The sequence below is a fragment of the Streptomyces sp. DSM 118878 genome, assembly GCF_052936595.1.
Genome location: NZ_CP193622.1, coordinates 5160731 through 5276073, shown reverse-complemented (window position 1 = coordinate 5276073; position 115343 = coordinate 5160731). Strand labels below are relative to the sequence as shown.

Here is a 115343-nt window from a genome sequence, read left to right as displayed (position 1 = left end):
GACCGAGACCTGGCCCGCGTGGAGGGAGCGGCCCATGCCGACGCCGCCGCCGTGGTGGATGGAGACCCAGGAGGCGCCGGAGGCGACGTTGACCATGGCGTTCAGGAGCGGCCAGTCGGCGATCGCGTCGGAGCCGTCGAGCATGGCCTCCGTCTCGCGGTACGGGGAGGCCACCGAGCCGCAGTCCAGGTGGTCGCGGCCGATCGCGAGCGGGGCGGCGAGGGTGCCGTCGCCGACCATGTCGTTGAACATGTCGCCCGCCTTGTCGCGCTCCCCCTGGCCGAGCCAGCAGATGCGCGCGGGGAGGCCCTGGAAGTGGACCCGCTCCCCCGCCATCTTGATCCAGCGGTGCAGCGACTCGTTCTCGGGGAAGAGGTCGAGCAGCGCCTTGTCCGTCTTGTGGATGTCCGAGGCCTCGCCCGAGAGCGCCGCCCAGCGGAACGGGCCCTTGCCCTCGCAGAAGAGCGGGCGGATGTAGGCGGGGACGAAGCCGGGGAAGTCGAACGCGCGGCCGTAGCCCGCGAGTTGGGCTTCGCCGCGGATCGAGTTCCCGTAGTCGAAGACTTCGGCGCCCGCGTCCATGAAGCCGACCATGGCCTCCACGTGCCGGGCCATGGACTCGCGGGCGCGGGTCGTGAAGCCCGCCGGGTCCTTCGCCGCGTACGACGCCATCTCGTCGAAGCCGACGCCCGTCGGCAGGTACGCGAGCGGGTCGTGGGCGGAGGTCTGGTCCGTCACGATGTCGATGGGCGCGCCCTCGGCGAGCATCCGCGGGAGCAGGTCCGCCGCGTTGCCGAGGAGGCCGATGGACAGCGGCTTCCTCGCGTCCCGGGCTTCCACCGCCAACTGGAGCGCGTGCTCCACGGAGTCGGCCTTCACGTCGAGGTACTTGTGCTCGATGCGGCGCTCGATGGCGCGCGGGTCGACGTCGATACAGATCGCGACGCCGTCGTTCATCGTCACCGCGAGGGGCTGGGCGCCGCCCATGCCGCCGAGCCCCGCGGTCAGGGTGATCGTGCCCGCGAGGGTGCCGTTGAACCTCTTGGCGGCGACCGCGGCGAACGTCTCGTACGTGCCCTGGAGGATGCCCTGCGTGCCGATGTAGATCCAGGAGCCCGCGGTCATCTGGCCGTACATCGTGAGGCCGAGCTGCTCCAGGCGGCGGAACTCCTCCCAGTTCGCCCAGTCGCCGACCAGGTTGGAGTTGGCGATCAGGACGCGCGGGGCCCACTCGTGGGTCTGCATCACGCCGACGGGGCGGCCCGACTGGACGAGCATCGTCTCGTCCTGCTTCAGGGTCCGCAGCGTGCGCACCATGGCGTCGAAGGAGCGCCAGTCGCGGGCCGCCTTGCCGGTGCCGCCGTAGACGACGAGCTTGTCGGGGTGTTCGGCGACCTCGGGGTCGAGGTTGTTCTGGAGCATCCGGAGGGCGGCTTCCTGCTGCCATCCCAGGGCGCTCAGTTCCGTGCCGCGCGGTGCCCTTACGGGGCGGGGTCCTGACATGGGGCGGTGCCTCCTCGCGTGATGCCGCTGCAACCTTGTTATTCACATCCTGGAGCGCTGAATAGAGCTAGTCAATAGCGAACGAATGAGCGAGTACGGCAGCGGGGCCGTGGTCTTGATGATTGGCTGGATCGCATGGATCACGTGGAACAGCGGGAACGGGAGCAGGGGGCCGGCCAAGGCGGGGGCCGTGCCGAGGACGAGACGCAGGACCTCCGTTCGGGAGCCGCCGCCGCGGCCCGGCGTGACCTCGCCGTCCGCGCCGCCGTCGAGCGCGGCCTCGTCTCGCCCGCCGCCCCCGTCGTGGGACTCCTCGACATCGCCGGCATCCGCGCGAGCGCCGCCGCCCTGCGCTCCGCCTTCGAGGCGGTCACCCCGCCGGGGACGCCCGTCCTGCACGCCTTCGCCGTCAAGGCGACGCCGCTGGTGCCGGTCCTGCGGCTGCTGCGCTCGGCGGGGATCGGCGCCGAGGTGGCGAGCCCCGGTGAACTGGCGCTCGCGCGGGCCGCGGGGATCGCGCCCTCCGAGACCGTGCTCGACTCGCCCGCCAAGACCCCGGCCGAGCTGCGCCAGGCGCTCGCGCTCGGCATCGCCGTCAACGCCGACAACCCGCAGGAGCTGGCCCGCGTCGACGCCCTGATCCAGTCGGCGCCGACCTCGTCCCCCATCGGCCTGCGCGTCAACTCCCAGATCGGCGGCGGCTCGATCGGGGCCCTCTCGACGGCGACAGCCACCTCCAAGTTCGGTGTGCCGCTGCTGGACGAGGGCGCCAGGGACTGGGTGATCCAGGCGTATCTGGACCGGCCGTGGCTGACGCGGCTGCACGCGCACTCCGGTTCCCAGGGCATGCCCCTGGAGATGATGGTGCGCGGCGTCGGCACCACGTACGAACTGGCCGAGGAGATCAACGAACGCGTCGGGCGGCGGCAGATCGACACCCTCGACATCGGCGGCGGCCTCGCCGTCAACTTCGGCTCGGACGAGGAGACCCCGACCCACGCGCAGTACGCGCGCCGCCTCAAGGCCCGGGTCCCCGGGCTGCTCGACGGGCGGTACGGCCTGGTCACCGAGTTCGGCCGGTCGCTGCTCGCCAAGCACGGCACGCTCCTCGCCCGCGTCGAGTACACGAAGGAGGCGGGCGGCAGGCCCATCGCGGTGACGCACGCGGGCGTGCAGGTGGCGACCAGGACGGTGTACGCGCCCGTGTCGTGGCCGCTGCGGATCGCCGCGTACGACGGCGAGGGGCGCCCCAAGAGCGGGCCCGCCGTCGGCCAGGACATCGCGGGCCCGGCCTGCTTCGCGGGGGACCTGCTCGCCGAGAACCGGCCGCTGCCGCTGCTCGGGCAGGGCGACCACATCGCCGCCCTGGACACCGGCGCCTACTACTTCGCGCAGCACTATTCGTACAACAGCCTCATCCGGCCCGGCATCCACGGCTTCACCACGTACGACGGCGAGGTCCGGTTCGCCGCGGCGCGCGAGCCGCAGACGCTCGACGAGATCGTGGCGGAGGCCGGCGGCGGGTCGGAACGGGACGCCCTGCGCCACCTCTGAGCCGGAGCCGCCCGCGAAGGCTCTGTACTTGCTCAATTCGCGCATAGTGACGTGCGTCACGGGCAAACCCCTCCCCAGACATGTTCTCGGGCTCGGGGGAGGCTCCTGTGACGGCATCCGGCACACCCACCACCGCACCAACACCCGCCGAGGACGGTGCGCTGCACCGCGCCATCGGCCCCAAGCTGCTGATCCTCTTCGTGATCGGCGACATCCTCGGCACCGGCATCTACGCCACCACGGGCAAGGTCGCGGGGAAGGTCGGCGGCGCGCTCTGGGTACCGTTCGCGATCGGCTTCGTCGTGGCGATCCTGACGGCCGCCTCGTACGTCGAACTGGTCGGCAAGTACCCGAAGGCGGCCGGTGCCGCGCTCTACACCCAGAAGGCGTTCAAGACGCCGTTCCTCACCTTCATCATCGCGTTCATGGTGATGTGCTCGGGCCTGTCGTCGGCGAGCGCCGCGGCCCGCGCCTTCAGCGGTGACTACCTCGGCGAGCTGACGGGGGACGCGCTGCCGCCGACGCTCATCGCGATCGTCTTCGTCGTGCTGCTCGCGGCGCTCAACATGCGGGGCGTCTCGGAGTCGGTGAAGACCAACGTGGTCCTCACGCTCGTCGAGGTCACCGGGCTCGCGATCATCCTCGCGATCGGGGCGTACGCGGTGCTCAGCGGGGACGGCGAGCCCTCGCGGCTCACCGAGTTCGAGTCCGGGGGCAGTGGGTACGCGCTGATGACCGGCGTGCTCGGCGCCACCGCGCTCGGCTTCTTCGCCTTCGTCGGCTTCGAGGACTCGGTGAACATGGCCGAGGAGACCAAGGACCCCGTCCGCACCTTCCCGCGCGCGATCTTCATCGGCGTGGCCGTGACGGGCACGATCTATGTGCTCGTGGCCCTCGTCTCGTCCCTGCTCGTCGACTCCAAGACGCTGGAGGGGTCGAGCGGGCCGCTCCTGGAGGTCGTCAAGGCGGGCGGCGTCGACTTCCCGCACAAACTCTTCGCCCTGATCGCGCTGTTCGCGGTCACCAACTCGGCGCTGATCAACATCATGATGGCCTCGCGGCTCTGCTACGGCATGGCCAACGAGCGCATCCTGCCGCGCGCCATGGGGCGGGTCCTGTCCAAGCGCCGCACGCCCGTCGTCGGCATCGTCTTCGTCTCCCTGCTCGCCATCGGCCTGGTGTCGACGGGCGAGATCGAGGGGCTCGGGGACACCACGGCGTTCCTGCTGCTCTGCGTCTTCGCGGTGGTCAACGTGGCCGTGCTCGTGCTGCGCAAGGACCCCGTCGGGCACGAGCACTTCCGTACGCCGACCGTCCTGCCGGTACTGGGTGCCATCACCGCCCTGATCCTCGCGAGCCCGCTGGCCGACCGGCCCGCGGAGGTCTACATCCGGGCCGGGGTGCTGATCGCCATCGGCATCGCCCTGTGGGGCGTGAACAAGGCGGTGCTCAAGGCGCGCCCCGAGGAGTGACCTCCGGCCTACGAGCGGCGGCCTCGCTACTCGACGAACAGGCCCCGCTCCGCCGCCCGTACGTCGAACTCCTCCAGGCGGGCCTGGGCGTCCGGCAGGCCGTCGCACATGGCCTCAAGGAGGACGCGGCCGAGCAGCATCGGGGCGCAGACCGTGTCGAAGGCGAGGCCGGTGCCGACCGCCGCCGGAAGGAGCAGGTCGGAGTGGGCGGCCACGGGGGCGAACGCCGAGTCGGCGACGGTGACCACGGTCAGGCCCGCCGACCGCGCGTAGGCGAGGGCGTCGACGACCTCGCGGGGGTGGCGCGGCAGGGCGAAGCAGAGGAGGGCCGTGGCGCCGGCGCGGACCGCGGCGTCGACGCGGTCGGCGAGCATCGTGCCGCCCTCGTCGAGCAGCCGGACGTCCGGGTGGACCTTCGCGGCGAAGTACGAGAAGCCGTACGCCTGGGAGGCCGCGGCCCGCAGTCCGAGCACCGGCAGCGGGCGTGAGGCGGCGAGGAGCTGTCCCGCGCGCTCGACGGGGGCGGGGTCGGCCAGCAGTTCGGCGAGGTGCCGGAGGTTCTCGATCTCCGCCTCGACCGCCTGCTGGTACTCGTTCGCCAGGGCCTTGGCCGCGGACTCCGGGGGCGCCACGTCCCGCAGGTGCCTGCGCAGCGCCGGATAGCCGTCGAAGCCGAGCGCCACGGCGAAACGGGTGACGGAGGGCTGGCTCACCCCGGCGAGCTCGGCCAGTTCGACGCTGGAGAGGAAGGGCGCGTCGGCGGCCCTGCGCACCATGCAGTGGGCGATGCGCCGCTGGGTCGGTGTGAGCCGGTGGCCCTCGAAGAGCACTTGCAGTCGCGCGGCAGGGCTGTCGCTCATGCCGTCCCCCTCAGGATGTCTGTTCCCACGGTCGTTCCGGCGCCGGACTCCGCCCACAGCCGGGTGAAACGGCTCAGCAGTCCGGCCGCCGCCGTCACATCATCCGTCAGCGGCCGGTCGGCGAGCTCCGGCTCCAGTACGGAGTCGGCGAGCGCGAAGGCCCCGGCGAGCGGCGTGTCGGGGTCCAGGCGCATGTCGCGCTGCCTCAACGCCCGTACGGCGGCGACCAGTTCACACCCGACGACCATGCGGTACGCCTCGCAGGCGCGCAGCGTCTGGCGGGCGGCGAGCGAGGCGAAGCTCGCCTGCTCCTCGACGCCGCGGGAGAGCACCGCGTGGCCGAGTGAGGCCGGCGCGGAGAAGGCGCGCAGGTCGCCGAGGGCGGCCCCGGCGGCGTATTCGAGGATCATCACGCCCGAGGAGGCGGCCTCGCCGTCGGCGAGGAAGGGCCGCAGGCGGGTGAAGGCCGGTTCGTTGAGGGTGGAGAGGCGGGAGGTGGAGAGCCGGGCCGCCTGGGTCACGGCGAGCCTGAAGTGGTCCAGGGCGAGCGCGAGTTGGGCGAGGTAGAAGCCGCCGTGGTGGTAGGCGGCCATGTCGTCGGGGGAGATCAGCGGGTTCTCGGCCGCCGCGTTGATCTCGACGGTGAGGACGTCCTCCAGGGCGTTCGCCGCGTCGTGGGCGGGGCCGTGGATCTGCGGGACGCAGCGGAAGCCGTAGGGGTCCTGGATGCGGCCAAGGGGCGGCGTCGGCCGGTCGGGGGCGCCCAGGAGGTGGCGCATGCGCTCGGCGACCGCGTAGGAGCCGGGATGGCGGCGCGCCTCGTGCACGGGCAGCGCGTACGCCTCGTAGGAACCGTCGACCGCCATCAGGGAGAGCGCGGCGACCACCTGGGTGGCGCCGATCAGGCCCCGCAGTTCGTGCAGGGCGAGCGCGGCCTGGCCGAGGGTGAGGGCGTTGCTGCTGATCAGGGCGAGGGCGTCGTTGTTGTCCAGGGGCTGCGGCTCGGGGGCGGCGCCCGGACCCTGCCAGGGGTGCTCGCCGGCGAGGGCGAGGCCCATCTGGGCGAGGGCGGCGATGTCGCCGGTGCCGACCGAGCCGAACTCGTTGACCCTCGGGTACGCGCCCGTCTCCAGGGCCCGGCAGAGCGCGACGACGACGCTGGGGCGCAGCCCGGCGCCGCCCGCGAGGAGCTGGTTGGCGCGGACGGCGAGCATGGCGCGGACCTGCCGGGCGGGCAGTTCGGCGCCGATCGCCCCGGCGTGCGAGCGCAGCAGCCGCAGGCCGTGGTCGGCGGCGGCATCGGTGGGCACGTCTTCGTTCCGGTTGGCGCCGACGCCGGTGGAGCGGCCGTAGACGCGGCCCCAGGCGGCGATCTCGCGGGCGGCGTTCCACGACCGCTCCGCGCGCTTCATGCCGTCGGTGGCGGGCACGGGCCGGGCGTCGGATTCGGCCAGGCGTACGACGTCTGCGACCATCATTCCCCGGCCGTCGAGGACGACGACCGCTCCCCCGTCGCCGGTCGCGGTGTCCGCGATACGAGACGACTTCACGCGCATTCCCTCCTCAATCGGGCGTCCTGTCCTGCTCGGCGACCACTTGTTGACGGCGATGCGCACCGAACCATTGACAAATTATTCAGACAGCGAGAACTCTGCATGACGATATACAGCCGGGCAAGGGACTCCTCATGATCCAGTTCGACACGGTCCACAAACGCTTCCCGAACGGCACGACGGCGGTCCACGACCTCACGCTCGACATGCCGGAAGGCGGCGTGACCGTTCTCGTCGGATCTTCCGGTTGCGGCAAGACGACGACCCTCCGCATGATCAACCGCATGGTCGACCCGACCTCGGGCACGATCCGGGTCGGCGGCCGCGACGTCCTGGAGCAGGACGCGGCCGACCTGCGCCGCTCCATCGGCTACGTCATCCAGCAGTCCGGGCTCTTCCCCCACCGCACGGTCCTCGACAACATCGCCACGGTGCCGCTGCTGCTCGGCTGGGGCCGCAGGAAGGCCAGGGCGCGGGCCGCGGAGCTCCTGGAGACCGTCGGCCTCACCGCCGACGCCGGCAAGCGCTACCCGCACCAGCTCTCCGGCGGCCAGCAGCAGCGCGTCGGCGTGGCGCGGGCGCTCGCCGCGGACCCGCCGGTGCTGCTCATGGACGAGCCGTTCGGCGCGGTGGACCCGGTGGTCCGCGCCCAGCTCCAGGACGAGCTCCTGCGCCTCCAGCGGGAGCTCTCGAAGACCATCGTCTTCGTCACGCACGACATCGACGAGGCCGTGCGGCTCGGCGACCGCATAGCCGTCTTCCGCACCGGCGGCCACCTCGTGCAGTGCGCCGCGCCCGCCGAGCTGCTCGCCCGCCCCGCGGACGACTTCGTCGCGGACTTCCTCGGCGCCGAGCGCGGCCTGAAGCTGCTCTCCCTGATCCCCCTGGCCGACGTCCCCCAGGGCCCGGCCCCGCAGGGCGACGACTGGACGCTGCGCTTGAACCCGGCGGGGTCCCCGCTGGCCTGGCGGCACAAGGACGCCTCGGAGCCCGACCTCCCCGTACGGCCGCTGCGGGACACCGACTCGCTTCTCGCCGCCCTCGACGAGTCCCTGTCGTCCCCGACGGGGCTCGTGGCCCGCGTGGACGCGGAGGGCCGCCTGACGGGGGTGTCGTCGCGGGAGGACATCCACGGAGGCGCGGCGCGCGAGCGGGCTCGTTCCGTCCGCGGGCCGGTGGGGGCTGACCGCGCAGTTCCCCGCGCCCCTGACGGGGCCGGCTCGCACCCGCAGACGGACGCCGAAGGCGCGGGCGCCAAGGACCGCACCTCATGACCGTCGACTGGTCGTGGATAGCCGACCACACCGACGACCTCACCACCCTCACCCTCTCGCACCTCCAGGCCGCCCTCTCCGCCGTACTGCTCGGCCTGGTGATCTCGCTGCCGCTGGCCGTCCTCGCGCACCGCGTGCGGCCCCTGCGCGGACTCCTGCTCGGCCTCTCGAACGTCCTGTTCACCATCCCGTCCATCGCCGTCTTCGTGCTGCTCCTGCCGGTCAGCGGGCTGACCCGCACCACCACCGTCATCGGCCTGACGATCTACACCCTCGTCGTGCTCCTGCGGAACACCGTCGAGGGCCTGGACTCCGTCCCTGCCAAGACGAAGGAAGCCGCCAAGGCCATGGGCACCCGCCCCTTGCGGACGCTGCTCACCGTCGAGCTCCCGCTCGCCCTGCCGGTGATCATGGCCGGCGTACGGATCGCGACGGTCATGTCGATCTCCCTCGTCTCCGTGGCGACGTACATCGGCGACGGCGGCCTCGGCCAGCTCTTCACCGACGGCTTCCAGCGCAACTTCCCCACCCCTGTGATCGTCGGCGTCGTCCTCACCCTGCTCCTGGCGCTCGTCGCGGACGCGCTGCTCGTCACCGTCCAGTACGTCCTGACGCCCTGGACCCGCCGCCAGAGGAGCGCGTGACATGTACGAACTCTTCAAGGACCTCGGCGCCTGGCTCGTCAGCGGCGAGCAGTGGACCGGCCCGGACGGCATCGGCCACCGCCTCGCCGAGCACCTCCAGTACTCGCTGCTCGCCACGCTCGTCGCCGCGGCCATCGCGCTGCCGCTCGGCCTGCTCATCGGCCACACAGGACGCGGCGCCTTCGTCGCCATCAACCTCTCCTCCTTCGGCCGGGCGCTGCCCACCGTCGGACTCGTCGTCCTGGTCTTCCTGGCCAGCGGCCTGTCCATGTGGCCCGTCTACATCGCGCTCGTCGCGCTCGCCGTCCCGTCCATCGTCACCAACACGTACGCGGGCATGACCGCCGTCGAGCCCGAGGTGAAGGACGCCGCGCGCGGCCAGGGCATGCGCGCCCACCAGGTCCTCTTCCAGGTGGAGCTGCCGCTCGCGCTGCCGCTGATCATGACCGGGCTCCGGCTCGCCCTGATCCAGGTCGTCGCGACGGCGACCATCGCCGCGTACGTGTCCTTCGGCGGGCTCGGGCGGTACGTGTTCGACGGCCTCGCCCAGCGCGACCTGGTCCAGGTGCTCGGCGGTGCCGTGCTCGTGGCGGCCGTCGCCGTCGTACTCGACCTCGCGCTCTCCGGCCTTCAGCGCGCCCTCTTCCGCCACCGTCCGGCCAAGCAGGCCTAGGAGCGATCCCCATGAACCGCAGAACCCTCCTCGGCGGACTCCTCGCCACCGCGTCCGTCCCCGCACTCGCCGCCTGCGGCGGCGGCATCACCTCCCTGGACGGCGGGGGCGGTGGCGGCGGCGGAGGCGGCTCCAGCAAGAACGGCGTCACCATCGGCACCGCCAACTTCACCGAGAACCAGGTCCTCGGCTACCTCTACGCCGCCGCGCTCGAAGCCGCGGGCGTGAAGACGAAGGTCCGCCCCAACCTCGGCACCCGGGAGATCCTCATCCCCGCGCTCAGGGGCGGCGACATCGACCTGCTGCCCGAGTACCAGGGCGCCCTCCTGCACTACCTCGACCCCAAGGCGAAGGTCACCGAGGAGGGCGAGATGCAGAACGCCCTCGCCGTGGCGCTCCCCCGCGGCCTTCAGATCCTTCCCTACGGGCGGGCCGAGGACTCCGACGCGTTCGTCGTCACGCGCGACACCGCGAAGCAGTACGGCCTCAAGACCCTCGCCGACCTGGCCGAGCACAACGGCAAGCTCGTCATCGGCGCGGCCCCCGAGGTCAAGAAGCGCACGGTGGGCGTGGTCGGCCTCAAGGACGTGTACGGCGTGGAGTTCAAGGAGTTCAAGTCGCTCGACTCCTCCGGGCCGCTGGTGAAGGGCGCCCTGCGCAAGGGCGACGTCGACGTGGCGAACCTCTTCACCACCGACACCGACATCGCCGCCGAGAAGTGGGTCGTCCTCACCGACCCCAAGAACCTGATCCCCGGCCAGCACATCGTCCCGCTCATCGCCGACCGCAAGGCCGACTCGACGGTGCGCAAGGCGCTCGCGAGGCTCGGCGCCCTCCTGACCACCGAGCAGCTCACCGAACTGAACCGGCTGGTGGACAAGGACAAGAAGGACCCGCAGGACGTCGCGGACGACTGGGCGGCCGAACACGGCCTGACGAAGAAGTAGCCGGCACGACGCATAGTCAGCAGCACGACGGGAGTTGATCGGAATGGCAGCCGAAGAACTGGTGGAGCGGCGCTCCATCGACGTCGTCCCCGACGACGAACGGCACGGAAGGGCGTTCAACCAGTTCACGCTCTGGCTCGGCGCCAACCTCCAGATCACCGCGGTCGTCACGGGCGCCCTCGCCGTCGTCTTCGGCGGCGACGTGGTCTGGTCGCTGGTCGGCCTCGTCCTCGGCAATCTGCTGGGCGGCGCGGTGATGGCGCTGCACTCGGCGCAGGGCCCGAAGCTCGGCCTGCCGCAGATGATCCAGTCACGGGCCCAGTTCGGCGTGAAGGGCGCGGTCGTCCCGCTGCTCCTCGTCATCCTGATGTACGTCGGGTTCTTCGCGAGCGGCAGCGTCCTCGCCGGACAGGCCACGGCCGAACTGACGCACACGAGCGACACCATCGGCATCGTGCTCTTCGCCGTCGTCACCGCGGTCATGGCGGTGGTCGGCTACCGCGTCATCCACGCACTCGGCCGGGTGGCGAGCGTGATCTGCGCGGTCGCGTTCGTCTATCTGGGGGTGCGGCTGCTCGACCGCGTGGACCTCTCCGCGCTGCTCGCCGACGCCCACTTCGACCTGCCGATGTTCCTGCTCGCCATCTCGCTCTCGGCGTCCTGGCAGCTCGCCTTCGGCCCCTACGTGGCGGACTACTCGCGCTACCTGCCGCGCACGACCTCGGCGAAGGCCACCTTCTGGTGGACCCTGTCGGGCTCCGCGATCGGCTCGCAGTGGTCGATGACGTTCGGGGTGCTCGTGGCGGCGAGCGCGGGGGACGCCTTCCTCGCCAACCAGGTCGGATACGTGGTCGGCCTCGGCGGCACCGGCCTGATCGCCTCCTTCCTGTACTTCGTGATCGCGCTGGGCAAGCTGACGATCAACGTGCTCAACACCTACGGCGGCTTCATGTCGATGGTCACGAGCATCAGCGGCTTCCGGGGCCAGAAGATCCTGACCCAGCGCGGCAGGGCCGCCTACATCGCGCTGATCATGGTCGCGGGCACGGCGGTGGCGCTGCTCGGCAAGGACAGCTTCCTGACGTCGTTCAAGGACTTCCTGCTGTTCCTGCTGACCTTCTTCACGCCGTGGTCGGCCATCAACCTGGTCGACTACTACCTGATCTCCCGCGAGCGGTACGACATCCCCGCCCTCTTCGACCCGCACGGCCGCTACGGTGCCTGGCGCTGGGACGCCCTCGTCGTCTACGGCGTCGGGGTCCTCGCCCAGCTCCCGTTCCTCGCCACGCACTTCTACACGGGCCCGCTCGTCGAGCCGCTGGGCGGCGCGGACGTCTCGTGGATCGTGGGCCTCGCCGTGCCCGCGGTGCTGTACTGGACGCTGGCCCGGCGGAACCCGCCCGTCCCTGGGGATGAACCCCGGGTGGAGAGGGGGGTTAGCCCCACCGCGGGCAGCGCTCCGGCGCCGTAACGTACAGCGGTATGGAAGCCCGTGACGCCGAACTCAAGAAGGAACTCGACGCCACTCTGCACGCCCGCAGAGAGCTCGGCGAAGAGTACGACTCCGCACTGGTCGACTCCTTCCTCGGGAAGGTCGAGCAGCGCCTCGACGGCACGATCGACCGCCGGCTGCGCCGTCACATGGCCGAGCAGCAGATGGTCGTCGCCCGCGGCGCCCGCTCACCGAGCCCGGTGACGGACTCCTGGGGGGAGCGCTTCGGCTTCGGCGTGATCTCCCTGATCCTGGCCGTCCCGCTCTCCGCGATCGGCGTGGTCAACGCCGGCATGCCGGGCCTGCTGACCACCTGGGCGGGCATCGTCGGCGTGAACATCGCGCAGGCGGCCCGCGGGACGTTCTTCGGCGAACGCCGCAAGGAGCGCGACTCGGAGTGGGACGACTAGGGCGCCCCGGCGTCACAGCGAAACGCAGCCGCGGGGGCCGCCGCACCCCCGGGGTGAAACCCCGGGGATCGGGACGACGGCGGCCCCCGCGAGGGGCGCGTGCCGGGTCAGGCCAGGCCACGCCCCGGCGCCGATGGAGTCCGGGAGCCGCTCCGGAGTTCCTGACGCCGACCTCCACCAATGTGCCGGAGCAGTGTTAAGCGGGTGCTGCGCGCACATGACGTGCGCGTACCGCTTCCGCGAAGTCCTTAGAGCCTGTGTCATCGCCCCGGTCGGATCAGCGTGCGGCGTCTGGTGCGTGCGATCGCAAGGCGCCGGAGAGTCCTCGTGGCGGAGCCACGTGGGCTTTTCGGCAACGCCGCGAGCGGGCGTGCCAGGCGTCGCACGCCCGGCCGGGGTTATGACACAGGCTCTTACTGGCCCTGCTGCTCGGCGAGGAACGCGAGGAGGTCCTGGCGGCTGACGACGCCGGTCGGCTTGCCCTCTACCAGGACGATCGCCGCGTCCGCGCCGCCGAGCACCGACATGAGGTCGGCCACCGGCTCACCGGAGCCGACCTGCGGCAGCGGGTCCGACATGTGCTTCTCCAGCGGGTCGGAGAGCGAGGCGCGCCGCGCGAACAGGGCGTCGAGGAGCTCCCGCTCCACGACCGAGCCGATGACCTCCGCGGCCATCACGTCGGGGTGACCCGCGCCCGGCTTCACGATCGGCATCTGCGAGACCCCGTACTCCCGCAGTACGTCGATGGCCTCGCCGACCGTCTCCTCGGGGTGCATGTGCACCAGCGAGGGCAGCGCCCCGCCCTCCTTGCGGCTCAGCACGTCGCCGACGCGGGGCGCGTCGCCGGGCTGCTCCAGGAACCCGTAGTCGTTCATCCACTCGTCGCTGAAGATCTTGCTCATGTAGCCGCGCCCGGAGTCGGGCAGGAGCACGACCACGACGTCGTCCGGGCCCAGCCGCTCGGCGACCCGCAGCGCCGCCACGACGGCCATGCCGCAGGAGCCGCCGACGAGGAGCCCCTCCTCCTTGGCCAGGCGCCGCGTCATCTGGAAGGAGTCCTTGTCGGACACCGCGATGATCTCGTCGGTGACGGTACGGTCGTACGCCGTCGGCCAGAAGTCCTCGCCGACGCCCTCGACGAGGTAGGGCCGCCCGGAGCCGCCGGAGTACACGGACCCCTCGGGGTCGGCGCCCACGACGGTGACCGCGCCCTTGGAGACCTCCTTCAGATAGCCGCCCGTGCCGGAGATGGTGCCGCCGGTGCCGATGCCCGTCACGAAGTGGGTGATCCTGCCCTCCGTCTGCTCCCAGAGCTCGGGGCCCGTGGAGTGGTAGTGGGAGAGCGGGTTGTTCGGGTTGCTGTACTGGTCGGGCTTCCAGGCGCCGGGCGTCTCGCGCACGAGGCGGTCGGAGACGTTGTAGTACGAGTCCGGGTGCTCGGGATCAACGGCGGTGGGGCAGACGACGACGTCGGCCCCGTACGCCCGCAGCACGTTGATCTTGTCGAGCGACACCTTGTCGGGGCAGACGAAGATGCACTTGTAGCCCTTCTGCTGGGCCACGATGGCGAGGCCCACCCCGGTGTTGCCGGACGTCGGCTCGACGATGGTGCCGCCGGGCTTCAGCTCTCCGCTCTGCTCGGCCGCCTCGATCATGCGCAGCGCGATGCGGTCCTTCACGGAACCGCCGGGGTTGAAGTACTCGACCTTGGCCAGGACGGTCGCCTGGATGCCCGCGGTCACGTTGTTGAGCCTCACCAGCGGGGTGTTGCCGACGAGGCTGATCATCGAATCGTGGAATTGCACCGTTGTCTCCGGGCTGCGATGTAGTGCGACGAGTTGGTGCGGTCAGCCTAAGGCTCCGCCTCATCCGTTCACCTCCGCACGCGATTGGCCGACCGTGCTTACGGGGCAATGAGTGGATGTACGGCGAATCGGCGACGAGGAGGTGGCTGCGAGGCATGTCGAGGGCGAGGGTGGCACGACGGATCGCAGCGGGCGCGGCGTACGGCGGCGGAGGCATCGGGCTCATCGGTGCCGCCGCGGTGGGTGTGGTGCTCGCCGAGCTACAGCTCGCGAAGCGGTACGTGGGCGGCGGGGCCCACGCGGACCCACCGCGGGCGGACGGCCGCTACGGTCGGGCGTTCCCGGACGATCCGGAGCGTCCGCCCAGCTGGGAGCCGTTGCGGTTCGCCATGCTCGGTGACTCCACGGCCGCCGGGCAGGGCGTGCACCGGGCCAGGCAGACCCCGGCGGCGCTGCTCGCCTCCGGGCTCGCGGCGGTCGCGGAGCGGCCCGTCGACCTGCGGAACGTGGCGCTGCCGGGCGCCCAGTCGGACGACCTGGACCGGCAGGTGACGCTGATCCTCTCGGACCCGTCCTGGGTTCCGGACGTCTGCGTGATCATGATCGGCGCCAATGACGTGACGCACCGGATGCCGGCGACCCGCTCGGTGCGGTGCCTGTCCGCGGCCGTACGGCGGCTGCGGACCGCGGGGGCGGAGGTCGTCGTGGGTACGTGCCCCGACCTCAGCTCCGTCGAGAACGTCTACCAGCCGCTACGGTGGCTGGCCCGGCGGGTCTCGCGGCAGTTGGCCGCGGCGCAGACGATCGGCGTGGTCGAGCAGGGCGGCCGGACGGTCTCCCTCGGCGACCTGCTCGGCCCCGAGTTCGCGGCGAACCCCCGGGAACTGTTCGGTCCCGACAATTACCACCCCTCGGCCGAGGGGTATGCCACCGCCGCCATGGCGGTGCTTCCCACGCTGTGCGCCGCGCTCGGGGTGTGGCCGGAGGAGGAGCACCCCGATGTCTCGCGGGACGAGGGCTTCCTGCCGGTGGCCCGTGCGGCGGCCCAGGCGGCGGCCGAGGGGGGCACGGAGGTCACGGCCGCCATGCCCACCGGCCCCCGGGGGCCGTGGGCCCTCCTCAAGCGCCGTCGCCGCCGGCGCATCCAGACCCCGGAGCCCTCGCCTGCGGCGCACTAGATCTCTTCCGGGTCCTGTCCCCGCGGGCCGATGGTGGCTGATCGCGCAGTTCCCCGCGCCCCTGAAGACCCCCGCGGCACCGGCGGGGGCACGCCGGGGCGCAGCCCCGAGTGCAGGGGCGCGGGGAACTGCGCGACCGGCCCACGGCGGCCCGCGGGGACACACGAAACCGGGAAGCCGCCGCGCAGCGGCAACCAGCCCCGCCACGGGAAACCGGTCAAGGCCCAGCGGCCTGAGCGCTCGCTTAGAAATGCGTCCCGCATCACAGCCCCGCCCCCGTGACGGTCACCACTACGTGCAGGTAACTTCCCAGGGAGTCCCGCCGAAGCCCAAGCCGCAGCCGCAGCCCCACCGCAAGGGGCGCCCCCGCCAGAGGAGAGCCCGAGATGCCCGAAGCCGTGATCGTCTCTGCCACCCGTACCCCGATCGGCCGCGCCTTCAAGGGCTCGCTGAAGGACCTGCGCCCGGACGACCTGACCGCCACGATCATCGAGGCCGCCCTCGCCAAGGTCCCGGAGCTCGACCCGAAGGACATCGACGACCTGATGCTCGGCTGCGGCCTGCCGGGCGGCGAGCAGGGGCACAACCTCGGCCGCATCGTCGCCGTGCAGATGGGCATGGACCACCTGCCGGGCTGCACCGTCACCCGGTACTGCTCCTCCTCGCTCCAGACCTCCCGTATGGCCCTGCACGCCATCAAGGCGGGCGAGGGCGACGTCTTCATCTCCGCCGGCGTCGAGATGGTGTCCCGGAGCGTGAAGGGCACCAGCGACGGCCTCCCCGACACCCACAACCCCCTCTTCGCCGACGCCGAGGCCCGCACCGCGGCCGTCGCCCAGACCGAGGGCTCCGGCTGGCACGACCCGCGCGAGGACGGCCTGGTACCGGACGCCTACATCGCGATGGGCCAGACCGCGGAGAACCTCGCCCGCAGCAAGGGCGTCACCCGCCAGGACATGGACGAGTTCGGCGTCCGCTCGCAGAACCTCGCCGAGGAAGCCATCAAGAACGGCTTCTGGGAGCGCGAGATCACCCCGGTGACCACCCCCGACGGCACGGTCGTCAGCAAGGACGACGGCCCCCGCGCGGGCGTCACCATGGAGGGCGTACAGGGCCTGAAGCCCGTCTTCCGCCCCGACGGCCTGGTCACCGCGGGCAACTGCTGTCCGCTGAACGACGGCGCCGCCGCCCTCGTGATCATGAGCGACACCAAGGCCCGCGAGCTCGGCCTGACCCCGCTCGCCCGCATCGTCTCCACCGGCGTCACCGGCCTCTCCCCCGAGATCATGGGCCTCGGCCCGGTCGAGGCCAGCAAGCAGGCCCTCCGGCGCGCCGGTCTCACCATCGACGACATCGACCTGGTCGAGATCAACGAGGCCTTCGCCGCCCAGGTGATCCCCAGCTACCGCGACCTGGACATCCCCCTCGACAAGCTGAACGTCAACGGCGGCGCCATCGCCGTCGGCCACCCCTTCGGCATGACGGGCGCCCGCATCACCGGCACGCTCATCAACTCCCTCCAGTTCCACGACAAGCAGTTCGGCCTGGAGACGATGTGCGTCGGTGGCGGCCAGGGCATGGCGATGGTCATCGAACGCCTCAGCTGAAAACGCACGTTTTCGTTGACGCAGAGTGCGCTCGACTGACGCTCAGTCTCTGCGTGGTTTTCTGCATCTGTTCGTGACCCAATCTCCCCCAGGATGTGACCTATCTCCTGGGGGAGACACATATACCCAGCTCAGCGCCCATCTGCGGGTAAACACCGGGGCCAAAGTCCTGTCCACTTCGTGACGTAATGCACTGACAGGTGGATCGTGCAGGCTTCAAGCTGATGTAGGAAGTCGGGGGTCGACTTGAAACCGGGAGTACGTCAGTGAGCGCCATGCCTCTTGCCCTGCTGCTCTCCGCGGCCGCTGCCACGGCCGTGGGCGCCGCCGCCCTGCACGCCGTGTACGGGCTCCGGAAGCAGCTCGCTGAAATCAGAACCCTCCAGACCGAGCTGGCCGAGAGCCGTGCCGCGAGCGTCCCGCACCCCGCGGTGCCGGCCGCCCGTACCGCCGTGGACACCGACGAGATACGCGCGGCCGTGGCCGAGGCGCTCGCCGAGGAGCGGGAGCGCGAGCTCGCCGAGGCCCGCGCCTTCTGGGCCGCCCAGGAGACCCGCGACGGCACGGACACGCCGTCCCTGCTGCACGGTCTGCCCGGTCTGCCCGACGGCATCGCCGACGAGCTGTTCCTGCCCCGCCAGACGGACTTCGCGGGCCTGGAGGCGGACAGCCTGGAGCCGGTGACCGAGCCCTTCGCCGAATCGGCGGGCGACGAGTTCGCCGGGGAGTCGCCCGAGCTGGCCGCGGCCCGGCGCCGCCACCCCTCGCACCCCGACTTCGTGCCGGTGCAGACGCCCCACACCGAGGGCTACGGCGACCACGAGCGCACGGTGGCCTGCCTGGAGGAGCTGGCCGACTCCCGTACCGCCCTGGCCGACGTCCGTCCCGGTCCGCTGGGCACCCTGGACGTGTACGTCTTCGCGGACGGCACGACGCTCTGCATGACCCCGGGCCACCGCGAGACCGCGGAACTGCTCGCCCACGCCCTGCGCGAGGGCCAGACCCCGGTGCTGCTCGGCGGTTCGGGCATCTCGGGCGCGTACGCCCTGACCTTCGAGTGCGGCACCGAGAACGTCTACATCCTCGCGGACCGCGTCATCGCCTCGGTCTGACGAACACCGGGAGGGCCGGGGCGCGGGGACGGTCTCCCTACACCCCGGCCTTCTTCTGTGCCAGCGCCACGAGTTCGAGCGCCCGCGCCAGCTCCTCGGGGTCGTCGAGTACGAGGGCCAGGTCGTGCCCCGCGACGGTGATCTGGTCGGCGGCGGCGAACATCCCCGCGTCCGGCATCTCCCGCAGTGGCTCCCCCGGTTCCTCGATGGCCTGCGTGCGCACCGCCAACTCCCTGGCCAGGGCGAGCGCTTCGGTCGCCGCCCCGCGCTGGAGGCGGCTCTGCGGCGCGGCCCGCAGCCGGTCGGCGAAATGGTCCACTGCGGCCGTCAAAGGCGTCGTATCGAGCACCCCGCGACCTTATGCGCCGCTGCGGGACTGTTGCCAACGCACCGGCGCTCAGGCACGGTGTCGTGAAGGACGGAACACATCGCGACGCGTCCGGAGGCGCCGATGTCACAAGTCTTCTCCGAGGAGACCCACCGCAACCTGATCGCCCGAATCCCCCACTGCACCGGTCGAGAAGTGTCCGACTGGCTCCGCGCCGTGGACGAAGGCCCTTCTCTCTGCCGCTTCGAGGAGAAGGTGAGCTGGCTCCGCGCCGAGCACAACCTCGCATACGGCCATGCGAAGGCGATCATCCACGAGTACGACCTGCGGCGGGCCGCCCGCAACCTGCTCTGAACCGACCCTCCCTCACCCAGACGACGAAGGGCCCGCGGACCAAAGCGGTCCGCGGGCCCTTCGGCTGCCGGTCATCCGGCGATCACCGTCAGTCGTTGCCCGAGAAGATCGCGATGAGGCGCAGGAACTCCATGTAGATCCAGACCAGCGTCATCGTCAGGCCGAACGCCGCCAGCCAGGCCTCTTCCTTCGGCGCGCCGTAGGCGATGCCGTCCTCGACCTGCTTGAAGTCGAGGGCCAGGAAGCAGGCGCCGAGCAGGATGCCGACGATACCGAAGACGATGCCGAGGCCACCGCTGCGGAAGCCGAGGCCGTCACCGCCGCCGAAGACCATGAACAGCAGGTTCACCGCGGTCAGCAGCAGGAAGCCCATCGCCGCGGCCATCACGAAGCCGTAGAAGCGACGGTTGACGCGGATCCAGCCCGCCTTGTACGCCACGAGGACGCCGATGAAGACGGCCATCGTGCCGAGGACGGCCTGCATGGCCGCGCCGCTCGCGATGCGGTTGTCGACGACGCTGGAGAGGACGCCGAGGAAGACGCCTTCCAGCGCGGCGTAGGTAAGGATCAGCGCGGGCGAGGCCTTGCGCTTGAAGGCCTGCACGAGGCCGAGGACCATCGCGATCAGACCGGCGCCGATGGCGATGCCGTACGACTTGCTGATGTTGGCGTCGTCCACCGGCAGCAGCGCCCAGGCGATCGCGGCCGTGACGACGAGCGTGCCGAGCGTGGTCGCCGTGCGCATGACGACGTCGTCCATCGTCATGCGGCCGGCGGACGTCATCGGCGCGGGGGCACCGTGCTGGACGTCCTGCTGGGCGTACGGGTTCGTGGCGTAGGGGTTGCCCGCGGGGGCCTGCTGGCCGGCGTACGGATTGCCCTGCGCGTACGGGTTGCCCTGCTGGGCGGTCTGGGTCGCTGCTGCGGGTCCCCCGGCCTGCGGCTGCGCGCCGAAGCCGGCGTGGCCGTTGTCGCGGCTGAACCCCCGTCGCGAGAAGACCGGGTTACTGCTCCTCATTTCACTCCTCCATGGCCACCGTGTGTGGCTTTGCCCTCAAGAGTAATGCGTAGGCAAAGGGATGACCCTAGTGCTTGGGGAGGATCTTTCCCTCTCTGTGACCGAGAACGCGCGGGAGTGCCCGTACTGTTCCCGGATCGGAACCGTTACCCCGTACGAGTGGCACCAGCGAGATGGCCACGGCCCCGAGCACGGCGGCCACGGCGAAGGTCGTGAAGCCCAGCGAGGCGTTGCCGCCCGCCACGACCGCGCCGCCCAGCCAGGGGCCCACGACCGCGCCGGTGCGCCCGATGCCGGTGACCCAGCCGAGGCCCGTGGCGCGCTCCGCGGGCCCGTACACCGTGGGCGTGGCCGCGTACACCATGACCTGGGCGGAGAAGAGCCAGATGCCGGTGACGAAGACGACGGCGTAGGCGACGCCGAGCGGCAGCTCGGCCCTGAGCAGGAAGGCCCCGCCCGCCGTGAGCACGAACCAGACGGCGGAGACCCTGACGGCCCCGAAGCGGTCCGCGGTCCGCCCGGCGACGAGCATGCCGACGATGCCGCCCGCGTTGATCACCATGAGGAAGGTCACGGAGGAGGAGAGCGAGTAGCCCGAGGCCCGCATCAGCTCGGGCAGCCAGGTGGAGACGCCGTAGACCAGGAGGAGCCCGGCGAAGGAGGCGACCCAGAGCAGCGGGGTGGCGAGCCGCCGCCCCGGCGCGAAGAGCGAGGCGACCGCCGAGAACCGCCCCTTGGCCCCGGCCCCGGGGGCTTCGGCGAGGGTCGGGACCGGCAGGAGGTAGCGGGCGGCGACCGCCTCCGCCTCCCGCGCGCGGCCCTTGGCGAGCAGCACGCCGGGCGACTCGGGCAGCCACCTGACGACCAGCGGCACGGCGACGACGGCGGGGATCACACCGGCCCAGAAGACGACACGCCAGCCGTGGTCGGGCCCGAGCGCGAGACCGAGGCCCGTGGCCGCCATGCCGCCCGCGTGGTACGAGGTCATCATCAGGCCGGTGGCGAGCGCGGCCCTGCGCGGCGGCGCGAACTCGGCGACGAGCGCGAGACCGATCGGCATGAGCCCGCCGAGGCCGAGCCCGGAGACGAAGCGGCCCGCGCCGAAGAAGGCGGCGTTCGGCGCGAGCGCGCAGAGGGCGGAGCCCAGCGAGAAGAGGACGACGCTGCCGATGACCATCGGTTTGCGCCCGGCCCAGTCGGTGAGGGTGCCGCAGCCGAGCGCCCCGATCAGCATGCCGAAGGTGGTCCAGGAGCCGATGGTCCCCGCGGTCGCCGCGGTGAAGCCGAAGCCCTCGTCGTCGAGGAGGTGGGGCATGACGGCGCCGTAGATGTTGACGTCCATGCCGTCGAAGAAGACGACGAGCCAGCACAGCGCTATGACGGGGGCGACGGATCTGAAGGTGCGCGGGGGCGCGACGCCTTGGGGAGCGGTCACGGGGTTCTCACTTCTTTGTGGGACCTGGTGGGGACGGCGGGCTCAGTCGAGGGGGAAGCCCGTGTAGCTCTCGGCGAGGTCGGTCTCGGCCGAGCGCGCGGTGGTGATGCGGTCAAGACCGGCGAGCTGGACGCGGTCGTCGAAGGGCGTGGCGCCGGGCGCGCGGTGGAGCAGCGTCGTCATCGCGTACGAGAAGCGCTCGGCCTGCCAGACGCGGCGCAGGCAGGTCTTCGAGTACGCGTCGAGGAGGCTCGCGTCGCCCTTCTCGCGCAGCAGTGCCAGCGCGCGGGCGAAGGTGACGACGTCGCCGACGGCGAGGTTGAGGCCCTTGGCGCCGGTCGGCGGAACGATGTGCGCGGCGTCCCCGGCGAGGAAGAGACGCCCGTGGCGCATCGGCTCGTGGACGTAGCTGCGCATGGGCGTGACGGACGTGGAGGTGATGGGCCCGCGCTCCAGCGTCCAGGCCGGGTCGTCGGTCTCCAGGCGGCGGTCCAGCTCGTCCCAGATCTCCGCCGCGGTCCAGTCGGCGGCGTCGGTGCCGTCCGGGACCTGGAGGTACGCGCGCGTGACGGTCGGCGTCCTCATGGAGAGCAGGGCGAAGCCGCGGTCGTGGCGGGCGTAGACCAGCTCGTCGTGGGAGGGCGGCACATCGGCGAGGATGCCGAGCCAGGCGAAGGGGTACGTCCGCTCGAAGACCCGGGAGAGCGCTTCGGGCACCGCCTTGCGGGCCACGCCCCAGAAGCCGTCGCAGCCCACCACGTAGTCGCACTCCAGGACGGACTCCCGCCCCTGGTGGCGGAAGCGGACCCGCGGGGCCGCGGTGTCCGCGCCCTCGACCGCGAGCGCCTCGGCCTCGAAGAGCAGGGGTCCGCCGCCGGCGAGGCGCAGGGCGATGAGGTCCTTGCAGACCTCGGTCTGGGCGTAGACGGTGACGTTCCTGCCGCCGGTGAGGGCGGGGAAGTCGACGCGGTGCCTGCGGCGGTCGAAGCGCAGCTCGATGCCGTCGTGCGGGAGGCCCTCGCGGTCCATGCGCTCGCCCGCGCCCGCCGCGCGCAGGACCTCGGCGGTGCCGTGCTCCAGGATTCCGGCGCGCTGGCGCCGTTCCACGTAGGCGCGGTCGCGGCTCTCCAGGACGACGTTCTCGACGCCGGCGTTGTCGAGGAGCCGGGCGAGCAGCAGCCCGGCCGGTCCCGCGCCGATGATTCCGACGGTCGTGCGCATCGACGGATTCCCCCTCGCACTTGTTCGCCTGGTGAACTTTCGTTCATAATGTGCTGACGGGAGTCTCCGACCGCGCCTGCGCGCTGTCAACGGTTGTGCGGCACCCGTTTCTCCGACGTACGAGGAAGGCGCCCCGCATGCCCGAAGAGCCCGCGGGCGAGTCCGTACGCCCCCTGGAGCGCGGCCTGGCCGTCCTGCGCGCCCTGGCCGCGGCGGACCCCGGCCACGTGCGCGCGGGCGACCTCGTACGGGCCACGGGCCTGGCCCGCTCCACGGTCGACCGGGTGGTGGCGACCCTGGTCAGGCTCGGTTACGTCCGCGTGGACGGGCAGGAGCTGCACCTCACCCCGCGCCTGATGGAGCTCGGCAACGCCTACCTCGCGGCCAGCGGCCTGACCGGCGAGGTGGCCGAGCGGACGGTCCGGCTCGCCGACGAGCTGGACGAGTCCGTGTCGCTCGCGGTGCCCGACGGCGACGGCGTCCGCTTCGTCACGCAGGCGGCGCGGCGCCGCGCGATGTCGGTGGCCTTCCGCATCGGGGACCTGCTGCCGCCGGAGCGCTGCGCGCCCGGCGCGCTCTTCGCGGACGCCTGGGACGAGGAGCGGTGGGCCGCGTGGCGGGCCCGGGTGGCGGCGGGCCCCGCCGAGTCCGCGTTCCCCGCGCTGCCGCCGGGCCCCGGGCCCGCGGACATCCCGGACCTGGCCGCCCGGGTGGCCCGCTCACGGGAGACCGGCTGGGCCCTGGACGACCAGTTGATCGAGCCGGGCCTGATCGCGGTGGCGGTCCCCGTGCGCGACCGGGCGGGCAGGGCGCGCTACGCCCTCTCCGCGGTGAGCCACACCAGCAGGCACACCGCGCGGGGCCTCGCGGCGGCGGTGCTGCCGCGGCTGCGCGCGGAGGCCGGGCGCCTTGAGGTCCTCGCAGCGGCGGACCCGGAGCCGCCCGCCGCCGCGTCGGCGCCCGTACACGCCACCGACCCGGCGGCGGCCAAGGCGGAGCTCGGCCCGGAGTTCCTCCAGTCACTGGCGCGGGGCCTGGCCGTCCTGCGGGCGCTCGGCGGGGCGCGCGGCGACGGGCTGCCGCTGACCGCGCTCGCCGCGGCCACCGGCCTCACGCGGGCCACCGCGCGGCGCTGCCTGCGCACACTGGAGCTTGCGGGGTACGCGGCCCACGACGGGCGCCTGTACCGCCCGCTCCCCCGCATCCTGGAGCTCGGGCACGCCGCGCTCTCCCGGCTCACCTTCGCCGACATCGCCGAGCCGCACGTGCGGGAGCTGACCGAGCGGGTCCACCAGTCGGCGTCGGTCACCGTCCTCGACGGCACGGACATCCTCTACGTGGCGCGCGCCGCCACGGTCCGCGTCATGAGCGTCCGCATCACCCTCGGCACGCGTTTTCCCGCGTACGCCACGGCCATGGGCCGCGTCCTGCTCGCCGGGCTGCCCGCGCCGGAGCGCGAACGGCTGCTGCGCGAGGCGCCGCCGCGCGCCCTGACCCCGCTGACCGTGACGGACACGGGCGAGCTCGCACGCGTCCTGGAGCGCGTCGCCGCCGACGGCTGGGCCACGGCCGACCAGGAGCTGGAGGAGGGGCTGCGCTCGGTGGCCGTACCCGTCAGGGACGCGGCGGGCCGGGTCGTCGCCGCCCTGAACGTCGCCCGGCACGCGGGCACGGCGCCCCTGGCCGACACCCGGGACGCCCTGCTGCCCGCGCTGCGCGGGACGGCGGCGGCGATCGAGGCCGACCTGCACACCGCCGCCCGCTTCCAGGCGGTGCGGCTGCCCTGAATCCCGCCAGTCCGAACAGACGAAGGCGAACAGAGGAAGGCGAACAGGCGAGGGCGAACAGGTGACTGCCCGGTGACGTGGCGGCCAACACCGTTGAGAGAGGCCCGTATTGACGTGCCATCAGGCACACGGGGCACAGGCGGAGGTGCCCGGAGCCGGACTCGAACCGGCACGCCCCCGAGGGGCAGCGAGGTTTAAGCTCGCCGTGTCTGCATTCCACCATCCGGGCAGGCCGTGGGCCCCGCATCAAGGATTCGACCTTATCGGGAGGCGTCCCCCGAACAGCGGAAGGAGATCCCGATGTTGTCTTATTTTATTGACGTCTGAGGGTGCATCAGCCACTGGTACGACCCATCGGTACATGCCGGAGGCCTTTCCCCGCTCTCCGCCGGTCTCATGGGCCTCTGCACGGAATGACGGAATTTCACCCTCCTTCCGTTCCCCCCACTGCCCACAAACTCGGGGACATCCCTCATCCCCAGGTATGACACGCCGCTCTCAAGTCCGACTGAAGAGGGCCTCCAGAACCGGAACAGCGGCTGACTACAGGACACTGATCGGACAGGACGATGGAGTACGTCCCCACTCGTCGTCCCGACAGGAGCACCGTCCCGTGACCACCACCCCCTTCGCCGCCCGCGCCACCGCCGTGGCCGCGCGCGCCACGGATCTCTCCAAGGTGTACGGACAGGGTGAGACCCAGGTGGTCGCCCTGGACCACGTCTCCGTCGACTTCGGCCAGGGCGAGTTCACCGCGATCATGGGCCCCTCGGGCTCCGGCAAGTCCACCCTGATGCACTGCGTCGCAGGCCTCGACAGCTTCAGCTCCGGCTCCGTGCGGCTCGGCGAGACCGAGCTCTCCACGCTCAAGGACAAGCAGCTCACGAAGCTCCGCCGAGACAAGATCGGCTTCATCTTCCAGGCCTTCAACCTGCTGCCCACCCTGACGGCCCTGGAGAACATCACGCTCCCCATGGACATCGCCGGGCGCAAGCCCGACAAGCGGTGGCTGGAGCAGGTCATCGAGATGGTCGGGCTCTCCGGGCGGCTCAGCCACCGGCCCACGGAGCTCTCCGGCGGCCAGCAGCAGCGGGTCGCCGTGGCGCGGGCGCTCGCCTCCCAGCCGGAGATCATCTTCGGTGACGAGCCGACCGGAAACCTCGACTCCCGCTCGGGCGCCGAAGTCCTCGGCTTCCTCCGCAACTCCGTGCGGGACCTCGGGCAGACCGTCGTCATGGTCACGCACGACCCGGTCGCCGCGTCGTACGCGGACCGCGTGATCTTCCTCGCGGACGGGCGGATCGTCGACGAGATGCTCCGGCCGACCGCCGATGGCGTGCTCGACCGGATGAAGCACTTCGACGCCAAGGGGCGGACGAGCTAGCAGCGCAGTTCCCCGCGCCCCTCGGAGCGCCCTCCGCCTCGCCCCGCCCCCCCTCACCAGGACTGACTCCCATGTTCCGTACCGCCCTGCGCAATGTGCTCGCGCACAAGGCCCGGTTGTTGATGACAGTGCTCGCCGTCATGCTCGGCGTCGCCTTCGTCTCCGGCACCCTGGTCTTCACCGATACCTTCGGCAACGCCTACAAGAACAAGTCGGCGAAGAGCTTCGACCATGTCTCCGTCGCCATCCAGGACTACGGCTCCTCCCCGTACGACGACGGTGAAGACGGCGGGACCAAGAAGCCACCGGCGCTGACCGACGCCTTCCTCAAGAAGACGCAGCGCCTGCCCGGCGCCGACTCCGTCATCGGGTCCGTCTCCGGCTTCACCGCCGTCGCCGACAAGGACGGCAAGCTGGTCGGCGGCGAATGGGGCACCACCGGCTCCAACTACTACCCCGGCCAGTCCGGCAAGGACCCGAGGTACGACTTCACCGACGGCGCGGCCCCGAAGTCCGCCTCCGACGTCGCGCTGGACTCCCGTACCGCCGAGCGCACCGGCTACGGGGTCGGCGACACCGTCCGGTACTCCACCGACGGACCCGTGAGGACCGCCAAGGTCAGCGGCGTCTTCGACACCGAGGACGGCAACGTCGTCGCGGGCGGCAGCATGGTGGTGTTCGACAACGACACCGCGTGGAAGGTCCTCGGCAAGAGCGAGTACGACGAGATCGACGTGAAGGCCGCCGCGGGCACCTCCGAGACGGCGCTGAAGAGCTCCGTCGAGAAGATCCTGCCCAAGGACACCGAAGCCGTCACCGGCACGCAGCTCTCCGACGAACAGGCCGACATGATCGAGCGGGAGACCAGCTCGATGAGCCAGGTCCTGCTGATCTTCGCCGGCATCGCGCTGTTCGTCGGCATCTTCATCATCGCCAACACCTTCACCATGCTGGTCGCCCAGCGCACCAAGGAGCTGGCCCTGATGCGGGCCATCGGCGCCTCACGCCGCCAGGTGACCCGCTCGGTGCTCATCGAGGCGTTCCTGGTGGGCCTGGTCGCCGCCGTGACGGGCTTCGCACTCGGCATCGGCGTCGCCGTGGGCCTGGAGTCCCTGATGAACTCCGCGGGCGCCTCCCTGCCCGACGGGCCGCTCGTCGTCGCCCCGACCACGATCGGCGTCGCCCTGCTGATCGGCGTGGTCGTGACCATGCTGGCCGCCTGGCTGCCGGGCCGCCGCGCGGCGAGGATCCCGCCGATCGCCGCGATGAACAGCGTCCACGCGGCGCCGACCACGCGTGGCCTTGTCGTGCGCAACACCATCGGTTCGATCATCGTCGCCCTCGGCGTGGTCCTGCTCCTCAACAAGGACAACTACGTGATGGCCGGCGGCGCCGCGGTCATCCTCGTCGGCGTCATCGTCCTCACGCCGCTGCTCTCGCGGCCCTTCATCGCCGCCTCGGCCCCGCTCCTGCGGCCGTTCGGCGTCACGGGCAGGCTGGCCCGCCTCAACTCGGTGCGCAACCCGCGCCGTACGGCCTCCACCGCGGCGGCCCTGATGATCGGCCTGACCCTCATCACCGCGATGACCGTGATCGCCACCTCCATGAGCAGCGCCATCAGCAAGATGGCCGCGGACTCCCTGAAGGCCGACTACACCATCTCCATGGCCAACTACGAGCCGCTGGCCCCCGAGGTCGGCCAGAAGCTGGCCAAGCTCCCCGACGTCGTGGCGAGCAGCCCGGTGCGCCTCGCCTACGCCGAGATCGACGGCTCGTCCAACCAGATCTCCGGCGTCGACGAGAAGGCCTTCGGAAAGCTGGCGACCCTGGACTTCAGCAGCGGCTCGATGGCCGGTCTGAAGGGTGACTCCACCCTCGTGGACCAGCAGACCGCCGACGAACAGAACCTGAAGACGGGCGACACCGTCCCGGTGAAGTTCGAAGACGACGGCAAGACGGCGAAGCTGCGGATCGCCGGCGTCTACGAGCACAACGAGATGATCAACGGACTGTTCACACCGCTCTCCGTCGTGAACCCGCACCTGGAGAAGATCACCGACGAGCAGCTCCTGGTGAAGATGGCGGGCGGCCCCTCCGACAAGGCCGAGGACGCCATCGTCAAGGCTCTCGGCGACAACCCCGCCATCAAGATCCAGGACAAGGACGCCATCAGCAACGAGATCGGGGGCATGATCAACATGATGCTGAACATGCTCTACGGCCTCCTGGCGATGGCCATCCTGATCGCGGTGCTCGGCGTGGTCAACACGCTGGCCATGTCGGTCTTCGAGCGGAAGCACGAGATCGGCATGTTGCGGGCCATCGGCCTCGACCGCGCGAAGGTCAAGCAGATGGTGCGCCTGGAGTCGATCGTGATCTCCCTGTTCGGCGCGGTGCTCGGCATCGGCCTCGGCGTCTTCATGGGCTGGGCCGTCGGCAACAGCGTCGCCGACGCGGTGGCCACGTACACGATGGAGGTCCCGGTCGGCCGGATCGTCGTCTTCCTGGCCATCGCGGCCCTGGTCGGCGTCCTCGCCGCCGTGTGGCCGGCCCGCAGCGCGGCCAAGCTCAACCCGCTGATGGCCATCAAGAGCGAGTAGCGCTACGGGGAACCACAGCGGCAGGGGAAAGGGGCCCCGGGCGGAGGATCGCGAGATCACCGCCCGGGGCCCCTTCCGCGTACGCCTGGCTACGCGCGCCAGTCGCGGGCCCGCAGCGGCATCCCCGAGGCGCCGCTCGTGGGGGTCTTCACCGCGAGGACCTGGTTGACGCCGATGCGGTTGCGTTCGAAGGCGAGCGCGGAGGCGGCCATGTAGAGCCGCCAGACGCGGGCGCGCCCCGGCGAGGTGAGCCGCTCGCCCTCCTGCCACCTCGCCTCCAGATCGGCGACCCAGCCGCGCAGGGTCAGGGCGTAGTGCTCGCGGATGGCCTCCACGTCGCGGACCTCGAACCCGGCGCGCTCCAGGAGCCCGACGGTGGTCCCCAGCGGCGCGAGCTCCCCGTCGGGGAAGACGTAGGCGTCGATGAACTCGTCCACCGAGTACGTGGACTCGTCGGCCTGCGGGCGGCGCGCGATCTGGTGGTTGAGCAGCCGCCCGCCCGGCACGAGAAGGGCGTACAGGTTCTGGGCGTACTCCAAGTAGCGCTCGGAGCCGACGTGTTCGGCCATGCCGATGGACGAGATGGCTTCGTACGGACCGTCGCGCACGTCGCGGTAGTCCTGGACGCGGATCTCGATCCGGTCGGTCAGGCCCTCCTCCGCGATGCGCTTCCTGGCGTACGCGGCCTGCTCCTGGGAGAGCGTGACGCCGACGACGGTGACGCCGTGCTCGCGGGCCGCGTGGATCGCCATGGAGCCCCAGCCGCAGCCGACGTCGAGCAGGCGCATGCCGGGCTTCAGGCCGAGCTTTCGGGAGATGAGCTCCAGCTTGTCGCGCTGGGCGTCCTCCAGGGTGCTCCGCGGCGACTCCCAGTAGGCGCACGAGTAGACCATCGAGGGGCCGAGGACCAGCTCGTAGAAGTCGTTGCCCACGTCGTAGTGGTGGCTGATGGCCTTCCGGTCGCTGCCCTTGGTGTGCCGGTGGAGACGGCCGTGTCTGCGCATCTCCTCCGGGGGCGGCGCGGGCGGCAGGAACGGCGCGGAGAGGGCGATCAGCGAGCGGACCGCGGCCCTGACCGCGGGGTCGCGCAGCGACTGGCTCAGGCTCCGGGCGTCCTCGTCGCGCTCCCAGATGAACTCGGCCATCCGGTCCAGGACCGTGTAGAGGTCGCCGTCGACGTCCAGGTCCCCGGCCACCCAGGCGCGGGCCAGGCCCAGTTCGCCCGGCTTCCACAGCAGGTGGCGCAGGGCGCGGCGGTTGCGCACGACGAGGACGGGGGCGTCCGGCGGGCCCGTCTCCGACCCGTCCCAGGCGCGGATACGCACCGGCAGTGGGGCTCCCATGAGCTGCTCGGCGAGGTTCTTCAGCCGCAGCGCGGCGTCCTGCATGGCGCACACCTCCGTGGAAGAGGGGTCCCTCGCACACGCGCACGGGGGACGTGTCCCGGAACGGTCCAACACCACGTAAACACCGAAAGGCACGGTGCGCAGTCCCGTAATCACGTCACGGAACGGCAAAATAGATGCCCAGGGCACCTACCTGCCGGGGCGGCGCGGGCACGCCGAAGGGGGCCGCCCGCACCACGGATGGCGGGCGGCCCCCTTCGGGGTGGATCAGTGACGCCGGGTCAGGAGGCCTTGGCCTTCTCCTCGGCCTTGACCGCCGGGGCGGGCTCGGCCGCGGCCTGCGGCTTCGGGGCCGGCTTGGCGGCCTCGTAGAACTCCTCGCGCGGGGCTTCCAGAGCACCGAGGGAGACGACCTCGCGCTTGAGGAACATACCGAGCGTCCAGTCCGCGAAGACGCGGATCTTGCGGTTGAACGTCGGCATCGCCATGCCGTGGTATCCGCGGTGCATGTACCAGGCGAGACGGCCCTTGAGCTTGATCTTCATCTTGCCCATGACGATCATCGCGACGCCCTTGTGCAGGCCGAGACCGGCGACCGCACCCTTGTTGGCGTGGCTGTACTCCTTCTGCGGGAAGCCCCGCATGCCGGAGATGACGTTGTCGCCGAGGACCTTCGCCTGACGCAGCGCGTGCTGGGCGTTCGGCGGGCACCAGGCGTTCTCGTTGCCGGCCTTGCGGCCGACCAGGTCCGGCACCTGGGCGTTGTCGCCCGCGGCCCAGATGTAGTCGGTGCCCTGCACCTGGAGCGTGGTCTGCGTGTCCACGTGGCCGCGGGGGCCGAGCGGCAGACCGAAGCGGGAGAGCGCCGGGTTCGGCTTGACGCCCGCGGTCCACACGATCGTGTTGGAGTCGACCTCGAGGCCGTTCTTCAGGACCACGTGGCCGTCGACGCAGGAGTCCATGGACGTCGAGAGGTAGACCTCGACACCGCGGCCCTCCAGGTGCTCCTTGCCGTACTGGCCGAGCTTCGGGCCGACCTCCGGCAGGATCTTGTCGGCGGCGTCCACCAGCACGAAGCGCATGTCCTCGCGCTTCACGTTGTTGTAGTACTTGGCCGCGTCGCGGGCCATGTCCTCGACCTCGCCGATGGTCTCCGCACCCGCGAAGCCACCGCCGACGAAGACGAAGGTCAGCGCCTTGCGGCGGACCTCCTCGTCGGTCGTGGAGTCAGCCTTGTCGAGCTGTTCGAGGACGTGGTTGCGCAGGCCGATGGCCTCCTCGATGCCCTTCATGCCGATGCCCTGCTCGGCGAGACCGGGGATCGGGAAGGTGCGGGAGACCGCGCCCATCGCGATGACGAGGTAGTCGAAGGGCAGCTCGTACGCCTCGCCCACGAGCGGGGCGATGGTGGCTACCTTCCGGTCCTGGTCGATGGTGGTGACCCGGCCGGTGAGAACCTCAGCCTTGGGCAGCACGCGTCGCAGCGGGACGACGACGTGCCGCGGCGAGATGCTGCCGGCGGCGGCTTCGGGGAGGAAGGGCTGGTAGGTCATGTACGACCGGGGGTCGACGACCGTGACGGTCGCCTCTCCGTAGCGCATCTTCTTGAGGATGCGCCGAGCTGCGTACAGGCCTACGTACCCACCGCCTACTACGAGGATCCTGGGACGCTCCGTGGTGCTCATGCCATCGAGTATCCACCCGTCTCAGGGGGGTCGCTCGTGCGCCCCTTCACAAGCATGGGTGGGGGCTCTGCTACACTTCGCCGCCCACGTGACCGAGGTCATGTTGCCCGAGGGGAACCACGGCACCACGCGAGTCGTTGCTCACCCCTCGTGAGCTGCTCGTCCATCGCCCGGCGCGGACCGAACCACCGCGCGGCGCCCCCTCCCGGCCGACTGCCGGACCCCCTGGACCGAAGGCCGCGAGAGCCTTTGAACGCCCCTTTCGGGGGCCTGGAGCCAGAAAACCTGGCCCATCGGGACCCAATCTCTTGTGAAGAACTTCACGAAGTTTCCCGACGGACTGTCGCCGAAGCCCCTCAGGGCCCCTCTTCTGCCCGCTCAGACGCCATGCGACGCGCTCAGGCGATCGACCAGCCGATGCCGTCGAGGATGTCGTGTTCGCTCACCACGACCTCCCGCGCGCCGATCCTGTCCATGATCGCGAGGAGCACCAGCGCGCCCGAGGCGATCACGTCGACGCGGCCCGGGTGCATCGCGGGGATCGCGGCGCGTTCGGCGTGGGTGGCGGCCGTCAGGCGGTGCGTGATGGCGCGCACGCGCTCGTAGGGGAGCCGCGTGTGGTGGATCGCCTCGCTGTCGTACTCCTCCAGGCCGAGCGCGATCGCGGCGACCGTCGTCACCGAGCCCGCGAGGCCGACCAGCGTGCGGGCCTCCTTGAGCGGCACCGTGCGCTCGGCGAGGTCGAGGGCCGCCTCGATGTCCGCGCGGACCGCGTCGAACTGCCCGGGTGCCGGCGGGTCGGCGACCACACCGTCGTGGACGAGGTGCCGCTCGGTCATGCGGACGCAGCCGACGTCGACCGAGCGGGCCGCAAGGACGGAGTCGGTGCCGACGACGAACTCCGTCGAGCCGCCGCCGATGTCCACCACCAGGTAGGGCGTGGCGAGGTCGTCGCGGCCCGTCAGCTCCTTGGTGGCGCCGGTGAAGGAGAACTCGGCCTCCTGGTCGCCGCTGATCACCTCGGGATCGACGCCGAGGATGTCCCGCACGCCCCGTACGAAGTCGTCGCGGTTCTCGGCGTCGCGGGAGGCGGAGGTCGCCACGAAGCGGACGCGTTCGGCGCCGTGCTCCTTGATGACCTCGGCGTACTCGCGGCAGGCCGCGAAGGTGCGCTCCAGGGCCTCCGGCGCGAGGCGGCCGGTCCTGTCCACGCCCTGGCCGAGGCGGACGATGGTCATCCGGCGGTCGAGGTCGACCAGCTCGCCGGTGGCCGGGTCGGCGTCGGCGACGAGCAGCCGGATGGAGTTGGTGCCGCAGTCGATCGCGGCGACGCGGGTCATTCGGCGCCCCCGTCGGCAGCGTCCTCGTTGGCGTCCTCGGTGGCGTCCTCGGTGGCGCACGGCGTGACGCAGGGGCCCTTGGCCCACCACTCGGGCAGCATCGCGAGCGCCTCGTCGCCCAGCGGGTTCACGCCGGGGCCAGCGGCCAGGGAGTGGCCGACCAGGACGTGCAGGCACTTCACGCGGTCCGGCATGCCGCCGGCGCTGGGGAAGCCCTCCAGGACCTCGATGGCGTCGCGGCGCGCGATGTAGTCCTCGTGCGCGGCGCGGTACGCGGCGGCGAGTCCGGGGTCCGTCTTGAGCCGCTCCGACATCTCCTTCATGACGCCGTTGGCCTCCAGCGTGCCGATCGCGGACGCGGCGCGGGGGCACGTCAGGTAGTACGTCGTCGGGAACGGCGTCCCGTCCGGGAGGCGCGGCGCCGTCTCGACGACGTCCGGCTGCCCGCAGGGACAGCGGTGCGCGATGGCCCGCAGCCCGCGGGGCGGACGGCCGAGCTGCTCCTTGAAGGCCTCGACGTCGGCGTCGGTGGGCTCGGTGCGCGGGGTGGTCGGCGGGGGCGTGTGCATGCCTGTCTTTCCATCAGGTGGGCGATCGGCGGCGCGATCGAAAAGGTGGGTCGTCGGGGGGGCGGGGTCAGTCGGTGGGGCGGTCGGCCTTGTCCACGCTGTCCCAGACGTTGGAGTACCAGGGGCGCGACGCCGCGCCCTGGTCCGCGCGCCGGGTCTTGCCCGCCGCCGGGTCGATCACCGTGAAGCCGGTCTCGCCCGGCATTACGTAGTGCAGGCGGTGCCGGATGCGCTGCTCGGCGTACGCGTCGTCCTGCCAGCGGGCCTTCTCGTCGCGGAGCTTCTCCACGTCGGCCCGGTGCTCGGTCTGCTGCCGGCGCAGATTGTCGATCTCGGTGCGCTGCGAGACGTACTGCCTTATGGGGTACGCGAGCACCACGACCAGCGAGCAGAGCACCAGCGCGAGGAGCGCGGCCCGGCCGGTGAGCCGGGAGCGGCGGGCCTGGCGCTTGGTCTGGGAGCGGTAGACACGCTCGGCGGTCTGCTCGCCGAGCAGCCGTAGCCGGGTAGCCGTGGAGAACCGGTCCCTGGTCCCGGCCTTGCCCATGGTTCTGCCTCCCCGAAGCAGCGCGTGCACGTGACTACGTCCCCGCACACGGTACGGGACCGGGTGCGGGGACGTAGGTAACCGGGCATTACGCCTGTGGCACGGCTCAGCCCTTGTAGCGCGGGAAGGCGCTGCGGCCCGCGTACACGGCGGCGTCGTCGAGGATCTCCTCGATGCGCAGGAGCTGGTTGTACTTGGCGACGCGCTCGGAGCGGGCCGGGGCGCCGGTCTTGATCTGGCCGCAGTTGGTGGCGACGGCCAGGTCGGCGATGGTGACGTCCTCGGTCTCACCGGAGCGGTGGGACATCATGCACTTGAAGCCGTTGCGCTGGGCCATCTCGACGGCGTCCAGGGTCTCGGTCAGCGAACCGATCTGGTTGACCTTGACCAGCAGGGCGTTCGCGGACTTCTCCTCGATGCCGCGGGCCAGGCGCTCCGGGTTGGTGACGAACAGGTCGTCGCCCACCAGCTGGACCTTCTCGCCGAGCTTCTCGGTGATGGCGTTCCAGCCGGCCCAGTCGTCCTCGAACAGCGGGTCCTCGATGGAGACGAGCGGGTACGCGGCGACGAGCTCCGCGTAGTACTCGGTCATCTCGGCGGCCGAGCGGGTCTTGCCCTCGAACTCGTACGAGCCGTCCTTGTAGAACTCGGACGCGGCGACGTCGAGGGCGAGCGCGATCTGCTCACCGGGGACGTAGCCGGCCTTCTTGATGGCCTCAAGGATGAGGTCGAGCGCGGCGCGGTTCGAGTCCAGGTTCGGGGCGAAGCCGCCCTCGTCGCCGAGGCCGGTGGAGAGGCCCTTGTCCTTCAGGACCTTCTTCAGCGTGTGGTAGACCTCGGTGCCCCAGCGCAGGGCCTCGGAGAAGGACTCCGCGCCGATCGGGGCGATCATGAACTCCTGGATGTCGACGTTGGAGTCGGCGTGCGACCCACCGTTCAGGATGTTCATCATCGGGACGGGCAGCAGGTGCGCGTTCGGACCGCCGAGGTAGCGGAAGAGCGGCAGATCGCTGGCCTCGGACGCGGCGTGCGCGACGGCGAGCGAGACGCCGAGGATGGCGTTGGCGCCGAGCGAGCCCTTGTTGTCGGTGGCGTCCAGGTCGAACATGGCCTGGTCGATCAGCCGCTGCTCGGTGGCGTCGTAGCCGACGAGCTCCGGGCCGATCTGCTCGATGACGGCGAGGACGGCCTTCTCCACGCCCTTGCCCTGGTAACGGTTGGGGTCACCGTCACGGAGTTCGATGGCCTCGAAGGCTCCGGTGGAGGCACCGGACGGGACGGCGGCACGACCCGTGCTGCCGTCGTCGAGGCCGACCTCGACCTCGACCGTGGGGTTGCCTCGGGAGTCCAGGATTTCCCGGGCTACGACGACGTCGATGGACGGCACGAGCATCTCCTTCTGGGATGTGACGCGTTTACGCGGGGCCGCTTCGGCCCTGCGTCTCCTGAGCCTAACCGGCCCGGAGCCTTCGGCCAGCCGACCGCCCGCCCCGTGGGACGCCCGAGCGCCCAAATACCGGGGAAACGGGACGGAAGCCCGCGTTCCTACCGGCCGGTAGCTCGCTGAAGGCGAACAACGGGGGCGGACGGCCGGGGGCGGACAGTCGGAGGCCGGGAGCGGACATGGCCCCGCCCCGGTGCGTACGGGGGATACGCGCACCGGGGCGGGGAGCCCGTGGGGACGGGGGGGACGGCCGTGCGTCCGCCGAGGCACGGCCGTGACCGCGCCGGTCAGCTCAGGTGGAGCTGCTGGCCCGGGTAGATGAAGTCGGCGTTGTCGATGATGTCGCCGTTGAGCTTGTAGACCTTCTGCCAGCCGCCCTTGACGTCGTGCGACTCGGCGATCTTCGACAGGGTGTCGCCCGTCTTGACCTTGTACTCGCCGTCGCCCTTCTCGACCGTCTTGCCGGTCGGGGTCTCGACGGTCTTCTTGGTCTGGGTCTGCGGCGCCGGCTGCGGCTTCGGCGCGGCCTGCTGCTGCGGGGCCTGCTGCTGCTGCGGGGCGGCCTGCTGCTGCGTCTGCTGCGGCTTCGGCTTGGTCTGCTGCTGCGGGGCCTGCTGCTGGCCGCCGCCACCACCGGAGGCGTTGGAGAGGCCGACACCACAGCTCGGCCAGGCACCCTTGCCCTGGCCCGCGAGGACCTTCTCGGCGATCTCGATCTGCTGGGCCTTGGAGGCCTTGTCGGCGCTGGACGCGTACTTGGTGCCGCCGTACGCGGCCCAGGTGGACGGCGAGAACTGGAGGCCGCCCTGGTAACCGTTGCCGGTGTTGATGGACCAGTTGCCGCCCGACTCGCACTGGGCGACCGCGTCCCACTCCGAGGTCGTGGCGGCCGAGGCCGAACCGGCGGCCATCAGCGGGGCGGCCACGGCGGCACCGGTGACACCGGCGAGCGTGACGACACGGGTGGCCTTGGACGGACGGCGGTGCTTGCCCTTGCTGGAAAACAGCATGAGTTGATCCCCTCACCGACGCCTGCGAGGTGAGCTGTCGGGTTCGGGCCAGTGAAGTTGCCCGGCCGCACTCTCCCGAGTGCGGCTCCACCCCTAGCCGGTCCGTACGTCCCGCTCCTGTTCGGAGCCGAACTTCCGGGCCCGGCACTTACCTTGGGTCCCCCGCTCCTGCCTACGGCGCTCGAAGCGACGATTGTTCCCGTCCGGCCGTTGGCAGGATTCGGCGTACCGACCGGCGGGGCCCACCAATGGCGAGCGGTCACGACCGTAGACAGGGGACCACCCGAATTTCAAAGACGATCAGGGCTTCTGAGACCCATCTCTCACTCGCGCCAAAGCGGGCATTCGACGCGAAGTACCCCGCCGACGCATCGTCAAGTACCCCTATTTTTCGCCCAAAACGAGGCTCTGACCGGGGAGAATGAGGTCCGGGTCATCCCCGACGGTCTTCTTGTTCTTGGTGTAGAGCTTGGACCAACCGCCGTCCACACCGTGGTCGTCGGCGATCGCCGAGAGGTTGTCGCCGGAGCGGACCTTGTACGTCCCGTCGGCCGGCTTGTCCGTCCGCTCGCCGCCGCGCGAGGCGTGCCGGCCCGAACGGTCGCCGGAGGGGCTCCCGTCGGCGCCCGAACCGCTCTCCTGCGCGCTGCCGCCGCGGTGCCGCCCCGCGGAGGAAGCGGAGTCCTCGTCCCTGCCCGTGGGCGAAGTGCTCTCGCCGTCCGCGGACTCGTCCGAGCCGTCCGACGCGCCCTTCTCCGCCTTGCCGTCGGGCTCCGCCTCGTCGCCCTTGCCGTCCTTGCTGCCCTCGCTGTCCTTGCTGTCCTTCTTGCCGGACTTGTCGCGATCCTTCCCCTGGTCGGAACCGGAGTCGGAGTCCGGCGTGTCGCTCGCGTCGTCGGAGGGCTTGTCTCCGCTCCCTGACGCCTCGTCGGACGACTCGTCCTTCTTCTCGGAGTCCCCCGTCTTCTCGGAGTCCTCCTTCTTCTCCGACTTCTCCGACCTCTCCGGCTTCTCCGAGTCCCCGGAACCGGACGTGCCGGAGCCGGCCGAACCCGAGGGCTCGGGGATGATCGGGTCGCCCGGGTCCACGTCGGCCGCGGCGCCGTCGTCCGTGAGGCCGGCGATCGGGGCGCAGCTCGGCCACGCCTCGGGGCCCTGGCCGTTCAGGACGCGCTCGGCCACGGCTATCTGCTGGGACTTGGAGGCCTGGTCGGCGCTGGGCGCGTAGGTGAGGCCACCGTTGGCCTCCCAGGTCTCCTGGGAGAGCTGGAGCCCTCCGTAGTAACCGTTGCCAGGGTTGGCGCTCCACGCGCCGCCGCTCTCGCACTCGGCGAGCTTGTCCCACGTCACCGTGGGAGCGGCGCTCGCGCTGGTCGCTCCGAGGAGCGGGATGGCGATGGCGGATCCGGTGACTCCTGCCGCGACGATGAGGGCCGGGGCCTGGCGGGGGCGTCGGTGACGACCATTGCCGGAGAGCATGCGGTTGCCTTTCGGGAGACTTGTGCGGCGACCGGGCAACGGGGTGCCCGAGTCGACGTGAACGTAGCCGCAGTCGAACGCTTGTCACAAGTCGATGCAGCGGAGATCACGTGAAAGTCACAATCGTGACGCCCCGTCAGTTCCCGGCCCGCCCCTGTGCGGATGTGAACTCCACCGGCAGCGTCCGCAGCCCGCGCATGATCAGCCCGCCACGCCACCGCAAATCCGTCGGATCGACCGCCAGTTGCAGGTCAGGAAGGCGCCGCAGCAGCGTCGCGAGAGCGGTTCTGCCCTCCAGACGGGCGAGCGGCGCGCCCAGGCAGTAGTGGATTCCGTGGCCGTAGCCGAGGTGCTGGTTGTCGCGGCGCGAGAGGTCCAGGGTGTCCGGGTGTTCGAACCGCTCGGGGTCGCGGTCGGCGGCCGCGAGGACGACGAGGACGGGGTCGCCCGCGGCGATGCGCTGCCCGCCGATGGACAGCTCCTCGGTGGCGAACCGCCAGGTGGCGAGCTCCACGGGACCGTCGAAGCGCAGGAGTTCCTCGACGCCGGTCTCCAGGAGCCCGGTGTCGCCGTCGGCCAGCGCCTTCTGTAGGCGTTCGCGCTGTTCGGGGTGGGTCAGCAGGGCGTACACGCCGTTGCCGATGAGGTTGACGGTGGTCTCGAAACCGGCGAAGAGCAGGATGAAGGCCATGGCGGCGGCCTCGTTCTCCGTGAGGTGCTCGCCGTGGTCGGAGGCGCGGATCAGGCCGGAGATGAGGTCGTCGCCCGGGTCGAGGCGCTTGCGGTGGATCAGCTCGGCGAGATAGCCGCGCATCTTCTTCACCGACCGGGCCACGCCGCCCCTCGGGCCGCCGCCGTGACGGATCATCATGCCCGCCCAGTCGCGGAAGTCGTCCTGGTCCTCGCGGGGGACGCCGAGCAGGTCGCAGATGGCGTAGATGGGGAGCGGGAAGGCGAACTCGTGGATGAGATCGGCCACCCCCTTCTCCTGGCCGTCCTTGCCGACCTCTCCTTCCTCGCCGCCCTCGCCGTCCTTGTCGAGAATCGCGTCGATGAGGGCGTCCGTCAGCTCCTGCACCCGCGGGGCGAACTCCGCCACGCGGCGCGGCGTGAACGCCTTCGTGACGAGCCTGCGCAGGCGGGTGTGGTCCGGCGGGTCGATGTTGAGCAGATGCGTCATCAGCTCGGCCTTGCGCTCGCCCGGGATGCCGGTCTTGCCCTTGGCGTGCGCGGGCTCGTCGTGATGGGCGGGGTTCTTGCTGAGCCGCTGGTCGGCGAGGGCCTCCTTGGCGTCGGCGTACCGCGTGACGAGCCATGCCTCCACCCCGCTGGGCAGCGTGGTCCTGTGCACGGGCGAGTTCTCCCGCAGCCAGGCGTACGCGGGGTAGGGGTCCGTGGCGAACTCCCAGGTGAAGAGCTCCGGCCCGGTCATCGGCGCTCCGCCCCCTCAGCGGCGAGGACGGCGTCCCGGTAGGCCCGTGCGGCGACCCGCAGTGCCGACTCCGGGTCCACGCCCTCCGCCTCCGCGCGCAGGGCGAGCGCGAGGAGTTCGTAGGCGATGCCCTCGCCCCGGGGCACCTGGACCCGAAGCCCGGCCGTCCGCGCCCGCGAGGCCAGCTTCGCCGCGAGGGCCAGGCTCGGCTGGCCCAGCGGGACGCCTTCCGTGACCGACGTGCGCTGCTTCTCCTCGGCCTTGGTGCGCCGCCAGTGCTCCTTGACCTCTTCCGGGGTCTGCGCGGAGTCGTCGCCGAAGACGTGCGGGTGGCGGTGGATGAGCTTCTCGACGATGGTGCCCGCGACGTCGTCGACGGAGAAGGGGCTCTCCGGGTCCTCCTCGGCGATACGGGCGTGGAAGACCACCTGGAGCAGCACGTCACCGAGCTCCTCGCGCAGCTCCTCCCTGTCGCCCACCTCGATCGCCTCGACCAGTTCGTACGCCTCTTCGATCGCGTACTTCGCCAGGCCCTTGTGCGTTTGCCGCGAGGACCAGGGGCACTCCTCGCGGATCCGGTCCATGACCTGGACCAGGTCGAGCAGGCGCGCGCCCGGCAGGTCGTACGAGGCGGGGAGCAGCTCCAGGTCCGGCATGGCGACGCGGCCCGAGCCCGCGAGGCGCGCCAGGCCGTCGGTGAGGCCGCGGTCGCCCTCGGCCGTGGCGACGACCAGGACCGTACGGCCGCCCGCGCAGGCGTCGACCAGCTCCTCGGCGGTGGGCGAGGCGTGCGTGACGCTCACGCCCGCCTCACGCAGGTACGGGAGCTGTGGGTGCCGCGCGTCGCCGCAGACCACCTCGTCGGCGCCGTGCAGGGCCTGCCAGGCGGGCCAGGACAGGAGGCCCGGCGCGACGCGGTGGCTGGTGGTCAGGAGGATGACGCGGCCGACGGAGGGGGCGGCGGCCGGGGGCGTGGTCTCGGTCTCGTTCACCCGTCGAACGTAACCCGCCCCGCCGGCGCTCCGGACGCCGCCGCCCTGCCGCGCCCGCGCGCTATGCCTGCTGGTCGGCGTCCCCGGCGCTCGCGTCGGTCACCTCGCGCACCCACGGGGTCTTGGCGTCGGCACGCTTGTTCTTCTCGACGTCCCATGTGCCGTAGCGCGGGTTGAGGTCGATGTCGAGCTTCTTGGAGGCCCCGGTGAGCGACTTCCAGAAGAGCGCCTGGCCTTCCGGCGCGTTCATGTCCGCGCCGAGCCTCTTCGCGAGCTTCTGCGCCTCGATCTCCGTGCGCAGGCTGGCGTCGAGGTGGGCCGGTGCCACGCTGTACTGCTGGAGCCAGCCCTGTTCCAGCTCCTTGCTGCCGCCCGCCTGCTGCTCCAGGCCCGCCCGCATGGTCTGGATGTCGCGGCGCGTGACACTGACCCCGGCGTCGGCCGCGGCGCGGTGCAGCACCTTGTCGAGGACCATCGTGTGCAGTGTGGAGCGGGTCAGGCCGCCGGACTTCGCGATGGCCTGGGAGTACTGGGCGTCGTCGGGGATGGCGGCCCGCTGCGCGTCGCGCACCTCGTTCACCCGGCTCTCCAGCTGCGCGACCGTGATGCGGTCGCCGCCGACGACGGCGGCGGCGCCGGGATGCGCCTCGTTGCCGCAGGCGGTGAGGAGGGGGGCCGCGGCGAGCGCGGCGGTGGAGAGGACGAGCGCGGTGCGGCGGCTGTTGCGGCGGTGCAAGGTGGGCCTCCCTGCTGAAAGTTTGTGCACATTACTGTGGCGCGTACGCGCCTCCACCAGGGGTGGTGGTCGGGCGACGGGCGGGCGCACAAGGTCCGGCAGTGATCGATGGTAGGCAGTGGCCGTCTTCTCGGCCAGCCATTCGACCAACGATTCGCGGGGAGTCCGGGCACTCTCGCCCGCTCCCCCGCCCGGTGCTATCCGCGCACCTGTCCGAGCCACTGGAGCGTCCGCCTGATCTCCTGGGGGAAGGGGTGGCCGGGGCCGTGCAGTATCTCCGCGTCGTGCAGCAGCCGCGCCAGGGTGTCGTGGGCGGCGGGCCGGTCGCCGAGGGCGAGCAGGAGCTGGCCGACCCGGCGGCGGAGCTCCAGGGACTGGCGGCGGTCGTCCGTCGCGTACTGGTTCTCGTAATAAGGGAGCAGCGCGCGGTACTCGGCGAGCGCGGCGGCCGGTTCGCCGAGCTGCTCCAGGCACTGGGCGGCCTCGTAGCGGAACTGGAGGGAGTGCGGGTCGGCCTGGCCGGACTCGGCGGCCCGTTCGTCGGCGAGGCGCCGCAGCTCGGGCAGGGCGCGACGGTACTGGCCGTCGTCCATGAGCGTGGCCGCGTACTGCTTGCGCAGGGTGCGTACGACGGGTGAGTGCTCGCCGTGCTTCGCGGCGGCGGCGGGGAGGATCGAGCCGAGGATGTCCACGGCCTGGGTGATGCGGCCCTCGCCGAGGAGCCGCTTGACGTCCTCGACGGCACGGGCGACGTCGTGCTGCGGCGGCGCCCCCGGCGGCTGCGCGGGCATGTCGGGCGTGGCCGCGGGCGTCGCGGCCCGGTCGGGCCACGGGGCGTGCGGGCGCAGGAAGGGCCGTGTCGGGTCGAGCGGCCGGCCCGAGGGGGTGCCGCGCGCGGGCAGCAGCGGTTCGAGGTCGGCGTAGACCTCCTGGGCGCTGGCGTGGCGGTGCTGGGGGTCCTTGGCGAGCAGGCGCAGGACGAGCGCCTCCAGGGCCTGCGGGACCTCGGGGCGCAGCCGGCGGACCGGCAGCGGCGGCTCGTAGAGGTGGCGGTGCAGGACGCCGAGCGCGGTGGCGCCGGAGAACGGCACCTCGCCGCTGAGCAGTTCGTGCAGCAGCACGCCGAGCGCGTACAGGTCGGTGTACGGGCCGACCGCGCCGCCCATCGCCTGTTCCGGTGCCATGTACGCGGGGCTGCCGATCGGCGATCCGGTGTGGGTGAGGCGGGTGGTGTCGGTGTCCATCACCGAGGCGATGCCGAGGTCGAGGATGCTGACGGTGCCGTCCTGCTTGACCATCACGTTCCGCGGCTTGAGGTCGCGGTGCACGATCGGCACGGCGTGCACCGCGGAGAGGACGGCGCAGAGCTGCGCGGCGACCGCGACGGCCCACTGCCAGGGGTAGGGGTCGTGCTCGGCGAGGTGGTCGCCGAGGTCCGCGCCGTCGACGTACTGCATGACGAGGTAGAGGTCCTCGGCCTCGCTGCCCGCGTCGTGCACGGTGACAAGGCCGGGGTGGTCGACCTGCGCGGTGACGCGGCACTCGCGCACGAAGCGGCGGCGCAGCTCCTCCGCTTCGGCGCCCGCGACACGGTCGGGGCGCAGCAGCTTCACGGCGACGCGGCGGTCGAGGCGTTTGTCGTACGCCGTCCAGACCTGGCCCATGCCGCCCTGGCCGATGAGGGTGGAGAGTTCGTAGCGCCCGGCGACGACGCGGCCGCCCGCCGCCGCGCCCGGCGGCGTGCCCGCTGCCACGGTCAGTTGCCGCCTTCCTGCTTGCGCAGATAGTCGCTCAGTTCATCGAGCTCGGCCCTGACCTGGTGGATGCGGGCGGGCGCGGGACGCGTCGGCGGCTGCGCGGTCTGCTGGTCCGGCGGGTACACCGGGGCCGGGGCGGGCGTCGGGGCCGGCGTCGGCGTCGGGGCGGGTACGGGGGTGTGCGGGCCGGGGTAGCCGTAGGAGGGCGCCTGCGGTGCGTAGCCGGTGAACTGCGGCTGCTGGTGCCGGTTGAAGTGGCGTATGTCCGCGAAGAGGTAGTAGGCGACGGTGACCGTCATCGTGCAGATCAGCACCACCATGCCCGTGTTGCCGGAAGCCTGGAACTCGTCCTCGCCGGGGTCGGTCCCGATCAGGATGAACGCCGTGATGTCGAGCGCGGTCACCACGGCGAGGAGCACCCAGTCGTGGACCTTGCGCGTCACGATGACGAGCCGCAGCATCGGCGCCCACGCGAACATCCCGCACGACATCACCGCGAGCACCACGAGGACCACGCGCAACGTCACATGGTTTCCGCCGGAAGGGGGCGGCTGGACTTGCGGCGCGTAGCCGGGGCCGTGCATGGCTGCTCCTGGTACCTGAAGGACGAACGAATGCGTTTCGAGCGTATAGGCCGACGCGGTGAACCGGTCCCGGGATGTACCGAACCGTTGCCGTACTGGTCACGCCGCCGCCCCACGGGCCGGTTCCGTCCGGTTGCCTCGGAGCCTGTGTCATGGCCCCGGTGGAAGCGTGCCGTCCGTCAGTCCGTCGTGCATGCCGCGCACCAGCCGCTCGCCGAGTCTGCCCGCGAGGCGCAGGGCGTCCTCGAAGGCGGCCAGTTCGCGGAAGCGCTCGCTGTAGCCGCGCTGTCCGGCGAGCGGCAGCCGGAGCAGCTCTTGTCGACAGCAGGGAGACCGGCCGGACGAAGGTGAACCTGGCCCTGGACACCTCGGGCAAGTGCGCGGGCACCATGTAGATCATCGACAAGGACTCGTTCGACCTGATCGTTCCCGGTGACGACACGGTGTACGTCAAGTTCGACGAGAGGTTCGTGCGCACGATGGGCGAGGAGGGGCCCGCGGACGAGGTGGATGCCTCGGTCGCGCTGCTCGCGAACCGCTGGGCGAAGCGGAAGTCGACCGGCGCCGACGCCAAGGACCTCGCGTCCATGTGCGACCTTGACCACCTGATCGACGGCTTCGGCAGTCTCAACTCCAACGCCCGCAGGGGTACGACGACCACGGTCGACGGCACCCCCGCGGTCAGGATCTCCGCCCATGACTCCAAGGACGAGTACGCGGTCTACGTCGCCACCGAGGGCAAGCCCTACCTGCTGAAGGTCATCGACGTGAAGAAGGCGAAGCCCGAGCACCTGACCTTCGCCGACTACGACGAGCCCGTGAAGACGGCCCCGCCCGCCGGCGACGTCCTCGACCTGGACAAGCTCACGGGCTGACCCGCGCACGGGAGGCCGCTCCTCAGAGCGTGTGGCGTACCCACACGTTCGGCTCGACGTACACCGCGTATCCGCGCCGCGCCTCGCAGTGCACCGGCACGAGCGCGCCCGGGACCTCGACCGGGCCCTCCTCGTCGAAGGGCAGTCCGGTCCATTCACGCCACTGCGCGGTCGATCCGGACACCGTCATGGAGGCGTGCGCGACCTTCTCGATCACGCCGCCCGCGCGCACGTGGACCCGCAGCCAGGGGTCGTGGGGCAGACCGTCCGTGCGCGTGCGGTACGCGTACTCGTCGATCTGCGCGGCCGGTTCGAGATGCTTGGCGTTGGGGCGTACCGGCGCGACGACCTCCGTGAAGCCGCGGGCGCGGGCGTTGTCCCGCAAGGCCGCCAGCATCCGCCCGGAGACACCCTTGCCCTGCGCCGAGCGGTCGACGGTTATCTCGATGGCGCTCACCGTGTCGGGGGCGTTGCCGTGCTTCAGGTCGGAGAAGGCCCAGAGCATGACCTGGTCCCAGCCCCGGTCGGGCAGCTCGTCCCCGGCGCGAGCGCGCAGCCCGACCGGCACGCTGAAGGCGCGGGCCACGACCTTGCCGGCGTCGGCGTCGGTGGCGGCATCGGCATCGGCATCCGTGGCGACCAGGACGTACTCCGGGAATTCCTTGAGGAGGCTTCCGATCAACGACCAGCCGACCGGGTCGTGCAGGGTGAACTCCGGCCAGTCCTCGGCCATGTTCCAGAGGGGGCCGGCGAGTTCGGGCCGCTCGGCGAGAGTCGTGATCTTGAGGTCCATGCGGCGCACGCTAACCGGCGGAGCCCGCATCGGCACCCCGTTTTCCTCTCCGGCACCGTCCCGCGTCACCTCGCGTGGAAGCGCCCCGGAGCGTTGGTCGGCGCGCCACCCGCCGGCAGCTCCTCCCCGGGGCAGGCCGAGAGCACCTTCTTCATGGCGTCGCGCTCGGCGCCGGTCACCCACACCCCGTACTTCTTCTTCACCGCGACCTGCCCGGCCACGTACGTACAGCGGAAGCCCTTGTCCGGCGGCAGCCAGGTCGCGGTGTCGCCGTCACCCTTGCTGCGGTTGGGACCGGCTTCGACGGCGAGGAGATTGAGCGGGTCGTTTATGTCGGCACCCGTAACTGTCTCTTCGAGAGTCCCGTTATGTGCGCGTACGGCTTGTCTCACACGGGGAGGACGACTTGCGCATGATGGACTCGGACGACGCTGATACCTGTTCGGAAGCGACAGTGCTGCTGCACAGGACAGCAGTCAGGGCATCCACAACGGATGAACTCCCCTTCGATACAGGCGCGGTCCTCTGCCGAGCCGGTGCTGACGAGGGCAGAGCCTTCATCCTCGGTCCCGACGGCAGCTACGACCTCCACCTCAACCGCTTCCTGCGCGACCTGGACAGCTGGGGCGTGCGGTCGGAGAACAGCCGCATCGCCTACAGCAGCGACGTCATGCTCTACTGCCGGTTCCTCCACGAGTCCCGGGGCGGCAAGTCCATCTGGGACACGGACGGTTCCGACCTCCGTGCCTACAAGTCCGTACGGCTACACGGTGACGGGCCGGGCAAGGTGTCGGCGGCGACCTGGAACCGCTCCGTCGCCGCGCTCGACAAGTGGGTGCAGTGGTCGCTTTACGAGGAGCTGCTGTCGGCCGAGCCGTTCCGGTACGTCGACAAGACCGTGGTGTCGCCGCAAGGGCCGAAGCGGGTTCGCGTCAACGCCGACGCCGAGCCCGAGGTGCCCCGGCAACCGGTCAGTTTTCTGTCGCATGAGGACTTCATGCTCTGGCGGGACGTTGGCCTGCGAGGCCTGCTCCCGGACGGCTCCCCCGATCCGGGGTGGCGGGGACGCAACGGCGAACGCAACGCCCTCTTCGCCGACCTGCTGATCTGCACCGGGATGCGGCTGGGTGAGGCCACGAGCCTGCTGACGACGGAGCTGCCGCAGGTCACCGGCAGACGCGTGCTCGGCGACATCACCGTCTCCGGCGCGGTGGCGAAACGCAACCGGGCACGGGCGGTCTACGTCCGCCCCCGGGTCGCCCGCGACCTGCACCACTACGTCGGTATCGAGCGGGACGAGCTCGTGCAGCGGCGGCGCGTCGAGGGGGTGTACGAGGCGTGCGCGGATCGGCTTCCGGTGCGCCGGGCGAACCGGCAGGCCCTGGCGCTCGAGTCCGGCACCAGCTGGTCGTATTCGCGGATCGGCACAGCGGACCGGGCACGCCTCATGCAGGTCGATGGTCGAAGCCGCGTGAGCGGACCGCTGTGGCTGTGGCTGGCAGAGAACGGGCTGCCGTTGCGCAGCAGTACCTGGCAGTCGGTGTTCCGGCGGGCGAACGAGCGGTGCGCGGCCCTCGGGCTGGATTTCGACGTCCACCCACACACCCTTCGGCACTCCTTCGCCGTCCACATGCTCGGTCTTCTGCTGCGGCAGACCGTCCGGGCGCTCGGCATGCGGGAGGACCGGCGGTTCACGCACGCCGAGGTGAAACGCCTGCTCGTCGGTAACCCCCTGCGCAGGCTCCAACTGCTGCTCGGCCATCGCCACGAGGCGACGGTCTATCTCTACCTGGACGTGCTGGACGAGGCCCAGGAGCTCGTGCTCGCTGCTCTCGACGACTGGGACGACCAGGCCGCCGCCTTCGAGCGGATCCGCCCGGAATCAGAGGAGGGCCGGTGAGCCCGCGCCGCGTCCGCTTCCCCGCCGCGGTCGACACGCCGGATGCGACAGACCTGGTGCCGTCAATCGGCCCGGTGGCCTTCACGGTGGATCTGGACGGGGAGCCCGAGCACATCGACCTGTCCGATCTGCCGTGTCCGCGCCTCACCCGGGTCCTCGCCACCGCCTTCACCGAGGTCATCAACGCGCCCGGAACCTTGCGAAGCCGCAGCGGTGTCCGCCGACTTGTCAGGTATGTCCGGGAATTCGTTGAGTTCGTCGCCACCGCTCTCCCCGGCTCTGCCGCCGATCCGCGCCTGGGCGACCTGAACTCCGGCCTCCTGGACGCTTTCGAGCTGCGGCTGATCGCCCGGTACGGGGAGACGAGCAAGGAACCGTACCTGGTGATGACGTACCTCGTACGGCTGCTGAAGCTGGTGCACGAGGCGTGCCCCGGCGCCTTCGGCACCGCCTTTCACGCCCGCCTGGGCTACACGTCGGCGTCGGCCCACCGGGGTTCGAAACCGCTCGACGCGTACCCGTTCCTGGTGCTCGACGAACTGGAGCGTGCCGCCCGAGACGACGTCGCCCGCGTCCGCGACAGGATCCTGGCAGGCGAGAAACTGGCCGCCACGGGCCGCGACCCACGCCAGCACGGCTGGGGCCGGCTGGAGAACGTCCTCTGGTACATCGCGAACCACGGCCCGCTGGCCGCCGACGACGTCTCGTACACGATGCTGCGTTCCTGGGGCGGCCGGTCGGAACTCAACGGCCGTCTCCATCTCACGGCGCGGGACCTGGTGCCCTTCCTCCTTCTGCTGGCCTGTCAGACCGGCATGGAACCCGAGTGCATCCGGCGGTTGAGAGCCGACTGCCTGACCAGTCCTGCTCGCGGATATGTCAGCGTCGCCTACGTCAAGAAGCGCTCCCCTGGTTCCGTGCACAAGACGGTCAGGGTCTCCGACGGCGGCTCGCTGCGCTTTCCGGGCGGGGTGCTCCGGCTGGCGCTGCGCCTGACGAAACGGACCCGCGAACTGATCGGCCCCGACGCGCTGTGGTGCGACGTCAGCGGCTCCGGGCAGGCCCGCGCGTCCTTCGATGGCCCGTACAGCTCGTCGGCCGTGACCCGGGAATGGATGTCCGCGCAAGGGCTCACCCACCTCACCGACAGCGACGGCCGACCAGTCGCCCTCGATCTGCGCCGGGTGCGCAAGACCGTCAAGTCACGCCAGTACCTGCGGACGGGTGGAGTGCTCGAGGATTTCGCATCCGGTCATACCCGGCCGGTCGCGGCGAAGCACTACGCGGACATCGACGCCCACGAGGAAACCCACGACCAGGCAGTTGAGGCAGGGCTTGAGCAGGCGCTCGACGCGCGTGCGACCCCGCCGGTGGTGCTGTCGGACGACGGCGGCCGTCTCGACGACGGCGAGGCCATGCTGAGTACACAGGAGATCGAGTCGGCCCTCAGCGGCGAGCAGGACGTGTGGCTCGCCTCCTGCCGCGACTTCTTCGCCTCGCCGTTCGCGCGCAAGCCCGGTGCCGCCTGCCCGGTCCCGGCCTGGGGCTGCCTGGAGTGTCCCAACGCCGTTTTCACCAGCCGCCATCTGCCCAGCCTGCTGTCCTTCCTGGGCTTCCTGGAGCAGCAGCGCGAGGAGTACTCCGACGCCGAGTGGAACGTGCGGTTCGGTCTCGCGTGGGACCGCATCGTCCACGGGGTCCATGCCCGCTTCAGTACGCGCCAGATCGCCACGGCGCAGGCCATCGCCGAGGCCGACGGTGATCAGTTGCTACTGCCCCCGTCGTTTCTGGAGGTCATTGCATGACTACCGTCCCGACGCCCGGGCCGCAGCAAGCAGGCCCGTTGTCGTCCGAGGAAGCCGAGGAAGCCCGGGAAGCCGAGAAGTTCGTACTGCCGAAGCGGTTCACGGTCGGCCTGCCCGGCAGAGGCCCGCTCCTCACCGACGACATCTGGGACCTGCGGTGTGTGCTTCCCCGTACATGGCGGACATGGCGGCTCGACTTCACGCGGATCAGTGACCCGGTGACGCGGCGTACGGCCAAGGAGTACGTCGCTTCCCGCCTCCGCCGAGGCTCGCTGGGGCTGGGCCCGCTCAAGGCCACGGCAGCGGCCGGAGAGCTTCGCACCTTCGCCGCCGTCGCCAAGGATCTACGCGATGTGGGCGCCACACGGCTGTCGGACGTGGACCGCACCCACCTGGACGCCGTGCTGAAGCAGTGGAAGAGCAGCCCGCACACCGCCATCCGTAACGTCACCCTGATCAAACACCTGGCAGCACATGGGCCGTTCCTGTCCGCGGACAGGCTGAGCATCCTCCCCTGGAACGGCCGCAGCGCCTACGGCATCGCCGGTGTACAGCGGATCAAGGGCGAAAACATCACGCCCCGCATCCCCGAGGAGGTCCTCGCTCCGCTGCTGCGAGCTGCTGTTTTCTACGTAGAGACGGCAAGCAACGACATTCTCGCCACTCGGGAGGAGATCTCTGCACTCAAAGCGGCACGCAAGGGCCAGAGCCTGGGACATGGCCAGGCACGTGAGCGAGCCCTGGCCTTCATTGCCGGTCGCCGGGCAGCCGGTCGGGGCATCCCCGCGGTGCCTGTTGAGGTCGCCCACACCGTGCCCGACGCCGTCACGGTCGACGGGGTTCCGCAGAGCCCCAACCACACCCTCGTCTCCCTCCTTTCCGGCTGCGGGAAGGCTGTACACCTGCGAGCACTGATGGCAGAAGCCGGGGAGAGCCTCGGGTACGAGGAGGGCGGCCTGGACACGCCGATGTCCACGTGGCCGGGCTCGGGCAAGCCGTGGCGATCCCGGCTCAGTCCCTTCACTCTGGCCACCGAGTCGTCATTCCTGCGCACGGCGTGCTGGATCGTGATCGCCTATCTGTCGGGCATGCGTGATGCGGAGGTACGTGAGCTGGGCCGCGACTGCGCGGTCACCGAAGTCGGAGCCGACGGACGCCCCCGGTACAAGATCCGCGGCAGGGTCTACAAGGGCAAGGGGCGCAAGCTGATCGGGGAGGAAGCCGAGTGGGTGGTCCTGGCCGTCGTCCACCAGGCCGTTGCCGTTCTGCTGGAGATCAACGGCGACCCCGGCCATCTCTTCGGCTACGACGGTGGCGGCCGCAACGGTCACGTCCTGCTGAGCAACATGCCCCGGCGGATCCGGGCCTTCCGGGATCACCTCAACGAGCTGTTCAGCACGTCGGACGGACTCTACGTGCCCGCGCCCTCCGCATCCCCGGAGAACGACTCCCTGCCGCCCGCCAGGGAAGGTGAGGAGACCACGGAGTCCACCACCCTCCCCTGGGCCTTCGACACCCGGCAGTTCCGCCGCACCCTCGCCTGGCACATCGCTCACCAGCCGTTCGGCGTGGTTGCGGGCGCCCGCCAGTACAAGCACGCGTCGATCGCGATGTTCGAGGGGTACGCGGGAACCTCCGCCTCCGGCTTCGCCGACGAGGTCGCCGCCGAGGAGGCCGTCGCCAAACTGGACTACGTCGAGGACCTCTACCACGACTGGAACGAAGGCGGGCGCTCCGCGGGCGGCGCCAGCCAGCGGGTCGAGGCCGAGTTCGACCGCATCCGCAGCGAACTCGGCGACCTGCCGGGCGCAGTGGCCGGCCCCGCCCGGCTCAGGTCGCTGCTGCACCACCTGACGAAGACCCTGCACCCCGGTGTCCTCAACGACTGTTTCTACCAAGCCGAGACCGCCGTCTGCCGCAAGCGCGCCAAGCCTCTGGGCCGCCCTGCCCCCATGCTCGACATGTGCATGCGCTGCCCCAACTCACGCCGTGCCGCCGTCCACATGCCCCGCCTGGAGCGCGCGCGTGACATGGCCCAGGCCGAACTCGGCGAAGCCACCGGGCTTCCACGGCTTCAGCAACTCGCCGTCACCGAGCACCTGGCCACGCTCACCCGCCTGATCGCCGAGATCGACCACGAGGACACCCACCGATGACCGACTCCACGGACGAGACCCTCCGGGCCGCCCGCACCGCCTTCGCGCGTCTGGCCCGGGAGAACCCCGCCCTGACCGACATCGACCGAAAGATCATGCACGCCTTCGAGCAGCTCATGCTCGGGCGGCCCGAGATCACCGACGGCCGGACCTCGGCAGTGAACATCTGCACCGAGGCCGGCGTCTCCCGAGCCTCGTACTACCGCTCACCCGTCTCGGCGGTGATCAAGGAAGTCCTCGGTGCCCCGCAGGCCAAACGACCCGAAGCCGACGAGCTCAGGCAGGAGATCACCCGGCTCAGGAAGGCCGTGCACGAGCTCCGCATCGAGAAGGCCGCCGAGATCCGGGAGCTGCGATCGACCGTCGCGGCGTATGCGAACCAGATCCAGATCCTCACGCTCAGGAACGCCGAGCTGGAAGCAGACGCACACCAGCTGCGAGCTCACCTCGACGAAGAGCAGCGCGGAGTGGTGAAGCAGCTCCGGAATTCCCCGGCATCCGCCGGGGCCTGGTCGGCTCAGTCGTGATTCAGCAGGCCGTCCCGGCCGTGCCTTGCCGCCGCTGGACGTAGAGCTTCAAGGCACCAGCGCTGTCCTCCACGAAGTTCCATCGCTGTCTCGCCTCCAGAAACTCCTGAGGAGTGAGCCATTCATGCCAGGCGACCTCTGTCGGGTCGACGACGACCTCTCCCTCGATCACCACTTCATGGACCCCCATCCAATAGGGACTGATGGCCCCCCGGCACAGGTACTTGAAGACGAACTGCGGTGAGGCGCTGACACCCAACTCCTCGGCGAGCTCCCGCGCAGCCGCCTCCTCGTAGCACTCGCCGACGTCCACGGCCCCGCCCACGAGCCAGTTGTACTGGCCGGGGAACCGGGACATGGTCTGCGGCCGTCGATGCACCAGGATCCTGCCGTCGGGGCGGCGGCAGACGGTCGTCGCGACGCGGTGCAGCCACCCGCTTCGAATGGCCTCACCACGCTCGACAACTCTCAGTACTCGGTCCTGATCGTCGACCTGCTCCACCAGTTCACCCATGGCGCACACAGTTCCACACGGCTCTGACAGTGCCTGTGTACAGACCCTGCTGGGCAGCTAGCCACTCAACCGCCGCACTGCTTGAGCATCGTGCTCTTGTCCGCCGCCGTGACGGACAGCTCGTACTTCTCCGCCACCTGCGCGAAGCGAACCGCGTACGAGCAGCGGATCGCCTTGCTGGGCGGCAACCAGGACGCCGGCCCCGAGTCCTGCTTGGCGGAGTTCGCGGGGCCCGAGACCGGCAGAAGATTCAGCACGTCGTTGGCCAGGCGCTGCCGCTTCTGCTTGTCCCAGCGGGCCGCGCCCATCTGCCAGGCGTACGACAGCGGGACGATGTGATCTATCTGGACCTCCATCGGCTTCGCCTTCTTCCAGGCGATGTCCTTGCCCGTATAAGGGTCGTGCAGGGTCATCGACACGACCACGCAGTCCGAACCGGCACGGAAGTCGACTTCCCGGCCGCTGAGTTTCAGCAAGTCGTTCCGGGTGTCGCAGCCGTTACGGGCCAACGGCACACCGTCCGCCGTGTCCATCCAGGCATAGCCGAACCGGTCACGGGCGTACCCCGTCTTCGGACCACGCCCCTTGGTGGACAGCTCGGCGATCAACTCGCGCGCCGCCGCCTTGTCTTCGTCGGAGGAGATCGCTGCCAGCCCCGGCCTCGTACCGTCCGGGTTCGTCAAAGGGCTGGCTTCTTGCCCGCGGGAGGCCGACGCGCCCTCGTCCGACGGGCCGCTCTCGCCAGGCTGGCCACTTCCCGTGCAAGCGGCCAGCGCCACGCCGAGAACCAGCGCGGCGGCGACGCCACGCCCCCGCGCAGCCCGGATCACTCGTCCCGTCACTTGCGTCCCCTGCTTTGGTTATTTGTTGAGAGACCGTCTCCTGTGGGACACCACCCGGTCACTCGACTACCCCACCCCTGAGACACATCACCGTGAGACACCTACGCCGCCAACATAAGGTCGTTGGCGAAGGCGATGCGTTTGCTCGGCTTCCACCGTGCTGCGCCCTTCTGCCAGGCGTCGGAGAGGGCGACCAGGTGGTCTATGTCGACCTGGCTGCGCCCGCGCCGGAACGTTACCTCCTTGCCGGTGTACGGGTCGGGGGCGAGCTTTCCGGAGGCGACCCGGCAGTCCCCGTCCTGGTACGTGACGTCCTTCAGGTCCCGCTTGAGGATGTCGTCCCGGGTCGGGCAGCTGTTGGAGTCCGTGTCGGCCCAGGCGGTGCCGAACCTGGCCCGGTCGTAACCGGTCTTCGGCGCACGGCCCTTGACGGTGAGCGTGTCCACGGCGGCGAGCGCGGAGCCCGCCTCGGCGTCGGACCCCGAAGCGCCGCCCCGCGCCTTGCCGTCGGTATCACAGCCGGTCAGCAGTGCCGGGACGGCGAACAGGGCGAGCAGGGCCGAGGCGGTGCGTCGGCTCATCGGACGGTCACCGTGTCGCCGAGGGCGATCGGCGCGGGCATCACGACGTCCGTGTGCACCCCGAGGCACATGCCGCGGGCGGCGGTGAGGGCCTTCAGGACGCGGCTGTCCACGGGCAGGCCCGGCTGGGCCTGGGTCACCATCACGCAGCGCTTGACGCGCTTGACGACCCTCAGCCGCAGCGGCGGCTCCGCGCCCCGGCCCAAGCCCCGGTCCACACCCCCGTCCCCGTGTCCGTCCCCGTGCCCGTCCCCGCCGATGGTGATCTCGCGGCCCACCCAGTCCTCCTCGATCCACGGCTCGTCGGTCTCCACGACGACGTTCTTGCGCAGCCGCCGTACGTCGACGGGGCCGGCGTCACCCAGCAGGCCGCCGACGGCGCGAAGCGAGGCGGTGCCGATGACGGAGACGGCGGAGACGTCCTTGTGGCTGCTCTCGCCCTCGCGGACCAGCTCGACGCCCTCGCCGAAGCGTTCGGCGACGCGTGGGTCGCCCGGCCGCAGTATCGCGCCGTCCGGCGCGGTGATGACCGGCGTGCCGTCCCCGTCGTAGGTCACATGGTGCTCCAGCATGCCGGGGGTGCGGCGGAAGCGCTGGTGGTTCTTGCCGCTGGCGAGCTTGCCGTCGGGGTAGCGCAGGGCCCACCACCGGTCGCCGACGACGCCGCGCGCGTCGCACTCAAGACGCTCGTGCTCCTCGCCGAGCATCGACTTCACCGGAAACCGGTACAGACCCACGACCTTGAGCGTCACTGCGCTCTCCCCTCCCCTGGGCGGACTCCCCCGGCCACCACGGTAACCGCAGCCCCGCCTCGGCCACCGGCATGACCTCCGGGTTCCGCCCGCGCCCGACCTGACGCACGACCCGCCGCTACGACCCCAGGATCGAGGTGAGGAACTCCCCCACCCAGCCGAGCAGTTCCCGACCGACCAGCGGCTTGCCGCCGACCTTCGCGGTCTTGGGGCGCGGCACCAGGACCTGGTGGGCGTTGCCCTTGATGAGCGTGCCGGGGTAGAGGCGCTTGAGGCGCAGCTCCTGGGACTCCCGCAGCTCCACCGGGGCGAAGCGGATGTTGTTGCCCTGGAGGACGATCTCGCCGACCTCACAGGCGCGCGCCAGCATCCGCAGGCCCGCGACCAAAAGGAGATTCTCGACCGGCTCCGGCAGCTTGCCGTAGCGGTCGGTGAGTTCCTCGCGTACGGACGTGATGTCCTCCTCCGTGGTGGCGGAGGCGATGGCGCGGTAGGCCTGGAGACGGAGGCGCTCGCCGGGGGCGTAGTCGTGCGGGACGTGCGCGTCGACCGGCAGCTCGATCTTGACCTCCAGGGGCGGCTCCTCCTCGACACCGCCCTCCAGCGACGCGCGGTAGTCGGCCACCGCCTCGCCGACCATGCGGACGTACAGGTCGAAGCCGACGCCGGCGATGTGACCCGACTGCTCGCCGCCGAGGAGGTTGCCCGCGCCGCGGATCTCCAGGTCCTTCATCGCCACGTACATGCCCGCGCCCATCTCGGTGTGCTGGGCGATCGTCGCGAGACGCTCGTGGGCGGTCTCGGTGAGCGGCTTCTCCGGCGGGTAGAGGAAGTAGGCGTAGCCGCGCTCGCGGCCACGGCCCACGCGGCCCCTGAGCTGGTGGAGCTGGGAGAGGCCGAAGTTGTCGCCGCGCTCGACGATGAGGGTGTTGGCGTTGGAGATGTCGATGCCGGACTCGACGATCGTCGTCGAGACGAGCACGTCGAACTTCTTCTCCCAGAAGTCCACCACGACCTGCTCAAGGGCCTGTTCGGACATCTGGCCGTGGGCGGTGGCGATCCGGGCCTCGGGAATGATGTCCCGGAGCCTGGCCGCCGCGCGGTCGATGGACTCGACGCGGTTGTGGATGTAGAAGACCTGGCCCTCGCGGAGCAGTTCGCGGCGGACGGCCGCGCCGATCTGCTTCTCCTCGTACGGACCGACGAAGGTCAGGACCGGGTGGCGCTCCTCGGGCGGGGTGGTGATCGTGGACATCTCGCGGATGCCGGTGACCGCCATTTCGAGCGTACGGGGGATGGGGGTGGCCGACATGGTCAGGACGTCGACGTTGGCGCGGAGCTTCTTCAGCTGCTCCTTGTGCTCGACGCCGAAGCGCTGCTCCTCGTCGACGATGACCAGGCCCAGGTCCTTGAACTTGGTCTCGGAGGAGAAGAGGCGGTGCGTGCCGATGACGATGTCGACCGAGCCGTCGCGCAGCCCTTCGAGGGTGGCCTTGGACTCGGTCTCCGTCTGGAAGCGGCTCAGCGCCCGCACCTTCACGGGGAACTGGGAGTAGCGCTCGCCGAACGTGCCGAAGTGCTGCTGCACGAGCAGCGTCGTCGGGACCAGGACCGCGACCTGCTTGCCGTCCTGCACCGCCTTGAACGCGGCGCGGACCGCGATCTCCGTCTTGCCGTAGCCGACGTCGCCGCAGATCAGGCGGTCCATGGGGATCGTCTTCTCCATGTCCTCCTTGACCTCGGCGATGGTGGTGAGCTGGTCGGGCGTCTCCACGTACGGGAAGGCGTCCTCCAGCTCGCGCTGCCAGGGCGTGTCGGGGCCGAAGGCGTGGCCGGGGGCGGCCATGCGGGCGGAGTACAGCTTGATGAGGTCGGCGGCGATCTCCTTGACCGCCTTCTTGGCGCGCGCCTTCGTCTTCGTCCAGTCGGCGCCGCCGAGCCGGTGCATGGTGGGGGCCTCGCCGCCCACGTACTTGGTGATCTGCTCCAGCTGGTCGGTGGGGATGTAGAGGCGGTCGCCGGGCTGGCCGCGCTTGGCGGGGGCGTACTCGACGACGAGGTACTCGCGGGTGGCGCCCTGGACCGTGCGCTGGACCATCTCGATGTAGCGGCCGACGCCGTGCTGCTCGTGGACGATGTAGTCGCCGGCCTCCAGGGTCAGCGGGTCGATCGTCTTGCGGCGGCGGGCGGGCATGCGCTGCCCGTCCTTGCCGGCCGCCTTCTGGCCGGAGATGTCGGTCTCGGTGAGGACGGCGAGCCTGAGGGCGGGGTCGATGAAGCCGTAGTCGATCGAGCCGCAGGAGACGTGCACGAGCGACGGCGTCAGCTCACCGAGGTCGCCGTCGAGGCGGGCCGCGATGCCCTCGCCGCCGAGGACCTCGACGGTACGGGCGGCGGGGCCGTGGCCCTCGGTGACGTAGACCGTGCGCCAGCCGTCGGCGAGCCAGCCCTTGGTGTCCGCGAGGGCCTTCGCCGTGTCGCCCCGGTAGGTCTCGGGGGCGTGCATGCCGAGCTTCAGGGTGTCGTCGCCGAGCTCGGCGTCAGCGGCGAAGGGGCTGACCGACCACCACATCATGCCCAGCTCACGGGCGTGGTCGCGGACGTCCGCGATGCCCCACAGGGACGCCGCGTCCACGTCGATCGGGCCCTGGCCGCCGTCCGCCGTCGCCGCCCAGCTGGCCTGGAGGAACTCCTGCGAGGTCGCCACCAGGTCGGCCGCGCGCGAACGCACCCGCTCCGGGTCGCAGACCACCGCCATGGAGCCCTTCGGCATGACGTCGATCAGCAGCTCCATGTCGTCCACCAGGACGGGGGCCAGGGACTCCATGCCCTCGACCGCGATACCCTCGGCGATCTTGCCGAGGAGCTCGCCGAGCTCGGGGTGGAGCTCGGCGAGGGCCGCGGCCTTCTGGCGTACGTCGTCGGTGAGCAGCAGCTCGCGGCAGGGCGGCGCCCACAGGCCGTGCTCGGCGACCTCCAGGGAGCGCTGGTCGGCGACCTTGAAGTAGCGGATCTCCTCGACGTCGTCGCCCCAGAACTCGACGCGGAGCGGATGCTCCTCCGTCGGCGGGAAGACGTCGAGGATGCCGCCGCGCACGGCGAACTCGCCGCGCTTCTCGACCAGCTCCACCCGGGCGTACGCCGCCGCCGCGAGCGCCTCGACGATCTCGTCGAGGTCGGCGTTCTGTCCGGCGCGCAGCGCGACCGGCTCCAGGTCGCCGAGGCCCTTGACCTGCGGCTGGAGGACCGAGCGGACCGGCGCGACGATGACGGAGACCGGGCCCGTCTCGGGGTCGTCCATCCGGGGGTGCGCCAGGCGGCGCAGCACGGCGAGGCGGCGGCCGACGGTGTCGGAGCGGGGCGAGAGGCGTTCGTGCGGCAGCGTCTCCCAGGACGGGTAGTCCACCACGCCGTCCGGCGGCAGGATCGTGCGCAGCGCCGCGGCCAGGTCCTCCGCCTCGCGGCCCGTGGCCGTCACGGCGAGGACGGGACGGCCGGCGTCCCGGGCGAGCGCCGCCACCGCGAACGGGCGGGCCGCGGGCGGGCCGACCAGGTCGACGTGCATGCGGTGGCCGTCGCCGGCGGCCTCGACCGCTTCGGCGAGTGCGGCGTCCTTGACGACGGCATCGAGCAGACCGTGCAGGCTCATGTGGGCTTTTTCCGTCCAGGTACGGAGTGAGCGAAGCTCGGGTGGGCAACGCGAACCGCCCGGCACGTCGCACGGGCCGGGGGTACCAAGCCTACGACTTGGGACCGACACGCGCGGCTCGGATCACCACGACCCACCCCCGAGCGCGCCACACCCCGCCCCACGGCGCGGCCACGCCCCCGCCCCACGGCGCGGCACACCCGATCCCGCCATGCGGCGTGCCCGCCTCGGGGGTCGCGGGGGCCTTCCCGCACAATGTCCCGAATACGCCGGTCCGAAAAAGCCGCCCTGCCCCCGCGAGCCCGTCGCACCACTGCCGTCGATCAGGAAGCCACGTCATGCCCGGAGCACAGACCGACGCCCCCGCACTGGAGCGTGCCGACGAGCTCATACCCGGGCGGGACCAGGCCGCCGCCCCCGCCACGCGGAGCCGTGGGCTCTGGGACCGCGCGCCGCTCGTCCTCGCCGCCGGTCTCTTCCTCGCGTACGCCACGGTGTCCGTCGGGCGGTACCGGCAGATGGAGAGCCTCTCCTGGGATCTCGGGATATTCGAGCAGGCCGTGCGGGCCTACGCGCACCTCCAGGTGCCCGTCGCCGACCTCAAGGGGCCCGGCGCGAACATCCTCGGTGACCACTTCAGCCCCGTCACCGCCCTCCTCGCGCCCGCCTACCGCCTCTTCCCCTCGCCCGTCACGCTCCTGGTGGCACAGGCCCTCCTCTTCGCCGTCTCCGCGATCCCCGTGACGCGCGCCGCGACCCGGCTCCTCGGGCGCGGCCCCGGGCTCGCGGTCGGTGTCGCCTACGGGCTCTCCTGGGGTCTCCAGCGCGCCGCCGACTTCGACTTCCACGAGATCTGCTTCGCCGTACCGCTGATCGCCTTCTCCCTGGAGGCGCTGCTGCGGCAGCGGTGGCGGGCCGCGCTGCTCTGGGCGCTGCCGCTGGTCCTCGTCAAGGAGGACCTGGGGGTGACCCTCGCCGCCATCGCCGTCGTCGTGGCGATCCGCTGCCGCCGCCATGACCCCAAGGCGCTGCCCTACGCGCTCGGCGTCGCCGCGTTCGGGGCCCTCGCCACCGCCGCCACGCTCACGCTGATCATCCCCGCCTTCAACTCCGTCGGCGCCTACGACTACTGGGACAAGGTCGGTGACGGCGGCGGGCTCCCCGTCCTCTTCGACGGCTTCTGGACCAAGGTCCGCACGCTCGCCTGGCTGCTCATCCCCACCACCGGGCTGCTCGCCCTGCGCTCGCCGCTGCTCCTGATCACGCTCCCCACCATCGGCTGGCGCTTCCTCTCCGCCGACGACCACTACTGGGGCACCGACTGGCACTACAGCGCCGTCCTCATGCCGGTCCTCCTGCTCGCCCTCGTCGACGCCGTCGCCACCGCCCGCCGCAGCGAGCGGCCGTGGCTGCGGCGGTACGCCGAGTTGCTTCCGGCCTGCGCCGCCGCCGCGGCGCTCGCCCTGACGACCTCCCTGCCCGTCTCGTCCCTCACCGAGGCCCGTACGTACGAGAAGAGCGGGGAGGTCGCCGCCGTGGAGCGGCTGCTCGACCGGATTCCCGACGGCGCCACCGTCGAGGCGAACATCGGGCCCATCAGCAGGCTCACCTCCCGCGCCCGCGTCTTCTGGGTCGGCGCGGCCCGCCCGGTCGTCCCGCGGTACCTGGCCCTGGACAATCGTTCCGGCTGGGCCAAGGACCCGGTCGCGTACGCCCAGAAGCTGCACCCGGGCGTCCGGTACGTCCACGAGGCCGACGCCCACGGCTACGTCCTGCTCCGCCGGGCCTGACGCGGCGGGCTTGACGCGGAGGCTCCCGGCGACAGCCCCGCGACACAAGCCGGCCCCGGCGGGCGCTGTGCGCTTCCGCCGGGGCCGGCTTCCCCGTTCCCCCGTCGCAGTGGCTATTCGGTGGCGATGGCGTTCAGTACGTTCATCCGGCCCGCCCGGAAGGCGGGGACGAGGGCGGCGAACAGGCCCACGAACGCCGACCCGACGAAGACCGCGATGATCGTCGGCCACGGGATCTCCAGGACCTTCAGGCCCTCCAGGGCGAGGAGCTTGTGGGCCGTGGCCCCCCAGCCCATGCCCAGGCCCAGGCCGAGCAGCGCGCCGAAGAGGGCGATGACCACGGACTCCATGCGGATCATGCGGCGGAGCTGGCGGCGCGAGAGGCCGATCGCCCGCATCAGGCCGATCTCCCTGGTGCGCTCGACCACCGAGAGGGCCAGGGTGTTCACCACACCCAGGATCGCGACGATGATCGCGAGGCCGAGCAGGCCGTAGACCATGTTGAGGAGCTGGCCGACCTGGTCCTTCAGGGTCTCCTTGAAGTCGGTCTGGTCCATGACCTCGTACTGCGGGTACGTCGCCATGGCGTCCTTCAGGGACTGGTAGGCGGCCTCCTCCTGGCCCTTGGCCGCCGTGGCGAACATGATCTCGTTCTGCGAGATCCGGTCCGCGGGGACGTAGTCCTCCAGCGTCGAGATGCTCAGGTACATCGCCCCGTTGTCGAGGGCGCCGTCGTCCTTGGTGACGGCGGCGATCCGCAGTTCGGCGGTCCTGCCGTGCTCGAAGGCGACCTTCAGCTCGTCGCCGACCTTCAGGCCGTGCTTCTTCGCGAACTTGTCGCCGACCGACATGGCGTTCTTCCCGTACGCGGCCGACAGCTCACCGGCGACCGTCTCGCGGCGCAGGTCCTTGGGGTACGTCGGGTCGGCGGCGCTCAGGCCGACGCCGTCCACGGTCTTGCCGTCGGGCGTCGTCATGTCGGCCTCGATGTCCTTGAGGCGGGTGATGTGGCCGATGTGCTCGGCCTTCTCCAGCGACTGGGCGGCCTTGGCGGTGATCGGGGCGCCCTTGTCGGACTGGACGATGAAGTCGGCGCCCACCGACTTGTCGAGCTCGTCCGTGGCCGAGGCGACCATCGAGGAGCCGACCACGGAGAGGCAGGCGACCAGCGCGAGGCCGATCATCAGGGCCGCGCCGGTCGCTCCGGTGCGGCGCGGGTTGCGCAGGGCGTTGCGCTCGGCCATCCGCCCGACGGGGCCGAAGGCCCGCAGCAGGACCGCGCTGAGGACGCGCACCACGCCGGAGGCGAGGACCGGGCCGATGACGATGAAGCCGATGAGGGTGAGGACGACGCCGCCGCCCAGGAAGAGCGAGCCCTGAGAGGCCTTGTCGGCCTGCGAGGCCGTGTAGAGGGCGAAGGCGCCCGCCCCGGTCAGGGCCAGGCCGATGGCGGCGCGCACCGCGCTCGCCCGGCCGTCGGCCGGGGTCCCCGCGTCGCGCAGCGCGGCCATCGGGGAGACCTTGCCGGCCCGGCGTGCCGGGAGGTACGCGGCCAGGACGGTGACGACGATGCCGAGCACCATGCCGATGACGGGGGTCGTCCACTTGACGGTGAGGTCGCCGGTGGACAGTTCCATGCCCATGCCGGACATCAGCTTCATCAGGCCGACGGCGAGGCCGACGCCCGCGCCGACTCCGAGGACGGAGCCGACCACGCCGAGCATGGTCGCCTCGACGAGCACCGAGCGGTTGACCTGCTTGCGGCTCGATCCGATGGCCCGCATCAGGCCGATCTCGCGGGTGCGCTGGGCGACCAGCATCGAGAAGGTGTTGATGATCAGGAAGATGCCGACGAGGAAGGCGATCCCGGCGAAGCCGAGCATCGCGTACTTCATGATGTCCAGGAAACTGCCGACGGACTTGCGGTTGTCGTCGGCGCTCTCCTTCTGCGTCTTGATGTCGAACGCGGCCTTGTCCAGGGACGTCGCGACGTTCGCCTTCAGCGCGGTGTCGCTGATGCCCGCGTCGGCGGTGACGTTGACGTGCGTGAACCGGCCGGTGACGCCGAGGAGTTCGCGCTGCGCGGTCGCGGTGTCCAAGTAGACGATCGCGGCGCCGGGGTTGGTCACCTTGAACGTGGCGATGCCGGAGATCTTCGCGGTGTGGTCACCGGTGGCGGCGATGGTGCGCAGCTCGTCACCGAGCTTGAGGCCGTGCTTGTCGGCGGTGTCCGCGTCGACCATCACGTCGGTGGGTCCGCGGGGCGGGTGACCGGAGGTGATGTCCATCGAACGCAGGTCGTTGCGCGTCCAGTTGCCCGCGAGCGTCGGGCCGCCGCCGGTGGGGCCGACGTCCTCGTTCTTCGCGTCGACGACCGTCACGCTCTGGCTGCTGACCACGCCTTCGGCGGCCTTGGCGCCCTCGGCCTTCTCCGCCTCACGGACGACGGAGGCGGGCATCGACTCGGGCTTGCCGCTGCGCGGGGCCTCGCCCGCGTCCTCGGCGGACTTGGGGCTGACCGTGACGTCGGCGGAGGTCGCCGCGAACAGCTTGTCGAAGGTGGTGCTCATGGTGTCGGAGAAGACGAGCGTGCCGCTGACGAACGCCACCGAGAGGATCACGGCCACGGCGGAGAGCGCCATGCGCCCCTTGTGGGCGAAGAAGTTGCGCATCGAGGTCTTGAGGACGGTCATGACGTGCGCCCCCGCGCGTCGAAGGACTTCATGCGGTCCAGGACCTGGTCGGCCGTGGGGTGGTGCATCTCGTCGACGATCCGGCCGTCGGCGAGGTACAGCACGCGGTCCGCGTACGAGGCGGCGACCGGGTCGTGCGTGACCATCACGATGGTCTGGCCGAGCTCGGTCACCGACCTGCGCAGGAAGCCGAGGACTTCGGCGCCCGCGCGGGAGTCGAGGTTTCCGGTCGGCTCGTCGCCGAAGATGATCTCGGGCCGTGAGGCGAGCGCCCGCGCCACGGCCACGCGCTGCTGCTGGCCGCCGGAGAGTTCGGTCGGGCGGTGCTTGAGGCGCTCGGCGAGGCCGACGGTCTCCACGACCTGGTCGAGCCAGCCGCGGTCCGGCTTGCGGCCCGCGATGTCCATCGGGAGCGTGATGTTCTCGATGGCGTTGAGCGTCGGGAGCAGGTTGAACGCCTGGAATATGAAGCCGATCCGGTCCCTGCGGAGCCGTGTGAGCTTCTTGTCCTTCAGGCCGGTGATCTCGGTCTCGTCGAGGTAGATCTGCCCTTCGCTGACCGTGTCCAGACCGGCGAGGCAGTGCATCAGGGTGGACTTGCCGGAGCCGGAGGGGCCCATGATCGCGGTGAACCGGCCGCGGTCGATGTCGACGTCGATGTGGTCGAGCGCGACGACCCGGGTCTCCCCGGAGCCGTACGCCTTCACGACTTGGCGCGCCCGTGCCGCCACGGCCGTACGCCCTCCAGTGCCACCGTGCCTGGGTGTGGTCACAGCCGTTGTCACGGTAAGTCTCCTATGTCGGTCATACGGTGCGTCGGGCGGTTCCGCCGCGTGCTCACGTCTGGTGTCGTGCTCAAGTCTGGTGTGACGACCGCCCCCGGCGCCCTGGTGCTCAGCGCAGTCTTTTCGGGGGGAAAACCCCACCCTCCAGGTGGGGTTCGACACCCCTTCCGGTGGTGCGGTGCGTCGTAAGAACAATCTAAGGACCGACCGCGGGGCCGCTCATCCTCCGGCGGTACGAACCATCCCCGGTCCGCAGTACGGAGGATCCCCTAGGGGAATTCCACCCGCCGGCGGAGATCGTCTCAGGGTTGGCTCCCCCTGCCCTCCTCCCTCCGGGGGTGAGAAAGTGGCCCGCAGCAACTGGTGCCCAGGGAAGGGATATTGGTGGACGGGCGGGGCGGGAAGGGCGGGCAGGACGGGCAGGGCGCGATACGGGGCCGGGGCCGCGGCCGGGGCGCGGTCGTCGCCGCGCTGATGCTGTCCATGGCGCTCACCGCCGTCGACTCCACCATCGTCTCGACCGCGGTCCCGCAGATCGTCGGCTCACTCGGCGGCTTCCCGATCTTCTCCTGGCTCTTCTCCGGCTATCTGCTCGCGGCCACGGTCACCCTGCCCCTCTACGGCAAGCTCTCCGACACCTTCGGCCGCAAGCCCGTCCTCATCGCCGGCTGCGTCCTCTTCCTGCTCGGCTCCGCGCTCTGCGCCCTCGCCTGGGACATGGAGTCACTCATCGCCTTCCGCGTCGTCCAGGGCCTGGGCGGCGGCGCCATCCAGGGCACCGTGCAGACGCTCGCCGCCGACCTCTACCCGCTGAAGGAACGCCCCAGGATCCAGGCCAGGTTGTCGACCGTGTGGGCCACGTCGTCCGTCGCCGGGCCCGCGCTGGGCGGCCTGATCACCTCGTACACGGACTGGCGCTGGATCTTCCTCATCAACCTGCCGATCGGGGCGCTCGCCCTCTGGCTCATCGTGCGCCACCTGCACGAACCCGACCGTGCGGCGGTGCCGCCCGGGCGCGTCGACTGGCCCGGGGCGCTCGCCGTCTTCGCCTGCGGCGGCGTGCTCCTGACCGCGCTGGTGCAGGGCGGGGTCGCCTGGGCCTGGCTCTCCGCGCCCTCCCTCGCGCTGTTCGCCGCCGGCCTCGCCCTGGTGGCCGTCGTCGTGCTCGTCGAGCGCCGGGCCCAGCAGCCGATCATCCCCGGCTGGGTCTGGCGGCGGCCCACCATCGCCGCGGTCAACCTCGCCCTCGGCGCGCTCGGCCTCCTGATGGTCGCCCCCACGGTCTTCCTGCCGACCTACGCCCAGTCCGTACTCGGCCTCGCACCCGTCGCCGCCGGGTTCGTGCTCTCCGTGATGACCCTGAGCTGGCCGGTCTCCGCCGCGCTCAGCCAGCACGTCTACCGCAGGATCGGCTTCCGGAACACCGCCGTCGTCGGCATCTGCGCGGCGGGCCTGATCCTGCTGGCCTTCCCCCTGCTGCCCTACCCCGGCGACGCCTGGCAGCCGGCCCTGATCATGCTGCTCCTCGGCGCGGCCCTCGGCCTCTTCCAACTGCCGCTGATCGTGGGCGTCCAGTCCACCGTCGGCTGGGCCGAGCGCGGCACGGCCACCGCCTCCATCCTCTTCTGCCGCCAGATCGGCCAGACCCTGGGCGCCGCCCTCTTCGGCGCGGTGGCCAACGGCGTCCTGAGCGCACGGCTCGGCGGCTCGGGCTCGCTCGACGCGGTGGCCCGCGTCCTGGACGACCCGGGTTCGGTCGCCGACCCCGAGCGTCTGCGCCGGGCGGTGGACGCGGCGGTCGACGCCGTCTACATCGGCGCCGCCTGCGCGGCGGCCCTCGCCCTGCTGGCCCTGCTGTTCATGGCCCCGCGCCGCTTTCCCGTCCTGCGGGAGGGGCGGCAGGACCCACAGCCGGACGAGCGGCCCTCACGGCAGGAGAGGGACTGAGAGCCTGTGTCGCGCGCCCGGGTCCCCGGCCGCCCCGGCCCGTCACGAATCCACCGGAGTCCGCCCGGTCAGCGAGGCGAGGCTGCTCTTCACGTGGTCCATGTGGGCCCGCATCTCGTCCCACTCCTCGCCGTGCTCCCGCAGCACCCGCTCCGTCTCCCGGGCGATCCGCTCCTCCCGGAGCCCCGCCTCCGCGACGATCTCCGCGGCGCGGGCCGACGCGTCCTCCTGGCCGTGCCGCGCGGCCTCCTCCGCCTCGGCGAAGGCCCGCTTCGCCGCGGAGAGGCCGGCCTCGGCCGCGGCGAGCCGCTCGGCGTCCGCGGCCTCCGACGAGGCCAACCGCTCCGCGATCTCCCCCTCCAGGACCTCCAGCCGCTCCTCCTGCTCCTTCTCCTGCCCGGCGAGCAGCGCCTCGCACCGCTGCCGTACCTCCCGCAGCGCGGCCAGCGCCTCGCCGCGCACGTCCTTCGCCTCGCGCCGGGCGGAGGTCCTGGCCTCCTCCTCCGTCGCCCGGTCGGCGAGCTGCCGCCGCCTGACCCACTCGTCGGTCTCCGCACCGACGGAGTCGGCGTACTCACGAGCGGCCCCCCGCACCTCGCGGCCCCAGGCCTCGGCCGCCTCGACCACGGCCTGCGCGTCCGCCCGCCCCGATGCGAGGACCGCCTCGGCCTCCGCCTCGGCGAGCGCGAGCAGATGCTGGGCCCGCGCGCCCAGCTCCTCGTACGTCTGAGGGGCGAGCCGCGAGACCGCCTCCCGCAACTGCTCGGCCTGCTCCTGCATGTCCCTGGCGAGAACGGTCAGCCGTGCGGCACGCTCCCACGCCTCGTCCCGCTCCCGGAAAAGTCCGTCGGCGTACGCCTCGACCTGCGCGGGACGGTAGCCGCGCCCGCCGCGCACGCTGGTGAACCCGTGCGACGACGGCGCACCGCTGCTGCTCATCCTGGACCCCTCTCCGACGTACCGCGCACGTAGAGCACGATTGGCGCACATCCTGATGGATCAAGCCGAAGTGCCCATAACGCGACACTCCACCCACGCCACCAGCCCAAGGATGCGTCAATCCACACCCGAATCCCACATCACGAGCGAGGTACGCGGAGGGAGCCGCCGCCCAGCGCGTCGACGACGTCGCCCACCTCTCTGCGTCATGACCGCATGATCGGGGGCGCCCGACCCGCCACGCAGGTCGAACGCCCCGATCTCACCCGTCCGGGCCAGGCCCCGGCTCCCTCGCTACAGCAATCCGTCCCACATCTGTTCGAGCATGACCGACCACCAGCTCTCCGGCGAGCCGAGCGCCGCCGGGTCGAGAGCGGCGAGCTGGTTCTGGAAGTCGACGGTCCAGCGGCCCGCCTGCTCCTGGTTGAGGCCGAAGCGCAGCCGCCACATGCGGCCGAGCAGGGCCAGGCAGCGCGCGAACTCGGGCAGGCCCGTGTTCACGAACTGCGGCGGCACCGGAGCGCCGCCGGGGCCGGCCTCCACCGGCACGGCCACGATGTTCGCCGTGCCGTACTGGACGCACAGCGCCCGGCCGAAGTCGCTGCCCATCACCAGGTACGAGCCCGCGTCGGACGCCGGCTGCACGCCGCGCTCCTGCGCCAGCTCCGCCAGCGTCGGCACCGGGCGCCCCGGCTGGGCCTGCGCCCAGAAGAACGGCCCGAAGTCGACGGGCAGCCCCGCCACCACCAGGGTGTGCGCCACGATGTCCGGCACGCCCTGGCGCGACACCGCCCGCTGGTCGAAGCGGAAGATGCCGGGCCCGAAGGCCGCGGCCAGCTCCTGCGCGATGCCCTCCGGCGGGATCGGCGGGACCGGCGGTAGCTGCTGCAACGGGGCGCGCACCGGCGCCGGGCGGGCCGGACCGTCCGCGACCTGGTGCAGCTCGCCCTGGTGCGCGAGCAGCTGGTGCATGCCCTGCTGCCGGGACGCGTGGTCCCTGCCGTACGGGGCGATGGACGTGATCCGCGCCTGCGGCCAGGTCTCGCGGATCATCCGGGCGCAGTAGGCACCCGGCAGGTCGCAGGACTCCAGCTCGGTGTGGAGCTCCAGCACCTGCTGCGGGGGCACGTTCATGCCGCGCAGCTCGTGCAGGATCTGCCACTCCGGGTGCGGGGTGCCGGGCGCCGAGCGGCGGATGAGCTGCTGCTCGGAACCGTCGGCCGCGCGGTAGCGCAGCACGGCCTGGTAGCCGGGGCCGACGGTGGGCTGCCCGGTGGGCGGCTGCGGATAGCCGTACGGCTGACCGGGCGGGCCCTGCGGCATCGGCTGTCCCGGGGCGGCCGGGGGCGGCATGCCGGGGCCGCCGACCGCGGGCCCCGCCAGCATCGTCGCGGCGTGGTGCACACCGTCACCGGGGGGCGGCGTGCCCGGAGCGCCGGGGGCGCCGGGAGGCTGGGGCGCGCCCGGCGGCTTGATCCCGCCGCCGAGGCTCGGGTCGGCCAGCATCGTCGCGGCATGGTGCACACCACCGGGAGGCGTACCCGGAGCACCGGGCGCACCGGGCGCACCGGGCGGACCGGGCGGCTTCGGCGCGCCGGGAGCACCCGGCGGCTTGATCCCGCCACTGAGGCTCGGGTCGGCCAGCATCGTCGCGGCATGGTGCACACCACCGGGAGGCGTACCCGGAGCACCGGGCGGCCCCGGAGGCTGCGGAGGTTGCGGGGCACCGGGAGCCGCGGGCGGCTCCGGCCCGTCGGGGCCGAGCGAGGAGACGAGCTGCGTCGGGACGTAGCCCCCGGCGGGCGTACCGGGAGCGCCGGGCCCGGACGCCTGCGGCGCACCACCGGGCACGCCCGGCGGACTGGGCGGCGGCGGCACCGCACTCCCACTCCCCCGCGCCCCACGCGGCGGCCCCTGAGCCTTGCTGGTGGCAGCATCGGCGATATCCCCGGAGCCGGGCCCTGCGGGCGGCTGCGGGGCGTTCGGCGCCGGGGCACCGGGGCCCTGCGGATAGCCATACGGGGCAGCACCGGGCACGCCAGGGGGCGGCGTCGCCGAACCCGCGGGCGGCTGCGGGGCATTCGGCGCCGGAGTACCAGGCCCCTGCGGGTAGCCGTACGGAGGAGCACCGGGCACGCCAGGGGGCGGAGTCGCGGAACCGGCCGGCGGCTGCGGGGCGTTGGACCCCGGAGCGCCGGGGCCCTGCGGGAACCCGTACGCATCCGACGCACCCGGCGGCGGAGTAGCCGAGCCGGCGGGCGGCTGGGGAGCGTTCGGCGCCGGGGCGCCAGGGCCTTGCGGGTAGCCGTACGGGGGAGCACCGGGCACGCCCGGCGCCGGAGTCGCCGAACCGGCCGGCGGCTGCGGGGCGTTGGACCCCGGAGCGCCGGGGCCCTGCGGGAACCCGTACGCATCCGGTGCACCCGGCGGCGGAGTAGCCGAGCCGGCGGGCGGCTGCGGGGCATTCGGCACCGGAGTACCAGGCCCCTGCGGGTAGCCATACGGGGCAGCACCGGGCACGCCCGGCGGCGGCGTCGCCGAACCCGCGGGCGGCTGCGGGGCATTCGGCACCGGAGTACCAGGCCCCTGCGGGTAGCCATACGGGGCAGCACCGGGCACGCCCGGCGGCGGCGTCGCCGAACCCGCGGGCGGCTGCGGGGCGCCAGGGCCCTGCGGGAACCCGTACGCGGCGGGGGTCGGCGCGTCCGGCTGCGGGGGGCCCGGAGTGTTCGGTCCGTCCAGGGCCGGGGCGATCGCCGTCGCCGGCAGCCGGCTGCCCCCGTGCATCAGGGCCGTCTTGGCGTCCGGCGCGGCCCCCGGCGGGGTGTCACCCTGGTCAAGCCCTGCCAGCGGCGGCGAGAACACCGTGGCCGGCAGCGGCACCGAGTGGTCCTCGCCCGCGTCGGCGTTGGTGTCCGTACCGGCCCACGGGGTGGCCCCCAGAGGCACGCCCGCCGATGTCGCGGGCAGGCTGTCGTCGCGTCCGGGCTCGTCGTCGCCGCCGGAACCGCCGGCCGCGGGCCACGGCGTACCGCCACCGGGCGCACCGGAAGCGGCGGGAGCCGCCGGAGCCGGGGGTGACTCAGCGCCCGGCGGGGCCACGGAAGCCTCCGGTGCCGGAGCGCCGGCCTCAGCCGAAGCCGCCGCAGCCGCCCCCGAAGCCGAGCCCGAAGCGGAGCCAGACGCCGCGTCCGACCTTCGGTCGGGGATGCCCAGCTTGTCCGCCGCCTCCTGGAGCCACTCCGGCGGGCTCAACAGGAACGACGTCTGGTTCAGGTCGACCCGTTCCGGCGGCGGCGGAGCCGCGTCCTGCGGGGCCGTGGCCGCCAGGCCGTACTCCTCCTCGTACCGGCGGATCACCTCGCCCACGGCGAGCCCCGGCCACAGCGTGGCCTCACCGCTGTCCCGGGCGATGACGAGCCGCTGGGCACCGCCGTCGGAGACGGGACCGCTCTCCCGGTCCTCGGCCCAGACGACGAACCCCAGGTCGAACTCCCGGACCCGCACCTCACGGTGCTGGTAGCCCGGCACGTCACCGTTGATCCATTCCTCGGCGCGCTCCTGCGCCTGCGCGAAGGTCACCATTGCCACGTCACTCCCCAGCCGAGGACACGGGGACGGCGCGCGCGAAGCCGCCGTCCACCATCAGGTTCGCCACGGTCTCCAGTTCCGGCGGATTGCCCGCGAGCCGCGACAGGAAGGCGTCGAAGTCGTCGCCGCACGGCAGCAGCAGCCGCCGCACCCGCTCGGCGGGCGGCCACGCGTCCTGGTCCCGCACGTCGTCGTACGCGCAGAACCACACCGAACCGGCCCGGTCGCCCCTGACCTTCACGGCCAGCAGCCCGCCCTGCACGAAACCGACCCCGAGATAGTCCTTGGTGAGGTGGTCGCGCAGACACTTGTTGACGTACACCAGGTCATTGACCGCGGCCTCGTCCCGCACCGTGAAGAACGGCTGGTCGACCAGGAGCCCCAGCTCGGCGTCGAGCGCCGCGCCCACCGGCGCGCACCCGCCCGCCGCCTTCAGGAAGGAACGGTAGGCGCCCGGCAGGCGGTACCCGAGGTCCTCCTCGACGCCCTGCACCTGCTGCTCGGTCACCGCGACCGCGGCCTTCGGCAGCCCGAAGTGAGCGGGCCGCGTCTCCTGCAACGGCCGCGTCCCCCGCTTCTCGTGGTCCACGGCCGTCGTCGCGAGGCCGCCGTGGTGCCGCAGCAACGCCTTCACCTCGACCGGCACGAGTTCGAGCCTGCGGCCGCCCGGCGCGTGATGCCACGTCCAGCCGTGCGGGGTCGCCACCGCGGGGATCGTGTCCCACAGCTCGTGGCCGTCCGCCGCCAGCGCCGCGTTCGCCGACACGTAGTCCGTCAGGCGCAGCTCGTCGACGCCGAACCCCTCCGGGGGCTCGGCGATCTCGGCCGCGGCACGCGCGTAGGCGGAGAAGTCCGGATAGCCGTGTTCGTCCACCCGTACCCCTCTGGGATGGCGGGCGGCGCGGACCGGGTCCGGGAAGTGCACGACCTGCCCGGCGTACGCCGCGTTCGGCGGCGCGGACTGCTGCCCCAGCCGACCTGTCGTCATGGCGATTGCCCCCTGCGGCACTGTGGAAGATTCTGGTTCCGGTGTCTGGATCTGCCTCGATCCGCGGGATTCGGTCCGCGGACTTTCGGTTTCCGCGGGTTCCGGTACTGCGGATGTCGACACAGCCTATGCGTTGGGACGACACCGGTCACCGGGCCTCCGGTTCCATGACCAGCAGCCACCGGACGGTCACCGTGCGACGAATCCCGCGACAAGCCAGGCGTGTCGCAGAGCCCCAGCTTCCGCACCACCCGCCCCATTTGGCAGTCTGTCCCAGCAACGCGGGGGCGTGGCACCCGCGGTGACGGCCGCGGAGCAGGGGGAGGGGACACAGCACGATGCAGATGGCAGCAAGCGGCACGAGCGCCCACAGGCGGTCCACGACGGCGCCCGGCACGGCGCCCACGGCAGCGCCCAGCACGGGCCCGACGGCAGGACTCACCGTGGCCACCACAGCCGGATCGACCACCGCCGGATCGACCACCGCCGGATCCACCACCGCCGGACCCACCACCGCCGGATCGGCCGCGGCAGGGACCTTCGCAGCCGGATCGGCCGCAGGAGGGAACACCGCGGTCGGATCGGCCGCCGCCGGGCACACCGCGGCGGGATCGTCCCTCGCGGGCGACCCCGCGCAGGCCGGGCCCTTCGGCGACCCGCGCGTCGGCTGGAGCAGCACCGCCGCCCACGCGCCCGTTCTGCGCCAACGCCGTGACGGCATCCTGCCCACCGTCGCCGCCGCCCTCTCCGTACGCGGCCAGACCACCCTGACCTGCACCCCGAGCCGCGGCGAGGAACCCCCCGCGCTCCACCCGCTCGTCCAGGACTTCCTCGACGCCCTCACCAGCGGCCAGCGCGAACGCTTCACCGGCCGCTGCGCCGAGGCGATCCTCGTCTCCCGGCACATCGCCGCCGCCGACGCGAGCCGCTCCAAGCGCGCCGCGCGCAAGCCCATGACCAACGGCGAAGCCCGCAAAGCGCTCAAACACGCCAAACTGACCACCCGTCGCATCCGCGAGGACGGCGACCCGCTGCACGGCTCCTTCGCCCCGCCGTGCCGCTCCTGCACCGCCCTGACGGCGCACTTCGGCGTACGCGTCGTGGACCCGTCGGCCACCGAATCCTGACCGCCACCGCACCGCACCACCGCACCGCACCGCACCACCGGACCGCGACCGGACCGACGCCCCACCGTCCGGCCGCCCGTCCACCCGACCGAACAAGGGCCAACCCGATGCACGCCGACCACCCCGCCACCGCCACGGGCCGCACCGCTCCCGTCGGCGGAACGCCGCTGCCCGTCCCCGTCGACGCCGCCCTGCGCGCCGCCGGCTGGCGGCCCGGACGCTGGGACATCAAGCAGGCCGAGATCTGGGCCGACACCCTGCGCCGCCACACCTCGCCCGCCGGGCACCGGCACGCCGTCTTCCCCGCGGCCGTCGAGGCGTGGGCCGAGTACGGCGGGCTCCACATCACTCCTCAGGGGAGTGGCCGGGAGATAGCGCCCGCGACCATCCACCTCGATCCCATGTACGGACTCCACCTCGCCCGCACCCTCGGCGACCTCGGCCGCGCCCTCGCCACCGAGGTCAGCCCCATCGGCGAGGAGACCGAGACCCAGGCGCTCCTCGCCATCGACGCCCACGGCCGCGTCTACAGCCTCGACCACAGCGGCGACTGGTTCCTCGGCGCCCACATCGAGCACGCCCTGACGACGCTCTTCACCGGCGCCCGCCCGACCCGCCTGACGGTGGGCTGACCCCCGTACGAACGGACCGGCTAACCCACCGCGGGGACCGCCACCGGCAGCACCGCCGAGACACGGAAACCGCCGCCGTCCGTCGGACCCGACACGAACACGCCGCCGAGGCCCGTGACGCGCTCCTTCATGCCCACCAGGCCATTGCCACCGCTCGGCAGCCGCGCGTCCGCCGTGGAACCCGCCTCCGGCGGCGGTTCGTTCTCCACCTGCATCGCGATCTCCGCCCCCCGGTGCGCCAGCCGCACATACGTCTTCGCGCCCGCCGCGTGCTTGTGGACGTTGGTCAACGCCTCCTGCACCACCCGGTACGCCGTCTGCTCCACCTCGGCGGCGTAGTCCCGCGGATCGCCCTCCACGGACACCTCCACGGCCATCCCCGCCGCACGCGACTGCCCCACCAGCTCGTCGAGCTCCGCGAGGCTCGGACCCTCCTCGTCGACCGCGCGCGATGCGGCCACCGCCGCCGCGTGCCCCACCGCCGCCAACGGCACCGGCTCCACCGGCCTCGCGCCGCCCGCGCTCTTCGCGCCGTCGTCGCCCGCCCGCAGCACGCCCAGCATCTCCCGCAGCTCCGTCAGCGCCTGCCGGCCCATGTCACCCACCAGCGCCGCGTTCTTCACGGCCTTCTCCGGGTCCTTCCGCGCCACCGCCTGCAAGGCCGCCGCGTGCACCACCATCAGACTCACCCGGTGCGCGACCACGTCGTGCATCTCACGGGCGATCCGCGTCCGCTCCTCGTTGCGCGCCCACTCCGCGCGCTCCTCGGCGCGCTCGGCCAGCAACTGGAGCTCACGCTCCAGGTCGTCCGCACGCTCGCGCAGCGACTCCATCAGCCGCCGCCGCGCCCCCACGTACAGACCGAGGAGCACCGGCGGCGCCGTCACCCCGATCGACCCCGCCACCGCGAAGAACGGCAGGAACTCGCTCCCGATCGGCGGATGCGCGCCCTCGCCGCCGAGATCCTGGCTGGCCCGCACCAGCGCCACGATGAGCGTGCCCGCCATCGACATGCCCGCGAGGGCGCCCGTGATACGGCGTGGCAGCTCCGAGGCGGCCAGCGTGTACAGGCCCACGATCGTCAGGACCATGCCCATCTGGGCGGGCGTGATCGCGATCGATATCAGCACCACGGCGACCGGCCAGCGCCGCCGGATCAGCAGCGCCGAGCCCGCGAGCACCCCGAAGCCGACCCCTACCGGCGGGGGCAGCCCCGCGTCCGACGCGAACGCCACCCCCTCGAATCCGCACTCCGTCGCGGACGCCACCGCGAGCCCCACATCCAGCGCGGCACCGCGCCACCGCTCCCACCACCACGGCCCGGTCATGGCCGTGGTGCGGTCGTCCCCCGTCGTGGTCATGCCTTCCAGCGTACGGGCGTTCCGCCCCGGTTTTCCGGCGAGTTTCCGGCCCAGTGATCCAGCACACGCGCCGTTCGACCGAAAGCGAAACGTGCCGATATCCCTCGAACTGTTGATCCCAGCCCCATTCCGGCCCCATTCCAGCCCCATCCGGCCCCATCCAGCCCCATCGCAGCCCGGAGGCGCGGGCCCCGGGACCACGTCCGCCAAAGCGCTGATCTGTACCGTCGCGTCGAAGGCGCTTGGTACGGCATAGTGTTGGGTGCCATTCGGCGGGCGGACTGAATGTCCGCTTTAGTCGGCATATTCCCCTGTGGTGTAATTGGCAGCACTGTGGCTTTTGGTGCCATCTGTCCGGGTTCGAGTCCTGGCAGGGGAGCAGCACCGTCCGGGTCCCGGCCTCCAAGGCCGGGACCCGTCTCCGTTTCCACGTCCCTACGCCCCGGTATCCTGCGGATGTCCTCCCCCCAGAGGAACCCCAACCCATCCGAAGCCGAAGGGCATCCCCCGTGAGCGCAACTTGCCCGGCCGCCGTCGTCGTCCTCGCAGCGGGTGAGGGCACCCGTATGAAGTCGGACCTCCCCAAGGTCCTGCACGAGATCTGTGGCCGCTCCCTCATCGGCCACGTCCTGGAAGCCGCCTACGCGCTCTCCCCCGAACAGCTCGTCACCGTCGTCGGCTTCCAGAGCGAGCAGGTCCGCGCGCACCTCTCCGCCGTCGCCCCGCAGGTCCGCACCGCCTACCAATCGGAGCAGAACGGCACCGGACACGCCGTCCGCATCGGCCTGGAGGAGATCGGCGGCTCCGTCGACGGCACGGTCGTCGTGGTCTGCGGCGACACGCCCCTGCTCACCGGCGCGACGCTGCGCGAGCTGGCCGAGACGCACAGCGCCGACGGCAACGCCGTGACGGTGCTCACGGCCGAGGTGCCGGACGCCACGGGCTACGGCCGCATCGTGCGCGACGGCGTCAACGGCTCGGTCACCGCGATCGTCGAGCACAAGGACGCCTCCGAGTCGCAGCGCGCGATCCGTGAGATCAACTCCGGGGTGTTCGCCTTCGACGGCCGGCTCCTCGCGGACGCCCTCGGCAAGGTGCGCACGGACAACAGCCAGGGCGAGGAGTACCTGACGGACGTCCTCGGCATCCTGCGTGAGGCGGGCCACCGGGTGGGCGCGGCCGTGGCCGGGGACCACGAGGAGATCGCCGGCATCAACAACCGCGTGCAACTGGCGCAGGCCCGCAGGACCTTGAACGACCGGCTCCTGACGGAGGCCATGCTGGCCGGTGTCACGGTGGTCGACCCCGCTTCCACGTGGGTGGACGCGACGGTCACCTTCGAGCGTGACGCGGTCGTGCACCCCGGCACGCAGCTCCAGGGCGCGACGAGCCTGGGCAAGGGCGCCGAGGTCGGGCCGAACACGCGGCTGGCGGACACCAAGGTCGGCGCGGGGGCCCGGGTCGAGAACAGCGTGGCGAACGGCGCCGAGGTGGGCGAGCAGGCGATCGTCGGCCCGTTCGCGTATCTGCGGCCCGGCACGCGGCTCGGCGTGAAGTCGAAGGCGGGCACGTTCGTCGAGATGAAGAACGCGGCGATCGGTGACGGCTCGAAGGTGCCGCACCTGTCGTACGTGGGGGACGCGACGATCGGTGAGCAGTCCAACATCGGCGCGGCGAGCGTCTTCGTGAACTACGACGGCCAGGCGAAGCACCACACGACGGTGGGTTCGCACGTCCGTACCGGTTCGGACAACATGTTTGTGGCTCCTGTCACGGTCGGGGACGGTGCCTACACCGCTGCCGGGTCCGTGATCACCAAGGACGTGCCGGCCGGTTCGCTGGCCGTGGCGCGGGGCCAGCAGCGGAATATCGAGGGCTGGGTGGCCCGCAAGCGTCCCGGGAGCGCGGCCGCGAAGGCGGCCGAGGCGGCGTCCCGGGAGACGGACGGCACAAGCTGACCGGAAACAGGTGCGTCTGACACGGCGTACCGTGATAGGGCACATATTCGGCCGACTCGACGCACCGGGACGCGTGGGTACGGCAGCGGGAAGAACTCTCTGAGGAGACAGTGCTGTGACCGGGATCAAGACGACCGGCGAGAAGAAGTTGATGCTCTTCTCCGGCCGCGCCCACCCCGAGTTGGCCGAGGAGGTCGCACACAAGCTGGGTGTCGGCATCGTGCCGACGAAGGCCTTCGATTTCGCCAATGGTGAGATCTACGTCCGCTACCAGGAGTCGGCGCGCGGCGCCGACTGCTTCCTGATCCAGAGCCACACCGCTCCGATCAACAAGTGGATCATGGAGCAGCTCATCATGATCGACGCGCTGAAGCGCGCGTCGGCCCGCTCCATCACCGTGATCGTGCCGTTCTACGGTTACGCGCGGCAGGACAAGAAGCACCGCGGCCGTGAACCGATCTCGGCGCGTCTGATCGCGGACATGATGAAGACGGCGGGCGCGGACCGCATCCTCACGGTCGATCTGCACACGGACCAGATCCAGGGCTTCTTCGACGGCCCGGTGGACCACCTCTTCGCGCTGCCGATCCTGGCGGACTACGTGGGTGCGAAGGTCGACCGTTCGAAGCTGACGGTCGTGTCTCCGGACGCGGGCCGTGTCCGGGTCGCCGACCGCTGGTGCGACCGCCTCGGCGCTCCGCTGGCGATCGTGCACAAGCGCCGCGACAAGGACGTCGCCAACCAGGTCACCGTGCACGAGGTGGTCGGTGAGGTGAAGGGCCGCGTCTGCGTCCTGGTGGACGACATGATCGACACGGGTGGCACGATCTGCGCCGCCGCCGACGCGCTGTTCGCGCACGGCGCGGAGGACGTGATAGTGACGGCCACGCACGGCGTGCTCTCCGGTCCGGCCGCGGACCGCCTGAAGAACTCCAAGGTGAGCGAGTTCGTGTTCACGGACACGCTGCCGACCCCGGGCGAGCTGGAGCTGGACAAGATCACCGTCCTCTCGATCGCTCCGACCATCGCCAACGCGGTGCGCGAGGTCTTCGAGGACGGCTCGGTGACGAGCCTCTTCGAGGAGCAGTAGGAGCCCGGAGCCCCGGCTCCGTGAAGATCCTTTTGGGTGTGGCCTCCCGGCCGAGTAGACTTGGCGAGTTGCTCGGCGAGGGAGGCCGCACCTTTTTGGTGTGGCGGTCCGTTATCGACGCGCTCTTCGTAGCAGGCCAGTCGTATGGCCGGGTAACCCCATCCGACACCTGTTGTACGAGGAGTGCACATGCCTGAGGTCAAGATCTCCGCGGAGACCCGCACCGAGTTCGGCAAGGGCGCCGCCCGCCGCATCCGCCGCGAGGACAAGGTTCCCGGCGTTCTCTACGGCCACGGCGCCGACCCGGTCCACCTGGCGCTGCCGGGCCACGACCTGCTGATGGCGCTGCGTACGCCGAACGTCCTGATCTCCCTGGACGTCGATGGCAAGACCCAGCTCGCGATCCCGAAGGCCGTGCAGCGCGACGTCATGCGCCAGGGCATCCTGAAGCACGTCGACCTGCTCCTCGTCCGCAGCGGCGAGAAGGTCACGGTCGAGATCCCGGTCCACACCGAGGGCGAGCTGGCCCCGGGCTCCAACCTGCTGGAGCACGTCCTGAACACGCTTCCGGTCGAGGCCGAGGCCACGCACATCCCGACCGAGGTCACGGTCTCCGTCGCGGGCCTGGACGCCGGTGCGTCCATCCTCGCCAAGGACATCCCGCTGCCCGCCGGCTCCACGCTGGCGATCGACGAGGACGCCGTGGTCATCCAGGTCCTGGCGGCGCAGGCCGAGGAGGCCCCGGCCGACGGCGCCGAGGGCGACTCCGAGGCCTGAGTCTCGCGACGTACATCCGGCACGGCGGCCGCCGCTCCCTCGGGGGGCGGCGGCTGCCGCGTATGAAGGAGACATGCAGGTGACGACCGATGCCAGTGCGCCGTGGCTGATCGCGTGCCTGGGCAACCCCGGGCCCGACTACGCGATGAACCGGCACAACGTGGGTTTCATGGTGGCGGATCTGCTCGCGCGGCGCATGGGCGGCACGTTCAAGCGGGCCGCGAAGGCGCAGGCCCAGGTGGTGGAGGGCCGGTTCGGCCCGCCGGGTCCCGGGAGCCGGCGCGTCGTCCTGGTGAAGCCGATGTCGTACATGAACGTCTCCGGGGGTCCGGTGACGGCTCTGCGGGACTTCTACAAGGTCCCGACCGAGCGCATCGTGGCGGTCCATGACGAGCTGGACATCGACTACGGCACACTGCGCCTGAAGCTGGGCGGTGGCGACAACGGGCACAACGGTCTGAAGTCGATGACCAAGGCCATGGGCCCGGACTACCACCGGGTGCGGTTCGGCATCGGGCGGCCGCCGGGCCGTATGCAGGTGGCGGATTTCGTCCTGAAGGACTTCTCGTCCGCGGAGCGCAAGGAGCTCGACTACTTCGTGGACCGGGCGGCCGACGCGGTGGAGGCGCTGGTCGCGGAGGGCCTGGAGCGGGCGCAGAGCACGTACAACTCCTGAGAGCCGGTGTCATCACCCCGGTCGGCCGACGGCAAGGGCCCCGCATCACGGAAGCGATGCGGGGCCCTTGTCGCGCCGGTCGAGGCGTCAGCCGGTGTTGCGCAGCCCCGCCGCGACTCCGTTGACGGTCAGCAGCAGGGCCCGTCCCAGCAGGGGGTCGGGCTCGGCGCCGGCCTCCGCCGCGTCCCGCTGCCGCTTGAGCAGCGCGACCTGGAGGTACGAGATCGGGTCGAGGTACGCGTCGCGGATGGCGAACGTCTGCTGGAGCACCGGGTTGGAGCCGAGCAGCTCGGTCCCGCCCGTGACGCGGAGGATCTCCCGCACGGTCAGTTCGTGCTCGGCCTCGATGGCGGCGAAGACGTGCTTGAGCTCCTCGGGCACGAGGGTGTCCACGTAGTGGCGGGCGATCCGCAGGTCCGTCTTGGCCAGCGTCATCTCGACGTTGGAGACGAAGTTGCGGAAGAAGTGCCAGTGCTCGCGCATCTCGTCGAGCACGGTGTCGAGCCCGGCCTCGCGCAGTGCCTTGAGGCCCGAGCCGACACCGAACCAGCCGGGGACGATCTGCCGTGACTGGGTCCAGCCGAAGACCCACGGGATGGCGCGGAGGCCGTCGAGCGAGACGCCCGAGCCGGGGCGGCGGGAGGGCCGGGAGCCGAGGTGCATGTCGGCGAGCTGGTCCACCGGCGTCGACGCGAGGAAGTACGCGGGCAGGTGCGGGTCCTCGACGAGCTTGCGGTAGGCGGTGTGGGCCGCGTCGCTCATCACGTCCATGGCCGCGTCCCAGCGGGCGAGGGCCTCGTCGGACTGGCGCGGGGAGGTGTGCAGGGCGGAGGCCTGGAGCGTCGCCGCGACGGTCAGTTCGAGGTTCTCGCGGGCGAGGGACGGCACGAGGTACTTGTCGGAGATGACCTCGCCCTGCTCGGTCACCTTGATCTCGCCCTCCAGGGTGCCCCAGGGCTGCGCGAGGATCGCGTCGTGGGAGGGGCCGCCGCCGCGGCCGACCGTTCCGCCGCGGCCGTGGAACAGCCTGAGGCGGACCCCGTAGCGGTGCGCGACGTCCCTGAGCCTGCGCTGGGCGCGGTGGATCTCCCACTGGGAGGTGGTGATGCCGCCGAACTTGGAGGAGTCGGAGTAGCCGAGCATGACCTCCTGGACGTCGCCGCGCAGGGCGACGAGGCGGCGGTAGGAGGGGTCGGCGAGCATCTCGTCGAGGATGACGTCGGCGGCGCGCAGCTCGTCGGTGGTCTCCAGGAGCGGCACGATGCCGATCTTCGCCCAGCCGGCGTGCAGGTCGACCAGGCCCGCCTCGCGGGCGAGGACGGCGGCGGCGAAGACGTCGTCGGCGCCCTGGCACATGGAGATGATGTACGACTCGACGACCTCGGGGCCGAAGACCTCAAGGGCCTTCTTGACGGTGAGGAAGACGCCGAGGGTCTTCTCCCCCGCGGCGTCGAGCGGCGCCGGCTGCGGGCCGAGCGGGCGCCGGGACCGCAGCTCCTTGGCGAGCAGCTTCTGGCGGTAGTCGCGGGGCATGTCCGCGTAGCGCCAGGACTCCTCGCCGAGGCGGTCGAAGAGCTGGCCGAGGGCGTGGTGGTGGGCGTCGGCGTGCTCGCGTACGTCCATGGTGGCGAGCTGGAGGCCGAAGGCGTCCAGGGTGCGGATGGTGCGGTTCATCCGGCCCTCGGCGAAGAGGCCGCCCTTGTGCTCGCGCAGCGAGGTCTGGATGAGCTTGAGGTCCTGGAGCAGCTCGGCGGTGCCGAGGTAGTCGCGGCCCGGCTCGTGCGCGGTGCTGTTGGCGAGGCGCTGCTTGGTGTTCTCCAGCTTCTGCCGGATGCAGGTCGCCTTGAGGCGGTAGGGCTCCTCGGCGTTCAGCCGCTTGTAGCGCGGGCTGATCTCGGGCAGCCGCTCCAGGTCGTGCCGGAGGGAGGCCGTCAGCTCGTCGGTGGCTCCGGTGTACCGGATGGAGTTGGAGAGGAAGCCGCGGAGTTCGTCGACGAGGGCGAGGGCGTCGTTGATGCCGTGCTCGTGCTGGAGGATCAGGACGTCCCAGGTGACGGCGGGCGTCACGTTGGGGTTGCCGTCGCGGTCGCCGCCGATCCAGGTGCCGAAGCTGAGGGGACGGGTGCCTTCGGGCAGCTCGACGCCGACGCGCTCCAGCTCGGACGTGAGGTCTTCCAGTACGTCCCCGACGGCGCCGGCGTGCAGCTCGTCGAGGTAGTAGATGGCGTTGCGGGCCTCGTCGGCGGGCTCGGGGCGCACGACACGCAGTTCGTCGGTCTGCCAGACGAGGTCGATGTTCTCGGCCAGTCGGGTGTCGTGGCGGCGCCGGTCGGACTCGATGACCGGGGTCTCCAGGAGCTCGGCGACGCGGCGGAGCTTGTTGAGCACGGAGCGGCGGGCGGCCTCGGTGGGGTGCGCGGTGAAGACGGGCCGCACGTTGAGGTGCTGCACGGTCTGGCGCAGGTGCTCGGGGTCGGCGTCCTTGAGGCGGTCCGCGGTGCGGGCGAGGAGCCCGCCCTCGGCGGCGCGCCGGGCGCGCAGCTCGCGGCCGCGGTGGACCTGCTCGGTGACGTTCGCCAGATGGAAGTAGGTGGAGAAGGCGCGGACCAGCTTGGCGGCGGTCTCCAGTTCGGTGCCCCCGAGGAGCCTGGCGGCGGCCTCGCCGTCCTCACGGGTCAGGCTGCGCACCTTCTCGACCAGTTCGAGGAGCTCGGGGCCCTCCTGGCGTACGAGGGTCTCGCCGAGCAGGTCGCCGAGGCGGCGGATGTCGGCGCGCAGCTCGGTGCTGGCTGTACTGGTGGCCTTGCGGCCCTGGTCGTCGGCACTGCTCACAGGTGCGGCTCCTTGCAGTGTTGAAGCACGTCTGGGAGGGGTCCCGGGAGCGGGCCCCCGGGGATAAACAGAGCGGACCGCGCTGTCCGACCGTTCCTAAGGATAGGTGTCACTCCAGGGCACGGGCTCGCGGCCTCTTGCCGTGGGGCTCCGCACTGCCATACTTACGTCGCCGTAGGTTACGGACCCGTAGGTAACGTATGGATCGCAACGGGAGTGTGTCGGTCGACAGCTCCCGGGGAACCCACGGAACCGTGCCCGAGCACTCACTCCCACCTGAACCTCGACCCCACAGGGGACGTGCCCATGACGACGACTTCCAATGCGCTCTCCGACACCGATGTGATCGACGACGCTTCCGGCGCGGGGGCGGATGCCACCGCGCCGCCCGCGACGCTGGGCGGTGAGCGCAAACGCTCCCTCGAACAGGTCGCGCTGCTGCTGTTCATCATCGTCCCGTTCCTGGCCCTGCTCGCGACGGTGCCGCTGGCCTGGGGCTGGGGCGTGAGCTGGCTGGACCTCGGCCTGCTGGTGTTCATGTACTACCTGGGGTGCCACGGCATCACCATCGGGTTCCACCGCTACTTCACGCACGGTTCGTTCAAGGCGAAGCGGCCGCTGCGGATCGCGCTCGCGGTCGCCGGGTCGATGGCCGTGGAGGGCCCGCTGGTGCGCTGGGTGGCCGACCACCGCAAGCACCACAAGTTCTCCGACGCCGAGGGTGATCCGCACTCGCCGTGGCGCTTCGGCGAGACGGTGCCCGCGCTGATGAAGGGCCTGTGGTGGGCCCACATCGGATGGATGTTCGATGAGGAGCGGACGTCGCAGGAGAAGTACGCGCCGGACCTGATCAAGGACCCGGCGATCCGTCGCGTCTCCCGCCAGTTCCTGCTCTGGACGATCGTGTCGCTGGGCATTCCGCCGCTGGTGGGCGGCCTGGTGACGATGTCCTGGTGGGGCGCGTTCACGGCCTTCTTCTGGGGCTCGCTGGTCCGCGTGGCGCTGCTGCACCACGTCACCTGGTCGATCAACTCCATCTGCCACGCGGTCGGCAAGCGCCCCTTCAAGTCCCGTGACCGTTCGGGCAACGTGTGGTGGCTCGCGGTCCTGTCCTGCGGCGAGTCCTGGCACAACCTGCACCACGCGGACCCGACGTCGGCGCGGCACGGTGTGATGCGGGGGCAGGTCGACTCCTCGGCGCGGATCATCCGCTGGTGCGAGCAGCTCGGCTGGGCGTACGACGTGCGGTGGCCGTCTCAGTCGCGCATCGAGTCCCGCCGGACACCGGCGGCCGAGTCCCGCCGCGAGGCGCACTCCGCCGACGCGGCATGATGGGCGACGTGGCGACCGACTCCAGCAACACAAGCCCTGCCGGCAAAGAGAAGCAGCCCCGGCGTGCCCGGCGGACGCGGATGACGGGCGCCGAGCGCCGGGAGCAGTTGCTGGACATCGGCCGCACACTCTTCGCCGCGAAGGGTTTCGAGGGCACGTCGGTGGAGGAGATCGCCGCGAAGGCCGGGGTCTCCAAGCCGGTGGTGTACGAGCACTTCGGCGGCAAGGAGGGCCTCTACGCGGTGGTGGTCGACCGGGAGATGCGACAGCTCCTGGACATGGTGACGAGCGCGCTGACGGCCGGGCACCCCCGGGAGCTCCTCGAACAGGCGGCCTTCGCCCTTCTCGACTACATCGAGAAGTACACGGACGGCTTCCGCATCCTGGTCAGGGACTCCCCCGTGGCCCAGTCGACGGGCACCTTCGCCTCCCTGATCTCCGACATCGCCACGCAGGTCGAGGACATCCTCGGCCAGGAGTTCAAGGGCCGCGGCTTCGACCAGAAACTGGCCCCGCTGTACGCGCAGGCCCTGGTCGGCATGGTCGCCCTCACGGGCCAGTGGTGGCTGGACGTCCGCAAACCGAAGAAGGCGGAGGTCGCGGCGCACCTGGTCAACCTGGCCTGGCACGGCCTGGACGGCCTGGAGCCGAAGCCGCGGCTGATAGGCCACAGAAAGAGCTGACTTCCCTCAGGCCAGGGGTTCCAGGAACTCGAGCCGGTTCCCCACGGGGTCGTCGGCGTAGAAGCGCCGGTGGCCCGGCAGGTCGTCGTCCCAGGTGATCTCGGTGCCTCGGGAGACCAGCCGTTCGGCGAATGCCTCGATCCCGCGGACCCGCAGCCCCGGGTGGGCCTTGCGGGCCGGGCGGAAGTCATCCTCGATGCCCAGGTGGAGGTGGACGGCCCCGGCCCGGAACCAGCAGCCGCCGCGGGCGGCGAGAGCGGGCGGCTTGGGGGCCTCCGCCATGCCGAGCACATCACCGTAGAAGACCCGCAGCCGCGCCTCGCTGCCGGGCGGGGCGGCCAGTTGTACGTGGTCGATGGCGGTCAGCATCAGGCGCCGCCGCCCTTGCGGGCCACCGCGAAGACGCGGCGGAAGGGGAAGACCGTGCCGTGTTCCGTGACCGGATACGCCGTGCCGAGCAGGTCGCGGTACTCGGCGAGGAAGGCGTCGGTCGCCGCCGGGTCGTCCGCCAGGGCCGTGAGGACCGGCCGCAGTCCCGTGCCCTTGACCCAGTCGAGGACGGGGTCGTCGCCCGGCAGGAGGTGCTGGTACGTGGTCTCCCAGGCGTCGACCTCGCAGCCGAGGCCCGCGAGCCGTTCCAGGTACGCCCCGGGGGTCAGCACCGCGTCGGCGTGCCGCAGCCGCCCGCCGAGCCGGTCCCGCCACCGCGGCGACTCACTGAGTTCCCGCATCAGCACGTGGCTGGGGGCGTCGAAGTTGCCGGGCACCTGGAAGGCGAACGTACCGCCAGGGGTGAGCGCGTCGATCCAGGCCGGGAAGGACTCCGGATGGCCGGGGACCCACTGGAGGGTCGCGTTGGAGAGGATCAGGTCGTACGAGCCCGGGGCGGGGGTCCAGTCCGTGGCGTCGGCGGGGGCGAAGTCGAGGCGTCCGCCCTCGCGCGTCGGCCCCGCGAACCGCTCGGCCTCGGCGAGCATCTGCGGGGAGTTGTCGTAACCGGTGATGTGCGCGGCGGGCCACCGCTCGACGAGGAGCCGCGTGACGTTGCCGGGGCCGCAGCCGAGGTCGGCGATGCGTGGGAGCCCGCCGGGCGCCTCGGGGAGCTCGGGCACGCGGGCCAGGAGGTCCACGAAGGGCCGGGCCCGGTGGTCGGAGTGGCGCAGATACTGGGTCGGATCCCAGGTGGCGGCGGTGGACACGGAGGCCTCCTCGACGTGCGGGGCTTGGTCTGCCGCCATACTCGACCCCGAACTATCTTGACGTCAAGAGACTTCACGTCGACAGACCCCCTACACTGATCGTCATGGAGGACGAGGTCGATCGGCTGGTCGCGGCGTGGCGCAGGGAGCGCCCGGACCTCGACGTGGAGCCGCTTGAGGTGCTCAGCCGCGTGAGCAGGCTCGCGCGGCACCTGGACCGCGCCCGCAGACTCGCGTTCGCCGAGCACAGCCTGGAGCCGTGGGAGTTCGACGTACTGACGTCGCTGCGCCGCGCGGGCGCGCCCTATCAGCTCTCCCCCGGTCAGCTCCTGACCCAGACCCTCGTGACGTCCGGCACGATGACGAACCGCATCGACCGCCTGGCGAAGAAGGGCCTCGTCGAGCGCCTGCCCGACCCGAGCGACCGGCGCGGGGTGCTCGTGCGGCTCACCACCGAGGGCCAGGACCGCGCCGACCAGGCCCTTGCGGGCCTCCTGGAGCAGGAGCGGGCGATCCTCGCCGAGCTCTCCCGCGCCCAGCGCGGCGAACTGGCCGGGCTGCTACGCCAGTTGACCGCCCCGTTCGACAACATCCCCGGTTAGGTCGACCGGTCCCACACCCGCACGCCGGGCGAGCGCGACCGCCGCCAGCGTGGAGTGCACGCCCAGCTTTCCCAGCACGTTCTGCATGTGCGTACGCACGGTGTGCGGGGAGAGGAAGAGGCGCTCGGCGACCGCCTTCCTGCCCAGGCCCGCCACCATGCAGCGCAGGACCTCGCGCTCGCGGGGGGTCAGCGACTCCACGAGGCGCTCGGACTCGGTGCGGTGCTTGCGGGCCGCGGTCAGCTCCCGCAGGACGCCGGTGAGCAGGGCCGGCGGCAGGTGGGTCTCGTCGCGCAGCACGCCTCGTATGACGCTGAGCAGGCGCGACAGGGAGCAGTCCTTGGCGACCCAGCCGGACGCGCCCGCCTGGAGCGCGAGGGCCGCGCGGCGCGGGTCGTCCTTCTCGGCGAGCACGACGGTGCGCACGGCGGGCTGTCCCGAGCGGACGCCCGCGACCAGGGAGATGCCGTCGACGAGACCGTCGGCGCTGCCCTCCTGGACGGGAGCGGCGATGGGGGTCCCCCCTCCTGCTCGGGCGAAGCCGAGAGCCTGCGGGAGGCTGCCCTGGAGCGCGCTCGCGGTGGCGCCGAGGTCGGCGTCGACGAGCAGCACGTCGTATCTGCGGCCTTCGGTGACCGCCCGCTCCAAGCAGCGCAGCGCGGCGGGGCCGCTGCCTGCCGCGGACACGTCGACATCCGGTTCGGCCGCGAGCGCGGCGGCCAGTGACTCGGCGAAGATGCGGTGGTCGTCGACGACCAGTACTCGAATGCGAACCACAGAAACCCCCTTCCCCACGCTCCCGGCAGGAGCTGGGGATCCCATCGGGAACGGCCGGTACGGGTACGACGCCGGGGCCGGGGGTCGCCACGGTCGCTCGGCCGCCGCCGCGCGATGAGTGCTCTCCCCCGGGCCGGGCGTCGTACCCGACTGTCTCGCCCCCTGATCAGCGCCGGCCCCCACCGGCACTGTTCTTCAGAGTAGGGCCGCACGCCAGGAGGGGAAGGTGATTTGCAGAACTGATAGGCCGACGCGTTTATGGTGGGCCGCATGTTTCGTATGGAGACAGGAGTCGACAAGGAACGGCTGATGGCGCTCCGGGAGCGGCTCGGCGAGGCGAACACGGCGTCGTCCCCGGAGCTGCGTGCCCTGCGCGGCACGGTCGACGACCAGGAAGTGCCGCTGGCGGTCTGGGTGTTGGACGGCTCGGGCGCCCTGGCGGGCGGGCTCGCCGCGCACACCTGGGGCCGCTGGCTCCATGTGGACCACCTCTGGGTCGACGGCCACCACCGCGGCGCGGGCCTGGGCGCCCGCCTCCTCGCCGAAGCCGAACGCATAGCCCACGAGGAGCGCGCCTGCGTCAACTCCCGTGTGGAGACCTGGGACTTCCAGGCCCCGGGCTTCTACCGCAGCCACGGCTACGAGGTGGTGAGCGTGATCCCGGACTACCCGGAGGGAGTCAAGGAGTTCACCCTCACGAAGCGACTGTGACCCGCTGATCCATGTCGAGCTCGGCCCACACGGTCAGCCCCTCGGCCGCGCGGTACCGCCCCCACCGATCGGCGAGCGCGGCGACGATCAGCAAGCCCCGCCCCGACTCGGCCTCGCCCGCTACCGGCCCCTCCACTTCCAAAAGGCCTCCCGCCGTCGCTGTCACGGGGCCGCGCCCCTCGTCGGTGACGCTGAGGGTCAGCACCCGGCCGGTCAGTGCCAGGGCGACCGTGACCGTCTCCCCACCACCGTGCAGGAGCGCATTGGTGACGAGCTCACTGGTGATGACCTCCAGGGTCCCGACCAGGTCCTGCGGCACTCCACAGTCGCGGGCGGCACTCCGTACGAAGCGGCGAGCAACCGAAGCCGAGACCAGCTCCGCGCCCGGCAGCCTGCGTACGGCGAGGCTCTCCGGGACGCTCCCGAGTGCGATCCCGCCCATGGCCGAGGGCGCTTCGGCCGCGTACGCGCATCGAGTCTCGGCGATGAGCAGCGTGTCACCCAGAGCACACGCCAGCTGGGCGGCCAGAGGTGCCAGCTCCCCCGTTCCCGAGCGGGGCCCGTCCAGTACGTGCCGCGCCCTCCCCAGCAGCCTCCGGGCGAGCCCGAGTTGCACATGCTCCAGGCCGACCATGTACGGCGACGTCACGCCGGCTCCAGCGCATGGTGGACGTCACGGACGTCGAGGTCGACGCCGTACGTGGCACACCAGAGAGTGTCGCGACGAAACCGCTGCAATCGTGACCTCTCGGCGTCTTCCCACGCCGCCAGATACGGGCGAACCAGACGCGAGGCGGTCCCGTCGAGGGGTTCGTACCAACGCCGTACGGTCGCGGCCACCGGCGGGCGGGGCGGGACGGTGGGCACCACCGGGGATGCGGACATCGGCCTCCGGCGAACCGAGGCGCCGACCCGGTGGCGCCCGCGTGGCGCACGGAAGGCTCTTGCACAGTCGGTCAGCCGCCTCCGGATGACGCTGCCCGCAGTCATCAGGGCGAGTCGGCGCCGGCGGGGGCGCATAGCAGTGCGAGGGACCATGTGCCTTCTCCTCAAGGGCTGTTGGAAGATCATGGGAACCCTGTCATGGGAATCCCATAGCGGGAGAACCGTTCGCGAGAGTTCACCGATGTGGGTGACGGGTGTGCCGAACGACGTTCGAGGGTCCGCCGCGGCCCATAGATTCACCTCGCCGACACACGTCGCCGGTCGGCACCGACAAGAAGGCGAGGACGTTGTGACCGCCACACAGACAGGCCCAGCCGGCCGGATGCAGATTGCGCGCGGTCTCATCGCATTACGCGAACGCTGTGGGGCCACCCAGGCACAGATCGCGGAGCGGGCCGGCGTCAGCACCACAACGGTGAGTCGCTACGAGATGTGGCAGGACCGGGCCCGCATCCGCTGGGCGACCGTGAGGGCCCTGGCCGACGCATGTGAGGCCACTGCCCCAGAGCGAGAAGCACTTGTTCGCATCGCCAAGTCACAGGCCGACGGTTGGTGGGTCGGTAACAGCGCGGTACCTGAATGGATGGATCCGCTCGTTTCCTTCGAACACGAGGCGGCCTATGAGCACGTATACGCCAACACAGTGGTTCCCGGCCTGTTGCAAACAAGGGAGTACGCGCTCGCCATCCACCAAGCACGCGAAGTCCGCAGTGGGAACGACGTCATCGAGCGGATGGTGGACGCCCGAATCGCGCGCCAGGAAATTCTCAGGCGCGACCCTGAACTGCATCTGTGGGCAATCTTGGACGAGGCGGTCCTTCACAGAACTGTAGGTGACGCGGACGTCATGGCGCGGCAGTTCAGGCACCTCCAAGAGGCAGCCGAAAGCCCGAACATCGACATCCAGATACTGCCGTTCAGCGCGGGCGCCCATGCGGCGGGAGCCGGGCACTTCGTGATCCTCGGCCGTGACGACGACCGGGAGCCGCTCAACTCCATGGCCGTCGTGTACATCGAGATGCGCCGCCGAGGGTTGTATCTCGACGATGCCGAAGACGTCACCGCTTACAAGTTGACCTTCGACTACCTTCGTTCACAGGCAGCAGACCCGAAGACGTCTTCCCGGCTGATCGCGAAAGTCCGACAGGAGTAACCCTCATGACTCAAGCGTCCACCCCCGGCATCGATACGAAAGCCGCCGCATGGTTCAAGAGCAGCTACAGCGGTGGAGAAGGCAATGAATGTGTCGAGATCGCCCACATCCAGTCGAGGGTGGGTGTACGCGACTCCAAGGATCCCCGCCGGAATGCATTGGCCATATCGACCGAGGCGTTCGCCGCGTTCGTCGACGGTGTCAAAGCCGCGGGCTGACCGCCCCTTGGAGGCGTCCCCCGGCCGGCCGGCGTCAGGTCGCCAGCCACAGCGCTGCCGCCACCGGGGCCGCGTACACCAGGGGGAACGGGATGTGTGCGTACCAGCGGGCGCGGAGCACGAAGACGACCGCGCCCGTGAAGTAGAGGATCAGCGCGATGCCGGCGGCCGCCCCTACGTACGGGATGAACAGGCCCGCCACCAGGCCCGCCGCGCCCGCGGCCTTGGCGGTGCCGAGCCAGGGGAGCCAGGACATCGGGATGCCGTAGTCGGCCATGGGTCCGACCACCCACTTCGAGCGCTGGAAGACCGAGAAGGCCGAGAAGCCGACCATCGCGGCGGCGACGAGGGTGACGATGACGTGAGCGGTGGACATCTGGGGGCTCCTTCGAGGGGTCAGCGGCTTTCACTGCCATGACGGAACCCGCCGGGAGAATGTGACCGCCCGAGGGAGGGAAGTTCTCCGGACCTCTCAGGCCTCCCTGCGCGCGCCCGCCGACGCCACCGCCGGGAAGACCCGGGGCGCCGTGAAGCCCGCCGTCACGAAGGCGTCAAGGACGGACTTCGTGACCGCTTCCGCGTCCTGCGACTCCACCAGGACGATCGCGGAGCCGCCGAAGCCGCCGCCCGTCATGCGGGCACCGAGCGCGCCCGCGGCGTCGGCCGTGCTCACCACCAGGTCCAGCTCCGGGCAGGAGATCCGCAGGTCGTCGCGGAGCGAGGCGTGGCCCTCGGTCAGGACGGGGCCGATGGCGCGGACGTCACCGGCGTCCAGGAGGCCGATGACCCGCTCGACGCGGTGGTCGTCGGAGACGACGTGGCGGACGTAGCGGCGGATCCTGTCGTCCGGCAGCTTCGACAGAGCCGCCGGGAGGTCCTCGTACGCCACGTCGCGCAGGTGGCTGACGCCGAGGGTGCGGGCGCCCTCCTCGCAGCCCGCGCGGCGCTCGGCGTAGGCGCCGTCGCCGAGGGCGTGCTTGACGCGGGTGTCGACCACCAGGAGCCGCACGCCCTGGGCCGCCAGGTCGAAGGGGACCTGGCGTATGGACAGGTCGCGGCAGTCCAGGTGCAGGGCGTGGCCGTCGGTGCAGCACGCGGACGCCATCTGGTCCATGACGCCGCAGGGCACGCCGACGAAGGCGTTCTCGGCGCGCTGGGCCAGGACGGCGAGCTCGGGCTCGGTGAGGCCGAGCCCGAACAGGTCGTTCAGGGCGTACGCGGTGACGACCTCAAGGGCGGCCGACGAGGAGAGGCCCGCACCCGTGGGGACCGTCGAGGCGAGGTGCAGGTCGGCTCCGGTCACCGGGTGCCCGGCTTCCCGAAGGGCCCACACGACCCCTGCGGGATACGCGGCCCAGCCGCCGTCCGACAGCGGCGTCAGTTCGTCCACGCGCAGTTCCACCAGCGGGGCGTCGACGTCCGCGGAGTGCAGCCGCAGGACGCCGTCGCCGCGCCGGGCGACGGCGGCGACCGCGGTGTGCGGCAGGGCGAGCGGCATCACGAAGCCCTCGTTGAAGTCCGTGTACTCGCCGATGAGGTTGACGCGGCCGGGGGCCGACCAGACCCCGTCCGGCGCGCTGCCGTACAACGCCTCGAACTGCGCGGCGACCGCGGATGCCGTACCCATGAGAACTACCCCTTTCGCTGGGCGAAGGCCCAGGCGTCGGCGACGATGCCCGCGAGGTCCGCGCGGGACGGGTGCCAGCCGAGCTTCTCGCGCGCGGTGGCTGCGGAGGCGACCAGGACCGCCGGGTCGCCGTCGCGACGCGGGGCGCTCACCTCGGGGATGGGGTGCCCGGTGACCTGGCGGACGGTCTCGATGACCTGGCGCACGGAGAAGCCGTTGCCGTTGCCGAGGTTGCAGATGAGGTGCTCGCCGGGGGTGGCCGCGTCGACGGCGAGGAGGTGGGCCTCGGCGAGGTCGGCGACGTGGATGTAGTCGCGTACGCAGGTGCCGTCGTCGGTGGGGTAGTCGTCGCCGAAGACGCTGATGGCCTCGCGCCTGCCCTGCGCGACCTGGAGGACGAGCGGGATGAGGTGCGACTCGGGGTCGTGGCGCTCGCCGCAGGAGCCGTACGCGCCCGCGACGTTGAAGTACCGCAGCGAGACGGCGGCCAGGCCGTGGGCGGTGGCCTCACCGGTGATCATGTGGTCGACGGCGAGCTTCGAGGCGCCGTAGGGCGAGGTGGGCGCGGTCGGGTCGGTCTCCGTGATGGGGGTGCTGACCGGCTCGCCGTAGGTGGCGGCCGTCGAGGAGAAGACGAGCCTGCGCACGTCGGCGTCGCGCATCGCGGCGAGCAGCGCCATGGTGCCGCCGACGTTGTTGTCCCAGTACTTCTCGGGCTTGGCGACGGACTCACCGACCTGCGAGAACGCGGCGAAGTGCAACACGGCGTCGTACGAGGAGTCCAGCCACTTGGCGGCATCGCGGATGTCGCCCTCGATGAACGCGGCGCCCGCGGGGACGCCCTCGCGGAAGCCGGTGGAGAGGTTGTCGAGGACGGTCACCTCGTGCCCGGCCTCGATCAGGTGCTGCGCCACCACGCTCCCGACATAGCCCGCGCCGCCGGTGACCAGGTACTTACCGCTCATGAACTCGCTACCTCTCGCAGTCGCTCGGCCGCGGCCTCCGGCGGCACGTCGTTGATGAACACGCTCATACCGGATTCGGAACCCGCGAGGAACTTCAGCTTGCCCGAAGTGCGGCGGATCGTGAAAAGTTCGAGATGGAGGGCGAAGTCGTCACGATTGATCCCGTCATGTCCCTCCAGTGCCCCGAAGGGCGCCTGGTGCCAGGCGGCGATGTAGGGCGTGCGGGACCGCGTGCCGGACGGCACCGGCTCGTCGAAGATCCGGTCGAAGCGCCTCAAGAGTTCCAGATAGATCTGTGGGAACTCTGTGCGCGCGGCCTCGTCCAGGGCGAGCAGGTCGGGCACCCGGCGCTTGGGGTAGAGGTGCACCTCGTAGGGCCAGTGCGCGGCGTACGGGACGAAGGCGACCCAGTGCTCCCCCTCCAGAACGACGCGTTCGCCGGCGCGCTCGTCGGCGAGGACGTCGTCGAAGAGGTTGCGGCCGCCGGTCCCCGTCTTGTGCGCGGCCAGGGAGCGGAGCATCAGGTCGGTGCGGGGGGTGACGAACGGATAGGCGTAGATCTGGCCGTGCGGGTGGCCGAGGGTCACGCCGATCTCGGCGCCGCGGTTCTCGAAGCAGAAGACCTGCTCGACGGAGGGCAGGTGGGACAGCTCGGCGGTGCGGTCGGTCCAGGCGTCGAGGACGAGTCCGGCCTGCTCGGGGGTGAGGTCGGCGAAGGACGAGTCGTGGTCGGAGGTGAAGCAGACCACCTCGCAGCGGCCGGCGTCGCCCGCGAGCGAGGGGAAGCGGTTCTCGAAGACGACGACGTCGTACGAGGAGTCGGGGATCTCGCTGAGCCGGTCCCCCGAGGAGGGGCACAGGGGGCACTCGTCGGCCGGCGGGTGGTAGGTGCGGCCCTGGCGGTGGGACGCGATGGCCACCGCGTCGCCGAGGAGGCGGTCCTCGCGGATCTCCGACGTCGTCGAGACGGGCCCGAGCGGGCGGTCGTCGACGGCCTCGCGGACCGCGTCGTCGCGCTGGTCGTAGTAGATGAGCTCACGACCGTCGGCGAGACGGGTCGAGGTCTTCTTCACGTCAGGGCTCCTCACCACCTACCCAACAGAACCAAACATAACTAACCACAAGCCAACAGTGCCGTCAATGCCCGAGATCTCGTCAGCCGTTTCCCGCCGTTCCGGGCTGCTCGATCACAATCAAACAAAGAACACCAACAAAACTGTTCATTTATTGGCGGTATAGGCGTAGGTTCCGGTCTGATCCGTTCGCGCAACGAAGCGAGTTCACGCATGCAGTCCCCCACACAAACCCTGGCCGAGGGGCTTCGGCTGCCCACCAACGGCCTCGACTACGCGATCCTGGCGATCTACTTCGCCGTGGTGCTCGGCATCGGCTTCGCCGCCCGGCGCTCCGTCAAGACCAGCCTCGACTTCTTCCTCTCGGGCCGCTCACTGCCCGCGTGGGTCACCGGCCTCGCCTTCGTCGCCGCGAACCTGGGCGCCACCGAGATCCTCGGCATGGCCGCCACCGGCGCGCAGTACGGTGTCGCGGTCGTCCACTGGTACTGGATCGGCGCCATCCCGGCCATGGTCTTCCTCGGCCTGGTCATGATGCCGTTCTACTACCGCAGCAAGGTCCGTTCGGTGCCGGAGTTCCTGCTCCAGCGCTTCGACAAGTCGGCGCACCTGCTCAGCTCCGCCCTCTTCGCCTTCGCGGCGATCCTGATCGCGGGCGTGAACCTCTACGCCCTCTCGATCGTCGTCGAGGCGCTGCTCGGCTGGCCGCAGTGGGTCGCGATCGTCGTCGCCGGTGCCTTCGTGCTCGCGTACATCACCATCGGCGGCCTCTCCTCGGCGATCTACAACGAGGTCCTCCAGTTCTTCGTGATCCTCGCCGCGCTCATCCCGATCTGCGTCATCGGCCTGAAGAAGGTCGGCGGCTGGGACGGCCTGACGGGCTCCATCGAGCAGCAGCACGGCGAGAACTTCATGACCGCCTGGGGCGGCACCGGCATCGGTGACGCCAACCCGCTCGGCGCCAACTGGCTGACGATCATCCTCGGCCTCGGCTTCGTGCTCTCCTTCGGCTACTGGACGACCAACTTCGCCGAGGTGCAGCGCGCGCTCTCCGCGAAGAACCTCAGCGCCGCCAAGCGCACCCCGCTGATCGCGGCCTTCCCGAAGATATTCATCGTCTTCCTGGTGATGATCCCGGGCCTCGTCGCCGCGGTCCTGGTCCCGAAGATCGGCACCCCCGGCTCCGACCTGACCTACAACGACGCGATCCCGTACCTGATGCAGGAGCTGCTCCCCAACGGCGTCCTCGGCATCGCGGTCACCGGTCTGCTCGCCGCGTTCATGGCGGGCATGGCGGCCAACGTCTCCTCCTTCAACACCGTCTTCACGTACGACATCTGGGCGAAGTACGTGGTCAAGGACCGGGAGGACGGCTACTACCTGAAGTTCGGCCGGCTCATCACCGCGCTCGGTGTGCTCGCCTCGATCGGCACCGCCTTCATCGCGTCGTCGTTCTCGAACATCATGAGCTACCTCCAGACGCTGTTCTCCTTCTTCAACGTCCCGATGTTCGTGGTCTTCATCATCGGCATGTTCTGGAAGCGCGCCTCGATGAAATCCGGTGTGTGGGGCCTGGTCGCGGGCACCGGCGCCGCGATGGTCAACTACTTCTGGATCTACAAGCAGGGCGTCATCGACATCCCGAGCGACCAGGGCGCGAACTTCGTCTCGGCGATCGTCGGCTTCGTCGCCGGTGCCGTCGTGATGATCGCCGTCACGCTCTTCACCGCACCCAAGCCGGAGGCCGAACTCGCCGGTCTCGTCTACGGGACGGTCTCGCCCGGCCTTGACGACGACGAGACCGTGGAGGGTGACGACGCCTGGTACCGCAAGCCGGCCCTGCTCGGCTGGGGCGCCGTCGTGCTCGCCGCGCTCTGCTACCTGCCGTACTCGCTCTAGCCCCGATCGGAGGACCGACCACCATGTCCGAACTGCACAAAGAAGTCTCCGAGCTGGAGCGCAAGTCCGCGACAGCCGCCCGTCTCTTCGACATCCGGCGCATCATCGGCGGCCTGTTCGTCGTCTACGGGATCATCGTGACGATCGCCGGTATCACCGTGTCCGACGCCGACCTGCGCAAGGCCGAGGACATCAACATCAACCTGTGGACCGGCCTCGGCATGCTCGCCCTCGGCCTGTTCTTCCTCGGCTGGCTGTGGCTGCGCCCGACGATCGCCGCGCCCGCTCCGGAGTCCACGGACGACTGACGGCCGCCCGCGGGGCCCGGGTTCACCGCGGTGACTCGGGCCCCGCCGGCATGTCAGGACCCTCGTCCGCGTACGCCGACGCGGGACGCTCGGCACGGTCCAGGAGCCCGGTGCGCGCGGCGAGCGCGGCGGCCTCCAGACGCGAGCCGACGCCGAGCTTCATCAGGACCCGCTGCACATGCGTGCGCGCCGTGCTGGGCGCTATCCCCATCCCGGCCGCGATGAGACGGGTGTCCTCGCCGTCCGCGACCCGCACCAGGACCTCCACCTCACGGGGCGTCAGCATCTGGAGCAGCCGCTGGCCCTCGTCGTCCGGCTGCGCCACCGGATTCAGCAGCTCACCGAAGGCCCCTTGCAGCAACTGGGGCGCGACGGCGGCTTCCCCGGCGCGCGCCTTCATGATGGCGCGCTCCACTCCTTCGATGCGCTCGTCATGGCGTACGTATCCGGAGGCGCCCGAGGCGAACGCCGCCGCGATCCCGCGCGGGCTCGGCACCGGGCCGAGCACCACCACCGCCACCTGCGGGCGCTCCCGCTTGATCCGCACCACCGGGTCGAACATGCCCGGCTCCGCGGGCGTGGCCGTGCCGATCAGGCAGACCTCCGGCGCACGGCTGATCACCAGGTCGGCCGCCCCCGCGGCGGGTGCGGCCGCGGCGAGCACCCGGTGCCCGCGCAGTTTCAGCGCCGAGGCGAGCGCCTCGGCGAGCAGTCGGTGATCGTCGACCACCATGAGCCGCACACCCACAGCAACCCCCCAACTCCCCCACTGATCCCCTGGATCCACCGGCAGCCTCGAACTGCGGCTTCCCGTGGACCACGGGCCCCCCGGCCCTCCATCCCCCGGAAGCTACACGCTTGTTCGACGTTGCGCGCCCCCTACCCGCCATAAGCAGCCCGGAATGCCTGAATCCCTGCCATGCGGGGGCGGTCGGCGGCGCGAGGTGGTACGGCGACGAGCGGGAACGCGCGAACGCCCGGCTCGGATGTCCGAGCCGGGCGTTCGCGGCGTGAGGCACGACCGGCCGAAGCCCGCCGGGCCCCGACTCACCCGTAGGGGTTGTACGCCTCGCTCGAGTATCCGCAGGACTGCTTCGTCTGGCCCTTCACCCGGCAGACCTGCACCCGGAGTGACTTGATCTTCTTGGACTCCGTGGCGTCCTGGCTGACGGTCTTCGTCGCGTTCTTTCCGCTGGCCTTGATCCAGCCCGACCAACGGGAGCTGCCGTTGCTGTAGCGGACCTGCATGCGCCCTTCCGCGTGGGCGTTGTCCGAGGCCGTGTCCGTGACCTTGAACTTGTAGGAGATGGACTGGGGCCCCCTCCACTTGATGTCCGCCACGGCGGTCGCGCCCGAGACCGACGCCTTCGCCCCGGACGCCGCGGTGGACGTCCCCACGGCGGTCACACACAGCGTCACCGCGCCGACCAGTACCGCCGCCGACCGTACGAACTTCATATAGGGCTCCCTGCGTTGACGCGTACGTTCTCAAGACATGAACATGCCATAAAACGATCTTGCCACCCAACAGCCGAAGCCGCGGGTGGCAGAGATCACCTGGCTCAGGAGGCCAGGAAGCCGATCGCCACGTAGTTCTTGTCGTCCTTGTCGAAGGGCCGGCTCAGGAGCTTCTTGCCCATGAACAGGTGCCCGTCGGCGTAGAGGAGCTCGTTCGACTTCGGGACCATGCCGCTGATCGCGTCGTTGACCGCATCCGAGGAGGGGGCCTCCAGGAGCTTGGTCTCCTTCATCGTCTTGCCGTCGAGCGAGACGACCTGGGCACCCTGCTGGTAGCCGTGGGCCTTGTACGCGATGACGTTGGGGCCGTCCATGCGGATCGGGAAGATCTCGCCGTTCTCACCGGCGACGGCCCGGTCACTGGTCGACTTGCCGGTGGCCAGCGAGAAGGAGACGATCTCGTTGGTCCGGCTGTAGCTCTCGCCGCCGCCGTCGTGCTGCTGGGTCGGCACGTACAGCCGGTCGTTGCCGACCGTGATCGCCCGGCAGTCGTTGACCATGTTGACGCTGCAGTCGTGGTCGTACTTGCCCTCCTCCAGCGCGATCTTGGCGCGGAGCTTGCCGTTGCTGCCGATCGAGAAGACGTCCGTCACGCCGGTCGCCGTGATCTCGGTGGTGTCCTGGCCGAAGACGACCGGGTTCGTCGAGATGATCTTGGCGTTGTCGATGCCGTCGGCGAGCGGGTAGGTCCACTCGTCCTTGCCCGTCTTGGGGTCGAGGAGCTGGACCTTCAGCTTGTAGTCCCCGTAGCTGCCGCACCTGCGGACGGCCACCAGCTGGTCACCGCCCGCGTAGCCGACGTCCTGGCACTTGCCGACCTTCGGCTCCCACAGCGACTTGCCGGTCACGTCCCAGGCGGCGCCGCCGCTGGAGACACCCGCACCGGCGGCGATCGTGGTGCCGGAGATGGTGACTTCCTTGAACGTGGCCTGCACGCCGTTGGTCTCGACGCTCTCGGTCCACAGCTTCTTGCCGGACTTCAGGTCGACCGCGGAGACCTTGGAGCACGGCTCGTAGTCGCCCTTCTTGCCCCGCTTGGTCTCCTCGGTGACGATGGCCGCGATGCCGTCGTCGGTGACCTCCCGCGACATGGCGCACGTCATGCCGGGGAGCGGGATCGACCACTTCTCCTTGCCGGTGTCCGGGTCGTAGCCGTTCAGCTCGTTGACACCGGCCTTGGCGTACACGTCCTCGGTCAGCGCCGAGCCCGCGGCGGTCCAGATCTGGTCCTTGGGGACCTCCGGCTGCGGGAGCTGCATGAGCACCTTGGCCGAGGGGTCGGACGGGGCCTTCTCCTTGGCCGGTCCCTGCCCGGGCGCGGCGCTGCCGCCCTTGCCGCCCTTGCCGCCCTTGCCGCCCTTCTCGCCGGAGCCCTGGGAGGTGTTCTTGGAGTCGTCGTCCTTGGACGAGGCGTAGAAGACGCCGCCGCCCACGATCAGCGCGATCGCGACGACCGCCGCGATGATGATCGACGTCTGGCCGCCGAACTTCCTTCCGCCACCGGAACCGGAGCCGCCGGGCTGCGGCTGCATCGGCATGGTCGGCGGCTGCTGGTAGCCCTGCTGGTACTGCGGCTGGGCCGGCTGCGTCGGATAGCCGTAGCCCTGGGGCTGCTGCGGGGCCTGGGGCTGCTGCGGGGCCTGGGGCTGCTGCGGGTAGCCGTAGTTCGGCTGGCCCGCCGGGGGCTGCGGCGGCCGGCCGGGAGGCGCCGGAGGCTGCGCGGGCGGGGGCGTCTGCGGGGCGCCGGGTGCCTGCGGGTAGCCGTAGGACGGCTCCGGGGCCTGGCCGAAGCCTCCGGGCGGAGGGTTCTGCGGGGCGCCGAAACCACCGGCCGGCGGTTCCTGGGGCGCGCCGAAGCCGCCCTGCGGGGGCTGGTTCGGCGGCTGCTGCGGAGGCTGTGGCGGCTGGGTCATGACGTCGTCTATTCCTTGGGAACGCTTGAGGAGCTCGGGAGGCGCCTGGGGGACGCCGGGGATCGAGAGAATGAACTACGCGTGGGGCGGGGTCACTTGCCGTAGGCCAGCATCAGCTTGGCCTGGCCCGTGGAGCCCGTGATGCTGGTGGTGGAGATGTAGAAGCGCCCGTCCACGTAGTCGACCGCCTTCGAGTAGAAGCCGCTCTCGATCTTCGAAGTGCCCTTCGGGTGCTGGAGAAGGGTCTTCGGCGTGTGCGAACCGGACCTCGCGATGGAGACCACCCGGCCGCCGGAGTCGTAGGACGGGGTGACGTAGGAGATCAGCTCACCGTCCTCGACCTTCAGCGGGAGCATCGTTTCCTCCAGCGGCGACTTGACGCGCCAGGCCTCCTTGCCGGTGGCCAGGCCGAACGCCACCACCTCGTTGGCGCCGCTCTTGGCGTCGGTCGGCAGGTAGAGGTACGTGTCGTCGGTCGCCACGCCGAGGCATCCGGCGAGGTCACGGCTGAGGATGGAGGACTCGCACTCGGGCGCGAAGCCGTCCTTGGTGATGAGCTCGGAGCGGGTCTCGTCGCTGTTCGGCTTCAGTACCGAGACGTTCCACTTCTTCGTGTCCTCGTTCTCCAGGTACACCACCGTCGGACTGACCGAGTACAGCTTCTTGACGCGCCAGCCCTTGGGGAACTTCTTGGTCCACAGGGCCCTGCCGGTCTCCGGGTCGAGCTGCTGCATCTCGTCGTGTTCGGTGGGCGTGCTCGACCCGCAGGACAGCGCCCGCACGAGCTTCTTGCCCTCGCCCGCGAACCCGTTGGGGTAGCAGCTGCCCTCGTCCTTCACCTTCGAGACGTAGAGCTTCTTGCCGTCGCGCATCCGCAGCGCGGTGCCTGACTGGTCGCGGCCGACCATGAGCACGTCGCCGACGAGGGTGAGGGTGCTCTGCGACGCGAAGTCGAAGCTGCCCTCCTGCTCGACCGGCTTGCCCCAGCCCTTGTCACCGGTCTCCAGGTCGATGACCTGGAGCTGGTTGCACTTGGCGGTGCTCTTGGTGCCTTCCTTGAAGGCGACCACGATCTTGCCGTCGTCGGTGGCCGTCCGGGTCGCGGCACAGATCTTCTGCGGGAACGTGATGGCGGGCCACGCGATGTCGCCGGACCCCGCCTTGTAGGCGAAGAGCTGCTTGTACGCGGCCTTGACCACCGTGTCGCCCTCGACCCACATGCCGGGGGCGTCGCCGCCGGAGCCGGGGACCTTGGGGGCCTCCTTGTACCAGAGCACCTTGGCCTCGCCGGGCCGGCGGCCCTCGTTGAGGTCCTCCTCGCCCTCGTTGCCGTCGCCGTCGCCGGTACCGGGGTTGGCGGGGGCGGAGGCGGAGGGCTTCGGATCCTTCTTCTTCGCCTCCGGCTCCTTCTCGCCGTCGTCACCGCCGACGACGGCGTACGTGACACCGCCCGCGACCAGCAGCGCGGCCACGGCGGCCGCGACGATCACCACGAGCTTCCTGCGTCCGCCCCCGCCGCCACCGGGGCCCGCGGGAAACTGCGGCTGCGTCGGCTGCTGCGGCGGGTAGCCGTACTGCGGCTGGCTCCCGTACGGACCCGGCTGCTGCGGCCGGCCGTAGGGGCCGGGCTGCTGCGGCTGGCCGTAGGGCCCCGGCTGCTGGTACGGGCCCGGCTGCGGCGGCTGAGGTGGCTGGTTGTAGGGGCTCGCGGGCGGCGGAGTCTGCGGGTAGCCGTAGCCTGGCTGGGGCTGCCCCTGCTGCGGGGCGGCGGGCGGCTGCTGCGGCGGCCCGCCCGGTGGCTGCGGCACCCCTCCTTGCCGTGGATCCTGCGGAGCTCCGAAGCCGCCGGACGGCGGCTGGTTGGGCGGCTGAGTCATCAGCGCTTCCCCCTTCACTGATTTTCGGCACGCCAGAGGGTGCTCAGATCAGCCTTTCTATCACCCTGGCCCCGTACCGGACGGGGCCGGTCTCTCCCCTGTTCCCAAGGGAGGACCGGCCCGTGATGCGTCCGTTACGCGACTTCCACCAGAGCTCTACGCGTCTTCCGCGAGCTCCATCCAGCGCATCTCCAACTCCTCGCGCTCGCCGACCAGTTCGCGCAATTCGGCGTCCAGTTTGGCCACCTTCTCGAAGTCCGTGGCGTTATCGGCGATTTGGGCGTGCAGCTTGGTCTCCTTGTCGGAGACCTTGTCGAGCTGCCGCTCGATCTTCTGGAGTTCCTTCTTCGCGGCGCGCGCGTCCGCGGCGGAGACGGTCTTCGCCGCGGCCGGCTGCGCGGGGGCCGCCGACTGGCTCGACGCGGGGGCGGTTTCGGTCATCCTCTGCCGCCGCTCCAGGTACTCGTCGATGCCGCGGGGCAGCATCCGCATGGTGGCGTCGCCCAGGAGCGCGTACACCTTGTCCGTCGTGCGCTCGACGAAGAACCGGTCGTGGGAGATCACGACCATGGAGCCGGGCCAGCCGTCGAGCACGTCCTCAAGCTGCGTCAGCGTCTCGATGTCGAGATCGTTGGTCGGCTCGTCGAGGAAGAGGACGTTCGGCTCGTCCATGAGGAGCCGAAGCAGCTGGAGCCTGCGCCGCTCGCCGCCGGAGAGGTCACCGACCGGCGTCCACTGCTTCTCCTTGCTGAACCCGAACATCTCGCAGAGCTGGCCCGCCGTCATCTCGCGGCCCTTGCCGAGGTCGACGCGCTCGCGCACCTGCTGCACGGCCTCCAGGACGCGCAGCGTCGGCTTCAGCTCGGCGACCTCCTGCGAGAGGTAGGCCAGCTTCACCGTCCTGCCGACGTTGACCCGTCCCGCCACGGGCTGTACGTCGCCGCCGCTGCGCGCGGCGTCGGCCATGGCGCGCAGCAGCGAGGTCTTGCCCGCGCCGTTCACACCGACCAGGCCGATGCGGTCGCCGGGGCCGAGCTGCCAGGTCAGGTGCTTGAGCAGCAGCTTCGGCCCGGCCTGTACGGAGACGTCCTCCAGGTCGAAGACCGTCTTGCCGAGGCGGGTCGTGGCGAACTTCATCAGCTCGCTGCGGTCGCGGGGCGGGGGCACGTCGGCGATCAGTTCGTTGGCCGCCTCGATGCGGAACTTCGGCTTGCTGGTGCGGGCCGGGGCGCCGCGGCGCAGCCAGGCCAGCTCCTTGCGCACGAGGTTCTGCCGCTTGGTCTCCTCGGTGGCCGCGATGCGCTCGCGCTCGGCGCGGGCGAAGACGTAGTCGGAGTACCCGCCCTCGTACTCGAAGACGGAACCGCGCTGCACGTCCCACATGCGGGTGCAGACCTGGTCCAGGAACCAGCGGTCGTGGGTGACGCACACGAGCGCCGAGCGGCGCGCGCGCAGGTGCCCGGCCAGCCAGGCGATGCCCTCGACGTCGAGGTGGTTGGTGGGCTCGTCGAGCACGATCAGGTCCTGCTCGGCGATGAGCAGCTTCGCGAGCGCGATGCGCCGCCGCTCGCCGCCGGAGAGCGGACCGATGACGGTGTCGAGGCCCTGCGGGAAGCCGGCCATGTCGAGCCCGCCGAACAGGCCCGTCAGCACGTCCCTGATCTTGGCGCTGCCCGCCCACTCGTGGTCGGCGAGGTCGCCGATGACCTCGTGCCGGACGGTGGCCTCGGGGTCGAGGGAGTCGTGCTGGGTCAGCACGCCGAGCCGCAGCCCGCCGTTGTGCGTGACCCGCCCGGTGTCCGCCTCCTCCAGCTTGGCGAGCAACCGGATCAGGGTGGTCTTGCCGTCGCCGTTGCGCCCCACGACCCCGATCCTGTCCCCCTCGGACACGCCGAGTGAGACGCCGTCGAGCAGGGCACGGGTGCCGTACACCTTGCTGACTGCCTCGACATTGACCAGATTGACCGCGGCCATTTCACTCCTGACTGGGGGGATGGATCGATCCTCAAGCGTAGTCGCCCGCGGAGGCGAACCGTCAGGTGATCCAGAGTCCCGGCCCGCTCACCCTCCGTGCCCCCTGCGCCCGGCCCGCTCCACGAGCAGCCAGCCCGCGAGGGCCATGGCCACCGCCGCGGGGGCCGTGACGTCGACGGCTATCAGCAGCGCCGTCCGGCCCTCCAGGAGGCCGCCGAAGCCGACCATGGACAGGCCGAGGACGCCGAAGAGGCAGAGCGTGACGCCCAGGGCCGCCGCGGGGCCCGAGGCGCCGGCGGCCGGCCGGGCGGCGCTCGGGCGTTCGAAGCGGCGGAAGAGGACGACGAGGGCGGCCGTCAGGGCCGCGGCCGCCGCCATGCGCAGCGGGACCTGGGCCCACCAAGGGGCCGAGGCGGGCTCGGGCAGCGGCACGTCCAGGGCGAGCTGTGCCCCGTACACCGCGAGCATCGCCGTCAGGTGCCAGAGGAACGCCGTCATGGAGATGCCGTTGGCCGCGACCACGCCGCGCCATACGCGGGGCCTCGCCAGCCATCGGGCCGCCGGGGCCCGCAGCAGTTCCACGGCGCCGACCAGCCACAGGCCGTGGCAGAGGAGGGCGAAGGTGGGCGGTGCCATGTTCGAGACGCGCTCGCCGGGCATGCCGACCATGGAGAGGGGATACGGGCCGAGGGCGACGAGCAGTGCGGCGCCCGCGATCCCCGTACCCGCCATGACGTACGGCATCCGCAGCCTGAGCCTGCCGTCGGCCCGCAGGAAGCCGAGCTGGTGCACCGCGAGCCAGACGAAGGCGAAGTTGAGGAACTCCACGTACGGGACGCCGAACGCGAAGCGCGCCACGTCCACCGCGCCCGCGGCCGCCACGAGCGCGCCGAACGCGCCCCAGCCCCACCGCTCGTGCAGCCGCAGCAGCGGCGGCGTGAAGGCGACCATCGCCAGGTAGATGCCGATGAACCAGAGCGGCTGCGCGACCAGCCGCAGTGCCACGTCGAGCAGCCCGCCGCCCTGGCCGAGGAGTTGCAGGGCGAGCGCGCCGGCGCCCCAGACGCCGATGAAGACCATGGTGGGCCGCAGCAGCCGCTTCAGGCGCGCCCGGAGGAAGGCCGAGTAGACGGAGCGCCCCTGCGACCCGCGGCTCAGCGAGCGGTGGGACAGGGCGTGGGAGAAGCCGCCGACGAAGAAGAACACCGGCATGACCTGCAACGCCCACGTGAGGAGTTGCAGTCCCGGCACGACGGCGAGGAGGTTGCCGACCTCGGCGCGGCCGTCGGCGCCGACGGTCACGGCCGCCATCAGCCAGTGCCCGACGACGACCGTGCCGAGCGAGGCGACGCGCAGCAGGTCGATGTACCGGTCGCGCCCGGAGGGCGTCTGCTCGGCCAGTTCGCGAACGCTTGATCCCATGTACGTACGGTCGCGCGCCGCCCGGCCCCGGCGTCAGCGCGCACGTACTCAGATATGGGTCTGAGTACTCAGACCAGCGTGGCGCCGGGCGCCGGGGACTTCGCCGTGCGGGCCGCGTGGCAGGTGCCGGAGGCGGTGAGCGCGTCGGCCACCGTGCGCGCGGACGCGGCGTCGGCCGTGAGGAACGCCGTCGTCGGCCCGGACCCCGAGACCAGCGCGGCCAGGGCGCCCGCCGCCGTGCCCGTGGCGAGGGTGTCGGAGAGCGAGGGGAAGAGGGAGAGCGCCGCGGGCTGGAGGTCGTTGGTGACCGTGGCGGCGAGGGCCTCGGCGTCGCCCTCGCGCAGGGCCGCGATGAGCGCGGGGGACGCCTCGGGGGCGGGGGCGGCCGGGGTGAGCCGGTCGAACTCGCGGTACACGGCCGGCGTGGAGAGTCCTCCGTCGGCCACGGCGAAGACCCAGTGGAAGTCGCCCCCGGCCTCCAGGGGCTCCAGCTTCTCGCCGCGCCCCGTGCCGAGCGCGGCCCCGCCGACCAGGCTGAACGGAACGTCGCTGCCCAACTCGGCGCAGATGTCGAGCAGCTCCTCGCGCGTGGCCTTCGTACCCCACAGCGCGTCGCACGCCACGAGCGCGCCCGCGGCGTCCGCGCTGCCGCCCGCCATGCCGCCGGCGACGGGGATGTCCTTGGCGATGTGGATGTGGACGGCCCCGCTGATCCCCCGCCGGGCGGCCAGCAGGTGGGCGGCGCGGGCGGCGAGGTTCGTGGCGTCGAGCGGCACCTGGTCGGAGCCCGGCCCCTCGCAGGTCACCCGCAGCTCATCGGCGGGGGCGACCGTGACCTCGTCGTAGAGCCCGACGGCGAGGAAGACGTTGGCGAGGTCGTGGAAGCCGTCGGGGCGGGCGGCGCCCACGGCGAGCTGGACGTTGACCTTCGCGGGAACCCGTACCGTCACGCTCACGCCGCGGCCTCCTTGTGCTCGGCGATACGCGCGAACTCCTCCACCGTCAGGGCCTCGCCGCGCGCCTGGGGCGACACCCCGGCGGCGACCAGGGCGGCCTCCGCGGCGGCCGCCGAGCCCGCCCAGCCGGACAGGGCGGCCCGCAGCGTCTTCCTGCGCTGCGCGAACGCGGCGTCGACGACGGCGAAGACCTCACGCCTCGACGCGGTCGTCTGCACCGGCTCGGCACGCCGCACCAGGGAGACGAGGCCGGAGTCGACGTTCGGGGCGGGCCAGAAGACATTGCGGCCGATGGATCCGGCGCGCTTCACCCGGGCGTACCAGTTGGCCTTCACGGACGGCACCCCGTACACCCGCGAGCCGGGGCCCGCGGCGAGCCGGTCGGCGACCTCGGCCTGCACCATCACCAGGGTGCGCTCGATGGTCGGGAAGGTGTCGAGCATGTGCAGCAGTACGGGTACGGCGACGTTGTACGGGAGGTTCGCGACCAGCGCGGTCGGGGGCGGCCCCGGGAGCTCGCGCACCAGCATGGCGTCGCTGTGCACCAGGTCGAAGGAGCCGGCCTCGTACTTGTGGGGGAGGCGGGCCCGCATCGTCGCGGGCAGCGCGCCCGCGAGTACGTCGTCGATCTCCACGGCGGTGACGTGGGACGCGGTCTCCAGCAGGGCCAGCGTCAGGGAGCCGAGGCCCGGGCCGACCTCGACGACGACGTCCTCGGGGCCGACTTCCGCGGTGCGGACGATGCGGCGGACGGTGTTGGCGTCAATGACGAAGTTCTGCCCGCGCTGCTTGGTCGGGCGTACGCCGAGGGCAGCGGCCAGTTCGCGGATGTCGGCGGGGCCGAGGAGGTCGCCGTGCTCAGTGCTCACGCCCCAAGGTTACGGTCCCTGGCCCCTGGGCCTTGCCCCCCGTCTCCTCTGCCTCCCTGTGGTATGTCCTGGCCCGCCGCTCCGCGGCGGATGTCTCCCACCCACCCGCCCGGCACTCCGCGGTGAGCGCGTGAGCGGAGGGGGGCGGGGGGCACTCCGCGGTGAGCGGCGGGGGGACTCTGCGGCGAGGGGGTAGGGGACTCCGCGGCGGGGCGCTTCGTGGTGCGTTCAGCCGTGGAGGCGGCGGCCGCAGTGGGGCCAGGGGGTCGCGCCTCGCTGTACGTACAGTTTCTTCGCCCGGTACGTCTGCTCCGCGGCCGGCGCGTCCTGAGGGCGGCCCGAGCCGCCGAGGGAATGCCAGGTATGGGTGTCGAACTGGTACAGGCCGCCATACGTCCCGGAGGCGTCGACCGCGTCCGGCCGCCCGCCCGACTCGCAGCGGGCCAGCGAATCCCAGTCCAAGCCGTCCGCCCCGGCCACCGACGCCGGCTGCTGCCTCGTACCCACCTTGACGATCTGCCTCCGTGGTTCGCGGACGACTTCGGAGCCGATCTGCCGCGGCCGCTGCTGGACCCCGTTGACCGACCGCAACGCGTACGTCACGCGCCGCGTACCCACCTGCCCCGCCTGCGCCACGACCTCCGTACCGCGAAAGAGCGAGGCATCCTCGATCCGCTGCACGTCGAAGGGGATCACCTCCTCCCGCGTCTCCCGCGAACCTGTGATCCGCATGACGGTGACCGTCTGCCCGTCACGGGGAAAGCTGTCGGGCGCGACCGAGGTCGTGTCCTCCCCCCGCAGCGTCACACCGGACTCCGCGACGGCCTCCCGGACGGTCGCCGCGTTCGTACGGATGATCCGCTCCCGCCCGTCGGCCATGATCGTGACGGTGCGCTCGGTACGGACGGCGAGTTCGAGGCCCTCCCGGTCGATGCGCCGGCTGCGCGACGCCGACAGGTGGGCCCCTTCCGCGCGCACACCGAGCTGCCGCAGGGCACCGTCCACGGTCCTGGCGGTGGTCCACACCTCGCGCCGTTCACCGTCGAGGGTGAGCCGGAGGGGCCGGCCGTAGCGGACGGCGATCTCGTCACCGCTGGCCAGCTCCGTGTCCGAGGCGGGCGCGACGATGTCGTGGGCGCCCACGACGACCCCCTCGTCGGCGAGGAGCTCCCCCACGTCGTCCGCGAAGGTGTGCAGGGTGCGCGGCTCGCCGTCGACGCTGAGCCGCACGTCCTTGTCGCTCGCGACGAACGCGGAGGTACCGCCCGCGAGGAACGCGACCACGAAGGCCTGCGGCACGAGCCGCCACAGCTTCTCGGGGCGGGGGCAGCCACCGAAAGCGGCTCCGGAGCCCCCGAGGCCCGCGACCCCTCTGGCCGCCCTCCGCCGCCGCGCGCGCCGCCGGGCCTCGGCCCGCCCACCGGTTCGCCCACCCCCGCGTTCCACTTGCCGGGGCACAAGCACCTCCGTAGGCACGTCATACGGCGTCGCTTCGTAAGCAACCTCGTCAGGAACCTCGTACGAACCTCCGTATGGCCAAGGTTCATAAGGCGCGTAGGGCGCTTCGTACGTCTCATACGTCTCATACGTCTCATACGTCTCGTACGGCGAGTTGCTCACGATGACGCTCCAGAGGTCCGGACCGGGCTGACAGAACCTAGCCGAGCCCTCGTCACTCTCCAAAGCGGAACCGTTACGCTGTGTCGCGCCCCGGGCGGCGGCAGCCCGGACCCTTTACACCCTCAGTAACCAAAGGCGCGCGCGGTGTTCGCCGAGACCGCCCCGGCCATGGCGTCCTCGTCGATGCCCCGGATCTCGGCCATCGCCCGCACCGTGACCGGAATGAGATACGGCGCGTTGGGCCGTCCGCGGTACGGCGCGGGGGTCAGGAACGGCGCGTCGGTCTCCACGAGGACGAGTTCGAGCGGGGCGACGGCCAGCGCGTCCCGCAGCCCCTGAGCGTTCTTGAACGTGACGTTGCCCGCGAAGGACATGAAGTAGCCGTGCTCGGCGCAGATCTGGGCCATCGCCGCGTCACCGGAGTAGCAGTGGAAGACGGTGCGCTCCGGGGCGCCCTCCTCCTTCAGGATTCTCAGGACGTCGTCGTGCGCCTCGCGGTCGTGGATGACGAGGGCCTTGCCGTGCCGCTTGGCGATCTCGATGTGGGCGCGGAAGGAACGCTCCTGGGCGGCCATGCCCTCGGGGCCCGTGCGGAAGTAGTCGAGGCCGGTCTCGCCCACGCCCTTGACGTGCGGCAGCGCGGCGAGCCGGTCGATCTCGGCGAGCGCCTCGTCGAGCGCGCCGTCGCCGCCCGCCTCGCGCTCGCCCTGCCGCGACCAGCCGTCGGGGTCGCCGAGCACGATGCGGGGGGCCTCGTTCGGGTGGAGGGCGACGGTGGCGTGCACGCTCTCGTGGTCGGCGGCGGTCCGCGCCGCCCACTGCGAGCCCCGTACGTCGCAGCCCACCTGGACGACCGTGGTGACCCCGACCGACGCGGCCTTGGCGAGGCCCTCCTCCACCGTGCCGGCCTGCATGTCGAGGTGCGTGTGGGAGTCGGCGACCGCCACCCGGAGCGGTGCGGGCAGGGGCGGCGGTACGTCGGCGTTCTTCGAAGGCATGCCTCGATCCTACGAAGCCGGCCCTCGCTCCGGAGCGGACGGCTCACTGCCCCTTGCGGTGGGCGAAAGGATGCAGCAGGTCCGAGAGGTGCCACGGATGACGCTCCCGCCCCTCGGGACTTTCGGAACCCCCGGGACCTCCGGAGCCCGCGGCCGCGGTGGCCCCCGCCGGCTCGACCGGCCCGGCCTGCTTTCCCACGCCGCTGCTTTCACGGCCGCCGCTCTCACGGCCGCCGCCCTCCCGCTGGCGCCGCATGCAGTCGAGCACCGAGGACACCTGCCCCGCCCTCATGATCCGCACGACATGGCCACCGCAGTTGAGGCAGGTGGGACGGGACAGCGGCGACGGCACGTGCCGCCCGTCCGCCAGGTACCTCACGAACTGCTGGCCCTTGCCGTCCACGTGATGCTCGATCTCGTAGGACTGCTCCCAGCCGTGCCCGCAGCGCATGCAGGCGAAGGCGTACGACTCCTGAACGACGTCGAGCGACGTGATGGGGTTCGTGGTGGGGCTCGTGGTGGTGCCCGTGACGGGGTGGCCGGTATCTGCGATCTCACTCATGCCAGTGCTCCTCTGGGGGAACGGATACGTCCCTTCGACCAGTGGACGCTTTTCCCCGAGCCGGCGCATCAGGCCTGTCGAGCATTGGAGCCGATTTAACTATTTCATGGAAAAAATACCTGGTACGCGGCTCACGCTTTGCCTTTCACGATAGTCCTTTGCCCGCTGATGGGCCGCTCCGATCCGCATTCTTTGCCGCCACGACCGCATCGAAGACCTCCCGCTTGGGAAGGCCCACCTCCGCGGCGACGGCGGCGATCGCCTCCTTGCGTCGCTCCCCCGCCTCCTCGCGCACGCGCACCCTGCGCACCAGCTCCTCCGGGCCCAGGTCACCGGCGCTTTTCTCCGGCGCTCCCTCGACGACGACGGTGATCTCCCCGCGCACGCCGTCCGCCGCCCACTCGGCGAGTTCCTTCAGCGGACCGCGCTTGACCTCTTCGTACGTCTTGGTCAGCTCGCGGCAGACGGCGGCCCTGCGCTCGTCGCCGAACGCCTCGGCCATCGCGGCGAGCGTGTCGTCGATCCGGTGTGGTGCCTCGAAGTAGACGAGAGTGCGACGGTCGTCGGCGACCTCCTTCAGGCGCGCGAGCCGCTCGCCCGCCTTGCGCGGCAGGAAACCCTCGAAGCAGAAGCGGTCGACCGGCAGGCCGGAGAGGGCGAGCGCGGTGAGCACGGCCGAGGGGCCCGGCACGGCCGTCACCCGGATGTCCCGCTCCACGGCCGCCGCGACCAGGCGGTAGCCGGGGTCGGAGACCGAGGGCATCCCGGCGTCCGTCACCAGGAGCACCCGCGCGCCGCCCGCGAGGGCCTCCACGAGTTCGGGCGTGCGCGCCGACTCGTTGCCCTCGAAGTACGACACGACGCGCCCGCCGACCTGCACGCCGAGCGCCTGCGTGAGCCGGCGCAGGCGGCGGGTGTCCTCGGCGGCGACGACGTCGGCCGCCTCCAGTTCGGTGGCGAGACGCGGCGGGGCGTCGGCGACGTCGCCGATGGGCGTGCCCGCGAGTACGAGGGTTCCGGGTGAATCTGCGCTTCCTGTCACGGATCCATCCTCGCAGGGCCTGCGGGCGGGACTCGCCCTGTCGGGTTCCCTACGATGGCGCGGTGACCAGTACCGCGTCTTCCCCGGACACCCGCGAGGGCCAGCAGGCCGAGGAGCAGCAGCTCTCGTGGCAGCGGCGGCTGCGCCGATTCGGGCACGTGGTGCGGCCGGGCCAGGACGTCTCGGCGCGGCTCGTGCCCCCGTACACACGGCCGGGTCCCCGGCTGTGGACGGCGCTCGGGGTGTCGGGGAAGGGCGCGGACAAGCTGGTGCGCTGGTCGGCCTGGCTCGGGCCGCTGCTCGTCACGCTGGTCGCCGGGGTGGCGCGGTTCTGGAACCTCGGCAACCCGAAGGCCGTGATATTCGACGAGACGTACTACGCGAAGGACGCCTGGGCGCTCATCCACCGCGGCTTCGAGGTCAACTGGCCGGAGAAGATCAACGACGACGTGCTGCGGCAGGGCGGTGACATCGCCATCCCGCACGAAGCGGCGTACGTGGTGCATCCGCCGGTCGGCAAGTACGTGATCGGCGTCGGCGAGTGGCTGTTCGGCTTCGACCCGTTCGGCTGGCGGTTCATGACGGCGGTGCTCGGCACCCTGTCCGTCCTGATGCTCTGCCGGATCGGGCGGCGGCTCTTCCGCTCCACGTTCCTCGGCTGCCTTGCGGGCGCGCTGCTCGCGGTGGACGGCCTGCACTTCGTGATGTCCAGGACCGCGCTGCTCGACCAGGTCCTGATGTTCTTCGTGCTCGCCGCCTTCGGATGCTTCCTGATCGACCGCGACAAGGCCAGGGCGCGGCTCGCCGCCGCGCTGCCGGTCGACGGGGACGGGATCGTACGCCCGGACGTGGAGGTCGCGCAGACGCTGCGCCTCGGGTGGCGGCCGTGGCGGTGGGCGGCGGGTCTCTGCCTGGGCCTGGCCTTCGGGACCAAGTGGAACGGCCTGTACGTGATGGTCCTCCTCTGCCTGATGACGGTCCTCTGGGACGTCGGGGCGCGCCGCGTCGCCGGGGCGGCGCGGCCCTGGCGCGCGGTCCTGCGCAGGGACGTGCTCCCGGCGTTCGTCTCGACGGTGCCGGTGGCCCTCGCCACGTACCTCGTGTCCTGGCTCGGCTGGATCCTCTCGCCGAGCGACGGCTCCGGCGGCTACTACCGCGACTGGGCGGCGACGGCCGGCCGGGGCGGGGACTGGACGTGGCTGCCGGACTGGCTGCGCAGCCTGTGGCACTACGAGCACGCGGTGTACGAGTTCCACGTCGGCCTCTCGTCGCCGCACACGTACCAGTCCAACCCCTGGAGCTGGATCGTCGACGGCAGGCCCGTCTCGTACTTCTACGAGTCCCCGGCGCCCGGCCGCGACGGCTGCCCCGCGGACACCACGGAGAAGTGCGCCCGCGAGGTCCTCGCGCTCGGCACGCCGCTGCTGTGGTGGGCGGCGGCCTTCGCGCTGCTCTACGTCCTGTGGCGGTGGGTGTTCCGGCGCGACTGGCGGGCCGGGGCGATCCTGTGCGGGGTGGTGGCGGGCTATCTGCCCTGGTTCTTCTACCAGGAGCGGACGATCTTCTTCTTCTACGCGGTCGTCTTCGTGCCGTTCCTCTGCCTGGCGCTCGCGATGCTGATCGGCGCGGTCCTCGGCCCGCCGGGGTCGAGCGAGCGGCGCCGCGTCGTGGGAGCCGCCGCTTCGGGCGTCCTGGTCCTGCTCATCTTCTGGAACTTCATCTATTTCTGGCCGATCTACACCGGCCATTCCATTCCCATCGATTCCTGGCGGTCGCGGATGTGGCTCGATACGTGGGTCTGATCCCGAGGTCGCGAGGGGCGGAACCGGTCATCCGGGTTCCGTGACGGACACCTTCGGATACGGACACCTTCGGATAACGGCCGTCCCCTGCTTCTCCACCGCCCCATAAAGTCGGGCGCGTATGACCTTTCCGAAAATACTTCGGAAAGGCTCCTGGGGAGGGGATCGGCATCGTGCGCAGAGGAGCCAAGGTCGCGCTGGTCGGCGGAGTGTTCGCCGTCATGGTGGGGGGCGCGGGGTACGGCACGTACAACCTCGTGAACGGCCTTTCGGGCGGCGGCGGTTCCGCCGCGGGATCGGACGGTACGGAGGTGCGGACGGGCCCGCTGTCCGACGCCGAGGTGCGTGAGACGTCGAAGAGGTTCCTCGCCGCGTGGGCGGAGGGGGACGCCCGGCAGGCCGCCGACTACACGAACAATGCCGAGGCCGCCGCGCGCGCCCTGACCGGCTACCGCGAGGACGCGCACCTGACGAAGGTGCGGCTGACCCCGAAGCGGGCGGCCGGCGAGAGGGTCCCGTTCGCCGTGTCGGCCACGGTGTCGTACGCGGGGAAGAGCAAGCCGCTCGCCTACGACTCCGAGCTGACCGTGGTGCGCGGCAAGGCGTCGGGGCGCGCCCTCGTCGACTGGCGGGCGTCGGTGCTCCACCCGTTCCTGGAGAAGGGTGACTCCCTGGCCACGGGTGAGGCGCCCGACCCGCCCGTGCAGGCGGTGGACCGCGCGGGCACCGTCCTGAGCAAGAAGGCCAACCCCTCGCTCGGCCCGCTCCTCGACGAGCTGCGGCGGCGGTACGGGGACAAGGCGGGCGGCACCCCCGGCATGGAGCTGTACGTGCGGCGCGAGGGCTCCGAAGCCGCCGTCCGCACCCTGCTCACGCTCTCCGAGGGCAAGCCCGGCAAGCTGCGCACGACGCTCAGCGCGGGCATGCAGAAGGCCGCCGAGCGGGCCGTGCTGCGGCATGACGAGTCGTCCGTGGTGGCGGTGAAGCCGAGCACCGGCGAGGTGCTCGCCGTCGCCAACAACCGCAAGGACGCCTTCAACGCGGCGTTCGAGGCCAAGGTGATGCCCGGCTCCACCATGAAGATCGTGACGGCGGCGATGCTGATCGACAAGGGGGTCATCACGGCCGCCGGCACCGCGCCGTGCCCGCCCAGCGCGACCTGGCAGAGCCAGACGATCACCAACCTCAAGGGTCTCGCACCGGACGGGTCCGCCACGTTCGCCGACGACTTCGCGCGCTCCTGCAACACCGCGTTCGTGAAGCTCATCGACGAGGACGGCATCACGGACTCCTCCCTCGGCGAGGAGGCCGCGAACAATTTCGGGCTCGGCGGGGGCGACTGGCAGGTCGGCCTGCCGTCCTTCGAGGGCTCGGTGCCCGCGTCGCCGGGCCCCGACCGCGCGACCAACGCCATCGGTCAGGGCCAGGTCCAGATGAGCCCGCTGGCCATGGCCTCGGTGACGGCGACGGCGAAGACCGGCACGTTCCGGCAGCCGGTGATCGTGCCGCGCTCGCTCGACGGCCGCGAACTGGCCACCGCCGACGGCCTGAAGGCCTCCACGGTGGCCCAGCTCCGGCAGATGATGCACCGCACGGCGGTCAGCGGCACCGGGTCGCGCGTCATGGCCTCGCTCGGCGGGGACACGGGGGCGAAGACGGGCTCGGCGGACGTGGACGGCCAGGCGAAGTCCGACAGCTGGTTCACGGGCTACCGGGGCGATGTCGCCGCGGCGGCCATGACGCAGCGGGGCGGGCACGGCGGCGACGCGGCGGGGCCGATCGTCGCGGACGTACTGCGAGCAGGGTAAAGGGCCCGCGCGGGAGCCGTCCGGGGGCCGTCCGGCCGGGCGGTGAAGTGGTCAAGGGCTTCTCCGTACGCCTCTAAGGTTGCTTTCGGTTGAGGAGCTTGTGGGCTTGGGGGCTCAGAACCTGTGTCATGACCGGGGTGATGACACAGGCTCTCAGGGAACAGCGGAGGGTTTGTGGGCAAGCGAAGGCGCGCCAGCGAGCGCAGAAGCGTCGGCATCAGGAGCGGGAGAGTGCACCCCGGTGTGCTCGGCGGGGCGGCGGCCGTCGTCGTGTGCGGGGTGGGCGCCGCGGCGTTCGCGCTCTCCGGCGGGGCCAGCGGTCCTGGCGACGACGAGAAGCAGGTGGCCACGGGCCCGCCCACCGCGGCGGAGGTCCGCGCCACCGCGCGGGGGTTCCTCGCGGCATGGGCGGAGGGCGACGTCGCCAAGGCGTCGGCGCTCACGGACGACCGTACGGCGGCGAAGAAGGCCCTGACCTCGTTCCGCGAGGACGGGCACTTCACGAAGGCCGTGCTGACGCCGGGCAAGCGGTCGGGCGCCGAGGTGCCGTTCAAGGCGGCCGCCACCGTCTCGTACAAGGGCAAGAGCAAGCCCTTCGCGTACGAGTCCGAGCTGACGGTCGTGCGCAGGAAGAGCGACGGGAAGACGCTGGTCGGCTGGCGCCCCTCCGTGGTGCACCCGGAGCTGAAGGAGGGCGACCGGCTCGTCACGGGCGAGGCCGGCGACCCGCCGATCAAGGCCGTGGACCGCGACGGCGGCGAGCTGACGGCGGCGAAGTACCCGTCGCTGGGCACGGTCCTCGACGGGCTCAGGGAGAAGTACGGCAAGAAGGCGGGCGGCAGGGCGGGCGTCGAGCTGCGGGTGGTGCGGGCGGACGACGAGAAGCCCGCCAAGTCCGCGGACGGCTCGACGAGCGTGAAGAAGGACGACGCGGAGTCGGCGCCGGACAAGACGCTCCTGACGCTCTCCCCCGGCACGCCGGGCACGCTGAAGACCACGTTCAGCCCGTCGCTCCAGGCGGCGGCGGAGCGCGAGACGGCGAAGCGGCAGCGGGCGTCGGTCGTGGTCGTCAAGCCGAGCACGGGCGAGATCCTGGCCGCGGCGAACTCCAACCCCACCGGCTTCAACGTGGCCTTCCAGGGGTCGCTCGCGCCCGGCTCCACGATGAAGGTCGTCAGCGCGTCGATGCTGCTGGAGAAGAAGCTCGCCGGGGTCGACAAGAAGCACCCGTGCCCGAAGTACTCGACGTACGGCGGCTGGAAGTTCCAGAACGACGACAAGTTCCAGATCAAGGGCGGCACGTTCCGCGACAGCTTCGGGCGCTCGTGCAACACGGCCTTCATCACCCAGGCGAAGAAGCTGGAGAACGACTCCCTGACCAAGCAGGCGCAGGACGTCTTCGGGCTCGGCCGCGACAACTGGTCGATCGGTGTGCCGACCTTCGACGGCGCGGTGCCCGTGCAGTCGCAGGCCCAGATGGCGGCCTCGCTGATCGGGCAGGGCGGGGTGCGGATGAACCCGCTGAACATGGCGTCGGTGGCGGCGACGGTGAAGTCGGGCACGTTCCGGCAGCCGTACCTGGTCTCGCCCGACATCGACGACCGCGAGCTGGCGACGGCGCCGCGCAAGATGTCCGGCGCCACGGTCTCGGCGCTGCGTGAGCTCATGCGCCACACGGCGGTGGCGGGTACGGCGGTCAAGCCGATGTCGGGCCTCGGCTCCGACATGGGCGCCAAGACCGGCTCCGCGGAGGTCGACGGCCAGAAGAAGCCGAACGGCTGGTTCACCGCGTACCGGGGCGACCTGGCCTCGGCGGCGGTCGTCCAACAGGGCGGCCACGGCGGCGAATCGGCGGGGCCTGTGGTGCGGGCGATGCTGTTGGCGGGGGACTGAGGGGGCTGAGCCGGGGGGCGGCTTTGGGTCCCGGGACGGGCGGTTCCGGTCCCGGGGCGGCGTGTCCGGTATCCGGATACGTGGTCGCGTGGCCCGTACACGGGCCGCTAGCGTGCGGGGGCATGAGCGCTACTGAATCCGAGCCCGCCGAGTCGACCAAGTACGGCGAGCCGACCGAGTACGGCGAGCCGACCAAGTCGACCGAGTACGGCGAGTCGACCGAGTACGGCGAGTCGACCAAGTCGACCGAGTCCGCCGAGTCGGCCGCGCACCCCCGTTTCGCCGCCGCCCTGCGCGAGCTCGGCCTGGCCGAGCTGCTCGGCCGGGTCCGCCGCTTCCCCGAGCAGACCCGTACCGCACAGGAGGCCGCGGCCGCCGTGGGCTGCGAGTTGAGCCAGATCTGCAAGTCCCTGATCTTCGCGGCGGACGGCGTGCCGGTCCTCGTCCTGATGGACGGCGCATCGCGCGTCGATCTGGAACTCGTCCGCGGGGAACTGGGCGCGGAGAAGGTCACGCGGGCCAAGGCGGACGTGGTCAAGGAGACGACGGGGTACGCGATCGGCGGCGTCCCGCCCTTCGGCCACGCGAACCGGACGAGGGTCCTCGCCGACCGCTCCCTCCTCACCCACGACGAGGTGTGGGCCGCAGCGGGCACCCCGTACGCCGTCTTCCCGACCGACCCCGAGACGCTGATCGCCCGGGCGGGCGCCACGCTGGTGGACGTGCGCGAGACGTCCGAGTGACCCCCCTCGTGACGTCGGCGGTCCTGCTGGCCGCCGTCACGCACGCGTGCTGGAACGCGATAGCCCACCACATCACCGACAAGCTGGTCGGTTTCACGCTGATCTCGGGCGGCGGCGTGCTGATAGGGATTCTCCTCTCCCC

The 115343-nt window shown here is 71.3% G+C and carries 94 protein-coding genes, 2 tRNA genes, 2 pseudogenes and 1 riboswitch (2 of these 99 running past the window's edge); of the genes and pseudogenes, 42 read left to right on the top strand and 56 right to left on the bottom strand.

The window, feature by feature from the left end; translation table 11 throughout:
• Nucleotides 1–1503 carry the 5' portion of a urocanate hydratase gene (gene hutU / locus ACRAKF_RS23560; RefSeq protein ID WP_447039345.1) on the bottom strand. Its footprint begins 162 nt before the window's first position, so 1503 of the gene's 1665 nt are visible here — the first part of the coding sequence; it begins with the start codon at nt 1501–1503; the stop codon falls past the left edge of the window.
• Between the two features lie 135 nt (nt 1504–1638).
• On the opposite strand from hutU, the gene ACRAKF_RS23555 reads away from it, so the two are divergent.
• Both ACRAKF_RS23555 and ACRAKF_RS23550 read left to right on the top strand, forming a co-directional pair.
• On the top strand, nt 1639–3057 hold the full coding sequence (locus tag ACRAKF_RS23555; protein WP_447039344.1) for a diaminopimelate decarboxylase: 1419 nt from the start codon (nt 1639–1641) through the stop codon (nt 3055–3057).
• 107 nt (nt 3058–3164) lie between these two features.
• On the top strand, nt 3165–4529 hold the full coding sequence (locus ACRAKF_RS23550) for an APC family permease (protein ID WP_447039343.1): 1365 nt from the start codon (nt 3165–3167) through the stop codon (nt 4527–4529).
• A 26-nt stretch (nt 4530–4555) separates the two neighbouring features.
• Here the strand turns inward: ACRAKF_RS23550 and ACRAKF_RS23545 are convergent, their stop codons facing one another.
• Together ACRAKF_RS23545 and ACRAKF_RS23540 are read right to left on the bottom strand one after the other, a co-directional pair.
• Complete coding sequence (locus tag ACRAKF_RS23545) at nt 4556–5389, bottom strand: MurR/RpiR family transcriptional regulator (protein ID WP_447039342.1); 834 nt, start codon at nt 5387–5389, stop codon at nt 4556–4558.
• The gene (locus ACRAKF_RS23540) at nt 5386–6945 is read right to left on the bottom strand and encodes an aromatic amino acid ammonia-lyase (protein WP_447039341.1); all 1560 of its coding nucleotides are present in this window, start codon (nt 6943–6945) and stop codon (nt 5386–5388) included. The genes ACRAKF_RS23545 and ACRAKF_RS23540 overlap by 4 nt, the downstream gene beginning before the upstream one ends.
• 131 nt (nt 6946–7076) lie before the next feature.
• Here ACRAKF_RS23540 and ACRAKF_RS23535 point away from each other — a divergent pair, with 131 nt between their 5' ends.
• Genes ACRAKF_RS23535 through ACRAKF_RS23510 form a run of 6 tightly spaced genes read left to right on the top strand, consistent with a single transcriptional unit; the run spans nt 7077 to nt 12382 of the window.
• Complete coding sequence (locus ACRAKF_RS23535; protein WP_447039340.1) at nt 7077–8216, top strand: ABC transporter ATP-binding protein; 1140 nt, start codon at nt 7077–7079, stop codon at nt 8214–8216.
• On the top strand, nt 8213–8860 hold the full coding sequence (locus ACRAKF_RS23530; RefSeq protein WP_447039338.1) for an ABC transporter permease: 648 nt from the start codon (nt 8213–8215) through the stop codon (nt 8858–8860). The genes ACRAKF_RS23535 and ACRAKF_RS23530 overlap by 4 nt, the downstream gene beginning before the upstream one ends.
• A gap of 1 nt (nt 8861) precedes the next feature.
• Nucleotides 8862–9533: an ABC transporter permease gene (locus ACRAKF_RS23525; protein ID WP_447039336.1), complete on the top strand. Its 672-nt coding sequence runs from the start codon at nt 8862–8864 to the stop codon at nt 9531–9533.
• An 11-nt stretch (nt 9534–9544) separates the two neighbouring features.
• Complete coding sequence (locus ACRAKF_RS23520; protein ID WP_447039334.1) at nt 9545–10480, top strand: ABC transporter substrate-binding protein; 936 nt, start codon at nt 9545–9547, stop codon at nt 10478–10480.
• Nucleotides 10481–10523: 43 nt separating this feature from the next.
• A complete protein-coding gene (locus ACRAKF_RS23515) occupies nt 10524–11951 on the top strand; it encodes a purine-cytosine permease family protein (protein ID WP_447039333.1) in 1428 nt (475 codons plus the stop codon).
• 11 nt (nt 11952–11962) lie between these two features.
• Nucleotides 11963–12382: a hypothetical protein gene (locus ACRAKF_RS23510; RefSeq protein WP_447039332.1), complete on the top strand. Its 420-nt coding sequence runs from the start codon at nt 11963–11965 to the stop codon at nt 12380–12382.
• A gap of 413 nt (nt 12383–12795) precedes the next feature.
• On the opposite strand, the gene ACRAKF_RS23505 is transcribed toward ACRAKF_RS23510, so the two are convergent.
• Entirely contained in the window at nt 12796–14187 is a 1392-nt protein-coding gene (locus ACRAKF_RS23505) for a cystathionine beta-synthase (RefSeq protein WP_447039331.1), read from the bottom strand.
• A gap of 155 nt (nt 14188–14342) precedes the next feature.
• On the opposite strand from ACRAKF_RS23505, the gene ACRAKF_RS23500 reads away from it, so the two are divergent.
• From ACRAKF_RS23500 to ACRAKF_RS23490, 3 genes are all read left to right on the top strand, one after another.
• A complete protein-coding gene (locus tag ACRAKF_RS23500; protein ID WP_447039330.1) occupies nt 14343–15365 on the top strand; it encodes an SGNH/GDSL hydrolase family protein in 1023 nt (340 codons plus the stop codon).
• 386 nt (nt 15366–15751) lie between these two features.
• A complete protein-coding gene (locus tag ACRAKF_RS23495) occupies nt 15752–16972 on the top strand; it encodes an acetyl-CoA C-acetyltransferase (protein WP_447039328.1) in 1221 nt (406 codons plus the stop codon).
• A gap of 275 nt (nt 16973–17247) precedes the next feature.
• On the top strand, nt 17248–18084 hold the full coding sequence (locus tag ACRAKF_RS23490; protein ID WP_447042132.1) for a hypothetical protein: 837 nt from the start codon (nt 17248–17250) through the stop codon (nt 18082–18084).
• 37 nt (nt 18085–18121) lie between these two features.
• On the opposite strand, the gene ACRAKF_RS23485 is transcribed toward ACRAKF_RS23490, so the two are convergent.
• Nucleotides 18122–18433, bottom strand: coding sequence for a hypothetical protein (locus ACRAKF_RS23485; protein WP_447039326.1), 312 nt, complete (start codon nt 18431–18433; stop codon nt 18122–18124).
• A 102-nt stretch (nt 18434–18535) separates the two neighbouring features.
• On the opposite strand from ACRAKF_RS23485, the gene ACRAKF_RS23480 reads away from it, so the two are divergent.
• A complete protein-coding gene (locus ACRAKF_RS23480; RefSeq protein ID WP_447039325.1) occupies nt 18536–18766 on the top strand; it encodes a DUF4287 domain-containing protein in 231 nt (76 codons plus the stop codon).
• Nucleotides 18767–18854: 88 nt separating this feature from the next.
• On the opposite strand, the gene ACRAKF_RS23475 is transcribed toward ACRAKF_RS23480, so the two are convergent.
• The 3 genes from ACRAKF_RS23475 to ACRAKF_RS23465 all read right to left on the bottom strand — a co-directional run bounded on the left by ACRAKF_RS23475 (nt 18855) and on the right by ACRAKF_RS23465 (nt 22440).
• Nucleotides 18855–19784, bottom strand: coding sequence for a Bax inhibitor-1/YccA family protein (locus ACRAKF_RS23475; RefSeq protein WP_447039324.1), 930 nt, complete (start codon nt 19782–19784; stop codon nt 18855–18857).
• 67 nt (nt 19785–19851) lie between these two features.
• Nucleotides 19852–21219 carry an MFS transporter gene (locus ACRAKF_RS23470; RefSeq protein ID WP_447039323.1) on the bottom strand — a complete coding sequence of 456 codons (1368 nt, stop codon included), beginning with the start codon at nt 21217–21219 and terminating at the stop codon, nt 19852–19854.
• Nucleotides 21220–21261: 42 nt separating this feature from the next.
• The gene (locus ACRAKF_RS23465; protein WP_447039322.1) at nt 21262–22440 is read right to left on the bottom strand and encodes a 4-hydroxybenzoate 3-monooxygenase; all 1179 of its coding nucleotides are present in this window, start codon (nt 22438–22440) and stop codon (nt 21262–21264) included.
• Between the two features lie 137 nt (nt 22441–22577).
• On the opposite strand from ACRAKF_RS23465, the gene ACRAKF_RS23460 reads away from it, so the two are divergent.
• On the top strand, nt 22578–24227 hold the full coding sequence (locus ACRAKF_RS23460) for an IclR family transcriptional regulator domain-containing protein (RefSeq protein ID WP_447039321.1): 1650 nt from the start codon (nt 22578–22580) through the stop codon (nt 24225–24227).
• Nucleotides 24228–24373: 146 nt separating this feature from the next.
• Here ACRAKF_RS23460 and ACRAKF_RS23455 read toward each other — a convergent pair.
• A tRNA-Leu gene (locus ACRAKF_RS23455) sits at nt 24374–24456 on the bottom strand.
• A 384-nt stretch (nt 24457–24840) separates the two neighbouring features.
• Between ACRAKF_RS23455 and ACRAKF_RS23450 the strand changes: the two genes are divergently transcribed.
• Both ACRAKF_RS23450 and ACRAKF_RS23445 read left to right on the top strand, forming a co-directional pair.
• The gene (locus ACRAKF_RS23450; protein ID WP_447039319.1) at nt 24841–25611 is read left to right on the top strand and encodes an ABC transporter ATP-binding protein; all 771 of its coding nucleotides are present in this window, start codon (nt 24841–24843) and stop codon (nt 25609–25611) included.
• A gap of 71 nt (nt 25612–25682) precedes the next feature.
• Nucleotides 25683–28211 (top strand): ABC transporter permease, encoded by a 2529-nt coding sequence (locus tag ACRAKF_RS23445; protein WP_447039318.1) that lies wholly within the window; start codon nt 25683–25685, stop codon nt 28209–28211.
• 89 nt (nt 28212–28300) lie between these two features.
• Here ACRAKF_RS23445 and ACRAKF_RS23440 read toward each other — a convergent pair whose 3' ends face one another.
• From ACRAKF_RS23440 to ACRAKF_RS23380, 13 genes are all read right to left on the bottom strand, one after another.
• Nucleotides 28301–29599: a class I SAM-dependent methyltransferase gene (locus ACRAKF_RS23440; protein WP_447039317.1), complete on the bottom strand. Its 1299-nt coding sequence runs from the start codon at nt 29597–29599 to the stop codon at nt 28301–28303.
• Nucleotides 29600–29838: 239 nt separating this feature from the next.
• Nucleotides 29839–31242: an NAD(P)/FAD-dependent oxidoreductase gene (locus ACRAKF_RS23435; RefSeq protein WP_447039316.1), complete on the bottom strand. Its 1404-nt coding sequence runs from the start codon at nt 31240–31242 to the stop codon at nt 29839–29841.
• Between the two features lie 398 nt (nt 31243–31640).
• Complete coding sequence (locus tag ACRAKF_RS23430; protein WP_447039315.1) at nt 31641–32582, bottom strand: Ppx/GppA phosphatase family protein; 942 nt, start codon at nt 32580–32582, stop codon at nt 31641–31643.
• Nucleotides 32579–33151: a DUF501 domain-containing protein gene (locus tag ACRAKF_RS23425; protein ID WP_447039313.1), complete on the bottom strand. Its 573-nt coding sequence runs from the start codon at nt 33149–33151 to the stop codon at nt 32579–32581. Before ACRAKF_RS23425 ends, ACRAKF_RS23430 begins: the two co-directional genes overlap by 4 nt.
• A gap of 67 nt (nt 33152–33218) precedes the next feature.
• On the bottom strand, nt 33219–33698 hold the full coding sequence (locus ACRAKF_RS23420) for an FtsB family cell division protein (RefSeq protein WP_447039312.1): 480 nt from the start codon (nt 33696–33698) through the stop codon (nt 33219–33221).
• A gap of 106 nt (nt 33699–33804) precedes the next feature.
• Nucleotides 33805–35085, bottom strand: a complete 1281-nt coding sequence (gene eno / locus ACRAKF_RS23415) for a phosphopyruvate hydratase (RefSeq protein ID WP_447039311.1) — start codon at nt 35083–35085, stop codon at nt 33805–33807.
• A 344-nt stretch (nt 35086–35429) separates the two neighbouring features.
• Nucleotides 35430–36152 (bottom strand): transglycosylase family protein, encoded by a 723-nt coding sequence (locus ACRAKF_RS23410; protein WP_447039310.1) that lies wholly within the window; start codon nt 36150–36152, stop codon nt 35430–35432.
• A gap of 4 nt (nt 36153–36156) precedes the next feature.
• A riboswitch (cyclic di-AMP (ydaO/yuaA leader) is annotated at nt 36157–36342 on the bottom strand.
• A 194-nt stretch (nt 36343–36536) separates the two neighbouring features.
• Complete coding sequence (locus ACRAKF_RS23405) at nt 36537–37631, bottom strand: transglycosylase family protein (protein ID WP_447039309.1); 1095 nt, start codon at nt 37629–37631, stop codon at nt 36537–36539.
• A 136-nt stretch (nt 37632–37767) separates the two neighbouring features.
• Nucleotides 37768–39063 (bottom strand): cytochrome P450 family protein, encoded by a 1296-nt coding sequence (locus ACRAKF_RS23400; protein ID WP_447039308.1) that lies wholly within the window; start codon nt 39061–39063, stop codon nt 37768–37770.
• Nucleotides 39060–40055: a nucleoside triphosphate pyrophosphohydrolase gene (locus tag ACRAKF_RS23395; RefSeq protein WP_447039307.1), complete on the bottom strand. Its 996-nt coding sequence runs from the start codon at nt 40053–40055 to the stop codon at nt 39060–39062. Before ACRAKF_RS23395 ends, ACRAKF_RS23400 begins: the two co-directional genes overlap by 4 nt.
• 61 nt (nt 40056–40116) lie before the next feature.
• Complete coding sequence (locus tag ACRAKF_RS23390) at nt 40117–40791, bottom strand: SurA N-terminal domain-containing protein (RefSeq protein WP_447039305.1); 675 nt, start codon at nt 40789–40791, stop codon at nt 40117–40119.
• 197 nt (nt 40792–40988) lie between these two features.
• Nucleotides 40989–42545: a protein kinase domain-containing protein gene (locus ACRAKF_RS23385; protein WP_447039304.1), complete on the bottom strand. Its 1557-nt coding sequence runs from the start codon at nt 42543–42545 to the stop codon at nt 40989–40991.
• A gap of 2 nt (nt 42546–42547) precedes the next feature.
• Nucleotides 42548–43132, bottom strand: a complete 585-nt coding sequence (locus ACRAKF_RS23380; RefSeq protein ID WP_447039303.1) for a hypothetical protein — start codon at nt 43130–43132, stop codon at nt 42548–42550.
• Between the two features lie 443 nt (nt 43133–43575).
• Here ACRAKF_RS23380 and ACRAKF_RS23375 point away from each other — a divergent pair, with 443 nt between their 5' ends.
• A complete protein-coding gene (locus ACRAKF_RS23375; RefSeq protein WP_447039302.1) occupies nt 43576–44007 on the top strand; it encodes a hypothetical protein in 432 nt (143 codons plus the stop codon).
• A gap of 22 nt (nt 44008–44029) precedes the next feature.
• Here the strand turns inward: ACRAKF_RS23375 and ACRAKF_RS23370 are convergent, their stop codons facing one another.
• Together ACRAKF_RS23370 and ACRAKF_RS23365 are read right to left on the bottom strand one after the other, a co-directional pair.
• Nucleotides 44030–44800, bottom strand: coding sequence for an N-acetyltransferase (locus ACRAKF_RS23370; protein ID WP_447039301.1), 771 nt, complete (start codon nt 44798–44800; stop codon nt 44030–44032).
• Between the two features lie 65 nt (nt 44801–44865).
• Nucleotides 44866–45129 (bottom strand): annotated as a pseudogene (locus tag ACRAKF_RS23365) (GmrSD restriction endonuclease domain-containing protein); the annotation flags it as partial.
• A gap of 125 nt (nt 45130–45254) precedes the next feature.
• On the opposite strand from ACRAKF_RS23365, the gene ACRAKF_RS23360 reads away from it, so the two are divergent.
• From ACRAKF_RS23360 to ACRAKF_RS23345, 4 genes are read left to right on the top strand one after another with little or no spacing between them, the layout of a single operon-like run.
• On the top strand, nt 45255–46700 hold the full coding sequence (locus ACRAKF_RS23360; RefSeq protein WP_447039300.1) for a tyrosine-type recombinase/integrase: 1446 nt from the start codon (nt 45255–45257) through the stop codon (nt 46698–46700).
• Nucleotides 46697–48505, top strand: a complete 1809-nt coding sequence (locus tag ACRAKF_RS23355; protein WP_447039299.1) for a hypothetical protein — start codon at nt 46697–46699, stop codon at nt 48503–48505. Before ACRAKF_RS23360 ends, ACRAKF_RS23355 begins: the two co-directional genes overlap by 4 nt.
• Complete coding sequence (locus ACRAKF_RS23350; RefSeq protein ID WP_447039298.1) at nt 48502–50661, top strand: hypothetical protein; 2160 nt, start codon at nt 48502–48504, stop codon at nt 50659–50661. The genes ACRAKF_RS23355 and ACRAKF_RS23350 overlap by 4 nt, the downstream gene beginning before the upstream one ends.
• Nucleotides 50658–51188, top strand: coding sequence for a hypothetical protein (locus ACRAKF_RS23345; RefSeq protein WP_447039297.1), 531 nt, complete (start codon nt 50658–50660; stop codon nt 51186–51188). The genes ACRAKF_RS23350 and ACRAKF_RS23345 overlap by 4 nt, the downstream gene beginning before the upstream one ends.
• Nucleotide 51189: 1 nt before the next feature.
• On the opposite strand, the gene ACRAKF_RS23340 is transcribed toward ACRAKF_RS23345, so the two are convergent.
• From ACRAKF_RS23340 to mfd, 5 genes and pseudogenes are all read right to left on the bottom strand, one after another.
• Complete coding sequence (locus tag ACRAKF_RS23340; RefSeq protein WP_447039296.1) at nt 51190–51702, bottom strand: NUDIX domain-containing protein; 513 nt, start codon at nt 51700–51702, stop codon at nt 51190–51192.
• 65 nt (nt 51703–51767) lie between these two features.
• Nucleotides 51768–52529, bottom strand: a complete 762-nt coding sequence (locus ACRAKF_RS23335) for an HNH endonuclease family protein (RefSeq protein ID WP_447042130.1) — start codon at nt 52527–52529, stop codon at nt 51768–51770.
• 134 nt (nt 52530–52663) lie between these two features.
• Nucleotides 52664–53125, bottom strand: a pseudogene (locus ACRAKF_RS23330) (HNH endonuclease family protein); the annotation flags it as partial.
• The gene (locus tag ACRAKF_RS23325) at nt 53122–53877 is read right to left on the bottom strand and encodes an MOSC domain-containing protein (protein WP_447039295.1); all 756 of its coding nucleotides are present in this window, start codon (nt 53875–53877) and stop codon (nt 53122–53124) included. The gene ACRAKF_RS23325 and the pseudogene ACRAKF_RS23330, both read right to left, overlap by 4 nt.
• Nucleotides 53878–53995: 118 nt before the next feature.
• Nucleotides 53996–57526: a transcription-repair coupling factor gene (gene mfd, locus ACRAKF_RS23320; RefSeq protein WP_447039294.1), complete on the bottom strand. Its 3531-nt coding sequence runs from the start codon at nt 57524–57526 to the stop codon at nt 53996–53998.
• 338 nt (nt 57527–57864) lie between these two features.
• Between mfd and ACRAKF_RS23315 the strand changes: the two genes are divergently transcribed.
• The gene (locus ACRAKF_RS23315) at nt 57865–59316 is read left to right on the top strand and encodes a DUF2079 domain-containing protein (RefSeq protein WP_447039293.1); all 1452 of its coding nucleotides are present in this window, start codon (nt 57865–57867) and stop codon (nt 59314–59316) included.
• A 113-nt stretch (nt 59317–59429) separates the two neighbouring features.
• Here the strand turns inward: ACRAKF_RS23315 and ACRAKF_RS23310 are convergent, their stop codons facing one another.
• Nucleotides 59430–62009: an ABC transporter permease gene (locus ACRAKF_RS23310; RefSeq protein WP_447039291.1), complete on the bottom strand. Its 2580-nt coding sequence runs from the start codon at nt 62007–62009 to the stop codon at nt 59430–59432.
• Complete coding sequence (locus ACRAKF_RS23305) at nt 62006–62794, bottom strand: ABC transporter ATP-binding protein (protein ID WP_447039290.1); 789 nt, start codon at nt 62792–62794, stop codon at nt 62006–62008. The genes ACRAKF_RS23310 and ACRAKF_RS23305 overlap by 4 nt, the downstream gene beginning before the upstream one ends.
• A 429-nt stretch (nt 62795–63223) precedes the next feature.
• Here ACRAKF_RS23305 and ACRAKF_RS23300 point away from each other — a divergent pair, with 429 nt between their 5' ends.
• Entirely contained in the window at nt 63224–64741 is a 1518-nt protein-coding gene (locus tag ACRAKF_RS23300; RefSeq protein WP_447042128.1) for an MDR family MFS transporter, read from the top strand.
• A 42-nt stretch (nt 64742–64783) separates the two neighbouring features.
• Here ACRAKF_RS23300 and ACRAKF_RS23295 read toward each other — a convergent pair whose 3' ends face one another.
• From ACRAKF_RS23295 to ACRAKF_RS23285, 3 genes are all read right to left on the bottom strand, one after another.
• Entirely contained in the window at nt 64784–65680 is an 897-nt protein-coding gene (locus tag ACRAKF_RS23295; protein ID WP_447039289.1) for a cellulose-binding protein, read from the bottom strand.
• A gap of 294 nt (nt 65681–65974) precedes the next feature.
• Entirely contained in the window at nt 65975–68467 is a 2493-nt protein-coding gene (locus ACRAKF_RS23290) for an SUKH-4 family immunity protein (protein WP_447042126.1), read from the bottom strand.
• A gap of 805 nt (nt 68468–69272) precedes the next feature.
• Nucleotides 69273–70259, bottom strand: a complete 987-nt coding sequence (locus ACRAKF_RS23285; protein ID WP_447039287.1) for an SMI1/KNR4 family protein — start codon at nt 70257–70259, stop codon at nt 69273–69275.
• A gap of 443 nt (nt 70260–70702) precedes the next feature.
• Here ACRAKF_RS23285 and ACRAKF_RS23280 point away from each other — a divergent pair, with 443 nt between their 5' ends.
• Nucleotides 70703–71386: a YwqJ-related putative deaminase gene (locus ACRAKF_RS23280; RefSeq protein WP_447039286.1), complete on the top strand. Its 684-nt coding sequence runs from the start codon at nt 70703–70705 to the stop codon at nt 71384–71386.
• A gap of 107 nt (nt 71387–71493) precedes the next feature.
• Nucleotides 71494–72018: an SUKH-3 domain-containing protein gene (locus ACRAKF_RS23275; RefSeq protein WP_447039284.1), complete on the top strand. Its 525-nt coding sequence runs from the start codon at nt 71494–71496 to the stop codon at nt 72016–72018.
• Between the two features lie 20 nt (nt 72019–72038).
• Here the strand turns inward: ACRAKF_RS23275 and ACRAKF_RS23270 are convergent, their stop codons facing one another.
• The gene (locus ACRAKF_RS23270; protein WP_447039283.1) at nt 72039–73379 is read right to left on the bottom strand and encodes a sensor histidine kinase; all 1341 of its coding nucleotides are present in this window, start codon (nt 73377–73379) and stop codon (nt 72039–72041) included.
• A 307-nt stretch (nt 73380–73686) separates the two neighbouring features.
• On the opposite strand from ACRAKF_RS23270, the gene ACRAKF_RS23265 reads away from it, so the two are divergent.
• The 5 genes from ACRAKF_RS23265 (at nt 73687) to pth (ending at nt 77880) form a co-directional block, all read left to right on the top strand.
• Nucleotides 73687–73758: transfer RNA gene (locus ACRAKF_RS23265), tRNA-Gln, on the top strand.
• A gap of 130 nt (nt 73759–73888) precedes the next feature.
• The gene (glmU, locus tag ACRAKF_RS23260; protein ID WP_447039281.1) at nt 73889–75337 is read left to right on the top strand and encodes a bifunctional UDP-N-acetylglucosamine diphosphorylase/glucosamine-1-phosphate N-acetyltransferase GlmU; all 1449 of its coding nucleotides are present in this window, start codon (nt 73889–73891) and stop codon (nt 75335–75337) included.
• Between the two features lie 115 nt (nt 75338–75452).
• The gene (locus ACRAKF_RS23255) at nt 75453–76427 is read left to right on the top strand and encodes a ribose-phosphate diphosphokinase (protein ID WP_062781571.1); all 975 of its coding nucleotides are present in this window, start codon (nt 75453–75455) and stop codon (nt 76425–76427) included.
• Between the two features lie 189 nt (nt 76428–76616).
• The gene (locus ACRAKF_RS23250; protein WP_447039280.1) at nt 76617–77204 is read left to right on the top strand and encodes a 50S ribosomal protein L25/general stress protein Ctc; all 588 of its coding nucleotides are present in this window, start codon (nt 76617–76619) and stop codon (nt 77202–77204) included.
• Between the two features lie 73 nt (nt 77205–77277).
• Entirely contained in the window at nt 77278–77880 is a 603-nt protein-coding gene (pth, locus tag ACRAKF_RS23245) for an aminoacyl-tRNA hydrolase (RefSeq protein WP_447039279.1), read from the top strand.
• Nucleotides 77881–77967: 87 nt separating this feature from the next.
• On the opposite strand, the gene ppc is transcribed toward pth, so the two are convergent.
• Entirely contained in the window at nt 77968–80712 is a 2745-nt protein-coding gene (gene ppc / locus ACRAKF_RS23240; RefSeq protein ID WP_447039278.1) for a phosphoenolpyruvate carboxylase, read from the bottom strand.
• 306 nt (nt 80713–81018) lie between these two features.
• Between ppc and ACRAKF_RS23235 the strand changes: the two genes are divergently transcribed.
• Together ACRAKF_RS23235 and ACRAKF_RS23230 are read left to right on the top strand one after the other, a co-directional pair.
• Nucleotides 81019–82044, top strand: coding sequence for an acyl-CoA desaturase (locus ACRAKF_RS23235; protein WP_447039277.1), 1026 nt, complete (start codon nt 81019–81021; stop codon nt 82042–82044).
• Nucleotides 82041–82727, top strand: coding sequence for a TetR/AcrR family transcriptional regulator (locus ACRAKF_RS23230; protein WP_447039276.1), 687 nt, complete (start codon nt 82041–82043; stop codon nt 82725–82727). Before ACRAKF_RS23235 ends, ACRAKF_RS23230 begins: the two co-directional genes overlap by 4 nt.
• 6 nt (nt 82728–82733) lie before the next feature.
• Here the strand turns inward: ACRAKF_RS23230 and ACRAKF_RS23225 are convergent, their stop codons facing one another.
• Together ACRAKF_RS23225 and ACRAKF_RS23220 are read right to left on the bottom strand one after the other, a co-directional pair.
• Nucleotides 82734–83096, bottom strand: coding sequence for a VOC family protein (locus ACRAKF_RS23225; protein ID WP_447039274.1), 363 nt, complete (start codon nt 83094–83096; stop codon nt 82734–82736).
• Complete coding sequence (locus ACRAKF_RS23220) at nt 83096–83965, bottom strand: trans-aconitate 2-methyltransferase (RefSeq protein WP_447039273.1); 870 nt, start codon at nt 83963–83965, stop codon at nt 83096–83098. The genes ACRAKF_RS23225 and ACRAKF_RS23220 overlap by 1 nt, the downstream gene beginning before the upstream one ends.
• Nucleotides 83966–84030: 65 nt before the next feature.
• On the opposite strand from ACRAKF_RS23220, the gene ACRAKF_RS23215 reads away from it, so the two are divergent.
• A complete protein-coding gene (locus ACRAKF_RS23215) occupies nt 84031–84528 on the top strand; it encodes a MarR family winged helix-turn-helix transcriptional regulator (protein ID WP_447039272.1) in 498 nt (165 codons plus the stop codon).
• On the opposite strand, the gene ACRAKF_RS23210 is transcribed toward ACRAKF_RS23215, so the two are convergent.
• Entirely contained in the window at nt 84487–85305 is an 819-nt protein-coding gene (locus tag ACRAKF_RS23210; RefSeq protein ID WP_447039270.1) for a LuxR C-terminal-related transcriptional regulator, read from the bottom strand. The genes ACRAKF_RS23215 and ACRAKF_RS23210 overlap by 42 nt on opposite strands.
• A 258-nt stretch (nt 85306–85563) precedes the next feature.
• Between ACRAKF_RS23210 and ACRAKF_RS23205 the strand changes: the two genes are divergently transcribed.
• Nucleotides 85564–86016: a GNAT family N-acetyltransferase gene (locus ACRAKF_RS23205; RefSeq protein ID WP_447039269.1), complete on the top strand. Its 453-nt coding sequence runs from the start codon at nt 85564–85566 to the stop codon at nt 86014–86016.
• Here ACRAKF_RS23205 and ACRAKF_RS23200 read toward each other — a convergent pair.
• Nucleotides 86000–86665, bottom strand: coding sequence for an ATP-binding protein (locus ACRAKF_RS23200; RefSeq protein WP_447039268.1), 666 nt, complete (start codon nt 86663–86665; stop codon nt 86000–86002). The two genes, ACRAKF_RS23205 and ACRAKF_RS23200, sit on opposite strands and share 17 nt — an antisense overlap.
• 585 nt (nt 86666–87250) lie before the next feature.
• Here ACRAKF_RS23200 and ACRAKF_RS23195 point away from each other — a divergent pair.
• Nucleotides 87251–88114: a helix-turn-helix domain-containing protein gene (locus ACRAKF_RS23195; RefSeq protein WP_447039267.1), complete on the top strand. Its 864-nt coding sequence runs from the start codon at nt 87251–87253 to the stop codon at nt 88112–88114.
• Nucleotides 88115–88119: 5 nt separating this feature from the next.
• A complete protein-coding gene (locus tag ACRAKF_RS23190; RefSeq protein WP_447039266.1) occupies nt 88120–88332 on the top strand; it encodes a DUF397 domain-containing protein in 213 nt (70 codons plus the stop codon).
• A 34-nt stretch (nt 88333–88366) separates the two neighbouring features.
• Here the strand turns inward: ACRAKF_RS23190 and ACRAKF_RS23185 are convergent, their stop codons facing one another.
• The 4 genes from ACRAKF_RS23185 to galT all read right to left on the bottom strand — a co-directional run bounded on the left by ACRAKF_RS23185 (nt 88367) and on the right by galT (nt 91997).
• Nucleotides 88367–88708, bottom strand: coding sequence for a DoxX family protein (locus ACRAKF_RS23185; protein WP_447039265.1), 342 nt, complete (start codon nt 88706–88708; stop codon nt 88367–88369).
• 96 nt (nt 88709–88804) lie between these two features.
• Nucleotides 88805–89959 carry a galactokinase gene (galK, locus tag ACRAKF_RS23180; RefSeq protein ID WP_447039264.1) on the bottom strand — a complete coding sequence of 385 codons (1155 nt, stop codon included), beginning with the start codon at nt 89957–89959 and terminating at the stop codon, nt 88805–88807.
• A gap of 5 nt (nt 89960–89964) precedes the next feature.
• Entirely contained in the window at nt 89965–90924 is a 960-nt protein-coding gene (gene galE, locus ACRAKF_RS23175; protein ID WP_447039263.1) for a UDP-glucose 4-epimerase GalE, read from the bottom strand.
• Nucleotides 90921–91997, bottom strand: coding sequence for a galactose-1-phosphate uridylyltransferase (gene galT, locus ACRAKF_RS23170; RefSeq protein WP_447039262.1), 1077 nt, complete (start codon nt 91995–91997; stop codon nt 90921–90923). The genes galE and galT overlap by 4 nt, the downstream gene beginning before the upstream one ends.
• Nucleotides 91998–92210: 213 nt before the next feature.
• On the opposite strand from galT, the gene ACRAKF_RS23165 reads away from it, so the two are divergent.
• Nucleotides 92211–93896: a sodium:solute symporter family protein gene (locus tag ACRAKF_RS23165; RefSeq protein WP_447039261.1), complete on the top strand. Its 1686-nt coding sequence runs from the start codon at nt 92211–92213 to the stop codon at nt 93894–93896.
• Nucleotides 93897–93919: 23 nt separating this feature from the next.
• Nucleotides 93920–94204, top strand: a complete 285-nt coding sequence (locus ACRAKF_RS23160) for a hypothetical protein (RefSeq protein ID WP_447039260.1) — start codon at nt 93920–93922, stop codon at nt 94202–94204.
• 22 nt (nt 94205–94226) lie between these two features.
• Here ACRAKF_RS23160 and ACRAKF_RS23155 read toward each other — a convergent pair whose 3' ends face one another.
• From ACRAKF_RS23155 to rsmI, 12 genes are all read right to left on the bottom strand, one after another.
• Entirely contained in the window at nt 94227–94952 is a 726-nt protein-coding gene (locus ACRAKF_RS23155) for a helix-turn-helix transcriptional regulator (protein WP_447039259.1), read from the bottom strand.
• A gap of 299 nt (nt 94953–95251) precedes the next feature.
• Complete coding sequence (locus ACRAKF_RS23150) at nt 95252–95662, bottom strand: hypothetical protein (protein ID WP_447039258.1); 411 nt, start codon at nt 95660–95662, stop codon at nt 95252–95254.
• A 104-nt stretch (nt 95663–95766) separates the two neighbouring features.
• Entirely contained in the window at nt 95767–97635 is a 1869-nt protein-coding gene (locus tag ACRAKF_RS23145; protein WP_447039257.1) for an outer membrane protein assembly factor BamB family protein, read from the bottom strand.
• A 92-nt stretch (nt 97636–97727) separates the two neighbouring features.
• A complete protein-coding gene (locus ACRAKF_RS23140; RefSeq protein WP_447039256.1) occupies nt 97728–99443 on the bottom strand; it encodes an outer membrane protein assembly factor BamB family protein in 1716 nt (571 codons plus the stop codon).
• A gap of 225 nt (nt 99444–99668) precedes the next feature.
• Nucleotides 99669–101486 carry an ABC-F family ATP-binding cassette domain-containing protein gene (locus tag ACRAKF_RS23135; protein ID WP_447039255.1) on the bottom strand — a complete coding sequence of 606 codons (1818 nt, stop codon included), beginning with the start codon at nt 101484–101486 and terminating at the stop codon, nt 99669–99671.
• Between the two features lie 87 nt (nt 101487–101573).
• On the bottom strand, nt 101574–102908 hold the full coding sequence (locus ACRAKF_RS23130) for an acyltransferase family protein (RefSeq protein ID WP_447039254.1): 1335 nt from the start codon (nt 102906–102908) through the stop codon (nt 101574–101576).
• A gap of 68 nt (nt 102909–102976) precedes the next feature.
• Entirely contained in the window at nt 102977–103864 is an 888-nt protein-coding gene (locus tag ACRAKF_RS23125) for a 4-(cytidine 5'-diphospho)-2-C-methyl-D-erythritol kinase (RefSeq protein WP_447039253.1), read from the bottom strand.
• Nucleotides 103861–104733 carry a 16S rRNA (adenine(1518)-N(6)/adenine(1519)-N(6))-dimethyltransferase RsmA gene (gene rsmA, locus ACRAKF_RS23120; protein ID WP_447039252.1) on the bottom strand — a complete coding sequence of 291 codons (873 nt, stop codon included), beginning with the start codon at nt 104731–104733 and terminating at the stop codon, nt 103861–103863. The genes ACRAKF_RS23125 and rsmA overlap by 4 nt, the downstream gene beginning before the upstream one ends.
• A gap of 228 nt (nt 104734–104961) precedes the next feature.
• Nucleotides 104962–106353 carry a ubiquitin-like domain-containing protein gene (locus ACRAKF_RS23115; protein ID WP_447039251.1) on the bottom strand — a complete coding sequence of 464 codons (1392 nt, stop codon included), beginning with the start codon at nt 106351–106353 and terminating at the stop codon, nt 104962–104964.
• 122 nt (nt 106354–106475) lie between these two features.
• A complete protein-coding gene (locus tag ACRAKF_RS23110) occupies nt 106476–107351 on the bottom strand; it encodes a TatD family hydrolase (RefSeq protein ID WP_447039250.1) in 876 nt (291 codons plus the stop codon).
• 43 nt (nt 107352–107394) lie between these two features.
• The gene (locus tag ACRAKF_RS23105; protein ID WP_447039249.1) at nt 107395–107913 is read right to left on the bottom strand and encodes a hypothetical protein; all 519 of its coding nucleotides are present in this window, start codon (nt 107911–107913) and stop codon (nt 107395–107397) included.
• A gap of 145 nt (nt 107914–108058) precedes the next feature.
• Nucleotides 108059–108955 (bottom strand): 16S rRNA (cytidine(1402)-2'-O)-methyltransferase, encoded by an 897-nt coding sequence (gene rsmI, locus ACRAKF_RS23100; protein ID WP_447039248.1) that lies wholly within the window; start codon nt 108953–108955, stop codon nt 108059–108061.
• Between the two features lie 62 nt (nt 108956–109017).
• Between rsmI and ACRAKF_RS23095 the strand changes: the two genes are divergently transcribed.
• From ACRAKF_RS23095 to ACRAKF_RS23075, 5 genes are all read left to right on the top strand, one after another.
• The gene (locus tag ACRAKF_RS23095; protein WP_447039246.1) at nt 109018–110757 is read left to right on the top strand and encodes a dolichyl-phosphate-mannose--protein mannosyltransferase; all 1740 of its coding nucleotides are present in this window, start codon (nt 109018–109020) and stop codon (nt 110755–110757) included.
• Nucleotides 110758–110930: 173 nt separating this feature from the next.
• Nucleotides 110931–112565, top strand: coding sequence for a penicillin-binding transpeptidase domain-containing protein (locus tag ACRAKF_RS23090; RefSeq protein WP_447039244.1), 1635 nt, complete (start codon nt 110931–110933; stop codon nt 112563–112565).
• A gap of 174 nt (nt 112566–112739) precedes the next feature.
• Nucleotides 112740–114458, top strand: coding sequence for a penicillin-binding transpeptidase domain-containing protein (locus ACRAKF_RS23085; protein WP_447039243.1), 1719 nt, complete (start codon nt 112740–112742; stop codon nt 114456–114458).
• Between the two features lie 122 nt (nt 114459–114580).
• Nucleotides 114581–115201, top strand: a complete 621-nt coding sequence (locus ACRAKF_RS23080) for a YbaK/EbsC family protein (RefSeq protein WP_447039242.1) — start codon at nt 114581–114583, stop codon at nt 115199–115201.
• On the top strand, nt 115198–115343 hold the 5' end (the start) of the coding sequence (locus ACRAKF_RS23075) for an EamA family transporter (RefSeq protein ID WP_447039241.1). It continues 706 nt past the right edge of the window; only the first 146 of its 852 coding nucleotides appear in the window; it begins with the start codon at nt 115198–115200; its stop codon lies off the right edge, out of view. Before ACRAKF_RS23080 ends, ACRAKF_RS23075 begins: the two co-directional genes overlap by 4 nt.

Excerpts from the sequence above, each read along its gene's own strand:
- ACRAKF_RS23430 (WP_447039315.1), bottom strand. The coding sequence starts at position 32,582 with ATGACCCGCGTCGCCGCGATCGACTGCGGCACCAACTCCATCCGGCTG.
- ACRAKF_RS23475 (WP_447039324.1), bottom strand. The coding sequence starts at position 19,784 with ATGAGGAGCAGTAACCCGGTCTTCTCGCGACGGGGGTTCAGCCGCGAC.
- ACRAKF_RS23275 (WP_447039284.1), top strand. The coding sequence starts at position 71,494 with ATGCACGCCGACCACCCCGCCACCGCCACGGGCCGCACCGCTCCCGTC.
- ACRAKF_RS23110 (WP_447039250.1), bottom strand. The coding sequence starts at position 107,351 with ATGCCTTCGAAGAACGCCGACGTACCGCCGCCCCTGCCCGCACCGCTC.
- ACRAKF_RS23370 (WP_447039301.1), bottom strand. The coding sequence starts at position 44,800 with ATGGACCTCAAGATCACGACTCTCGCCGAGCGGCCCGAACTCGCCGGC.
- ACRAKF_RS23495 (WP_447039328.1), top strand. The coding sequence starts at position 15,752 with ATGCCCGAAGCCGTGATCGTCTCTGCCACCCGTACCCCGATCGGCCGC.
- ACRAKF_RS23380 (WP_447039303.1), bottom strand. The coding sequence starts at position 43,132 with ATGCACGGCCCCGGCTACGCGCCGCAAGTCCAGCCGCCCCCTTCCGGC.
- ACRAKF_RS23135 (WP_447039255.1), bottom strand. The coding sequence starts at position 101,486 with ATGGCCGCGGTCAATCTGGTCAATGTCGAGGCAGTCAGCAAGGTGTAC.
- ACRAKF_RS23490 (WP_447042132.1), top strand. The coding sequence starts at position 17,248 with ATGCCTCTTGCCCTGCTGCTCTCCGCGGCCGCTGCCACGGCCGTGGGC.
- ACRAKF_RS23425 (WP_447039313.1), bottom strand. The coding sequence starts at position 33,151 with ATGCACACGCCCCCGCCGACCACCCCGCGCACCGAGCCCACCGACGCC.
- ACRAKF_RS23405 (WP_447039309.1), bottom strand. The coding sequence starts at position 37,631 with ATGCTCTCCGGCAATGGTCGTCACCGACGCCCCCGCCAGGCCCCGGCC.
- ACRAKF_RS23080 (WP_447039242.1), top strand. The coding sequence starts at position 114,581 with ATGAGCGCTACTGAATCCGAGCCCGCCGAGTCGACCAAGTACGGCGAG.
- ACRAKF_RS23215 (WP_447039272.1), top strand. The coding sequence starts at position 84,031 with ATGGAGGACGAGGTCGATCGGCTGGTCGCGGCGTGGCGCAGGGAGCGC.
- ACRAKF_RS23270 (WP_447039283.1), bottom strand. The coding sequence starts at position 73,379 with ATGACCACGACGGGGGACGACCGCACCACGGCCATGACCGGGCCGTGG.
- ACRAKF_RS23190 (WP_447039266.1), top strand. The coding sequence starts at position 88,120 with ATGACTCAAGCGTCCACCCCCGGCATCGATACGAAAGCCGCCGCATGG.
- ACRAKF_RS23185 (WP_447039265.1), bottom strand. The coding sequence starts at position 88,708 with ATGTCCACCGCTCACGTCATCGTCACCCTCGTCGCCGCCGCGATGGTC.
- ACRAKF_RS23400 (WP_447039308.1), bottom strand. The coding sequence starts at position 39,063 with ATGACCGGGCCGGAGCTCTTCACCTGGGAGTTCGCCACGGACCCCTAC.
- ACRAKF_RS23440 (WP_447039317.1), bottom strand. The coding sequence starts at position 29,599 with ATGCAGGACGCCGCGCTGCGGCTGAAGAACCTCGCCGAGCAGCTCATG.
- pth (WP_447039279.1), top strand. The coding sequence starts at position 77,278 with ATGCAGGTGACGACCGATGCCAGTGCGCCGTGGCTGATCGCGTGCCTG.
- ACRAKF_RS23230 (WP_447039276.1), top strand. The coding sequence starts at position 82,041 with ATGATGGGCGACGTGGCGACCGACTCCAGCAACACAAGCCCTGCCGGC.
- ACRAKF_RS23555 (WP_447039344.1), top strand. The coding sequence starts at position 1,639 with ATGGATCACGTGGAACAGCGGGAACGGGAGCAGGGGGCCGGCCAAGGC.
- ACRAKF_RS23420 (WP_447039312.1), bottom strand. The coding sequence starts at position 33,698 with ATGGGCAAGGCCGGGACCAGGGACCGGTTCTCCACGGCTACCCGGCTA.
- ACRAKF_RS23510 (WP_447039332.1), top strand. The coding sequence starts at position 11,963 with ATGGAAGCCCGTGACGCCGAACTCAAGAAGGAACTCGACGCCACTCTG.
- galK (WP_447039264.1), bottom strand. The coding sequence starts at position 89,959 with ATGGGTACGGCATCCGCGGTCGCCGCGCAGTTCGAGGCGTTGTACGGC.
- ACRAKF_RS23340 (WP_447039296.1), bottom strand. The coding sequence starts at position 51,702 with ATGGGTGAACTGGTGGAGCAGGTCGACGATCAGGACCGAGTACTGAGA.
- ACRAKF_RS23290 (WP_447042126.1), bottom strand. The coding sequence starts at position 68,467 with ATGCACGGGGGCAGCCGGCTGCCGGCGACGGCGATCGCCCCGGCCCTG.
- ACRAKF_RS23530 (WP_447039338.1), top strand. The coding sequence starts at position 8,213 with ATGACCGTCGACTGGTCGTGGATAGCCGACCACACCGACGACCTCACC.
- ACRAKF_RS23235 (WP_447039277.1), top strand. The coding sequence starts at position 81,019 with ATGACGACGACTTCCAATGCGCTCTCCGACACCGATGTGATCGACGAC.
- ACRAKF_RS23465 (WP_447039322.1), bottom strand. The coding sequence starts at position 22,440 with ATGCGCACGACCGTCGGAATCATCGGCGCGGGACCGGCCGGGCTGCTG.
- ACRAKF_RS23150 (WP_447039258.1), bottom strand. The coding sequence starts at position 95,662 with ATGAAGTTCGTACGGTCGGCGGCGGTACTGGTCGGCGCGGTGACGCTG.
- ACRAKF_RS23525 (WP_447039336.1), top strand. The coding sequence starts at position 8,862 with ATGTACGAACTCTTCAAGGACCTCGGCGCCTGGCTCGTCAGCGGCGAG.
- ACRAKF_RS23250 (WP_447039280.1), top strand. The coding sequence starts at position 76,617 with ATGCCTGAGGTCAAGATCTCCGCGGAGACCCGCACCGAGTTCGGCAAG.
- ACRAKF_RS23350 (WP_447039298.1), top strand. The coding sequence starts at position 48,502 with ATGACTACCGTCCCGACGCCCGGGCCGCAGCAAGCAGGCCCGTTGTCG.
- ACRAKF_RS23310 (WP_447039291.1), bottom strand. The coding sequence starts at position 62,009 with ATGACCGTCCTCAAGACCTCGATGCGCAACTTCTTCGCCCACAAGGGG.
- ACRAKF_RS23160 (WP_447039260.1), top strand. The coding sequence starts at position 93,920 with ATGTCCGAACTGCACAAAGAAGTCTCCGAGCTGGAGCGCAAGTCCGCG.
- ACRAKF_RS23515 (WP_447039333.1), top strand. The coding sequence starts at position 10,524 with ATGGCAGCCGAAGAACTGGTGGAGCGGCGCTCCATCGACGTCGTCCCC.
- ACRAKF_RS23520 (WP_447039334.1), top strand. The coding sequence starts at position 9,545 with ATGAACCGCAGAACCCTCCTCGGCGGACTCCTCGCCACCGCGTCCGTC.
- ACRAKF_RS23545 (WP_447039342.1), bottom strand. The coding sequence starts at position 5,389 with ATGAGCGACAGCCCTGCCGCGCGACTGCAAGTGCTCTTCGAGGGCCAC.
- mfd (WP_447039294.1), bottom strand. The coding sequence starts at position 57,526 with ATGAGCCTGCACGGTCTGCTCGATGCCGTCGTCAAGGACGCCGCACTC.
- ACRAKF_RS23410 (WP_447039310.1), bottom strand. The coding sequence starts at position 36,152 with ATGCTGTTTTCCAGCAAGGGCAAGCACCGCCGTCCGTCCAAGGCCACC.
- ACRAKF_RS23540 (WP_447039341.1), bottom strand. The coding sequence starts at position 6,945 with ATGCGCGTGAAGTCGTCTCGTATCGCGGACACCGCGACCGGCGACGGG.
- ACRAKF_RS23445 (WP_447039318.1), top strand. The coding sequence starts at position 25,683 with ATGTTCCGTACCGCCCTGCGCAATGTGCTCGCGCACAAGGCCCGGTTG.
- ACRAKF_RS23435 (WP_447039316.1), bottom strand. The coding sequence starts at position 31,242 with ATGAGCACCACGGAGCGTCCCAGGATCCTCGTAGTAGGCGGTGGGTAC.
- ACRAKF_RS23460 (WP_447039321.1), top strand. The coding sequence starts at position 22,578 with ATGCCCGAAGAGCCCGCGGGCGAGTCCGTACGCCCCCTGGAGCGCGGC.
- ACRAKF_RS23500 (WP_447039330.1), top strand. The coding sequence starts at position 14,343 with ATGTCGAGGGCGAGGGTGGCACGACGGATCGCAGCGGGCGCGGCGTAC.
- ACRAKF_RS23130 (WP_447039254.1), bottom strand. The coding sequence starts at position 102,908 with ATGGGATCAAGCGTTCGCGAACTGGCCGAGCAGACGCCCTCCGGGCGC.
- ACRAKF_RS23315 (WP_447039293.1), top strand. The coding sequence starts at position 57,865 with ATGCCCGGAGCACAGACCGACGCCCCCGCACTGGAGCGTGCCGACGAG.
- ACRAKF_RS23285 (WP_447039287.1), bottom strand. The coding sequence starts at position 70,259 with ATGACGACAGGTCGGCTGGGGCAGCAGTCCGCGCCGCCGAACGCGGCG.
- ACRAKF_RS23165 (WP_447039261.1), top strand. The coding sequence starts at position 92,211 with ATGCAGTCCCCCACACAAACCCTGGCCGAGGGGCTTCGGCTGCCCACC.
- ACRAKF_RS23345 (WP_447039297.1), top strand. The coding sequence starts at position 50,658 with ATGACCGACTCCACGGACGAGACCCTCCGGGCCGCCCGCACCGCCTTC.
- ACRAKF_RS23480 (WP_447039325.1), top strand. The coding sequence starts at position 18,536 with ATGTCACAAGTCTTCTCCGAGGAGACCCACCGCAACCTGATCGCCCGA.
- ACRAKF_RS23145 (WP_447039257.1), bottom strand. The coding sequence starts at position 97,635 with ATGACCCAGCCGCCACAGCCTCCGCAGCAGCCGCCGAACCAGCCCCCG.
- ACRAKF_RS23225 (WP_447039274.1), bottom strand. The coding sequence starts at position 83,096 with ATGCTGACCGCCATCGACCACGTACAACTGGCCGCCCCGCCCGGCAGC.
- galE (WP_447039263.1), bottom strand. The coding sequence starts at position 90,924 with ATGAGCGGTAAGTACCTGGTCACCGGCGGCGCGGGCTATGTCGGGAGC.
- ACRAKF_RS23105 (WP_447039249.1), bottom strand. The coding sequence starts at position 107,913 with ATGAGTGAGATCGCAGATACCGGCCACCCCGTCACGGGCACCACCACG.
- ACRAKF_RS23535 (WP_447039340.1), top strand. The coding sequence starts at position 7,077 with ATGATCCAGTTCGACACGGTCCACAAACGCTTCCCGAACGGCACGACG.
- ACRAKF_RS23205 (WP_447039269.1), top strand. The coding sequence starts at position 85,564 with ATGGTGGGCCGCATGTTTCGTATGGAGACAGGAGTCGACAAGGAACGG.
- ACRAKF_RS23220 (WP_447039273.1), bottom strand. The coding sequence starts at position 83,965 with ATGGCGGCAGACCAAGCCCCGCACGTCGAGGAGGCCTCCGTGTCCACC.
- ACRAKF_RS23295 (WP_447039289.1), bottom strand. The coding sequence starts at position 65,680 with ATGAGCAGCAGCGGTGCGCCGTCGTCGCACGGGTTCACCAGCGTGCGC.